We start from the raw sequence: 115343 nt of genomic DNA on the forward strand, positions 1-115343 counted from the left end.
GCCCCTGCTGCTCGCGCTCTACGCGCTCGCGGTGTACCGCTCCACACGGTCGGCGTGGATCGGCTTCGGCATCTCGGTAGCGGTGGCGACGCTCTCCTCGTACCTCGCGGTGTGGGTCGGCGGCGACGACACGGTGGTCCCGTTCGGTGCCCCCGCCCTGGCATCCGCGTCGCAGTTCACGGTCTTCCTGCTGATCGCGACGCTGATCGGCGTGACCGTCGGCAACCGGCGCCGCTACCTGAACGCCCTCATCGCCCGGGCGCACGACCTGGCCCGTGAGCGCGACCAGCAGGCGCAGCTGGCGACCGCGCTCGAACGCTCGCGCATCGCGCGCGAGATGCACGACATCGTCTCGCACAGCCTCACGGTGATGGTGACCCTCGCCGACGGATCCGCGGCGACCGCCGACCGCGACCCGGGGCGCGCGGCCGAGGCGATGCGGCAGGTCGCCGAGACCGGTCGCGCGGCGCTCGCCGACATGCGCCGCATGCTGGGCGTGCTGGCGCGGCCCGAGGCCCCCACGCCGGAGGTGGCGGGCGCGCCGGCCGGGCCCGACGGGCCGGACGCGCCCGTCGCGTCGCAGGAGCCGGGCGACCTCGCGCCGCAGCCCGGCACGGCCGACCTCCCCGACCTCGTCGAGCGATACCGCGCGGCCGGCCTGCCGGTGCGCCTGGAGACCGCGGGCGCGCCGATCACCGATGCCAACCTGCAGCTGACCGTCTACCGCATCGTGCAGGAGGGGCTCACGAACGCGCTGCGCTACGCGCCGTCGGCCCACCTGGTCGAGGTCGCGGTCGAGCACGCGGCCGGGATGGTGCGGGTCGACGTGGTCGACGACGGCACGACGGCCGCCTCGACCGGTGCGGCGACCGGATCGGCGACCCGATCGGCGAGCGGCTTCATCGGCGGCGGCAACGGGCTCGTCGGCATGCGCGAGCGCGTCGCCCTCTACGGCGGTACCGTCGAAGCCGGACCCCGCGCCGCGGGCGGCTGGCGCGTGCACGCCGAGCTCCGAGCCGAGGAGGACCGCGCGTGACCACGGACCTTGCGCGAAGCATCCGCGTCGCCATCGTCGACGACCAGGCGCTCGTGCGCACCGGCCTGCGCATGGTGCTCGAGGCCGAGCCCGACTTCGACGTCGTCGGCGAGGCCGGCGACGGGAGAGCTGCGATCGAACTCGCCCGATCGACCGCGATCGACGTCATGCTCATGGACGTGCGCATGCCGGGCGTCGACGGCATCGCCGCGACCGCCGCCGTGACGGCGATCGAGGACGGCCCTCGGGTCGTCGTGCTCACGACCTTCGACCTCGACGAGTACGCGTTCGCCGCCATCCGGGCGGGCGCCAGCGGATTCCTCCTGAAGGACGTGCGGCCGCAGGAGATGGCGGCGGCGATCCGCACCGTGCACTCGGGCGAGGCGACGCTCTCCCCCAGGATCACGCGCCGGATGATCGAGCTCTTCGCCGATGACCTTCCGGCGACGGCGACGGCGACGGCGACGGACGCGACGGGCGCCGCCGCGACGGACTCGACGGACGCCACGGCCGCGACGGACGCCGCGGCGGCGCGGCTCGACGCACTCACTCCGCGCGAGCGGGAGATCCTGGTCGCGATCGCCGAGGGACTGAACAACTCGGAGCTCGCGGCACGCTTCTTCCTCTCGGAGTCGACCGTGAAGACGCACGTCGGCCGGCTGCTGCAGAAGCTCGACGCGCGCGACCGCGTGCACCTCGTCATCCTCGCGTACGGTCACGGCCTCCTCCCCGACGAGCGTCGGTAGGCTGGCCGGGCACACCGACACGGAGGGCCCATCGATGCCAGCAGCGAACCTCACCCGACTCGAGGCGGAGGCGCGCGCGGCCACCGTCAGCGCCCCGACGTACGACGTGACGCTCGACCTGACCGGCGAGACGACCTTCCGCTCGGAGACGCTCGCGCGCTTCCGTGCGACGCCGGGCGCGTCGACCTTCATCGAGGCGACCACGGTCGAGGTGCACGAGATCGTGCTCAACGGGCGCAGCCTCGACCTCGCCGCCGTGTCCGACGGGAGCCGCATCCGACTCGACGACCTCGCCGACGAGAACAAGGTGCGCGTGGTGTCCACGTGCGCCTACACGAACACCGGCGAGGGCCTGCACCGGTTCGTCGACCCCGTCGACGGCGAGGCCTACCTGTACACCGAGTTCGCGGTCGCCGAGGCGAACCGGGTGTTCGCGGTGTTCGACCAGCCCGACCTCAAGGCCGGCGTCCGGTTCACGATCACGGCACCCGCCCACTGGACGGTGCTCTCGAACGCCCCGAGTCCCGCGCCGACCGCCGTGCCGGGCACCGCGCCGCACGCCACGTGGGCGTTCGAGACGGGCCCGGTGATCTCGAGCTACATCGTCGCGATCATCGCCGGGCCCTACGCGTCGTGGCACGACACGGCCACGAGCGTGGACGGCCGTGACGTGCCGCTCGGCCTCTTCACCCGGCGCTCGCTGGCCGAGTACGCGGAGCCCGAGGTGATGTTCGAGCTGGTGCGCCGCGGGCTCGAGTTCTACGAGGGGTCCTTCGGCGTGCCCTACCCCTACGGCAAGTACGACCAGATCTTCGTGCCCGAGTACAACTGGGGCGCCATGGAGAACGTGGGCGCCGTGACGTTCAACGAGTCCTACCTGTTCCGCGCGCGCGTCTCCGACGCCCGCCGCGAACAGCGCGCGATCGTGGTGCTGCACGAGCTCAGCCACATGTGGTTCGGCAACTCGGTCACCATGCGCTGGTGGAACGACCTCTGGCTGAACGAGTCGTTCGCGACGTGGGCCTCGACCCTCGCGACGGCGCGGGTGACCGAGTTCACGGGCGTCTGGGCGACGTTCGCGAGCGACGAGAAGACGCACGCCGCCGAGCAGGACCAGCTGCCGTCGACGCATCCGATCGTCGCGGAGATCAGCGACCTCGCCGACGTCGAGGTGAACTTCGACGCCATCACCTACGACAAGGGCGCCTCGGTGCTGAAGCAGTTGGTCGCGTGGGTGGGTCTCGAAGCCTTCCAGCGCGGGGTCGGCGCGTACCTGCGCGCCCACGGCGGCGGCAACGCGACCCTCGCCGACCTGCTCGCCGAGCTCGAGCTCGCCTCGGGCCGCGAGCTGTCGCGATGGTCGGCGCTGTGGCTCGAGACCGCGGGCGTCAACACGCTGCGAGCGGTCGTCGAGACGGATGACACGGACACGATCGTGTCGGCCCGCATCGAGCAGACGGCCAGCGCGGAACGCCCGACGCTGCGCCCCCACCGGCTCGCGATCGGATGCTACGACCTGGTCGAGGGGCGGCTCATCCGCACGCACCGCGTCGAGCTCGACGTCGATGGGGCATCCACCGACGTGCCGGGTCTCGCGGGCCGCCACCTTCCCGACCTGCTGCTGGTCAACGACGACGACCTGACCTACGCGAAGGTTCGGCTCGACGAGCGGTCGTTCAAGACGGCGATCGAGCACCTCGCCGAGATCGGCGACCCCGTCGCACGCGCCGTCATCCTCGGCTCGGCGTGGGACGCGGTGCGTGACGCCGAGTTGCCGGCCACCGAGTTCGTGAAGCTCGTGCTGCGCAGCGTGGGCCACGAGACGCAGTCGTCCGCCCGGGGGCTCGCGCTCGCCCGGCTCGAGCTCGCGCTCGGCCGCTACGTCGCCGACGAACGCCGCACCGAGGTCGCGGCCGACGCGGGCGACGCGATCTGGGCGCAGGCGGGCCTTGCGGCGCCCGGCTCCGACGGGCAGTTGCAGTTCGCGAAGGCGTTCACGCGCATCGCGTCGACGCCCGCGCACGCCGACGTGCTCGGCTCACTGCTCGACGGCCAGACCGTGCTGCCGGGCCTCGAGATCGACCTCGACCTGCGCTGGGAGATCGTGATCGCGCGCGCCGCACTCGGCGCGGGCGGCGACGACGAGATCGACGCCGCGCTCGCGCTCGACGACACCGCGAAGGGTCGCCAGCTCGCCCACACCGCCCGTGCAGCCCGGCCCGACGAGGACGTCAAGCGGGCGGCCTTCCGGCAGGTGGCGACGGATGCCTCGCTCTCGAACGATCTGGCGCGCGCCATCGCCGAAGGGTGGCGACGAGCCGCGCCGGCGACCTTGCTCGCGTCGACGGTCGACGAGTACTTCGCGCTGCTGCAGGAGGTGTGGGCCGAGCGCAGCTTCACGATGGGCTCGCTCATCGTGACGCGGCTCTACCCGAGCCCGCTGGTCGACGAGGAGCTCGCCCGCCGCACGCGCGAGTGGCTCGCGGCGAACGCCGGCCCGGCGCCGCTCGTGCGGCTCGTGTCGGAGCAGCTCTCGGAGCTCGAGCGCGCGCTCGCGGCCCGCGCCCTCGACGCTCGCGAACTCGAAGAGCTCCCAGCCAGCGGAAAGTAGACTTCCGAACGATGCGATTCGAAGTTCCCCCCGACGCGCCCGATACGGTGCTCAGCCCAGACTTCTTCGCCGTCATCGGCACCTGGTGGGCTGACAACTGGGCCATCATGCTCGGCAAGCTCGTCTCGGTCATCCTGATCGTGGTGATCGCCCTGCTGATCCGCTGGGTGCTGCACTTCGTCATCGACCGGGTCGTGCAGCAGATCGTCTCGGGCGTGAAGAAGAAGCAGGACGTCACCGACACGCAGGCGCTGCAGGCGTCGCCGCTGGCGACCGTGCGGCTCGTGCAACGCACGCGCACGCTCGGCAACGTGCTCTCCAACGTCGTGAACGTCACCCTGTTCATCGTCGTCACGCTGATGATCGTCGCGACGATCAATCCCGACATCCTCGGGTCGTTCGCCCTGCTGTCGGCCGCGATCGGCGCGGGCCTCGGCTTCGGCGCCCAGAACATCGTGAAGGACGCCCTGAACGGCCTCTTCATGGTCGTCGAAGACCAACTGGGCGTCGGCGACGTCGTCGACCTCGGCCCGGCGACCGGCATCGTCGAGGAGGTCAGCATCCGCATCACCAAGGTGCGCGACGTCAACGGCACGCTCTGGTTCGTGCGCAACGGCGAGATCCTACGCGTCGGCAACCTGTCGCAGGGCTGGGCGCGGGTCATCCTCGACGTCGCGGTGCCCTACGAGGCCGACATCGAGGCGGTCGAAGGCGAGATGCTGAAGACCGCGACCGAGCTCGCGCAGGTGCCCAAGTGGCGCTCGCGCATCCTCGACAAGCCCGAGGTGTGGGGCCTCGAGTCGATCTCCGACGACGCGATGGTCATCCGCATCGTGATGAAGGTGCGCACCTCGTCGAAGGACGACGTCGCGCGCGAGCTGCGGGTGCGCCTCAAGCACGCGCTCGACGCCATGGACGTGAAGCTCCCGAGCCTCAGTTCCGTCGTGCTGAGCGGGTTCGAGGGCGCCACGCGCGTCAAGGGCGCGAAGCCGCCCAAGACCTCGCCGAACCGCGTGCTCGCGGGCGAGGCGACCCCCGCGAAGCGGCCGAAGGCGCCCCGCGCCCCGCGGTCTCCCAAGGCCCCGACGGAAGGCGGCGACGCGTGACCGACCAGCACTCGGGTCCTGTACAGCCCGCGAACGTGCCGCTGCGCGGCAGCGAGCACGGGCCCGCACTCGGCGAGTCGTTCTACGACCAGGTCGGCGGCAGCGCGACCTTCGAGAAGCTCGTCACCGAGTTCTACCGCGGCGTCGCGGGCGACCCGGTGTTGAAGCCCATGTACCCCGAAGAGGACCTCGGGCCCGCCGCGCAGCGGCTCCAGCTCTTCCTCGAGCAGTACTGGGGCGGCCCGGGCACCTACAGCGAGCAGCGCGGGCACCCCCGCCTGCGGCTTCGGCACCAGCCCTTCAAGGTCAACCCCGACGCGCGCGACCGCTGGCTCGCGCACATGCGCGCGGCAGTCGATACGCTGGACCTCCCCCCGCTCGCCGAGGAGGTCCTCTGGGACTACCTGCAGCGCGCCGCGTTCGCGATGGTCAACACCTTCGAGGACTGAGCGTCTCGGCGGCGAGACCGCCCCCGCCCGCATCCGCCGTGCACCCGTCCGTGACGAAGGAGTCCCCGTGGCCGCAGCCGACCCCACCCGCAACCCCGACGCGATCATCGTCGGCGCCGGCCTCGCCGGCCTCGTCGCCGCAGCCGAGCTCGTCGACGCGGGCCGGCGTGTGCTCATCGTCGAACAGGAGCCGGCCGCGAGCCTCGGCGGCCAGGCGCACTGGTCATTCGGCGGGCTGTTCCTCGTGGACTCCCCCGAGCAGCGCCGCATGGGCGTCAAGGACTCGCTCGAGCTCGCGCGGCAGGACTGGGCGGGAACCGCCGGGTTCGACCGCGACGAAGACGAGTGGGGCCGCCGGTGGGCCGACGCGTACCTCGAGTTCGCCGCGGGCGAGAAGCGGGCCTGGCTGCACGAGAAGGGCGTGCGGTTCTTCCCCGTGGTCGGTTGGGCCGAGCGCGGCGACGGGCGCCCGTCGGGCCACGGCAACTCGGTACCGCGCTTCCACATCACCTGGGGCACCGGGCCCGGCGTGCTCGCGCCCTTCGTCGGCCGCGTGAAGGCTGGCGAGGCGGCCGGACTCGTCGAGTTCCGCCACCGCCACCGCGTCGACGAGCTCATCGTCGAATCGGGTGCCGTCGTCGGCGTCCGCGGTGCCGTGCTGGCCGACGACGCTGCCGGGCGCGGCGAACCGAGCAACCGCGACGAGGTCGGGGAGTTCGAACTGCGCGCACCTGCCGTCGTCGTGGCATCCGGCGGCATCGGCGGCAACCCCGAACTCGTTCGTCAGTTCTGGCCCGAGCGCATGGGCGCGGCGCCCTCCGGGCTGCTCTCGGGCGTCCCCGCGCACGTCGACGGACGCATGCTCCCGATCGCCGAGCGTGCGGGAGCACGCCTCGTCAACGGCGACCGCATGTGGCACTACACCGAGGGCATCACCAACTGGGACCCGGTGTGGCCGAACCACGGCATCCGCATCCTCCCCGGCCCCTCGTCGCTCTGGTTCGACGCGACGGGCGCCCGGTTGCCCGTGCCGCTCTACCCGGGCTTCGACACGCTCGGCACGCTCGAGCACCTCGTGGCCACCGGGTACTCGCACTCGTGGTTCGTGCTCACCCAGAAGATCATCGAGAAGGAGTTCGCGCTCTCGGGCAGCGAGCAGAATCCCGACCTCACCGGGAAAGACCTGAAGCTGCTCGCCCAGCGTGTGCGCGCCGGGGCGCCGGGGCCGGTCGAGGCGTTCAAGCAGCACGGGGTCGACTTCATCGTCGCCGACACGCTCCCCGAACTCCTCGAGGGCATGCGAGGGCTGTCGGGCGAGGCGCCGCTCGACACCGAACGCGTCGAACGCGAGATCCGGGCACGCGACCGCGAACTCGACAACGAGTTCTCCAAGGACCTGCAGCTCGCGGCGATCCGGGCGGCGCGCCGGTACCGCGGCGACAAGCTCATCCGGGTCGCGACGCCGCACCGCATCCTCGACCCCGAAGCTGGGCCCCTGATCGCGGTCAAACTGCACCTGCTGACCCGAAAGACCCTCGGCGGCATCCAGACCGACCTCGACTCGCGCGCGCTCGACGCGGCCGGCGCCCCGGTGCCCGGGCTCTACGCAGCCGGCGAGGCCGCCGGATTCGGCGGCGGCGGCGTGCACGGCTACCGCGCGCTCGAGGGCACCTTCCTCGGCGGATGCCTCTTCACGGGGCGTGCCGCCGGTCGTGCTATCGCGCGGAACGCGATGGGCTCGTAGCGGCGGGCCGGATCACGCACGCCTCGGCGGTCGAGGAGCCGCGCACGAGGTCGCGCCGGGCTCGGCGGTCGAGGAGCGCGCGACGAAGGAGCACGCGTATCGAGACCCCCGGTGCGGTCAGGACTTCAGGGTCCAGGGCTTGCGGCGCACGAGCACGTGCCCGCGCCGCGAACTGAGCCGGGTCCACGGACCCGTCTCGAACACCTGGATCGCGTCGTCGCCGAGGAAGCCGAGGCTGTAGGCGGCGAACGCCGCACCCGCCGGCACGTACTCGATGCCGTCGACGCCGCGCCCCCAGACCTCGCTGCGCACGCGCTGCACGAGCTGCTCCCCCGTGCCGTCGGGAATCGCCTCCGCGACCTCGGCGATGCCCGCGCGTGCCGCCGACTCGAGGGTCGGGGCATCCGTCTGCCCGATCGGCAACCAGCCGCCCCGCGGCGGCGAGATGCCGGCCCAGGTGACCGTGTTCACCTCGGGCGGCCTCGACATCGACACCGGGCGCGACTCGTCGTCCTCGCCGAACTCGCCGCGCGCCCGCACGATGCGCTCCACGAGCGATCGCATGGGCACCACGGCGTCGAAGTCCTCGGTGTCGACCAGGCCGAAGGTGCGCAGGCCGAGGACGGTCGGCGATTCGTCGAGGATGCCGCGCGGGTACAGGATCGCGGTGTACACGGCGAGGATGCCGGAGCCCGCGATGAGGCGGACGGAGCCGTCTTCGACGCGACCCGCCCGCTGCAGGTAGGTGTGCAGGTCGCCGAGCGAAAGGCTGTCGGCAAGCGTCAGTTGCTGGACCATCTCCTGTCTAAACTACCAACGGAGCGCCGCGGCCTCCGCCAGCGGCCGCACGGCCCGCGTGCGCCGCGCACCGACGGAGGAACGATGAACGGTCCCATCGACGGACTGATGAGCACCCTGCGCCTGACCGACACCGGCGCGCGAACCAACGAGGACATCTTCACGGGCCCCTCGCAGTGGATGCCCACCGGCCGCGTGTTCGGCGGCCAGGTGCTCGCCCAGTCGCTGATCGCCGCGACCAACACCGTCGAGCCCGACCGGCACCTGCACTCGATGCACGGCTACTTCCTGCGCCCGGGTGACGTGGCGCACCCCATCACGTTCTCCGTCGACCGCATCCACGACGGCCGGTCGTTCTCGACGCGGCGCACCCAGGCGTTCCAGCACGGCGTCCCGATCCTCTCGCTGATCGCGTCGTTCCAGACCGACGACGAGGGCCTCGAGCACCAGGCCGACCTGCCCGGCGACCTGCCCGACCCCGAGTCGCTGCCCTCGACCGCCGAGGTCATCGGCCACATCGAGCACGACGTCGCGAAGTACTGGTCGAGCGAGCGCGCGTTCGACGTGCGGCACGTGCCGTCGCCGATCTACCTGCGCGTCGACGGCGAGCACGTGCCCCGCCAGGCGGTCTGGATGAAGGCGATCGGCCGGCTGCCCGACGACCAGAAGCTGCACCGGGCCGCGCTCGCGTATGCGAGCGACTACTCGATCCTCGAGCCGGTGCTGCGAGCGCACGGCCTGCCGTGGGCGACCCCCGGCCTGAAGGTCGCGAGCCTCGACCACGCGATGTGGTGGCACCGCGACGCGCGGGTCGACGACTGGCTGCTGTACACCCAGGAGTCCCCGTCGGCCAGCGGCGGCAGAGGGCTGTCGCTCGGGCGCATCTACACGCGCGAGGGGCTCCTCGTCGCCTCCGTCGCCCAGGAGGGCATGGTGCGCGCGCCGCGCGGCTGACCCGTCTGGGCGGTTCCTGTGCAATCCGCCGATTCCCGGCCGGTTCGCGCCAGAATGGCTCCACGGGTGCCGTGCGCGGTCGCACGGCGAGGGGGCGGTGCACGATGACGGATGCCACGGAACTCACTCGGCGGACGGTGCTGACGATCGGCGGAACCGGCGCGCTCGGGGGCGCGCTGGTGCTGACCGGCTGCGCGGCCGACGGGTCGACGCCCACCGAGACGGATGCCACGGCGTCGACGACGCCACCAGCTTCCGCCGATGCGGCGCCGTCGACGGAGCCCGGCGCCGATGCCGGGGCCGGGGCTGGAGCCGCCGGCATCGCCGCGCTGTCGGAGGTGCCCGTCGGCGGGAGCATCGCCGTCGAGATCGACGGCGAGCCGGCACTGCTGGCGCAGCCCGAAGCGGGCCGGGTCGTGGCGTACAGCGCGATCTGCACGCACCAGCAGTGCGTGGTCGCGGCCGCGGGCGATGTCTTCGAGTGCCCCTGCCACGGGTCGGTGTTCGAGGCCGCCACCGGTAACGTCATGCAGGGCCCCGCACTCGACCCGCTGAACCCGATCGAGGTGCGCGTCGAGGGCGACCAGGTCGTCGCGGGAAGCTGATGGACTACGTCTTCCAGGATCTGCCGCTGCACGTCCTGCTCGTGCACGTCGTCATCGTGGCGACGCCGTTGCTCGCACTCGCCCTCGTCGTCGCGGGTGCCTGGCCCGCAGCACGCCGGGTGCTCTGGGCGCCCTGCCTGGTCGGCGCCGCGGTGCTGGTGCCGCTCGCGCTGGTCACCATCGAGGCCGGCAAGTGGCTCGAGCAGCGCGTGCCGCCGGCGCCGTTGATCCAGGAGCACACCGCACAGGGCGAGGACATCGTGCCGTGGGTCATCGCCATCGCGGTGGTCGCCGCGGCCCTCGCGGCGTGGTCGGTGCTCGAGCTCGTCGCTCGGCGGCGCGATCGCTCGATCGGCCGTGGCGCGGTCGTCGGCGCGAGCGTCGTGCTCACGCTCGCAGCCCTCGTCGTCGGCGCCGGCGCCACGTGGACGATCGTGCAGATCGGCGAGTCGGGCAGCCGAGCGGTATGGGAGGGCGGGTTCAGCGACGAGCCGCTGGAGTGAGGAGCGACAGGGCCCCGGCTCAGCGGTGGCGGAACTCCACGGGCGCCTCGAGGTAGGGCTCCCAGGCGGCGCGCTCGTGCTCGCCGATGCGGCGCGGCTTGCCGGTCGCGGCGTCGACGAGCACGATCGTCGTGGCCGCCCGGGTGTAGAGCGTGCGCGGCTCGGCGCCGACCGGTGAGTGCACCTCGTAGCAGACCTCGAGGCTCGCACCGCCCATGCGACCGATCCAGAGCTCGATGTCGAGCGGGAGTCGCTGGTACGGGATCGCCTCGAGGTACTCGACCTCTTGACGGGCGATGAGCGTCAACGTGGTCGCCCCGGGCGACGCGTCGATCACGGCGGTCGACCTGCCGACCGCGTGCTCGGCCGTGCCGTCGTCGTTCACCCAGAACGCCTGGATGCGAGCCTCCTCGAGGAGGCTCAGCATCCGGGCGTTGTTGACGTGACCGTACGCGTCGAGGTCGCTCCATCGGAGCGGCGTCGGCACGTGCAGGCGCATCCGGTCAGTCCCGGGTGAGCTTGCGGTACGTCGAGCGGTGCGGCTTCGCCGCGTCGGGGCCGAGTCGCTCGACCTTGTTCTGCTCGTACGCCTCGAAGTTGCCCTCGAACCAGTACCAGCTGGCCGGGTTCTCGTCGGTGCCCTCGTAGGCCAGGATGTGCGTCGCGATGCGGTCGAGGAACCACCGGTCGTGGGTGATGACCACGGCGCAGCCGGGGAACTCGAGCAGCGCGTTCTCGAGGCTCGAGAGGGTCTCGACGTCGAGGTCGTTGGTGGGCTCGTCGAGCAGCAGCAGGTTGCCGCCCTGCTTGAGCGTGAGCGCGAGGTTCAGCCGGTTGCGCTCACCGCCCGAGAGGATGCCGGCGCGCTTCTGCTGGTCGGGGCCCTTGAATCCGAACGTCGACACGTACGCGCGGCTCGGCACCTCGGTCTTGCCGACCTGGATGTAGTCGAGCCCGTCGGAGACGACCTCCCAGAGGTTCTTGTTCGGGTCGATGCCCGAGCGCGACTGGTCGACGTACGAGATCTTCACGGTGTCGCCGACCTTGACGCTGCCGCCGTCGATCGGCTCGAAGCCGACGATGGTCTTGAACAGCGTCGACTTGCCGACGCCGTTCGGGCCGATGATGCCGACGATGCCGTTGCGCGGCAGCGAGAACGAGAGCCCCTCGATGAGCTTGCGGTCGCCGAAGCCCTTCTCGAGGTTCTTGACCTCGAGGACGACGTCGCCCAGGCGCGGCCCCGGCGGGATCTGGATCTCCTCGAAGTCGAGCTTGCGCGTGCGCTCGGCCTCGGCCGCCATCTCTTCATACCGGGCCAGTCGCGCCTTGGACTTGGCCTGGCGGCCCTTCGCGTTCGAGCGGACCCACTCGAGTTCGTCCTTCAGGCGCTTCTGGAGCTTCTGGTCCTTCTTGCCCTGCACCTCGAGGCGCTCGGACTTCTTCTCGAGGTAGGTCGAGTAGTTGCCCTCGTACGGGTACAGCCGGCCGCGGTCGACCTCGCAGATCCACTCCGCGACGTGGTCGAGGAAGTACCGGTCGTGGGTGACGGCGAGCACGGCGCCGGGGTACTTGGCGAGGTGCTGCTCGAGCCAGAGCACGCTCTCGGCGTCGAGGTGGTTGGTGGGCTCGTCGAGCAGCAGCAGGTCGGGCTTCTGCAGCAGCAGCTTGCAGAGGGCCACGCGACGCTTCTCACCGCCGGAGAGCACCGAGACGGGCGTGTCGCCGGGCGGGCAGCGCAGCGCGTCCATCGCCTGCTCGAGCTGGGAGTCGAGGTCCCACGCGTCGGCGGCGTCGATCGCCTCCTGCAGCACGCCCATCTCGGCGAGGAGCGCATCGAAGTCGGCGTCGGGGTCGGCCATCGCGGCCGAGATCTCGTTGAACCGGTCGATCTTGGACTTGATCTCGCCGACGCCCTCCTGGACGTTCTCGAGGACCGTCTTGGACTCGTCGAGCTCGGGCTCCTGCATGAGGATGCCGACCGAGTACCCGGGCGAGAGCCGCGCCTCGCCGTTCGAGGGCTGGTCGAGGCCGGCCATGATCTTCAGGATCGTGGACTTGCCCGCGCCGTTCGGACCGACGACGCCGATCTTCGCGCCGGGGAGGAACGCCATCGTGACGTCGTCGAGGATCACCTTGTCGCCGACCGCCTTGCGGGCGCGAACCATCGAGTAGATGTAATCTGCCATGTCGCCTACCAGTCTATGGGGCGCGTCTGCCCGATCAGACAGCCGCCCGTGCCGAGTGCGGGACGAACGGCTCCGTGGTAGCCGCCCGACTTCGGACCGTACTGGCCGACCAGGCACTCGCCCTGGAACGCCACCGCGAACTGGACCGAGTCGGCGGCCTCGCCGAGCGTCGTCGTATCGGCGGTGACCTGCATGGCCGCCTTGTCGAAGCCGGCGGCGGCCAGCGCGTCGATGAAGGCACGGCCGCCGGCGGCCGGGTCGGCCGCGACCACGCCCTGGTTGACGTGGTCGAAGAAGTCGAGGTTCTCGGTTGCCGAGAGCTCGGGCGCGAACGTCGGGGGCGGCGTCTCCGTCGGCGTCGGCCGCGGGGCGCTCGTGGGCGACGTGGTCGCCGTCGGCTCGGGGGCGCCGCCGAAGCATCCGGCGAGGGCCAGCACGAGGGCGGCCCCGGCGAGCGCCGGAGCCGTCGTGCTGCGGCGAAGCCTGGCCATGTCTCCCCTGTTCCGGCGGCCGCCTGCCCGCCCGTGCCGAGTCTATTCGGTCGGCACGGCCGGGCGACGGGAGCCGCCCGGCGCTCAGCGCGCGAACCCGGCGAACTCCGCCTCGAGACCGGAGGCCGCATCGTCGTCGTCGACCCGGTCGGCTTGGTCGTCATCGGCGTCGTCGACGTCGGCATCGAGCTCCGCGTCGATCGCGGCGCCCTCGCCGAACGCGGGATACGCGTCGTACCCCGTCGACGAGCCCTCGGTCGCAGCGTGGGTCTCGAGCTGCTGCTCCCCCTCGCGCGCCTCGGCGCCGACCTGCGCCCCGGCGCCGGCCGAGGCATCCACCTGCTCACCGTCGCGCGGCGGCTGCAGCCGGCGCAGCTGGGTGATGCCGAAGACGAGGTCGTGGCCGATCGTGTCGGCCTCGATCTCGACCGAGGTGCCGGACTTCTCGCCCGCGGTCCACGCGCGCTGCTTGAGCCGGCCGTGCACGATCACGCGCTCGCCCCTGCGCACCGACGCGCCCGCGTTGTAGGCGAGCTGGCGGAACGCGGAGACCGTGTACCAATTGGTCTCGCCGTCCTGCCAGGTGCCCGCGGCGCGGTCGAAGTAGCGGCGCCTCGAGGCGAGGCGGAACGAGGTGATGGGCAGCCCCTGGGGCGTGGTGATGGCGCGCGGGTCGCTGCCCACGACGCCCGTGACGGTGATCTGGTCGGACATGTCGCTCCTTCGGATGCATCGCCGCCCGGAGTGGCGGCTCGCGGCATCCGGAGCGCTCGTGCCGGAGTATCGCCCCGGATGCCGCGTGCTCAGAGACTGGCGCCCCGCGGAGTCATCCGATCGGCGGCGGCGCCCACCCGTGGACGATCACCGCGCGCCCGGCGGTGTGCAGGAGCGGACCCGCGCCTCAGGCGACGACGTACTCTGCGTACGACCGGCGGATCTTGTTCACCTTCGGCAGCGCGACGGCCAGGCAGTACCCCTGCCCGGGGTTCTTGGCGAAGAAGTCCTGGTGGTACTCCTCGGCCGGGAAGAACTCGCCGAGCGGTTCGATCGTCGTGACGATCTCGCCCTCCCACCACTCTGACGCCCGGTCGCGGGCCTGCTCGAACAGCTCGCGCTGCGCGTCGCCGTCGAAGAACATCGCCGAACGGTACTGGGCGCCCACGTCGGCGCCCTGGCGGTTGAGCTGGCGGGGATCGTGGAGCGTGAAGAACACGTCGAGGATCACCTCGCGCGGGATGGCGTCGGGGTCGAACTCGACGCGCACGACCTCGGCGTGGCCGGTCGCGCCGGTGCACACCTGCTCGTAGGAGGGGTGCGGCGTCGTGCCGCCCGTGTAGCCCGAGACGACGTCGTGCACGCCGCGGAGCGTGCGGTAGACGGCGTCGAGGCACCAGAAGCAGCCACCGGCCAGAACGAAGCTCTCCACCGTCCTAGAGTATCGGGATGACCTACCTCGCCCGCCCCGAGCGGTACGACGACATGCGATTCAACCGGGTCGGGCGCAGCGGCCTCGTGCTGCCCGCGCTCTCCCTCGGCCTCTGGCACAACTTCGGGCACGAACGCGCCCTCGACACGCAGCGTGCGATCGTGCGACGGGCGTTCGACCTGGGCGTGACGCACTTCGACCTGGCGAACAACTACGGGCCCCCTCCCGGGAGCGCGGAAGAGAACTTCGGCCGCCTCCTCGCGACCGACCTGAAGCCCTACCGCGACGAGCTGATCATCTCGACGAAGGCGGGCTACGACATGTGGCCGGGTCCTTACGGCGACGGCGGCTCGCGCAAGTACCTGCTCGCGTCGCTCGACCAGAGCCTCGGCCGGATGGGCCTCGACTACGTCGACGTCTTCTACTCGCACCGGCCCGACCCCGAAACGCCCATCGAGGAGACGATGGGCGCGCTCGCGAGCGCCGTCCGTCAGGGCAAAGCGCTCTACGTCGGCGTCTCGAACTACTCGCCCGACCAGACGCGCCGCGCGGCTGAGGCGCTCGCCGCGGAGGGCATCCCGCTCACGATCCACCAGCCCCGGTACTCGATGTTCGACCGGCACATCGAGGACGGCCTGTTCGAGGCCCTCGACGAGGTCGGCGCCTCGGCGATCGTGTTCTCGCCGCTGGCCCAGGGCCTGCTCACCGACCGGTACCTCGGCGGCGACGTACCCGCAGGTTCCCGCGCCGCGACGAGCCGGTTCCTCTCCCCCGAGCGCATCAGCGAGGAGTACCTCGAGCGCGCCCGCGCACTCGACGCGGTCGCGAAGGAGCGCGGACAGTCGCTCGCGCAGCTCGCCCTCAGCTGGGTGCTGCGCCAGCCGCAGATCGCCAGCGCCCTGATCGGCGCCTCGAGCGTCGCCCAGCTCGAGCAGAACGTGGCCGCCCTCGACGCCGCGCCGCTGACCGACGACGAGATCGCACGCATCGAGCCGTTCGCGGCGGACGGCACCGTACTCGGGTAGTACCGATCCGGGCGGATGCCCCGGCGTCGGGGTCGATGCCCCGGCGTCGCTCGGATGTCGGCGGTCGAAGCTATCTTCGAATCGAGCAGGGCCGGCTGCGCGATGAAGGGAGCATCCTCGATGTCCATGACCACGACGACGACGACGACCACCGCCGCCGGGGCCTTGCCCGTCATGGCCTCGCCCGCAGGGCCCGGGCGTGCCGTCCCGGCGCGCGAGGCCTACCCGGGCGAGGTCCCCGGCCTGCGCTTCACGCCCGCCGCGAGCGGCCTCTGGCGGGTCGCGACCGCAGACGGCACCCTCCTCGGCCACATCGAGCGCCGCCCGGTCGCCGGCGGCGAACGGTACCGGTCGCGGCGGCTGCTGCCCGGGCTCGTGCGCTCACAGGACCTCGGCGAGTTCTGGAGCCCTCGAGACGCCGCCGAGGTGTTCCGCTGAGGCCGGCCACTCCCCCAGCGCGCGTTCCCGCTCGCGGAGGCTTCCGGCACGCCCTTCCGGCACGCCGTCGCGGATCGCGTCGGCGCAGCGCACGCGCCGGTAGCCTGCGCTCATGCAGTGGTGGAACGACTTCATGACCTGGATCGAGTCGAGCGAGGCGCAGCCGACGCTCTTCGCCGCGGGCGTGCTCTTCGTGGCGGTCGTCGTCGCGGGCCTGCTCGCCGCGTGGATCGCCACCGCGGCCGTCAAGCGGGTCGTCGCCCAGCGCGACCGCGAGTTGCGCGCGTCGGCGATCGCCGCCCTGGTGGATGCCGCGACCGAGGCATCCGTCTGGAACTCGCTGACCCCCCAAGAGCAGGTGCTGGCCGATCGCGCGGTCGGCCAGGCCGACATCCACGTTCGGCTGCTGCCCATCCGCGGCTCCGACGTCGCCGCGAACTGGGCCGCGCACCAGCTGCACGAACTGAAGCGCGCCTCGGCGACGTTCGGCTACCAGCTCGACCCCGCCGTCGCGGAATTCCGCGACCGGATGCTGGAGTGGCAGCGCCACCCGTCGCGCACCCGCCGGCAGTTCCAGAACGACCTCACGCGATGGCGCGCCGAGCGTGTGGCGCCCGAGCAGGAGCTCGTCGCCCAGCAGGACGAGTGGGTCGCCGAGCAGCACCACGAGCGCTACCAGCAGACGGCCGAGTTGCCCGCCGGGCTGCCGACCGATCCGGCGCCGGCGCCGAGCGCCCGCCCCTAGACCTGGACGCGACGGCGGCCGCGCCGGTGGCCGGACCGGCCGCCGCAAGGCTCTGCCGTGACGCCCGCGGCGATGCCTCCGATCAGGCGCGCCACCAGTCGTCGAACATCGACGCCGCGACCGTGCGCTTGTGCCGCGTCGAGAGGAAGCGCGCCTCGATCTGGTCGGCGACCGCCGGGTCGACCTCGCGGCCCTCGAGGTAGTCGTCGATGTCGGTGTACGCCAGGCCGAGGTTCGCCTCGTCTGACTGGCCCGGGTCGTGGTCGAGCAGGTCGGCGGTCGGCGTCTTCAGGTAGAGCCGTTCGGGCGCGCCGAGGTGCTCGAGCAGCGCGCGCCCCTGGCGCTTGGTCAGACCGGTCAGCGGGAGCACGTCGGCGCCGCCGTCGCCGTACTTCGTGAAGAACCCCGTGACGGCCTCGGCCGCGTGGTCGGTGCCCACCACGAGCAGTCCGCCCTCCCCGGCGATCGCGTACTGCGCGACCATGCGCAGGCGGGCCTTGACGTTGCCCTTGCCGAAGTCGCTGATGGGTGCGCCCATCGCCGACGCGTACTCGGCGGCCACGCCGTCGACCCCGCCGCGGATGTCGAATGACGCCTGCTCCTGCGGATCGATGAACGACAGCGCGAGCTGTGCGTCGTCTTCATCGCGCTGCACGCCGTACGGGAGCCGCACGGCCACGAAGCGCGTCGGAACGCCTTCGGCCACGAGCTCGTCGACGGCCAGCTTGCACAGCCGCCCGGCGAGCGTGGAGTCCTGCCCGCCGCTGATGCCGAGTACGAGGCCCTTCGCGCGCGAGGCGCGGAGGTAGTCGACGAGGAATCCGACTCGCGTGCGCACCTCCTCGGCGGGGTCGATGGTCGGGCGGACGGAGAGTTCGTCGATGATCGAGGCCTGCAGGTCGCGCATGCCTCGACCCTACTCCGGGCGTGTTTCGGGCACGCAACGCGGTTCGGCGCGCTCGCGCCGATAGCATCGGTGCGCACGGCGGCGGAGGGGGAACGTCCATGGAGTTCGACATCTCGGTGGGCACGCTGCTGCTCTTCCCGCTGATCGCCGTCTCGGCGCCGCTGCTCGTGCGCCTCGTCGGTCGCGTCGTCGCGATCCCGCTCGTCGTCTTCGAGATCGTGCTCGGACTCGTCTTCGGACCGGCCGTCCTCGGCTGGATCGAACCGGGCGAGGTCACCGAGGCCCTCTCGGACTTCGGCCTCGCGATGCTGTTCTTCCTCGCGGGCAACGAGATCGACTTCCGCGCGATCCGCGGGCGCCCGATCCGCCGTGCCGGTCTCGGGTGGCTCGCCTCGCTCGTGCTGGGCATCGGCATCGCACTCCTGCTGGCCCCGTCGCCGACCGCAGCGGTCTTCATCGGCGTCGCGCTGACCTCGACGGCGCTCGGCACGATCATGCCGGTGCTTCGGGACGCCGGCGACCTCAAGTCGCCGTTCGGGGTCGCGGCGATCGCGGTCGGCGCGATCGGCGAGTTCGGGCCGCTCCTGGCGATCTCGCTCTTCCTCGGCAGTCGCCAACCGCTCACGTCGGCGCTGGTCGTGCTGGCGTTCGCCGTGATCGCGGGCCTCGGCATCTGGCTCGCCTCGCGGGGTGTGGGCAAGCGCCTGCACCGTGCGATCACCGAGACGTTGCACACGAGCGGACAATTCGCGATCCGACTGGTCGTGCTGGTGCTCCTGGCGCTCGTCGCGCTCAGCATCGTCCTCGGACTCGACATGCTGCTCGGCGCGTTCACCGCGGGGGTGATCTACCGGCTGCTGCTGTCGGGCGCGCCCGAGCACGACGTCGAGGTGGTCGAGGGCAAGCTGGAGGCGGTCGGATACGGCCTGCTCGTGCCGTTCTTCTTCATCAACACCGGAGTCACGTTCGACCTCGCCGCGCTCACCTCCGACCCGATGGCGCTCGCGCTCATCCCCGTGTTCCTCGCGCTGTTCCTCGTCATCCGAGGCATCCCGTCGTCGTTCGCCGCGCCGCCCGGCGCCTCGTTCCGCGATCGCGCCGCGACCGCGCTGCTCGGGGCGACCGCCCTGCCGATCATCGTCGCGGTGACCGCCATCGGCGTCGAGGACGGCGTGCTCACGAGCGGCATCGCCTCGTCGCTCGTCGGCGCCGGCATGTGCTCGGTGCTCGTGTTCCCGCTGGTCGCCCTGGTCCTGCGCCGGCGACGACCGGATGCCCCGTCGACGGATGCCCCGCCGCCGGGCGTCTCCGACGGCGACGTGTTCGTGCCGACGGAAGGCTGAGCGCCGTTCCGTCGCCGTATTCGGCCTCCGAAGCCCGCCGCATCCGCGGTTCGGTAAGCTGTCGGGGTCGGCCCCCGTAGCTCAGCGGATAGAGCAGCAGCCTTCTAATCTGACGGTCGCAGGTTCGATTCCTGCCGGGGGCACCGTGCGACGGCCGTGTCGGCACGTCCCGGTAGACTCGCCGCCATGGCAGCTGCGACCGACCGACTCGTCTGGATCGACTGCGAGATGACCGGGCTCGACCTCGAGGTCGACGAACTGGTCGAGATCGCCGTCGTCATCACCGACTACGACCTGAAGCCGGTCGACGGGGGCCTCAGCATCGTCATCAAGCCCGATGCGAGCGCGCTCGAGTCGATGGGCGAGTTCGTCCGGGCGATGCACACCGAGTCCGGGCTCATCGAGGAGATCCCCAACGGCGTGAGCGTCGCCGACGCCGAGTACCAGGTGCTCGAGTACGTGCTCGCCCACGTGCCCGACGAGCAGAAGGCCCCGCTCGCGGGCAACTCGATCGGCACCGACCGGGCGTTCCTCTCGAAGTTCATGCCGCGTCTCGACGCACACCTGCACTACCGCAACGTCGACGTGTCGTCGATCAAGGAGCTCGCCAAGCGCTGGTATCCCCGGGCATTCTTCAACTCCCCCGCGAAGCACGGCGGCCACCGCGCGCTCGCCGACATCCTCGAGTCGATCCGCGAACTCGAGTACTACCGGCGTGCGGTGTTCGTGGCAGATCCGGGCCCCACGAGCCAGGAACTGCAGGAGCTCGCGGCCACCGTCGTGAACGAGTTCGACGCCAAGGTGGTGTAAGCTCGTGGAGTTGCCTCGGTCGTGAGACCGAGGTCGGCATGGTGGGTATAGCTCAGTCGGTAGAGCGCCTGGTTGTGGTCCAGGAGGTCGCGGGTTCAAGCCCCGTTACTCACCCCACTCGCCCGGTGCGGTCACCATCAACCGGGTCATCCCCGTGACGGGTCCCGGTGACGATCGGAGCACGAGATGCACCTCGACGCCGAGGCCTTCGAAGCGCTGGTCGTCGACGAGCTCGACCAGCTCCCCGACGACATGATCGACGGCCTCGAGAACGTCGTCTTCGTCGTCGAGGACCGTCCTGAAGACGGCTCGCTCGACCTGCTCGGCCTCTACGACGGCACCTCGCTCACCGAGCGCGACCGCTACGGGTTCGGCGAGATGCCCGACCGCATCGTGCTCTACCGCGAGCCGTTGCTCGCAGCCTGCGACGACGAAGACGAACTGCGCGACGAGGTGCACATCACCCTCGTGCACGAGATCGCGCATTTCTACGGCATCGATGACGACCGGCTGCACGAGCTGGGCTGGGCATGACCGCTGCGCGGGTTAATCTGTGAGCATGACCGTCAGACCCGGCCGCATCGTCGGCATCTCCGTCGGCGCCCTCGCGATCCTCGGCATCGGCGTCTACGGTCCGGCGATGCTGCTCGGCCCGCTCCCCGCGGTCGCCGTCGAGGCCGCCGCGACCGCCGCCGCCCCGCCGTCCGCGCTGGCGGTGACCCTCCCGGCCGACGGTGCGAGCGCGCTCGGCGTCGTCGGCACTGACGGCGAGACCGCGGTCATCGCCACGGCCGGTGCGACCGAGGCGGTGCCCATCGGCGGCGCGGCGAAGCTGGTCACCCTGCTCGCGACACTCGACTCGCTGTCGCTCGCTGCCGGCTCCGAGGGCCCCGCGATCGCCATCGGGCCCACCGACTACACCGGCTACCTCGACTACCGCGCCGAGGACTCGCGAACGCTCCAGGTCTCCCCCGGCGAGCAGTGGTCGCAGCGCGACGTCGTGCGTGCGGTGCTGCTCGCCTCGAGCAACAACCACGCCGACACCCTCGCCCGCTGGGCGTTCGGCAGCATCGACCAGTACGTCGCGGCGGCGAACGACTGGCTCGCGTCCAAGGGGTTCACGACGCTGCACGTCGCCGACGCGACCGGCCTCTCGGGCGACAACGTGGGCACCGCTGAAGAGCTCGCGAAGCTCGCCGGGCTCGCCGTCGCCGACCCCGCCATCGCCGCCATCCTCGACGGCGACGCGCCGGTCGGGGTCGGCGCAAAGACCGTTCCCGACGTCGTCGACCACCTCGGCGACCGCGGGGTGCGCGCCCTCACCCGCACGTACACCGACCAGGCGGCGATCTCCTTCCTGTTCACCACCGAGGTCCCGGCGAGCGACGGCTCCGAACCGGTTCGTCTGGTCGGGGCGATGACGCTCATGCCCGACTACGAGACGCTCGACCCGGCCGTCGCGGCCACCGTCGACTCCGCGGTCGCCGCCGCGCAGCCGGTCGATGTGATCAGCGCGGGCTCGGCCTACGGCCGGGTCGTCGCCCCGTGGGGCGACCGCGCCGACCTCGTCGCGCAGGCGACCCGCACCAGCGCCGGCTGGGGATCCGCGATCGGCGAGGCATCCGTCGACGTCGACGCGTTCACGACCGCCGGCGCCGGTTCGCCGGTCGGGAGGGTCGCGGTGCCGACGCCGTCGGGCGAACTCGCATCACCGCTCGAGCTGTCGGCGCCGATCACGGATCCGGGTCCGCTCTGGCGACTGACGAACCCGGGGCCGATCATCGGCGAGTACCTCGCCGGCTGACGCACGGGCGCACCGCGCACCGCAGCCCGATACCGCGCTGCAGCGACCTGCCGTTGTCGCCGGGTTGTCGCCGGCCTACTCGTTGTCGTCCTGGTCGAATTCGACCGGGTCGGAGTCGCCCGCGTCGAACCGGAAGCGCACGCGCACCTCGCCGTCGACCTCGCGATGCTCGACCGCGTCGTACCAGAACATCGACTCCAGCCCGTCGACCGCCGCGACCTGCGCGATGCGCTCCTCGGGCGAGCCGCCGACCAGCGCGCGTCGTTCGAACTCCCCCTCGAGCGGGCCGTCGATGAACTCGGCGAGGTACTCGCCGTTGGTCTCTGCACTCATCCCTCCACCGTAGTCCTGCGGTGCGCCGAGCGCTCGAGCCGGCTCACCGGCCGACGCGTCGCAGCACGACGTGGGCGGTCCGCCGCGGGTCGGCACGGGCGACGTACCGCCGCCACTGCGTCTCCCACATCTCCCAGAACGGGTCGAATGCGCCCGCGTCGCGTTCGAGCGCGGCGCGCCGCCGTTCGGCATCGGATGCCTCGAGCCAGATCCGCAGGCTCGGCACGCCCTCGACCGCCGCGAACGCGCCGCATCCCTCGACGATGACGAGGCGGCCCGGGCGGACGCGCTCGACCCCGCCGGGCCGATCAGCCGCCCAGTCCCAGGTGGCGACCTCTCCGACGCGGCCGTTCGCGAGCCGCCGCACCAGCCGCCGGCCGACGAGGTCGGCTCCCGCGGTGAGGCCGTGCCAGCCCGGGTACACGGCGTCGAGGCGCACGAGCTCGGGCAGGTGCCCCGGCCAGGTGCGCCCCAGCGCCGTCGCGAAGGTCGATTTGCCGACGCCGCTGGCCCCGTCGATCGCGATCAGGGTCAACCCGAGCGCGCCCGCGGCGCGCCGGATCCCGGGCAACGCGGCCGCCGCTCCACTCACGTACGCACTCCTCGCGACCGCACCGGGGTCGCGAGCGCCATCCACGGCCTCACGACCACACCGGGTGGAAGGTTCCCGCCGCGATCGCCGCGCCGATCGCGATCGCCGCGATCGCGAGGGCGAGCAGCACCAGCACCGCGTCGGGCCAGCCGACCGTCGACGGCCGGGCCCAGGTGCGCGGATGATCCGAGCCGAATCCGCGCGCCTCCATGGCCGTGGCGAGCTTGCTGCCGCGTCGGATCGCGAGGACGAGCAGCGCGAACGCCATCGTGGCGAACCGGCGCAGCGCGCCGTGGTCGCCGATGCCTCTCGCGCGACGCGACAGGCCCATCGCGCGCCAGTCCTCGACGAACAGTCCCACGAGTCGGGCGCCCGCCAGGGCGCCGAGGACGAACCGGCTCGGCAGTCGCCAGACCTGGGCGAGTCCGTCGGCCAGGTCGGTCGGGTCGACGTCGAGGAACAGCAGCACGGCCGGCAGGCCGATCGCCAGGACGCGGATGGTCACGGCGATCGCCAGCTCGATGGAGCCGTCAGTGATTCGCGCAAGCCAGAACTCGGCGTACACCGTGCCCGAAGGCTCGCCGTAGAGCAGCATCGACACCCCGGCGATCGGGGCTGCGATGAGGATCGGCCAGGTTCGGCGCATGAGCAGCCCCGGCGTGACGCCCGCGAACGCGAACAGCACCAGCTGCACGACCAGGGCGACCGCAGCACTCACCCAGTCGACGGTGAGCAGCAGCGGCGTGGTGAGCACCATCGCGGCCGCCAGCCGGGTCACCGGGTTCACACGGCCGACGAATCGGAGCCGGCCGGGCCGTGCGATCACGGCGGCAGGCGCGGGTGGCGCTGCAGCAGGCGCCGCGGCGCCGGAACGCTCCGGCGACGACCGACGCGCCGGAGACGGCGTCTCGGTTGCGCGTTGTCCGGTGGCGCTCATGCGGCCCTCCGCCCGACGCCCGACGATGCCGTCAGCTCGAGGTGCCGATCGCCGAGCGCAGCCAGGAAGGCTGCGTCGTGGGTGACCGACAGCACCGTGGTCCCGTCGTCGACGAGCTCACGCAGCAGGCGGACGAGCTCGGTCCAGGTCACGCGATCCTGACCGAACGTCGGTTCGTCGAGGATCATGACGTCCGGCTGCGCGACGAGGGCGGAGGCGACCGTGAGCCGGCGCTGCTCGCCCCCCGAGAGCGTGAACGGGTTCGCCTCCGCCAGGGCGTCGAGCCGGAGCCGTTGCAGCACCTCGTCGACGCGGCTCGCCGCCGCGGCGTCGAGCCGACCGAGGGCCCGCACCGCGACGCCCACCTCGTCGCGCACGGTGCGGGCGACGAACTGGTGCTCGGGTTCCTGGAAGACGGTGCCGATGCGCGTGAGGAGCTGCTTCGAGCGCCACCGGATGGGCTCGGGCGCGAGGCCTCGGGCGAGCCCGGGCGACGCGGCGAGCCGGCCGGCGATCGGGTGGAGCAGCCCGCCCATGGTCAGCGCGAGCGTCGACTTGCCGACGCCGTTCGGCCCCGTCAGCACGGTCGAGGCCGCCTCCGGCAGGTCGAGGTCGAGTCCGGACTGCACGAGCGCACCGGGCTCGCGGCCGATCGCGAGGTGCTCGGCGCTGAGCACGGCCGTCGTCGTGCGCGGCGGCCGTGCCGCCTCGACCTCGGCGGGCGCGCCGGGAACCCACACCCCTGCCTCGAGGAGCGCCGTCGAGTGGTCGCGGAGCACCTGGTCGGGCACCCCGTCGGCGACGAGGCGACCGTCGCGGCCGAACACCACGAGCCTCGTGACCAGCTCGAGCCAGACGTCGAGGCGGTGCTCGACCACGACGAGCGTCGCGCCGGTCGCGTCGAGCACACGGCCGACGGCGTCGCGCACCTCCGCGACGCCGTGCGGGTCGAGGTTCGCGGTGGGTTCGTCGAGCAGGAGGAGCCCGGGCCGCATGGCCAGCGCGCCCGCGAGCGCCAGGCGCTGCTTCTGCCCGCCCGAGAGCGCGCTCGTCGATCGGTCGAGCGGCACGTCGAGCCCGACGGCCTCGAGCGCCAGGCCGACGCGGGGCCAGATCTCCTCGCGGGTGACGCCGAGGTTCTCGCACCCGAAGGCGACGTCGTCGCCGACCCTGGCGAGGATCACCTGGGAGTCCGGGTCCTGCAGCACGAGCCCAGCCCGCCCGCGGGCGGCCGACGGTTCGACGCCGTCGACGAGGAGCGTGCCACGTGACTCGCCCTCCTCCGCCCCGCCGTGGACGCCGGCGAGGGCGTGCAGGAACGTCGACTTGCCGCTCCCCGACGGACCCGCCACGAGCACTCGCTCACCCGCGTGGACGCGCAGGTCGATGCCGTCGACCGCCCACCGGATCCGGCCGGCGTGCCGCCAGCCCCACCCGCGCGCCTCGACGCCGGCGGGACGCGACCCGAACCGCTCGGGCATCGTCAGACCCGCTGGGTCACGGCCTGCCCGGCCGCGAATCGATTGAGCGCACCGGTCGCCGCGAGGGCGCGCACGAGGATCCAGCCGAGGAGACCGGCGAGCAGCGCGCCCGAGACGACCACGGCGACGAAGTAGATGCCGAGGAACTCGGCCGACTTGGCCAGGTTGCCCGAGGTGAAGAGCTCGAGCGTCCACGCCGCGGCACCGGCCGCGGCGCCGGCAAGCATCGCCGGGACGACGCCGAACCGCCGGTAGGCGAACAGCGCGAAGACGAGCTCGGCGCCGAGCCCCTGGGCGATCCCCGAGTACAGCGTCTCGATTCCCCACTGGTTGCCGATGAGCGCCGAGACGAGCGCCGCGACGACCTCGACGAACAGCGCGGCTCCCGGTTTGCGGATGACGAGCCCGCCGAGTACGCCGCCGATCAGCCAGATGCCCACGGCGATGCCGCCGAGGCCGGGCGTGAGCGCGTCGGCTGCCGAGAACCAGGCGTAGCCGACGTTGTTCCAGAAGAGGAAGAGCAGGCCTGTCGCGACGCCGAGCACGGCGGCGACGACGATGTCGACGACCCTCCAGCGGAGGTTGCGCGGCCGTGCGGCCCGCGAGTCGGTCGTGCTGGATGCTGATGCGGTTGCGTGCACTGTCGTGCCCTTTCGTTCGAAGGAAAGCGGCACGGGAATGAGATGCGATGCCCTCCCTGCGCTGGCATGACCCAGATCAGGTTCGACGGTCGAAGGTTGGAGAACCTTCCTCTCAGCCCGGCTCACCGGACTCCCGTGTTCAGGGCACGAGTATACGCCGAACGCGACACACGCGCGCCGGCGGGGACCGGGTCAGCGCTTGAGGGCGCGGATGACCCAGCGCAGCGCCTTGCCGGTGACCCAGATGAGCGGGGTCGCGGCGAGGATCAGCCCGATCAGGTTGGGCTCGAAGCGCACGTCGCCACCGCCCCGGCCGACGTATGCGCCGAGCGGAATGGACGCGCCGCCGCCGCCCCCGCCCGTGCCCTGCTGGCCCTTCTCGTCGGCGCCGCTGCCGCCGCCGAATCCGTACCAGCCGAGCGCGACCGGCACAACGGTGGTGCCGCCGACGTCGATCGGTTCGCCGTACGAGGTCTTCACGCCGACACCGGCGACGTTCTCCGCGAGGTCAAGGACGAATTCAGCCATGTCGCCACGCTACCGGCGGCTCGCACGCGGCGACACCCCTTGACGGCGGCCGGATGCCACGACGTGCGGGCGTGCGCTGCGACACGGGTGGGGCGCTCAGCCCCGATCGGGACCGCTCTCGTCATCGTCGTCGAGCGGTCGCCGGAACCGGGCGCCGGCGACGGCGCCGCTGCCGTCGCGGCCGACGAGCGCGGCCGGCTTCACGGCGCCACGGCCGAACTTCGCGACGACCCGGTCGATCGTGCGCTCGGCGTCGCGCCACTCCTCGTCGGGGTCCCACAACGCGGTGCCGCCGCTCGGACGCAGCTGCTCGGCGCGCACGCCGATCAATCGCACCCGGGCACCGTCGCCCACGAGGTCGTCGAGCGCGGCGGCCGCCTCCTCGTAGATGCGCCGGGCGACGTCGGTCGGCTCGCCGAGCGTACGCGAACGCGTCACGGTGCGGAAATCGCCGTAGCGCAGCTTCAGCACCACGGTGCGGCCCGTGAGGCCCGCTTTGCGCAGCCGGGCGGCGACGTTCGTGGACAGGCCGAGCAGCGCCCGGCGGATCTCGTCGGGGTCGGTCAGGTCGTGCCCGAACGTCGTCTCGTGCCCGACGCTGCGCTCGCTGCGCTGGAGGCTGACCTCGCGCTGGTCGATGCCGTTGGCGAGTCGCGACAGCCTGCCGGCCAGTGCCGGGCCGACGGCTCGTTCGAGCGCTTCGGGCGGCATCGCCGCGACGTCGCCGATGGTGCGCAGCCCGAGCCGGGCGAGTGATTCCTCGGTGACCCGGCCGACGCCCCAGAGGGCCGAGACGGGCAGCGGATGCAGGAAGGCGAGCGTCTCGGCGGCCGGGACGACGAGCATGCCGTCGGGCTTGGCCCGGCTCGAGGCGACCTTGGCGACGTACTTGCTGGCCGCGACGCCCACCGAGCAGGCGAGCCCGGTCTCGGTGCGCACGCGGTCGCGGATGGTCCACGCGATCTCGGCGGGTGACCCGTGCAGGCGTCGCGCGCCCGACACGTCGAGGAAGGCCTCGTCGATCGAGAGCGGCTCGACGATCGGCGTCAGGTCGCCGAGGATGGCCATCACGCGCTTCGAGTACTCGGTGTACTTGCGGTAGTCGCCGCGCAGCACGATCGCGTTCGGACAGCGCTGGAGGGCGACCGACATGGGCATGGCCGAGTTCACGCCGAACCGGCGGGCCTCGTAGCTGGCCGCCGACACGACCCCGCGACCCGCGGTGCCGCCGACGAGCACGGGCTTGCCCCGCAGCTCGGGACGCGAGAGCAGCTCGACCGACACGAAGAACGCGTCCATGTCGACGTGCAGGATCGGCGTCGCCGAATCGTCGACCGGCCCCGTGGTCACCTGGCGCGACGAGCCGTCCTGCTTGCTCACGCTGCGACCCTACCCGCGACCGCCGACAGGCCGCCCGGCCGGGCCCGCGTCGGCTGCCCGGCGCATCGCCCCGGCCGCCGGCAGGCGTCAGAACCCGAAGTCGCCACCGCCGAAGTCGCCACCGCCGAAATCGCCGCCGCCGAAGTCGCCCCAACCGCCGTCGCCCGATGCGTCGGCACCGGATGCCTCGACCGAACCGGCGTCCGCCGACGCATCGCCGGCACCCGAGTCGCCTCCCGAGTCACCGCCCGCGTCGCCACCGCCCTCGCCGCCCGCCTCGAGCGTGCCCGGGTCGGGCAGGAAGGCCGACACGATCGCGGAGCCGACGACGTAGCCGGCGATCGAACCGAGCAGCGAGCTCGCGAACATCGAGCCGAAGCTCGGCGCGCCGGCATACTGCTGACGGCCCGGCTGAGCCCCGGCGCCCGGGTACCCGCCCGCGCCCGGGTACCCTGCGCGGCCGTCGGCCTGGCCGCCGTCGAACGCCGCCGATCCCGACCCGGGTGCGCCCGGAGCGGGGATCGACGAGATCGTGCGCTCGATCGTGCCCGGCTGGCGCAGCTCGGCGCGAGTGGCCGCGCGCGCGAGCGCCGACGGCTCCTCGGAGACGAGGCGCTCGCCCGGCGGCAGCTGGTCGACGAGGCCCGCGTAGACGAGGTGGCGCTGCTCGGGGGTGAGCTTGGCGAACGCCTCGGTGTGCACCGCCTCGATGGACTCGGGCGGCGCGGTGCGCAGGAGGTAGCGGTAGCGCTCGACGGCCAGTTCGTCGTCGCTCATGGCACGGGGCGCGGGCTGGGCCGGCGGCGCCGGGCGGCGCTGCGGCTCGGGTGCGCCGAAGAGTCGATCCAGGAATCCCATGGTGTCCTCGTCAATCCTCGAAGGGGAGCACGAATCTAGCGACGCCAGCCATGAGCCGGCTGTGAGCCTGCCCGACTACTCGGCGTTCGCGCGCTCGAGGACGAGTTCGCGCACGCGCGCGGCATCCGCCTTGCCCTGCATCGCCTTCATCACCGCGCCGATCACCGCGCCGGCGGCCTGCACCTTGCCGTCGCGGATCTTGGCGAGCACGTCGGGCTGGGCGGCGAGCGCCTCGTCGATCGCCGCGACGAGCGCGCCGTCATCGGAGACCACCGCGAGCCCTCGTGCGTCGACGATCTCCTGCGGCGAGCCCTCGCCGGCCACGACCCCCTCGAGCACCTGGCGCGCCAGGCGGTCTGTGAGTGTGCCGGCCTCGACGAGCTGCGCGAGTTCGGCGACGTGCGTCGGCGACACGAGGCTCGAGGCATCCCGATCGGCGGCGTTCGCGAGGCGGGCGATCTCACCCGTCCACCACTTGCGCGCGGCGGCGGGAGTGGCCCCCGCCGCGACCGTTGCGGCGAGCTCGTTGAGCATCCCCGAGTTCGCCACGATCTGGAACTCGTCGTCGCTGAAGCCCCACTCCTGCTTGAGCCGGCGCCGGCGGGCGGCCGGCGCCTCGGGCAGCGCGGCGCGCAACTCCTCGATCAGCTCGGCCGAGGGCACCACCGGGAGCAGGTCGGGCTCGGGGAAGTAGCGGTAGTCGTCGGCGTCGGACTTGGGACGACCGGGGCTCGTGCTGCCCGTGTCCTCGTGCCAGTGCCGCGTCTCCTGCGTGATGATACCGCCGGCGGCGAGGATCGCGGCCTGGCGCTGGATCTCGTACCGAACGGCCCGCTCGATCGAGCGGAACGAGTTGACGTTCTTCGTCTCGGTGCGGGTGCCGAACTGCTCCTGGCCACGCGGACGCAGCGAGACGTTCGCGTCGCAGCGCAGGTTGCCGCGCTCCATGCGGGCCTCCGAGATGCCGAGCGAGAGCGCGATGTCGCGGATCGTGGAGACGTAGGCGCGCGCGAGAGCGGGGGCATCCGCCTCGGCGCCCACCACTGGGCGCGTGACGATCTCGACGAGCGGCACGCCCGCGCGGTTGTAGTCGACGAGCGAGTACTCGGCACCCTGGATGCGTCCGGTCGAACCGCCGACGTGGGTCAGCTTGCCGGCGTCCTCCTCCATGTGGGCGCGCTCGATCGGCACCCGGAAGACGCGGCCGTTCTCGAGTTCGACCTCCACCTCGCCGTCGAAGGCGATCGGCTCGTCGTACTGCGAGATCTGGTAGTTCTTCGCGAGGTCGGGGTAGAAGTAGTTCTTGCGCGCGAAGCGGCTCGACGGGGCGATCTCGCAGCCGAGCGCGAGGCCCAGCGAGATCGACTTGCGCACGGCCTCGCCGTTCACGACCGGCAGCGAGCCCGGGAGGCCGAGGCACACGGGCGTGACGAGCGTGTTCGGCTCGGCGCCGTGGTTGGCGTCGTTCGCCGGGTTGGGTGCGGGCGAGAACATCTTCGTCGCGGTGTTCAGCTCAACGTGCACCTCGAGGCCGATGACCGGCTCGAAGAGCTCGAGCGCACGGTCGAAATCCATCAGTTCGACACGGGCCATCAGACGGCGCCTTCCTCGGTCGCGAGCAGCTCATGGGTGGTCAGCGCGGGCGCGCGGTCGAGCAGGGGGCCGCCCCACTCGGCGAGGAGCAGCTGCTCCAGCGCGCCGCCGACGTTGTACAGGCGGGCGTCCTGGCGCGCGGGCGCCAGGAACTGGATGCCGACCGGCAGTCCGTCTTCCGGTGCGAGGCCCACGGGCAGCGAGATGCCCGGCACGCCCGCGAGGTTCGCGGGGATCGTCGCGACGTCGTTGAGGTACATCGCGAGCGGGTCGTCGAGCTTCTCGCCGAGCTTGAACGCGGTCGTCGGCGCGGTCGGCGTGGCGAGCACGTCGACGTTCGCGAACGCGGACTCGAAGTCGCGCTGCACGAGGGTGCGCACCTTCTGCGCGCTGCCGTAGTACGCGTCGTAGTAGCCCGCGGACAGGGCATAGGTGCCGAGGATGATGCGACGCTTGACCTCGGGGCCGAAACCCGCCTCGCGCGTGGCCGACATGACCTGCTCGACCGTGCCGCCGCCCTCGGGCGTGACGCGAAGGCCGAACCGCACCGAGTCGAACTTCGCCAGGTTCGACGAGGCCTCGGCCGGGAGGATGAGGTAGTACGCGGCGATCGCGTGCTCGAAGTTCGGCGTGGAGACCTCGACGATCTCGGCGCCGTGGCGCTCGAGCAGGTCGAGCGCCTCGTGGAAGCGCTGGCGCACGCCCGCCTGGAAGCCCTCGGAGTCCAGTTCCTTCACGACGCCGATGCGAAGGCCCGCCACGTCGGCCCGGCGCACCGCGTCGGCCATCGACGGCCACGGGTCGGCGATCGAGGTGGAGTCGTGCGGGTCGTGGCCCGCGATGACGTCTTGGAGGAGCGCGGCGTCGAGCACCGTGCGCGTGACCGGGCCGATCTGGTCGAGGCTCGAGGCGAGCGCGATCGAGCCGTACCGGCTCACCGCGCCGTAGGTCGGCTTCACGCCGACGGTGCCGGTGACGTGCGCGGGCTGGCGGATCGAGCCGCCCGTGTCGCTGCCGAGCGCGAGGGGCGCCTCGAAGGCCGCGACCGCAGCGGCTGAGCCGCCGCCGGAGCCGCCCGGGATGCGCTCGAGGTCCCACGGGTTGTGCGTGGGGCCGTACGCGGAGTGCTCGGTCGACGAGCCCATCGCGAACTCGTCCATGTTGGTCTTGCCGAGCGGCACGAGGCCTGCCTCGCGGACCTTGCGCACGGGCGTCGCGTCGTACGGCGGTATCCAGCCCTCGAGGATGCGCGAGCCCGACGTCGAGGGCATGCCCTCGGTGACCAGGACGTCCTTGATCGCGATCGGCACGCCCGCGAGCTCGCCGAGCGACTCGCCCGCGGCGCGGCGGCGGTCGATGTCGGCCGCGGTGTCGAGCGCGCGCTCGCCCGCGACGTGCAGGAACGCGTGCACGGCGCCGTCGACGGCGCCGATGCGGTCGAGGTGCGCCTGCGTCGCCTCGACGGATGACACGTCGCCGGCGGCCAGGCGGCCGGCGAGGTCGGCGGCGCTCAGGCGGATCAGCTCGTCGCCGTGGCTCACTGCTCCTCCCCCAGGATCGCCGAGACCACGAAGCGGCCGCCGTCGTGCTCGGGGGCGCCGGAGAGCGCCTGCTCGACGGTCAGCACGTTGTCGCCGACCACGTCGTCGCGGAAGACGTTTTGCAGCGGGATCGGGTGGCTGGTCGGCGGGACGTCGGGCGTCGCGACCCGGCTCACCTGCTCGACGGCCTGCATGATCTGGCCGAGTTCCGTGGTGAGGTGCGCGATCTCTTCCTCGGTGAGCGCGATGCGGGCGAGGTTCGCGAGGTGCGCGACCTGCTCCGCACTGATTTCAGACATGCTGCTCCGAACGTGTCGTGGTGGGGATGCGTCGATTCTATCGGGGCCGCCCGGCCGGGCATCACGGCCCTCAGACGCCGAACAGGCCCTCGCCGTGCCGGTGCAGCAGTTCGTACGCCTCGGCGAACGTCTGCGGCTCGGGGGTGTCTCCGCCGCCGGCGCGAGCCAGCAGCAAGCCGAGCAGTCCTCTCGCGGGCGGGCTCAGCGGCTTGTCCTTCGTCGTGCCGGCCGGGTGCGGCTGCGTCGCCTCGGGATTCGGGGGCACGTACTGCGGCGAGGTCACCGGCCACGTCGACGGATGCCTCGGCTTGTCGAGGTTCACGATGCTGAAGAGGTCGTTGGCGCCCGCGTCGCGCCGAGTGAGCGGCTTCAGGCCGTGCAGGCGCGACAGCGTCGCGATCACGGCACCGTGGTGCATCTCGTCGTGGATGATCGTGCCCGCGCGGGTGTACGCGGAGACGGCGATCGCGGGGACGCGGCATCCGAGGCGGTCGAACGCGAACCCCATCTCGCCGGGCGCCGCGTCGTCGTGCGGGGGGCTCGCCGCAGGCGGCGGCACGTGATCGTACGTGCCGCCGTGCTCGTCGAACGTGACGAGCAGCAGGGTGTTCAGCGCGTTGGAGCCCTTCGGGCTCGCACTCGTGCGCACGGCCTCGTAGATCCGGTGGATCAGCAGTTCGCCCGCGCGCACGTCGGAGATCGCGCTGTCGACGACCGCTTCGCCGTCGACGTCGGATTCGCGGAGCCGGCCGAAGGGCGGATGGAAGTCGTTGTGGTTGTACACCATGCGCGGCTCGATGAACGCGTACGCCGGCAGCTCGCCCGTGCGCGCGTCTTCGTAGAACCGGTCCATGGTCGCGAAGTGCTCGGTCTTCCAGTCCTCCTCGAGCACGGGCGCGTGCAGCACGCCCGTGAACGAGACGAGCTGCAACTCGTCGAAGTAGATGCGCCAGCTGAGCCCCGCCTCCTCGAGCCGGTTGAACACCGTGGGCGCCGGATCGGCGTCGAGCCACTTGTCGTAGCCGCCGCCGTGCTTGTTCGTGACGAAGCCGTGCGAGGTGGAGGCATGGAAGAAGGAGCGATTGCAGAACGTCTGCGACGGCACCGCGCAGTGCCAGGCGTCGAACACCGCGAAGTTCTTCGCGAGGGTCGAGAGCACGGGCAGCATCTCGGGCGAGAAGGAACCCATGATCTGGCCGAGTTCGGCCGGCGTCGGCTGCTCGCCCCGCTTCAGCCGTTCGAAGTTGATGAGGTAGTCGGTGACGAAGCCGTCCATCGTGGGCGTGGCACCGGGGGGCGGCGCGTTGTACGGATGGTCCATGTCACCGACGTCGGCGTCGGCGTTCGAGGAGGGGTCGACGATGCCGAACAACTGCGTGTTGACGTGCGGGTACTCCTCGCCGGGGTCGGGGTTCGGTCGGCCCATGATGTCGTCGGTCGGGCCCGCGTAGACATGCGCGGCGACGGTCGTGCCATCGGGAGCCGGATTCGCGTAGTCGCCGAACGCGAGACCGTCGAACCGCTGGCCGGCCGGCACGTCGTCGGGGCTGTAGAGCCAGCCCAGCAGGTTGTCGAACGAGCGGTTCTCACCCATGACCACCACGACGTGGTCGAATCCGGCCTCTTCGCGCGGCGTGAGGGCGGCGAAGTCGTCGGCGCCCTCAGCGAAGCCGCTCGAGTAGCCGATCGCCGCACCGGCCGCAGCGCCGATACCGCCGCCGACCACGGCCCCTGCGGCGGCGAACCCGCCGAACTTCAGGAAGTCGCGGCGCGAGGCGGCGTGAGCGGCTTCACCGCCGTCGCGGCCCGCGGCCGGGTCGCCGCCCTCACCCTTCGGCGTCATCCGCTCCCCCGTCGACGGCCGGCGCATCGAGCGCCGCGGGCCCCTCGGTCACGAGCACGCGGAACTGCGCGGCGTCGAGCACGCGGATGCCGAGCTCCTCGGCCTTGGCGAGTTTCGAGCCCGCCCCGGGACCCGCGGCGACGAAGTCGGTCTTCTTCGACACGCTCGAAGCGGCCTTGCCGCCCGCGGCGATGATCGCCTCTTGCGCGCCCTCGCGCGTGAACCCCTCGAGCGAGCCCGTCGCGACGATCGTGAGCCCCGCGAGCACGCCGCCCGCGTCGCCCGCGGCACCAGGACCCGGATGCCCGGGGGTCGACCACTGCACGCCCGCCGCGGCCCACCGCTCGACGATCTCGCGGTGCCACTCCTCCTCGAACCAGTCGGTCATCGCGTCGGCGATGATGCCGCCCACGCCCTCGACCTGGGCGAGCTCGTCGCGGGACGCCGCACGGATCCCGTCGAGCGACCCGAACCAGTCGGCGAGCGCGCGCGCCGCGACCGGCCCGACGTGCCGGATGTTGAGCGACACGATGAGCCGCCAGAGCGGCTTGGTCTTCGCGCGTTCGAGTTCGGCCAGAAGCTTCGTCGCCGCCTCGGAGGGCAGGAGCTCGCGGTGGCTCTTGCGGATGCCCGCCCGGCGCCGCTCGGCCGCGTCGAGGTGCTCGGTGCCGGGCGGGTAGGTCGCGGCGCCCCACTTCTGGAAGGGCGCCCGGCGGATCGGTTCGCCCGTCGCCTCGTCGACGCGGGGCTCGCCGGTCTCGGCGTCGCGCACGACCACTTCGATGGGCACGAGCTCCTCGACCGTGAGGTCGAACAGCCGCGCCTCGGTGCGAAGCGGCGGATCGGCTGGCACGTAGGGCTGCGTAAGCGCGGCGGCGGTGACCTCGCCGAGGGCCTCGATGTCGAGCGCACCGCGCGAGCCGATGTGCTCGACCCGGCCGCGCACCTGCGCTGGGCACGACCGAGCGTTCGGGCAGCGCAGGTCGATGTCGCCCTCCTTCATGGGGCGCAGCGGCGTGCCGCACTCGGGACAGCGCTCGGGCATGTGCCACTCGCGCTCGGTGCCGTCGCGCAGGCCCTCGACGGCGCCGAGGATCTCGGGGATCACGTCGCCGGCCTTGCGCAGCACCACGGTGTCGCCGATGAGCACGCCCTTGGCGCGCACCACGTCTTGGTTGTGAAGGGTCGCCTGGCGAACGGTCGAGCCGGCCACCTTGACGGGCTCCATGATGGCGAACGGCGTCGCGCGCCCCGTGCGGCCCACCCCGATGGCGATGTCGAGCAGCTTCGTGTGCACCTCTTCCGGCGGGTACTTGTAGGCGATCGCCCACCGCGGCGCGCGGCTGGTCGCACCGAGCTCGTCGTGCAGGTCGAGCTCGTCGATCTTGATGACGATGCCGTCGATCTCGTGCTCGACATCGTGGCGGTGCTCGCCCCAGTGCTCGATGAATCCGGCGACCTCGTCGATCGAGCCGAACACCCGGGTGTGCGGCGACACCGGCAGGCCCCAGCTCGCGATGAGGTCGTACACCTCGGACTGCGACGAGACGGGCGGGTCGGGCCACGCGCCGATGCCGTGCAGGTGGAGCGCGAGTCGGCCGAGCCGGTCGCGCATGAGCGCGAGCTGCTCGCGGCTCTTGTTCTCGCGGCGCTGGCGCAGGCTGCCGGCCGCTGTGTTGCGGGCGTTGGCGAACTCGGGGAACCGCACCGGGATCTCGTCGTCGGCACGCCCCTTGGCCCGCTGTTCGGCCGCGAAGGCGGCCTGCAGCTCGTGCTGGCGCTCGTTGAGCGCCTCGAAGTCGACGGTGCGCAGGAACACCTCGCCGCGGACCTCGAAGAACGGCGGGAACCCCTCGCCCGACAGCTTCCGGGGAATCGCGGGGATGAACTCGATGTTCTCGGTGATGTCTTCACCGACCCGGCCGTCGCCGCGCGTCGTCGCGGTCTCGAGCACGCCGTCGCGGTAGGCCAGGCTGATCGCCAGTCCGTCGATCTTCAGCTCGGAGAGCCAGCGCACCGGCCGGCCTGCGGCGGCCTGCGCCTTCGCGGCCCACTCGCGGAACTCGTCGACGCTGAACACGTTGTCGAGGCTCAGCATGCGCTCGGCGTGCTCGTGCGTCGGGAACCCGGCGCCGACGATCGCGGCCCCGACCTGCTGCGTCGGGCTGTCTTGGCCCGCCAGCTCGGGGAACGCGCGCTCGATCGCCTCGAGCCGATGGAACGCCTCGTCGTACTCGGCGTCGGAGAGCGGCGAGTCGCCGTCGCCGTAGTACGCGAGCCGCGCGCGATCGATGCGCTCGCGAAGCGCCTCGGATTCGCCGCGGGCGGTGTCGAAGTCGGCCGGGAGGTCGCGGATGTCGCTCACACGGTCATCCTACGAGCGGCCCCCGACGCCGACGGCACCCCGCCGCCGGGCACCCCGCCGCCGACGGGGTGCCCGATGCGCAGGATGCCCGCGAGACGCGGAGGCCGTGGCATCCGCCCCGCTCAGTCGTCGAGCGCGACGCGGTCGACGCGGCGGTGGAACCGTGTGCCGGCGATGCCGCCGAGCACCGCGCCGCCGAGGCTCACCACGGCGACGGCGAGCGCGGAGACGAGGCCGATGACCGTGATCTCGCCGTCGGAGAGCGGGAGGCGCGGCTGCACCGCGAGCTCGCGGAAGATCTCGTACCGACCGTCGAGCAGCACGCTCGCGAGCGCCGCCACGATCGCGATCACGAGGGCCCAGACCCACACGGCCACGCCCTGCACGGCGCCGTCGAACCGAGCCATGCGGCCGGCGACGTAGCCGCCGCAGAAGTACGAGACGAGCACGACGGCCAGCAGGAGGCCCACGCCGATCCAGCCCATGGTCGAGGGGTCGAGGCCCAGGGATCCGACCCAGCCGGGCACGGCCTCGAACCCGAGGGCGGCGCCGATCGCGGCCGAGAGCGCGAGCAGGATCGTCGCCGTGCCGGTCGCGGCCAGCCAGCCGAAGAGCGCGGCGCCGACCTGCACGCCGCCGAACCGGCGACGCTGGCGGGCGAGCAATTCGCGGGCGGTCGGTGCCGCGCCCGGCGCAGCGGCGGCCGCGGCCTCGTGGGTCGACGACGGCTCAGGCGCCGTGTCGGTCGCGGTCGGGGCGTGCGCGGTGTGCCTCGTCGTTTCCGGCGCCGCGTCCGCCGCGGCGCGCGGATCGGCCGCCTCGGTCGCGTCAGGGGCCGTGGACGTGGACGGGGCGGTGGACGTGGACGTGGTGCGGGGAGTGTGCTCGATGGTCACGGGAGTCTCCTCGTGTCGTGGGTGCGCCCGGGGGGATCGGCGCGGTCACGACCCTATGGGAGCGCTGTGAAGACCGACGAGGCGTTGACAGGACGGCCCACACGCCCGTATGGGGCGCGATTCCGCGGAAGCGCTCAGGCTCCGACGGGGACGGCGCTGACGGTGCGGTCGATCGTGCACTGGCCGAGCACGCGCGTGCCGACGTAGACGACCGCGGTCTGCCCGGGCGCGACGCCGTCGAGCGGTGTGTCGGGCGTGATCACGAGTTCGCGATCACCGGATGCCTCCGGCGCGGCCGGCACGAGTCGCGCGACCGCGGGCACCGGGTCGGCGTGCGCGCGGATCTGCACCTCGCACACGAACGGCTCGCCGTCGGCGGCCACGAGGCCCGAGGCGATCGGGTCGGCCCCGGCCCAGGAGAAGCGGGAGCCGGCGATCTCGCCGATCGCGAGCGCCTCCTTCGGGCCCACGACGACGGTGTTCTCCTTCGGCCGCACCTCGAGCACGAACCGCGGCCGGCCGTCGGGCGCGGGCGTGCCGAGCCGCAGGCCCTTGCGCTGGCCGACGGTGTACGCGTGGGCGCCCTCGTGGCTGCCGACGACCTCGCCCGTTCGGTCGACGATGTCGCCCGCGGCCGTGCCGACCTTCTCGGCGAGCCAGCCCTTGGTGTCGCCGTCGGAGATGAAGCAGATGTCGTAGGAGTCGGGCTTGCGGGCGACCTGGAGCCCGCGGCGCTCGGCCTCCTGGCGGACGAGTTCCTTCGACGGCGTGTCGCCGAGCGGGAAGTACGCGTGCTCGAGCTGCTCGGCCGTGAGCACGCCGAGCACGTAGCTCTGGTCCTTCGCCTCGGCGCTCGCGCGATGGAGTTCGCGTCGGCCCGAGGCATCCGTCGTGATCTTCGCGTAGTGGCCCGTCGCGACCGCGTCGAATCCGAGCGCGAGCGCCTTCTCGAGGAGCGCGGCGAACTTGATGCGCTCGTTGCAGCGCATGCACGGATTCGGGGTGCGGCCGGCCGCGTACTCCGAGATGAAGTCGTCGACGACGTCGGCCTTGAACCGCTCGGAGAAGTCCCACACGTAGTACGGGATGCCGAGCAGGTTCGCCGCGCGCTGCGCGTCCATCGAGTCCTCGATGGTGCAGCAGCCGCGGCTGCCGGTGCGCAGCGTGCCGGGCATGCGGCTGAGCGCGAGGTGCACGCCGACGACGTCGTGGCCGGCCTCGACGGCACGCGCCGCCGCGACGGCGCTGTCGACGCCGCCTGACATCGCCGCAAGCACTCGCATGCCACCAGTCTACGAAGCCGTGCTGAACGGATGCCCCGAGCCGGGCGCTCAGCGATCGAACGAGGTCGTGCGGGCCGCGAGGCCGGCACGCGAGGCGCGCGCGTACGCGTCGGGCAGCGCGGCCAGGAACGCGTCGACGTCGGCCTCGGTCGAGGCGTGCCCGAGCGTGAGGCGGAGCGCCCCGCGCGCGTCGGCCTCGCTGCGCCCCATGGCCAGCAGCACGTGGCTCGGCTCGGGAACGCCCGCCTGGCACGCCGAGCCGGTCGAGACGGCGACGCCCGCGGCATCCAGCAGGAACAGCAGCGAATCGCCCTCGCACCCCGGGAACGAGAAGTGCGCGTTCGCGGGCAGCCGGCCCGCCGGGTCGGGGTCGCCCGACAGCCGCGCCTCCGGCACGAGGCGTGCCACGCCCGCGACGAGCCGGTCGCGCAGCGCCGCCATGTGCTCCGCGTCGACGTCGAGCCGACCGGCCACCGCGGTCGCGGCCGCCGCGAAGCCCGCCGCCGCCGCGACGTCCTGCGTGCCCGAGCGCATCCGCCGCTGCTGGCCGCCACCGTGCAGCAGCGGCTCGAGCTGCGCCGACCGGTCGACGACGAGCGCGCCGATGCCCGCGGGCCCTCCGATCTTGTGCGCCGACACGCTCACGGCGACGAGCCCCGCGCCCGGCGGGGCATCCGTCTGCCGCCGGATCGCGCGCACGTCGATCGGGACCTGCCCGTAGGCGGCGACCGCGTCGATGTGCAGCGGTACGCCCGCATGCGCCGCGAGCTGCGCCGCCTCGAGCACCGGCTGGATCGTGCCGACCTCGTTGCTCGCCCACAGCATGGTCACGAGCGAGATGGATGCCGCATCGCGCGCGAGCTCGTCGGCGAGCGCGTCGAGGCGCACGCGGCCCACCTCGTCGACGGGCAGCTCGACGAACTCGGCGCCCTCGTGCGCCACCAGCCAGTCGATCGTGTCGATCGTCGCGTGGTGCTCGCCGGCCGGGGCGAGGATGCGCGGTCGCGGGCCGCCCGACTGCCGCCGCCAGTGCAGGCCCTTGATCGCGAGGTTCACGGCCTCGGTGCCGCTGCCCGTGAAGACGACCTCGATCGCGTCGGCCCCGAGCGTCGCGGCGACCCGCTCGCGCGACTCCTCGAGCGAGCGCTTGGCCTGCTGGCCCGCGCTGTGGATGGACGCGGGGTTGCCCGTCACCCCGAGGGCTGCGGTGAGCGCGTCGATCGCCTCGGGGAGCATGGGGGTCGTCGCGGCGTGGTCGAGGTACGCCATGGAACTACTGTAGATCGCATGCCCGCGGCCGACCCCCTGCATGACCTGGGCGTCCGCTGCGACGCCGACGGCGGCACGCTGCGGCTCTGGTCGGGCAATGCGACCTCGGTCGAGCTCGTCGTCTTCGCCGCCGACGACCTCGACTGGGCGATCGAGCGGGTGCCCGCCGTGCGCGACGAGCACGGCGTCTGGGAGGCGCGTTCGACGACGCTCGTCCCCGGCGCCGGCTACGGCGTGAGCGTCGACGGGCCCGCAGGGGTCGAGCACGCCTTCAATCCCGTGCACACCCTGCTCGATCCCTACGCGCGTGGGCTCGCCCGCGCCGGCGACGGCTCGTGGCGCGGCGTCGCGCCGGCTGCGCCCGGACAGGCGGTGGCGCCCGAGGCGGCGGACGCCGCCGAGGCATCCGTCGCCCGTCCGCCGAAGCCCCACGTGCCGCTCGACCGCACGGTCGTCTACGAGGCGCACGTCCGCGGATTCAGCCGGCGCAACCCGGCCCTGCCGGCCGAGCTGCGCGGCACGTACGCGGGCCTCGCGCACGACGCCTCGATCGAGCACCTGCTCCGTCTCGGAGTCACGACGGTCGAACTGCTGCCCGTGCACGCGTTCGTCTCCGAGGAGCGCCTCGTGCGCCAGGGCAAGACGAACTACTGGGGCTACAACACGCTCGGGTTCTTCGCCCCCCACGCGCCGTACGCGACCGCGGCCTCGCAGGCCGCGGGTGCCGAGGCGGTGCGCGCCGAGTTCCGCGCCATGGTCGACCGGCTGCACGAGGCCGGCCTCGAGGTCGTGCTCGACGTCGTCTACAACCACACCGCCGAAGAGGGCCGAGAGGGCCCGACGTTCAGCTTCCGCGGCATCGACAACGCCGCGTACTACCGCCACGACGCGCACGGCCGCTACGTCGACACGACCGGCTGCGGCAACACGCTCGACTTCGGCGCGGACGCCCCGGTGCGGCTCGTGCTCGACTCGATGCGGTACTGGGCAAGCGACATGGGCGTCGACGGGTTCCGCCTCGACCTCGCGGCGACCCTGGGCCGCGGCGATCACGGCGAGTACGACCGCGACCACCCGCTGCTGCGCGGCATGCTCGAGGATCCCGTGATCGGCGCGACGAAGCTCATCGCCGAGCCGTGGGACGTCGGCCCCGGCGGCTGGCGCACGGGCGACTTCCCGGCCGGTTTCACCGAGTGGAACGACCGCTACCGCGACCGCATGCGCGACTTCTGGCTGGGCGACCTCCGGCGCGAGCGCGAGACCGGCACCGCGGGCAGCGGCATCGGTCGCTTCGCGACCCGGCTCGCGGGCTCCTCGAACACGTTCGCGCGCGAGCGCGGCCCGCTCGCGAGCCTCAACTTCATCACCGCGCACGACGGGTTCACGCTCGCCGACCTGACCGCCTTCGACGTCAAGCACAACGAGGGCAACGGTGAAGACAACCGGGACGGCACCGACCACAACAACTCCTACAACCACGGCGTGGAGGGCCGCACCGACGATCCCGCGATCCGCGCCGCCCGTCGGCGGAGCGTGCGCAATCTGATGGGTACGCTGCTGCTCTCGGCCGGCGTGCCGATGCTCACCGCGGGCGACGAGTTCGGCCGCAGCCAGGCGGGCAACAACAACGCCTACTGCCATGACTCCGACCTGACGTGGCTCGGCTGGGAGTGGGCCGACGAGCAGCGGGCGCTCTTCGACACGACGCGGCGGCTCATCCGGCTGCGCGCCGAGAACCCCGCACTGCGGCCCGTGCGGTTCGGCGTCTTCGGCGAGACCACGCCGGGAGCGTCGCAGATGGACTGGTACAACGCCGACGGCGAGACCATGACCATCGACGACTGGAACTCCCCCGCCGAGCGCACGCTGCAGTACCTCGCCGCCTCGACCCCCGAGACCGAGGAGTTCAACCGCATCCTGCTCGTCGTGCACGCGCGCGAGGAGGCGACCGAGGTCGTGCTGCCCGAGCACGAGGGCGTCGCCGCGTACACCCTGCTGTGGGACTCGGCGAGCGAGACGCCCGCCGTCGCGGCCGCAGAGCCGCGACCCGGCGAGCGCGTGCGGGTCTCGCCGCTGTCGATGCAGCTCTACCGGGCGGCCGACGTCTGATGGCCAGGCGAGTGGATGCCTCCGCCGGCACGCCGGCGACCGTCGCCCTCGTCACCGCGGGCGTCGCGTTCACGCCGCATGCGTACGAGCACGACCCGCGCGCGAGCGCGTACGGACTCGAAGCCGCCGAGAAGCTCGGCGTTCCGCCGGAGCGGGTGTTCAAGACGCTCGTGGCCGTGGTCGACGGCGGGCTGGCGGTCGGCATCGTGCCCGCGAACGCGCAGCTCGACCTGAAGGCGCTCGCCGCCGCGGTCGGCGGCAAGCGCGCCGAGATGGCAGACCCGGCCGTGGCCGAGCGACGCACGGGCTACGTCGTCGGCGGCATCAGCCCGATCGGCCAGAAGACGGCGCTGCCGACCGTGCTCGACGAGTCGGCGATCCTGTGCGAGACCGTGCTCGTGTCGGGCGGCAAGCGCGGCCTCGACCTCGAACTCGCGCCAGACGACCTGCTCGCCGTCACCGGTGGGAGGTACGCGCCGATCGCGCGCGGCCGATAGCGCGATCACCCCGCGGTCGCGACGAGCCCGAGTTCGGCGGCGCTCAGCAGCAGCGGGTGGTTCGGGATGACCCGCACCGTGTAGCCGAAGGCACCGGCACGATCGAGCACGACGCGGCCGCCGTATTCGCGCGGTCCGTCGCCGGGTTTCGCGGCCGTGGGCTCGAGCACCGCGCGGCGCGGCGACTCGATCGTCTCATCGGCCGTCGAGCGGCCGTAGACGACCTCGACCTGCACGTCGTCAGGCGAGAGTTCGCCGAGCGCGACCGTGGCGCGCAGGCGCAGCTCGTCGCCGACGTGCGGCGCGTCGACGCCGCCCGACTCGACGTGCACGACCGAGACGCCCGGCCACGCGGCGCGCACCCGGGCGCTCCAGGCCGCGAGCTCGCGCGCACCGCGGGCATGGTCGGCCCCGACGGCCCGCCCGTGCCGCCACGCGTGCCGGTAGAGCCGGTCGACGTACTCGCGCACCATGCGGTCGGCCCCGAGCTCGGGCGCGAGGCCGGCGAGGGTCCGCCGGAGCATGCCGACCCACTCGTGCGGCACGTCGTGCTCGGAGCGGTCGTAGAACCGCGGCACGATCGCGTGCTCGAGCAGGTCGTAGAGCGCGGCCGCCTCGAGCGCGTCGCGCTCGGAGGCATCCGCCGCCTGGTCGGCCGACGGGATGACCCATCCGGAGTCCTCCGACGCGTACTCGGCCCACCAACCGTCGAGGATCGAGAGGTTCAGCGCGCCGTTCATCGCGGCCTTCATACCCGACGTGCCGCACGCTTCGAGCGGACGCAGCGGGTTGTTCAGCCACACGTCGCAGCCGGGGTAGAGCACCGAGGCCATGCCGATGTCGTAGTCGGGAAGGAACACGATGCGCGCCCGCAGCTCGGGTCGCTGCGCGAACTGCACGAGCTGCTGGATGAGCCGCTTGCCCTCGTCGTCGGCGGGATGCGACTTGCCCGCGATCACGAACTGCACGGGCCGATCGGGATCCGTGAGGATCGCCGCGAGCCGCTCGGGGTCCTGCAGCATGAGCGTCAGCCGCTTGTACGTCGGCACCCGCCGCGCGAATCCGACGGTGAGCACGTCGGGGTCGAGCACGCCCTCGATCCACTCGGGCGCGGGCGCGCCCGAGTGCTGGGTCGACCATGCGGCGGCGAGCCGACGCCGCGCGTCAGCGACGAGCTGGGCCCGCATGCCGCGCTTGACCGACCACAGTTCCGCGTCGTCGAGGGCGCCGCTCAACCACTCGGCGTGCTCGGAGTCGGCGGTTCCGAGCACGCGTTCGGCGAGCGCGCGCAGCGCGGGGTCGACCCAGGTCGGGCTGTGCACGCCGTTCGTGACCGAGGTGATGGGCACCTCGTCGGTGTCGAACCCGGGCCACAGCGAGCCGAACATGCGCCGGCTGACCTCGCCGTGCAGCCTCGACACGCCGTTCGCGTGCTGCGCGAGGCGCAGGCCCATGACCGCCATGTTGAACGCGCTCGTCGCGGGATCGGCGCCGGGCTCGACGCCGAGCGCCAGGGCATCGCCGGGCTTCACGCCCGGCAGCAGGTTGTTGGTCAGGTACCGCTCGACGAGCGGCCGGTCGAACCGGTCGATGCCGGCCGGCACCGGCGTATGCGTCGTGAAGATCGTCGACGCCCGCACGAGCTGCAGCGCCTCGGGGAACGTCAGGCCCTCGCCGATCAGCGAGGAGATGCGCTCGAGGCCCAGGAACCCCGCGTGGCCCTCGTTCATGTGGAACACCTCGGGCGCCGGCGCACCCGTCAGCTCGACCCAGGCGTCGATCGCCCGCGCCCCGCCGATGCCGAGCAGCAGCTCCTGCTGCAGGCGGTATTCGCCGCCGCCGCCGTAGAGGCGGTCGGTCACCCGCCGGAGGTCGTCGGGGTTCGCCGGCACATCGGTGTCGAGCAGGAGCAGCGTGACCCGGCCGACCTGCGCCCGCCAGACCCGCGCCACCAGCGCCCGGTCGTCGGGCAGGGCGAGCACGACCTGCACGGCGGTGCCATCGGGGTGACGCACGAGCGAGAGCGGCAGGCCATCGGGATCGAGCACGGGGTACCGCTCCTGCTGCCACCCGTCGGGTGAGATCGATTGCGAGAAGTAGCCCGAACCGTAGAAGAGTCCCACGCCGAGGATGGGCACGCCGAGGTCGCTCGCGGCCTTCAGGTGATCGCCGGCGAGGATGCCGAGGCCGCCCGAGTACTGCGGCAGGGCCTCGGCGATGCCGAACTCGGGCGAGAGGTAGGCGATGCTGCGCGGCGCGTCGTCGCCGAGGCCCTGGTACCACCTGGGCTCGTCGAGATAGGCGCGCAGGTCGGCGCGCTCGCGCTCGGCCCACTCGACGTAGCCGGCGTCGTCGGCGAGCGCCTCCAGCCGCGCCGGGTCGACCTCGCCGAGGAACGCGACCGGGTCGCGACCCGAGCCCGCCCACGCCTCGGGATCGATGTGCTCGAACAGCCGCCGCGTCGGCTCGTGCCACGACCAGCGCAGGTTGCCGGCCAGCTCCTCGAGCGCGGCGAGCGGCCCGGGAACGACGGCGCGGACGGTGAACTTCCTGATCGGCTTCACCCTGCCCACACTATGCGCGGCCGGTGACGGGCATGTGAACGGCGCGTCACGCGCCCGCTGCCCATCGCCACCCGGACGCGCTACGGTCGGAGCGTGACGACCCCTGCACCGCTCGCACCGCGCATCCCGGTGATCCGCCTCTCGCCGACCACCCCCGACCCGCGCTGGCGCCCGAAGGCGTACGAGGGCGAGGTGGTGCCGTTCCGGGCGACGGTCTTCCGCGAGGGCCACGATGCCGTCGGCGCGATGCTCGTGCTCACGGCGCCGTCGGGTGCGGTCACGCGCCGGCGCCTGTCGCCGATCGCCCCGGGCACCGATCGGTGGGAGACGCGGGTCCGGCTCGACGAGACGGGTGTGTGGCGCTGGCACGTCGACGGGTTCGGCGACGAGGTCGCGACGTGGCGGCACGACGCCGCCCTCAAGGTCGACGCCGGCGTCGACGTCGACCTCATGTACGAGCTCGGCGCGCGACTCGTCGACCGCGCGGTCGCCGAGACGTCGCGCCCAGCCGCGGTGCGCAAGCGGCTCGCGGCGTACGCGGCATCCCTTCGCGATACGGATGCCACGCCGGCGACCCGGCGCGCCCTCATCGACGACCCCGTGCTCGACGAGTTCGCCGTGCGCCCGCTCGCGCGGCTCACCACGGACTCGGGCGAACGCGAGCTGCTCGTCGAACGGCGCCGGGCCGGCGTCGGCAGCTGGTACGAGTTCTTCCCGCGCTCCGAGGGCGCGAAGCGCCTGAAGGACGGCGGCTGGCGCTCCGGCACCTTCCGAACCGCCGCCAAGCGCCTGCCGGGCGTCGCGGCGATGGGCTTCGACGTGCTCTACCTGCCACCGATCCATCCGATCGGGGTGACCAACCGCAAGGGTCGCAACAACACGCTGGACCCCGGGCCGGACGACCCGGGGTCGCCGTGGGCGATCGGCGGGCCGCTCGCCGACGGCACCGCGGGCGGCCACGACGCGGTGCATCCCGACCTCGGCACGCTCGCCGACTTCCGTGCGTTCGTGCGGCAGGCCGCGAACCACGGCATCGAGGTCGCGCTCGACCTCGCCCTGCAGGCCTCCCCCGACCACCCGTGGATCGCCGAGCACCCCGAGTGGTTCACGGTGCTGCCCGACGGGTCGATCCGCTACGCCGAGAACCCGCCGAAGAAGTACCAGGACATCTACCCGGTGAACTTCGACGACGACCCCGAGGGCGTCTTCGCCGAGGTGCTGCGCATCGTGCGGCACTGGATGGCGCAGGGCGTGCGCATCTTCCGCGTCGACAACCCGCACACGAAGCCCCTCGCGTTCTGGGAGCGCCTGATCGCCGAGGTGAACGCGGGCGACCCCGACGTCGTGTTCCTCGCCGAGGCGTTCACGCGACCGGCGATGCTGCACGCGCTCGCGGCGGCAGGCTTCCAGCAGTCGTACACCTACTTCACCTGGCGCAACACGAAGGAGGAGCTCACGGAGTTCCTCACCGGCCTGGCCGATGAGACCGCCGACTTCCTCCGGCCGAACCTCTTCGTGAACACGCCCGACATCCTCACCGAGTACCTCCAGTTCGGCGGGCCGGCCGCGTTCGCGGTGCGGGCGACGATCGCCGCCACCGCCGCGCCGACCTGGGGCGTCTACTCGGGCTTCGAGCTATTCGAGTCGGTCGCCCGCCCCGGTGCCGAGGAGGCGATCGACAACGAGAAGTACGAGTACAAGCCGCGCGACTTCGCCGCCGCCGAGCAGGAGGGCCGCTCGCTCGCGCTGTACCTCGGCATCCTCAACCGCATCCGGGCGGAGTCGCCGGCCCTGCAGCAGCTGCGCAACCTCACCGTGCACCCGACCGATGACGACGCGGTGCTCGCCTACTCGAAGCACCTCGAGGCCGAATTCACCGGCACCGGGCAGGACGACACGATCATCGTCGTGGCGAACGTCGACCCGCACTCCGTGCGCGAGACGACCGTGCACCTCGACCTCGCCGCCCTCGGCCTCGAGCCCGGCGCGCGTTTCACCGTCGAAGACCTGGTCGAGGGCGAACGCTGGGAGTGGGGCGCCTCCAACTACGTGCGCCTCGACGCGTTCACGCGGCCGGCGCACGTGCTGCGCGTCGTGCGCGAGCCCTCACCCGCCCGACGCCGACCGAACCGGAGCCCGAATGCCTGACGCCGCCCACGGGCCCGCCATCGACGACGCGGTCCTCGCCGCGGTCGCCGAGGGCCGGCACGCCGACCCGCACTCGGTCCTCGGACAGCACGGGTTCGAGGAGGGCGGCGCGGGGGCACCTCGCACCGTCATCAGAACGCGGCGTCCGCTGGCCTCCTCGGTCGATGCGGTGCTCGACGACGGCCGCGAGGTGCCGCTGGGCCACCTCGCGCACGGCATCTGGGCCGGCGCCGGCGAATTCGGCCCCACCGGCTACCGCATCCGCGCCCGGTACGCCGACGGCGCCGAGTGGACCGCCGACGACCCCTACCGCTTCGCGCCCACCATCGGCGAGCTCGACCTGCACCTCATCCACGAGGGCCGTCACGAGGAGCTCTGGCGCGCGCTCGGCGCGCGGCACCGCGAGCACTGGGGCCCCGGCGGCGCCGTCCGCGGCACCGCGTTCACGGTCTGGGCGCCGCGCGCCCGTGCGGTGCGCGTGGTCGGCGAGTTCAACCGCTGGGACGGGCAGGGCCACGCGATGCGCAGCATGGGCGCGAGCGGCGTCTGGGAGCTCTTCGTGCCCGACCTCGAACCCGGCGCCTCGTACAAGTTCGAGCTGCTCACTGCTGCCGGCGACTGGGTAATGAAGGCCGACCCGATGGCCCGGCAGGCCGAGATCGCGCCGGCGACCGCGTCGATCGTGTCGCACAGCGCGCACGAGTGGCGGGACGGCGAATGGATGTCCCGTCGCGCGGCGACCGATGCGCATGCCGAGCCGATGAGCATCTACGAGCTCCACCTCGGCTCGTGGCGGCCCGGGCGCGGGTACCGCGACGTCGCCGACGAGCTGATCGAGTACCTGCAGTGGCTGGGCTACACGCACGTCGAGTTCCTGCCGCTGGCGGAGCATCCGTTCGGCGGCTCATGGGGCTACCAGGTCACCGGCTACTACGCGGCGACGAGCCGCTTCGGCTCCCCCGACGACCTGCGATACCTCATCGACCGCCTGCACGGCGCCGGCATCGGCGTGATCATGGACTGGGTGCCCGGCCACTTCCCGAAGGACGGCTGGGCGCTCGCGCGCTTCGACGGCGAGCCGCTGTACGAGCACGCCGACCCGCGTCGCGGCGAGCAGCTCGACTGGGGCACGTACGTGTTCGACTACGGCAACCCGCGCGTGCGCAACTTCCTCGTCGCCAACGCGCTGTTCTGGTTCGAGGAGTTCCACGTCGACGGGCTGCGCGTGGATGCCGTGGCATCCATGCTCTACCTCGACTACTCGCGCGCCGACGGCGAGTGGCTGCCGAACGTGCACGGCGGTCGCGAGCACCTCGAGGCGATCGGCTTCCTGCAGGAGGTGACGGCGACCGCGTACAAGCGCAACCCCGGCATCGTGATGATCGCCGAGGAGTCGACGTCGTGGCCCGGCGTCACCGCGCCGACCTCGTCGGGCGGCCTCGGGTTCGGGTACAAGTGGAACATGGGCTGGATGCACGACACGCTCCAGTACATCCAGAAGGACCCCATGTACCGGTCGCACCACCACCACGACCTGACGTTCTCGTTCCTGTACGCGTTCAGCGAGCACTTCATCCTGCCGATCAGCCACGACGAGGTCGTGCACGGCAAGGGCTCGCTGGTGCGCAAGATGCCGGGCGACCACTGGCAGCAGCTCGCGAACACGCGCGCCTACCTGGCGTTCATGTGGGCCCACCCGGGCAAGCAGCTGCTGTTCATGGGCCAGGAGTTCGGCCAGCTGAGCGAGTGGAGCGAGGAACGCGGGCTCGACTGGTGGATCCTCGACCAGCCGAGCCACCGGCAGCTCGCCGAGTTCGTCGGCGCGCTCAACCGGTTGTACCGCGCGACGCCCGCGCTCTGGCAGCTCGACGACGACTCGGCCGGGTTCGAGTGGATCGAGGGCGGCGCGGCGGCCGAGAACGTGATCGCGTTCCTCCGCTACGACCGCGACCGCACGCCGCTCCTGTGCGCGGTGAACTTCTCGGGCAGGCCGCACGAGGGCTTCCGGCTCGGCCTGCCGCAGGCCGGGCGCTGGGTCGAGGTGCTGAACTCCGACGCCGCCGAGTTCGGCGGTTCGGGCGTCGGCAACCTCGGGGCCGTCGAGGCGACGGATGCCCCGTGGTCGGGGCGACCGGCCTCCGCGTCGTTCACGCTGCCGCCGCTCGGCGCGGTGTGGTTCCGCTTCGACCCGGCGGTCGAGTAGCGACGAAGGAGCGTATCGAGACCTGAGACCCGGGAGCCGGTTCAGTACAGCAGGTTCGCCAGACGCCGGCGTGCCGCGGCGACCCGCGGGTCGTCGGTGCCGACCACCTCGAAGTGCTCGATGAGCCGCTCGCGCACGCGCGCCTTGCCGTCGGCGTCGAGCGTCGGGAACAGGTCGAGCAGGCGCCCGAAGGCGTCGTCGATGTGCCCGCCCGAGAGGTCGAGGTCGGCGACGTCGAGCTGCGCGTCGAGGTCGCCCGGGTTCGCCGCCGCGGCGCCGCGGATCTCATCGAGCGTCTTGCCCTGGAGCCGGCCCAGCAGGTTCGCCTGCGCGAGCCCCGCGACCGCGAGCGCGTCGCGCGGGTCCTGCGCGATGGCCGTGCGGTACGCCGCGGACGCCGCCGCGTAGTCGCCGCGCGAGATCGCGTCGAACGCCTCCTGGTGCAGCGGTGGCAGCGGCTCCTCGACCGGTTCGGCCGGTTCGGATGCCCCGGCGCCCGCGTCGACCGTGCCGGTCACGCCGTTCTGCGCGGCCAGCTGCAGCAGCTGGTCGAACACCTGGTCGATGACGTCGGCCGGCTGCTCGCCCTGGAAGAGCGGGACGGGCTGCCCGCCCACGAGCGCCACGACGGTCGGGACGGACTGCGCCTGGAGCGCCTGCACGAGCTGCGGGTTGCGCTCGGCCTCGACGGTCGCGAGCACGAGCGCGCCGTTGCGGGCGCGCACGAGCCCCGCGAGCGTGTCGACGAGCGCGGTCGACGGCTCGCTCCAGCTCGCCCACAGGGCCATGACGACCGGAACCGTGCGCGAGAGTTCGAGCACCGGCGCGAACGACTGGTCGTCGGTCGCGAACACGATGGGGTCGTCGGCGCCAGCAGGGGCCGGAGCATCCGTCGCCCTCGGCGGCTGGACCAGCGACGAGAGGTCGACGGCGCCCCGGAAACCGGTGGGCTGGATGGGATCGGTCACGGTACCTCCGATGCTGCGACAAGGGACTCCGACCACCCGAGCAGGCGGACCGGATCGGACGAGCCCACGGGCGGCACGTAGAACAGCAGCAGCACCTCGCGGGTGGACTGCACGCCCTTCGCGCTCTGCTCGGTGAACCCCGAGAGGGCCTCGGCCGGGCTGCCGTCCTGGAAGCCGGTGGTGCCGCCGTCGTTCGGGCGCACGGCCTCGGTGCGCGTGACCGTCGCCGAGACGAGCGCGCCCGCGTCGTTCGTGGCGAGCGCGATCACCGGGTCGTCGGTCGCGGCCGCCGTGATCGTCGCCGTGACGGTCGGGTTCGCGCCCTCGATCTCGGCCTTGCGGCCCGCGGCGCTCAGCGCGTCGTCGAGTTCCATGCCCTCGAGGTCGAACTGCGCGGCGTACGCGCTCTGGGCGCCGATGTTGAGGATGTCGGCGAACGCCGGGGCGACCTGGCTCGGCGGCAGCAGCAGCAGCTTCGAGTCGGGCGTCACGAGCGGCGCGCCGATGGACGCCGGCGCCACCTCGGGCGGATCCGCGTCGGGCACGAGGGAGCTCACGTAGAAGATCTTGTAGTTCTCGCGCGGCGACTCCTGCACGAGCACCAGCGCCGTCGGCGCGACCGTGGGGTCTTCACCGTTCTGCACGACCTCGAGCACCGTGCGCGGCCACACGCCCGCCTTCGACTGCTGCGGCAGCGTGATCTCGAGCGGTGCCGCGGGGATCGCGGCGGGGGCGGCGTGGTCGGGCAGCGTGGTGCGGATCTGGTAGTTCGCCTGTCGCGCCTGGAGGGCCGGGCCCGCGAACCGTTCGGCGGCCACGGCGGTGTTGAGCTCCGCGTCGGCCTTCGCCGCGGCCGTGGAGATGCGGCTCATGATGCGCTCCATCTGCGAAACGGTCACGGCGGGCTCGACCTCGGTCGTCTCCTCCTCGGCCTCGACGCCACCGGCCGTCGCCGTCGGCGTGGGCGTCGGGGTGGGGGTCGGCGTCGCCGTCGCATCGCCCGGCATGCCCTCGAAGCTCGGCCAGTAGTCGGCCGAGCAGGCGCTCAGTGCGAGTGCCGGGATGAGCGCGACTCCCGCGACCATCGCCCGGCGGCCGCCCGACGACCGGCGACCGCTCGTGAGCTGCGCCTGGCGCCGACCGGGCTTGGGTGCGTTCGGCAGCTTGCCGCGCGAGCCCTTCGGGAGGTTGCGGCGCGGGCCGCGCGAGCGGCGGTGGTTCACGATGCCCGAGATGACGAGCCCCACGCCGACGAGGAACAGCAGGGTGCCCGCGGTCAGCAGCGGCCCGACCCACGGGGTCGAGTTCTCGATCGGCCACGCGATCGCGACGCGATCGGGCACCGGATCCTCGGAGCCCGATGCGACCAGCACCGAGATGCCCTCGGGGACGTCGATGGTCGTGGCCAGCCGGCCGTCGGCGGTCTGCTCGTCGAGCCAGAGGTCGGAACCCGACGGCGAGACAGCGGGTGTCGCGGGTTCGGTGCCCGCCTCCGCGGTCGCCTCGGGCGTTGCGGTCGGGGCGGGCTCGGCCGGAGCCGGCGTCTCGGTGGCGGCGGTGCCGTCGCTGCCGTCGCTGCCGCCCGCGGCCGCGCCGTCGTCGGATTCCGCACCCGGCTCGATGACCTCGTCGGTCAGTTCCTCGGCCTCGGCGTCGTAGCCGACCGAGATGTAGGGTTCCTCGCCGATCCACGCGAGCACGTCGCTCGAGCGCCCGTAGGCGAGGTACACCGTGCCGTCGCCGGCGATGGTGAGGGCCTGCTTGCCCGGCTGCGCACTGAGCGCCGCGGGCTCGATGACGACGTAGTCGGCCGCGGCCGAGTCGACGGTCACGTCGAGCGACCTGGTGTCTGGCTCGAGGAACACGGTGCGCTGCGCGATACCGAGCCCGATCAGCACGGCCGCGGCAACGAACGCCGCGATGGCGAAGACGAACCGCACGAACTACCTCCAGTGCCGCTGGCGCGGCTTCGGACAAAGACAACCCAGACTATCCACTCCGACTGGGAGGCGCCCGAACATCCGCTGTGCGCCGCGGTGGTCCGTTCGTGTGCGCCGCGGTGGTCCGTTCGTGTGCGCCGCGGTGGTCCGCTCGGCACCGTCTCGACCATAGAATGAGGCGATTCCCGCGCGATTCCCCCCAGCGGCGCGGGACCCGAGCCGGAGGAAGCATGGCCGTCGAAGAGACCGAGTTCACCCAGGTGTTCCGCGGATACGACAAGGACGAGGTCGACAAGGCCATCAACGGCCTTCGTCGCGACATCATCACCGCGAACACCCAGATCGCCGAGACCAACAAAGAGCACAAGCGCCTGCTGGCGCGCATCGAAGAGCTCACGGCAGAGCTCGAAGAGGTCGGCAGCCCGACCTTCTCGGGGCTCGGCACCAAGCTCGAGAACACCCTGCGAGTGGCCGAGGAGCAGTCGACGCGCCTCATCGCGCAGGCCGACATCGACGCCGAGAAGCTGCGTCGCGCCGCCGAAGACGAGGTGCACCTCCTCAAGTCCGACGCGCAGGAGCTCGCCGACCGCACCCTCAGCGAGTCGCGCAGCCAGGCGAACCGCACCCTCGAGAACGCCCGCGTCGAGGCCGACGACATGATCGCGCGCGCGCACGAGGCGAGCGAGCAGCTCCGCCAGGACGCGGCGCGCGACGCCGCCGCCATCCGCGGCGCGGCCTCGACCGAGTCCGCCGAGCTGCGCAGCAGCGCGAAGCGCGAGGCCGCCTCGGTCATCGCCGACGCCGAGCGCCGGGCTGCCGCCCTCCTCGCCGAGGCGAACACCGAGGCGACCGAGGCCCGTGCCGCGGCCGCCGGCCTCCAGCAGGAGACCGAGCAGACCCGCGCGGAGGTCGCCGTCGAGCTCGACCGCGCTCGCGCCGAGCTGGCGAAGGAGACCGAGCAGGCCCGCATCGACCTCGCCAAGCAGACCGAGCAGGCGAAGCTCGACCTGGACCGCGAGACCGCCGAGTCGCGTGCGGCCATCGAGGCCGAGATCGAGGAGCGCCGCGCCGCGCTCGAGCAGGAGCTCGAGCAGGCCCGTACCGACCTCGAGCGTGAGCTCGCGGCCGGCCGCGCCCAGCTCGACACCCAGCGCGAGCAGCTGAAGGTCGACCTCGAGCGCGAGGCCGACACGGCGCGCCTCAAGCTCAAGAACGAACTCGACCGCATCCGCATCAAGCACGAGAAGGACCTCGACCAGATCCGGGCCGACCTCTCGCTCGAGCAGGAGCAGGCGCGCGCGGACTTCGAGGCCGAGGCCGAGCAGGCACGCATCGACCTCGACAACCAGCTCACCGCGATGCGCAAGAAGACGACGCACGAGGTCAACCGTATGAAGCGCGAGATCGAGCAGGCGCGCATCGACCTCGACGCCGAGCTCGCCGCCAAGCGCGACGAGTCCGAGCAGGAGCTGCTGGCACGCCACCAGGAGGCGGTCGCCGAGACGCAGAAGTTCCTCGACGACGCCAACGCCGAACTGGCCGAAGCGGTTTCGCGCACGGCGGAGGCGCGCGCCGAGGCCGAGCGGCTCGAGACCCGGGTCCGCTCCGAGATCGCGGAGGTCCGCGACAAGGCCGACGAAGAGGCGCGCGAGCGCATCCAGGAGGCGCACGCGCAGGCGCGCAAGCTCATCGCCGACGCCGACGAGCGCACGCGTGCCCTCGTCGCCGACGCTGAAGACCGGCTCGCCCAGATCCGCATCGAGCGCGACGCCGTCGCCGGCTACTTCGAGAGCCTGCGCGGCGTGCTCACCCAGGCCGAGCAGGTCGCCGGCCAGCGCGGCTGAGCCGGACGGGGGGGCCGGCCGTGAAGATCCAGAACGCGTTCCGACTCGGTCTGGTCGGCACGCTCGGCGTCGGGGTCGGCCTCCTCATCCTCTTCTCGATCGCGAGTCTCTCGACGATCCTCACCTGGGTCGGGGCCGCGCTGTTCCTCGCGCTCGGACTCGACCCCGCCGTCGCCTGGCTCGAACGGCGCGGGCTCCCGCGATGGTCGGCGATCCTCATCGTGATCGCCGGGGTGGCGGGCGTGGTCGCGGCACTGCTCCTCGCCGTCATCCCGATCATCGTCGACCAGGTGGGCCAGCTCGTCGAGCAGGTGCCCCGCATCGTCGCACGGTTCAGCACCAACGACTGGATCGCCGACTTGCAGGACCAGTTCCCGCTCCTGCAGGTCGAGGAGATCTACGACTCGGTCTCGGCCGCGGCGATCGATTTCGTCTCCAACCCCGAGAAGTTGAGCGAGCTCGCGGGCGGCGTCTGGCAGGTCGCGATCGCGCTCGGCGGCGGCGTGTTCGCGGCCCTCATCGTGGTCATCCTCACCCTGTACTTCACGGCCTCGCTCGGGGCGATGAAGCGGGGTGTGTACCAGCTCGTGCCGGCCTCCCGGCGCGCCCGCTTCGCCGACCTCACCGAGCAGATCACGCAATCGGTCGGCCGCTACGTCATGGGCCAGGTCACCCTCGGCGCCATCAACGGGGCGCTCAGCTTCGTCTTCCTCTCGGCCATCCAGGCCCCGTTCCCGGCCGTCCTCGCCTTCGTCGCGTTCGTGTTCTCGCTCGTGCCGCTGGTCGGCACGCTCACCGGCTCCATCGTGATCGTGCTGGTGTGCCTGCTGCCGGGGCTCGGCTCACCGCTGACGGCCCTCGTGGCGGCGATCTACTACCTCGTGTACATGCAGGTCGAGGCATACATCCTGAGCCCCCGCATCATGAACCGCGCCGTCAAGGTGCCCGCGGCGCTCGTCGTCGTCGCGGCCCTCGCCGGCGGGGCGCTGCTCGGCATCCTCGGCGCACTCATCGCGATCCCGGTCGCCGCGTCGCTCCTGCTGCTGATCAAGCAGGTCGTCATCCCGCGCCAGAACGAGCGCTGATCAGCCCGCCGGCCAGGTCGTCGGCAGGGGCAGCGCCTCGGGCGCGACCCTCGACACGATCTCGTCGAGCACCCGCCGCGTCTGCTGTTCGCCCACCCACAGGTGCTTGGCGCCCTCGACGGGCACCACCTCGACGTTCGGCGCCGCGGCGAACCGCTCGACGGCTTCGGCCGGCCGCAGGAAGTCGTCGTGCTCCGGGATGAGCGCGACGACCGGCACCGAGGCATCCTTCCAGCGGGCGAGCTCCTCGGGCGTGGTGCGGTGCAGCGGCGGCGAGAGCAGGATCACGCCGGCCACCTCGTGCTCCCAGCCGTGCTTGAGGGCGAGTTCCGTGCCGAACGACCATCCGACGAGCCAGGGCCTCGGCAGGCCGCGTTCGCGCACGAATGCCATGGCGGCCGCGACATCCGCCCGCTCGGTGACGCCGTCGCCGAACTCGCCCTCGCTCGTGCCGCGCGGCGACGACGTGCCGCGCGTGTTGAACCGCAGCACCGCGACGCCCGCGAGGGCCGGAAGCCGGCCGGCTGCCTTGCGCAGGATGTGCGAGTCCATGAACCCGCCCGCGGTCGGGAGCGGATGCAGCGTCACGAGGGTCGCGACCGGCGCGCGGTCGACCGGCGTGGCGAGCTCGCCGACGAGGGTCAGGCCGTCGGCCGTGTGCAGTTCCACCTCTTCGCGCGTCGCGGGCAACTGCACCGCCGCACGGATCTCGATCGTGCCGGTTTCGCTCACGGGTTGGTCATCCTCCAGCAGTGGGTGTGCCAATGGCGGCGAGCGGCCAGGTCGGCGGCGTCGCCGAGCACGCCGTCGGCACGCCAGGTGACGAGGTGCGCGGTGCCCGGCACGACCTCCTGGCCGCAGCCCGGGCACGTGTAGGACTTGCCGGCCTGGCGCTCGGAGACGGGCTGCACGAACCACTCGCGACCACCGCGCACCTCGGTGCGTTTCCAGCCGGCGGTCAGCCGTTCGACGTCGAGTTCGGGATGCCCCTCACGCGCCTTCGCGGCGCGTCCGCGCGCTCGATTCGACGGTGCCATCGTTCCAGTCTACGGTCGCGATCGGGGCGGCCGGATCAGTACCAGCCGACGTCCTGCGAGTGGGCCCACGCGCCGCACGGGGTGCCGTAGCGGCCCGACACGTAGCCGAGTCCCCACTCGATCTGCGTGCCGGCGTTCGTCTCCCAGTCGGCGCCGGCGGTGGCCATCTTCGAGCCGGGCAGCGCCTGGGGGATGCCGTAGGCGCCGCTCGAGGCGTTGTACGCGTTCACGCGCCAGCCCGACTCCTTGGCCCACAGCGCGAACAGGCAGTCGTACTCGGAGGCCGGCCATCCGCGTGCGGCGACGGCGCCCGCGGCGTAGGACTGCGCCGAACCGGGGTCGGGCGTGACCGCGGGCGGCGCCCAGCCGCTGCTCGCCGTCGTCGACACCGGCTCCTCGGGCTTCAGCTCGACGAGATACGACTCGCGCGACAGCGACAGCTGGTGCTCGCCGGCGATCTCGACGTCTTGGGCCGCCGCGCCCCCGAACCGGTCGCCGGAGTTCGCGTACTCCGACGATGCGGTGGCCCCCGAGTACGGATCGACGATGTTCACGAGCAGGAAGCTGACCGCGGCGGAGAAGGCGAACACGACCGTGACGGCCTGCTTCGCGCGGCCGGCGGTGCGCACCGGGCCGGTGACCACCGAGCGTCGGACCTCGGGGGCGGAGACCCGCATCGATGCCGGCCGGAGGTGTGTGCGCGCGGCGACGGGGCGATACGCCGAGGAGCCGTCGGACGACGTGCCCTGCGCCTCCGGCGCGCCCGAACCCGAATGCCTACCCACGATCACCCGATCGTATCGAAACCGCCGGAGGCGGCGAAACCGCGCGCACCCTTCACCGCACCGCGAGCATGACGTCGACGACCGCGTCGAGCACGAGGTCGACCTGCGACTCGCGGTACCCGCCGCGCTGTGCCCGGAACGTGACCGTCCGCACATCGTCGATGCCGATCGGCCAGCCGTCGCTGAAGTACCGGCTGAGGCGCTCCGCGAAGCGGTCGACCTCCTTCACGCTGTAGCCGAGCACGAGCGGGTTCACCCGCTCGAACCGCTCGCCGTCGGCGCGGGCCAGCCGGTTCGAGACGACCTGCGCGGTCGTGCGCGCCTCGCGCAACCAGGCCTCGTCGCCGTGCAGGCGGGCCGCGATCTGGCGCTCACGGGCCGCGAACGCGTCTTCGAGGCGTTCCAGCGCGGCATCCACGTGGGCGGTGGAGTAGCCGCCCTTCTGCATGCCGAACGCGGTGAGCCGGATCTTCTCGGCGCTGACCTCCGGGTCGCCGGGAGCCGGCGTCCCGTCGAACGCACGCCGGGCGACCCTGAGGAACTCCTCGACCTGGTCGGTGTCGTATCCGAGCTTGGGTTTGCGCGCGCGGGGGAACGTCGAACTCGAACTCACGGCTCCAGTATTCCGCACGATCACCCGAACAGGCTGAACGCCACGTACGCGACGGCGGCCGAAGGCAGGATCGAGTCGAGCCGGTCGAGGAACCCGCCGTGGCCCGGCAGCCAGGAACTCATGTCCTTGATGCCGAGGTCGCGCTTGATGAGCGACTCGACGAGGTCGCCCATGGTCGCGGAGAGCATGATCGCGGCTCCGAAGAGCAGGCCGAACCACCACGGCTCGTCGAGCATGAACACGGCGAGGAGCACGCCGGCTACGAGGCTCGTGCCCGCCGCGCCCGCGAACCCCTCCCAGGTCTTCTTGGGGCTGATGACGGGCGCCATCGGATGCTTGCCGAACATGAGCCCGAACGCGTACGCGCCCGTGTCGGCCGCGACCGCCGCGATGATGAACGCGAGCGTCCACCACTGGCCGCCCTCGGCGGCCGTGAGGACGACGGCGAACGTCGCGAGGAACGTCACGTAGCCCTGGACGAACGCGCCGGCCGCGAGATCGAGCGCGAGACCCCGGCCGGGCTCGCGACCCTCGGCGTCGCGCGTCGCAGCCGCGGCGATGAGCCGCCACGCCGACGTGAGCACGATGCCGCCGAGCACGGCGAGCAGCTGCCCGCCCGCGCCGAGGTAGTACGACGCGGGAACCGCCGCGACCGCGGTCGCGACCGTCGGCACGATGGGCACGCGGATGTCGCCCTTGCGGAGCGCCTGCACGAGCTCGGAGCTCGCGAACGCCGCCACGACGACGGCGAACACCATGAAGAGTTCCTTGATGACCAGCAGGCTCAGCAGCAGCGCCGCGCCGAACGCCGCGCCGATCAGGATGGCGAGGATCAGGTTGCGCCCGGTACGGGCCTTGATCTTCTCCTGCGCCTGGTCGAACTGGGCACGACCGGCCTCGAACTGCCGCTCGATCTCGACCTTCCGGGCATGCACCTGCGATCGGAAGTCCTCGCGCGCGCTGCGGTCGTCATCTCCCCCGGCGCCCGTCGGCTCCCCCTCCGGGACACCTGTCATCTTCAGCCTCTGACCCCTCGGCCTAGACCTCGAGGAGCTCGGCTTCCTTGCGCTTGAGCGCGTCGTCGATCTGGTCGACGTGGGTCTTCGTGACCTGCTCGAGCTCCTTCTCGGCGCGCGCCACCTCGTCGTCGCCGACCTCGCCCTTCAGGGCGTCCAGGTCGTCTTTCGCCTTGCGGCGGATGTTGCGCACGGACACGCGCGCGTCTTCGGCCTTCGCCTTGACCATCTTGACGAACTCCTTGCGGCGCTCCTCGGTCAGCTCGGGCAGCGTCACCCGGATGAGGTTGCCGTCGTTCGTCGGGTTCGCACCGAGGTTGGGGGTGTCGCGGATGGCCTGCTCGATGTCGCGCAGCGCGCCCTTGTCGTACGGCGTGACGACGAGCGTGCGCGCCTCGGGGTTGTTCAGCGACGCCAGCTGCGACAGCGGCGTGGGCGTGCCGTAGTAGCTCACCATGATCTTCTGGAAGAGCTGGGGGTTCGCACGACCCGTACGGACGGTCGCGAAGTCGTCTTTGGCGACCTCGACGGCCTTCTGCATGCGTGCGGTGGCTTCGGACAGTACATCCGCGATCACGGGAGCTCCTTCTCTTCGCTGCACGGGACAGCTGCTCGGGACAGTCTATCGATCGGCCGACGGCACGCCGTTCGCGACGATCGTGCCCAGGTCGGCGCCGAGGATCGCGGCCGTGACGTTGCCGGCGGGCTGCATGCCGAACACCTGCATGGGCATGCCGTTGTCCATGCACAGGCTGAACGCGGTCGAGTCGACGACCTTGAGTCCTCGCTGCAGCGCCTCCTGGTAGCTGATGCGGTCGATCTTCGTCGCATCGGGGTTCGTGCGAGGGTCGTCGGAGTAGACGCCGTCGACGCCGTTCTTCGCGACGAGCACGATCTCGGCGTCGATCTCGAGCGCGCGCTGCGCGGCGACCGTGTCGGTCGAGAAGTACGGCAGCCCGGCGCCGGCGCCGAAGATGACGACGCGACCCTTCTCGAGGTGCCGCTCGGCGCGCCGCGGGATGTAGGGCTCGGCGACCTGGGTCATCGAGATCGCCGACTGCACCCGGGTCTCGGCGCCCGCCTGCTCGAGGAAGTCCTGCAGGGCGAGCGCGTTCATGACCGTGCCCAGCATGCCCATGTAGTCGGCGCGCCCGCGGTCCATGCCGCGCTGGCTCAGCTCGGCGCCGCGGAAGAAGTTGCCGCCGCCCACGACGATCGCGACCTCGACGGTGCGCGCCGCGTCGGCGATCTCGCGCGCGAGCGAGGAGACCACGTCGGGGTTGACGCCGAGCGCTCCGCCGCCGAATGCCTCTCCTGAGAGCTTGAGCAGCACCCTCCGCCTGCGTTCGGTCATGTGGCCGTCCCTTCGATCCCCGGGTTCAAAACTAGTGGTCGCCGCCGCGCGGAACACGGTGCGACGCGGACGGATGTCCTGGCGGGGCATCCGTCGCGCGCGCAGCGGAACCCCGCCGCGCACGCAAAGGGAGTCCGGATCGATGTCGATCCGGACTCCCCGTGGCGTGTCTTACGCGCCGACCTTGAAGCGAGCGAAGTCGCTCACGGTCAGGCCCGCGTCCTGCAGGACCTTCGCGATCGACAGCTTGTTGTCCTTCGCGTAGTCCTGGTCGAGCAGCGAGACCTGCTTGAAGTAGGCGCCCAGGCGACCCTCGACGATCTTCGGGAGCGCGGCCTCGGGCTTGCCCTCCTCGCGGGAGATCTGCTCGACGAGCGCGCGCTCCTTCTCGACCAGCTCGGCCGGGACGTCGTCGCGCGTGAGGTACTCGGGGTTCGCGAACGAGATGTGCTGCGCGACCGAGCGGGCCGTCTCGGCGTCGGCGCCGGCGTAGCCGAGGACCACGCCGACCTGCGGCGGCAGGTCCTTCGACGTCTTGTGCAGGTAGATCGAGAACTGCTCGCCCTTCACGAGGCGGATGCGACGCAGTTCGACCTTCTCGCCGAGGATCGCGGCCTCCTCGTTGATGACGTCGGCGACCGACTTGCCCTCGGCCGGGGCGGCCAGGGCCGTCTCGACCGAGTCGGCACGAGCCGCGGCAGCGGCCGCGAGCACGCGGTCGGCGAGGCCGACGAACTTGTCGCCCTTGGCGACGAAGTCGGTCTCGCAGGCGAGCTCGATCAGGGTCGCGGTGCCGTCGCCGTTGTCGGCGGCGGCCACGAGGCCCTCTGCGGTCGAACGGTCGGCACGCTTCGCGTTGCCCTTGGCACCCTTGAGGCGGAGGATCTCGACCGCCTTGTCCAGGTCGCCGTCGGCCTCGACGAGCGCGTTCTTGGTGTCGACCATGCCGGTGCCGAGGCGCTCGCGCAGGGTCTTGACGTCTTCGAGAGTGAAGTTGGCCATGTTCGGATTACTCTCCTGAACTCGTGGTCTGGACGTGTGTTACTTGGACTCGGCTGCGGCTTCGCCGGCCTCGTCGGCGACCGACTCGGTCGCGGCCTCTGCCGTGTCATCCGCCGAGACGGCCTCGGCGACCTCGGCGACCTCTTCGGCCTCGGCGGTCGCCTCGTCGACCTTGGCGGTCTCGGGCGAGGACTGCTCGGGCGTCTGCGCCTGGAGGAGCTCCTGCTCCCACTCGGCGAGCGGCTCGGCGGCCTCTTCGCCCTCTTCGGGCTTCTGGTGGCGCTGGATGAGGCCCTCGGCGGCGGCGTCGGCGATGATGCGCGTGAGCAGGCTCACCGAGCGGATCGCGTCGTCGTTGCCCGGGATCGGGTACTGGACCTCGTCGGGGTCGCAGTTCGTGTCGAGGATGCCGATGACGGGGATGCCGAGCTTCTTGGCCTCGTCGATCGCGAGGTGCTCCTTCTTGGTGTCCACGACCCAGAGCGCCGAGGGCGTCTTCGAGAGGTTGCGGATGCCGCCGAGCGACTTGTGCAGCTTGTCGAGCTCGCGCTTCTTGAGGAGGAGCTCCTTCTTGGTGAAGCCCGAGGTGGTGCCCTCGAAGTCGAGCTCCTCGAGCTCCTTCATGCGCGCGAGGCGCTTGGAGACCGTGGTGAAGTTCGTGAGAAGGCCGCCCAGCCAACGCTGGTTGACGTAGGGCTGGCCGACGCGCGTGGCCTGCTCGGCGATCGACTCCTGCGCCTGCTTCTTGGTGCCGACGAAGAGGATGGTGCCGCCGTGGGCGACCGTCTCCTTGACGAAGTCGTAGGCCTTGTCGATGTAGGCGAGCGACTGCTGCAGGTCGATGATGTAGATGCCCGAGCGCTCGGTGAAGATGAAGCGCTTCATCTTCGGGTTCCAGCGGCGGGTCTGGTGCCCGAAGTGCACGCCGCTGTCGAGCAGCTGGCGAATGGTGACGACGGCCATGAGCCGTTCTCCTTCTGTCTCAGTTGTTCGCTGCCGGCCGGCGGCCGGAAGCCCTGGCGCCCGGCACGGCTCCGCCCGATCCCGCATGGAATGCGGGGCTGGGACTGAATGGATTCGTGGCCGAATGGGCACGCGGAGTCACCTCGCAGGGCGAGGCGCAAGGGACATGCTATCACGCGAGCCCTCCTCCCCCGCCGCCCGTCGGCGGCGGTCGTGCACGGATCTCGCGGCACGCGGCACGGGTCGCCAGGCGACGAGGCAGCCTTGCCGCATGACCGATCTCCGGATGCCTCGCGCCGGGCGACGACGGGCCGGGCGTGCGTGGGCCGCGCTCGCCGCCCTGCTGCTTCCGGCCGCGCTCGTTCCCGCCGACGCGTCGGCGTCGGCCGCGGTCGCACTGCCGGCTGCGACGGTACTGCCAGCGGCCCCGCCGGATGCCGTCGCGGGCGACTGGGCCTGGCCGGTGGGAGCGCCGATCCGGGTCCTCGAACCGTTCCGACGGCCGGCCACCCGATACTCCGCCGGCCATCGCGGCATCGACGTCGCCGCGACGGCCGGCGATCCGGTCATGGCAGCCGGCACCGGGGTGGTGCACTTCGCCGGTGCCGTCGCGGGCCGCGACGTGGTGTCGATCGACCACGGCGATGGGGTCATCAGCGCCATCGAGCCCGTCACCGCGGTGGTGGCCGAGGGCGACGTCGTGCGCCGCGGCGAACCGATCGGCGCCGTGAGCGCGGGCGGCCACTGCACCGGCACGTGCGTGCACTTCGGCGTCCGGGTCGACGGCGAGTACGTCTCGCCGTTCCTGTACCTCGGCGGCGTCCCGCGCGCGGTGCTGCTGCCGCTCGCCGGGTGACGGCCTCCGGCCGGCGGGCGACGTGGGGCCGGCGCGGTGGGTCGTCGCGGTGGACGACGAACCGTGGGCGGCGGAGGCGGGCGGGCTGGTCGTGCTCAGGCGCGCGGATGCGCGGTGCGATAGGTCTGTTTGAGTCGTTCGGCCGAGACGTGCGTGTAGATCTGCGTGGTGCCGAGGCTCGCGTGGCCGAGGAACTCCTGCACGGCCCTGAGGTCGGCGCCGCCGTCGAGCAGGTGGGTCGCCGCGGTGTGCCGCAGGGCGTGCGGGCCGCTCGGCCCGGTGCCGGGGATCTCGGCGAGGAGCGCGGCGATCAGGCGGTGCACCGACCTCGGACCGAGCCGCCCGCCTCGCACGCCGACGAACGCGGCGCGTCCGCCCTGCGGCGCGCGGCGGTGCGATTCGAGGGTCGATTTCGCGGCAGTCGCGTCAGCCGCCCCGGCGACGGCATCTGCGGCGGCCGCGAGCAGTGCGGCGCGACCGCGCTCGAGGTACTGGTCGAGCGACCTGGCGGCCGGCGCGCCGTAGGGCACGACGCGTTCCTTCGAGCCCTTGCCCAGCACGCGGAGGGTCCGGCGCTCGCGGTCGATGTCGTCGAGGTCGAGGCCGACGAGCTCGGAGACGCGAAGACCCGAGGCGTACAGCAGCTCGACGATCGCGCTGTCGCGCGCGGCGACCGGGTCGCCGTCGGCGGCGGCCGCGTCGAGCCGGTCGAGGAGGCCGGTGATCGCCGGTTGCGTCAGCACGCGCGGAAGCGTGCGCTGCGCCTTCGGCGCGCGCAGGCGCACCGCCGGGTCGGCCGCGACGAGCCCTCGGCGCGCGCTCCAGGCGCAGAATCCGCGGGCGGACGCCGCGCGCCGGGCGATCGTCGCGCGGGCCAGGCCCAGTTCGGTCGACTCCCACAGCCAGTCGCGAAGGGTCGGAAGGTCGATGCGTGCCAGCTCGACGGGCCGGCCGGGTTCGCCGCCCGCGGCGAGCGCGCGGCGTTCGAGGAACCGGGCGAGGTCGGCGAGGTCGCTGCCGTAGGCGGCGACGGTATTGGCCGAGTAGCCGCGTTCGGCGGTGAGGTGCACGAGGTAGTCGTGGAGCGCGACATCGAGCGGAGGGGCGTGCTCGCTCATGGCGTCCGCTTGCGCGAGAACCGGTCGAGGCGGCCGTCGGCGTCGAGCCCTTCGATCTCGGCGAGGAACTCGGCGCCGAAGCTCGAGACGACGTCGAAGGGCCCCAGCGGCACCACGGCGGTGATCGCGCCGTCGTCGTAGAGGTGGACCACCGAGAAGGAGCGACCGCCGTCGATGCCGACGAGCTCGCGCGGCCGCGCCGAGAGATCCATCGTGTAGGCCGTCGCGCCGGCGACCGCGACCGGGATGCCGGTGAAGGTGCCGGTGGTCGCGTAGTGCAGGTGCCCACCGAGGATGAGCCGGACGTCGCTGCCGGCGAGCACGTCGGCGAGCGCGTCCTGCCCCTGCAGTTCGAGGACGTCCATGAGCGCCAGCGGGGTCGCGATGGGTGCGTGGTGCATCGCGAGGACGGTGCCGTGCGGCGCGGGCACGGCGAGGACCGCGCGTAGCCAGCTGACCGTTTCGCCGTCGATCATGCCGTGGTGCCAGCCGGGCACCGTCACATCGAGCGACACGATGCGCAGGCCCCCGACGTCGACCACGCGGTGCACGGGTGAGTCCGTGGGCGGGTCGTCGGTGAGCCCGGCCCGGAAGGCGGCGCGCTCGTCGTGGTTGCCCATCACCCACACGAGTTCGGCGCCGGTGGCGACGGCCAGGGGCTCGAGGGCTGCGCGAGCACGACGGTACGCGTCGGCCTCGCCGAGGTCGGCCACGTCGCCCGTGACGACGATCGCGTCGAGCGCGTCGCTGAGCCGCTCGAGCTGGCTGATCGCCTGGTCGAGCGCCGCGACGGTGTCGGCCCGACCGCCGAGCGGTGCCCCGCCCGCCAGCAGATGGAGGTCGGAGACGTGCGCGATGACGTGCCTGGCCGCGGGGTAACGGCCGAGCCTGGGTGCTTCGGTGTGTCCGTCCACGCGGCCAGCCTAGGGCGGCCCACCGACGCGTCCGCCGAGGCCGCGCCGACCGCCGCGGGGGTGCGTCGGCGCGAAGTCGACGCGTCGGACATCAGGCGCCGCGGCTGGATGGCACCACCGGGCGCCGCCCACGCGACCGCCCCGCCTGCCGCGCCGCCCAGGTCAACCGGCCGCCGGCCGCGCCGCCCAGCCTTCGGCGCGCCGCACCACGCGTCCTTCGGCCTCGAGCGAGCCGAGGACGCCGAGCACGCGTCGCGGTTCGAGCCCGGCGCGCCGGGCGACGTCGTCGGTGGTGCGGGGCGATCGCGCGCTGAGCGCGTCGAGGACGCGGATGCCATCAGCGGTGACCGCGGTGTCCCAGGCGCCCGTCGCCGAACCCGTCGGCGTCGCCGCCGCTGCGAGGTCGCCATCGGCGAGCGCGAGTTCGGCCATCTGCTCCGCATCGACGACGCACACCGCGTCGAACTCGCGCAGGAGTCGGTGGCATCCGGCCGACGCCGGGCTCGTCACGGGCCCCGGCACCGCACCGAGCGGTCGCCCGAGGGTCGCCGCGTGCCCGGCCGTGTTGAGGGAGCCCGACCGCAGGCCGGCCTCGAGCACGATGGTGGCCGCCGTCGACGCGGCGATCAGCCGGTTGCGCTGGAGGAACCTCCACTTCGTGGGTGCGGCCCCGCACGGCAGCTCGGAGACCACAGCACCCGTCTCGGCGATGCGGGCGAGCAGCGACTCGTGCCCCATGGGGTAGAACCGGTCGACGCCGCCGGCGAGGTACGCGACGGTGGTGCCGTCGCTTCGCAGGGTCGAGCGATGCGCCATCCCGTCGATGCCGTACGCGCCGCCCGAGACGACCGTGAAGCCACGGTCGGCCAGGCCGCCGGCCGCCTCGACCGCGACGTGCTCGCCGTAGCCGCTGGCGGCCCGGGCTCCCACGAGCGAGATCGATCGTGCGACCGTCACGGCGTCGAGCCGGCCGCGGACCCAGAGGGCGAGCGGGCGATGCCGGCCGAGGTCGTCGAGGCGGACGGGCCACGCGTCGTCGCCGGGCACCACGAGTCGAGCGCCCACACGGCCGGCCTGCTGGAGCGACCGGGCGAACGCCTCGACGTCGACCCGCGGGGACCACCGGCCGTGCGCCGCCCGAATCGAACGCGGGTCGAGGCGTACGCCTCGGGCCGCGAGCGCAGCGGACATGCCTTCGGCATCCGCGCGCTCGAGCAGGACCTCGGCGACGCCCCGCGCTCCGATCGCGGCGACGAGTTCGCCCATCACGCCGTCGCCCGGCTCGGCGATCGCGCCGAGGAAGGCCCGGGCGAGTGCCTCGTCGTCCCCTCCGGAAGGGCGCGTGCCGACGATGCCCGATCCGGCGGCCTGCCGCAGCCGGTCGAAGACCGCGGTCACGGCTGCATCCCCTTGCGCAGCGCCAGCGCGTGGCCGACGTGATCGGCGTCGGGTATCGCGACGCCGTCGAGATCCGCGAGCGACCATGCGACCTTCAACACCCGGTCGTAGCCGCGCATGGTCACGGTGCCGCGCTCGAGCGCCCGGTCCAGCGACACGCACGCCCGGTTGCCCGGATGCAGGCCGCCCGCACCGCGCAACCACGGCCCGGGCACCTCGGCGTTCGTGCGCCACGGAGTGCCGCGCAGCCGCTCTGCGGCCGCCTCCCTGGCGGCGGACACCCGGCGCTTGGCCTCCGCGCTCGTCAGGGACGGACGCTCGCCCGCCATCCGGAGCTCCTGCGCCGTGATGCGCGGCACCCAGAGGTGCACGTCGATGCGGTCCATCAGCGGACCGGAGAGCCGCGCGAGGTAGCGCCGACGCACCACCGGCGGGCAGGTGCAGTCGCTGTTCTTGAGGCCGTGCTGGCCGCACGGGCACGGGTTGGCGGCGAGGACCAGCTGGAACCGGGCGGGGAAGGTCGCCACCGCGTTCGCCCGGTGGATGCTGATCACGCCCGCCTCCAGCGGCTGGCGCAGCACGTCGAGCACCGACGCCGCGAATTCCGGGGCCTCGTCGAGGAACAGGACCCCGTGCGAGGCACGGGGGGCTGCGCCCGGTCGGATGCCACGGCTGCCGCCGCCCACGATCGCCGCGGCGCTCGCCGTGTGGTGCGGCGCGACGAACGGCGGACGCAGGTCGAGGCCGCCGTGCGGGGCCTCGCCGGCGAGCGAACGCAGCGACGCGACCTCGAGGGCGGCATCGGCGTCGAGGTCGGGCAGGATACCGGGCAGTCGCGACGCGAGCATGGTCTTGCCGGCCCCGGGAGGACCACCGAGGAAGACATGGTGGCCGCCGGCCGCCGCGGCGAGCAGCGCCTGCACGGCGTCGGTGTTGCCCGTCACGTCGGCGAGGTCGCCGGCGGGAGCCACCGGAGCCGGTGGCGGCGAGGCGTCCGCCTCGACATCGCGCTCGCGGGCCGCTCGCTCGCGGAAGGCCTCCGCCGTCTCCGGGTCGAACGATCCGCCGTGGCGGATCGCCGCCTCGATGAGCGAACCGACGGCGATGACCTCGACGCCGGGAACGAGCGCGGCCTCCTCGGCATTCGCCTCGGGAACCATCACCGTTCGATGTCCGGCGCGTGAAGCCGCGAGCACGGCCGGCAGCACCCCGGCGATGGGGCGCACCCGGCCGTCGAGCCCGAGCTCGCCGAGGTGCACCATGCGGTCGACGGAGGCCGGATCGACCATGCCGGCGGCGGCGAGGCAGGCCAGCGCGATCGCCAGGTCGAATCCCGAGCCGTGCTTGGGCAAGGACGCCGGCGAGAGGTTCACCGTGAGCCGCCGCTGCGGCAGCGGGCAACCGGCGTTGGAAGCCGCCGAGCGCACGCGTTCGCGCGCCTCGCCGAGCGCCGCGTCGGGCAGGCCGATGATCACGAGACCGGGCAGCTGGCTCGCGAGGTCGGCCTCGACCTCGACCACCGAGCCCGCGAGCCCGATCAGCGCCACGGCGCGGGTGCGCGCCACCGGCATCAGCTCAGCCCCTCGAGGTGCTCGACCAGGGGCGGTGCCTCGACCGGGGCGAGCACGGCGACCGCGTCGATGCGGATTCGGCCGACCGGCTCCTCGGACTGCACGCACCACGCGACCGCGAGTCGGCGCATGCGGGCGAGCTTGACCGGCGTGATCGCTTCGAATGGGTGCCCGAAGTCCGCGCTCGTGCGCGTCTTCACCTCGACGAACACCGTGTCGCTGCCGTCGCGCGCGACGATGTCGATCTCGCCGAGCCGGCATCGCCAGTTGCGATCGATGACCTGCATGCCGCGCGCCTCGAGATGGGTGACCGCGAGGGCTTCGCCGCGCCGTCCGAGTTCCGTGTTGTGCGCCATCCGCACCACCTCCGCGACCCAGCGTCGCGCGACAGCGCGCCGGGAAACGGTTGGGATGCGGCATCCGTCAGCGGTTCATCGAACAGCCGGCTTGTGCAGAAGCAGACGTCGCGACGTCGGTGGGCCGCGGAGGCCGACGATCGCGGGCGAATGCCCGCGCGCAGCAGCCCTGGGCTACTCGTCGAGCGCCAGTTCCTTCGGCAGCTCGAACTCGCGCGTCGCGAGCTCCTCGATGTTGACGTCCTTGAAGGTCAGCACGCGCACCGACTTCACGAACCGGTCGGCGCGGTAGACGTCCCAGACCCAGACGTCCTTCATCGAGAGTTCGAAGTAGAAGTCGTGCTCGGTGTCGCGCCGGACCAGTTCCACCTCGTTCGCGAGGTAGAAGCGGCGCTCCGTCTCGACCACGTACTGGAACTGCGCGACGATGTCGCGGTACTCCCGGTACAGGGCCAACTCGACTTCGCGGTCGTAGTCGTCGAACTCGTCCTCATCCATCGGGTTCATCCTACGCCGAGGTCGAAGAGGGCAGGACCGGCCTCCACCGCGTCGTCCTTGGCATGCAGCCAGGTGTGGCGGTGCAGCCGGCTCGGCCCGTGACGGTCGAGCGCGGCGAAGTGCGCGCGCGTCGAATAGCCCTTGTTCTCGTCCCAGGCGTAGAGCGGCAGTTCGTCGTGCTCCCGGCGCATGCCGCGATCGCGGTGCACCTTCGCGATGACGGATGCCGCGGACACCGACGCGCAGTCGCGGTCGGCCTTGATGCGCGTGATGACCTGGGCGCGGTGCTCGATCGAGGCGCTCAACCAGTCGTGGTTGCCGTCGAGCAGCAGCGGCGCGCCGGCCGCCAGCTCGACCGTGTCGGCGAGCGACCGATACGCGCGCGCGCCGGCGAGACCGAGGCACGCCATGATGCCGAGCGCGTCGATCTCGTCGGCGGATGCCTCGCCGACGGCCGAGGCGAGCACCCACGACGCGGCACGCGGAGCGAGCAGCTCCCGCTTCGGCTCGGGCAGCAGCTTCGAATCGCGCAGGCCCGCCGGCATGCGGCGCACGTCGGGTCGGATGACCACGATGCCCACGGTGACGGGACCCGCGAGCGCCCCGCGGCCGACCTCATCGCAGGCCAGCACGATCGGTGCGCCGTCGGCGAAGAGCGCGCGCTCGACGCTGAGCGAGGGAGGACGGCCCGCGGTCATCGACCCGCACCCTCCTCGACGCCGGCGAACACGTCGGGATAGTTGCCGAGCCAGGCCCAGTGCGAGACGGGCCAGCTGACGACGAACGCCTTGCCGACCACGTTCTCGATCGGGACGAACCCCTTGAGCGGCGTATCGCCGTTGTAGCGCGAGTCCTTGGAGTTGTAGCGGTTGTCGCCCATGACCCAGAGCGAGTCGTCGGGAACGGTGACGTCGAAGTCGTCGCGCGAGACCTTGCTCTCGCCGGCGGGCAGCACCGCGTACTCGGTCTCGTCGAGGGGTACGCCGTTCACGGTCATCTGCCCGAGCGCGTTGCAGCACGCGACGTGATCGCCCGGCAGCCCGATGACGCGCTTGACGAGGTGGTCGTTCGAGTCGGGAGCCGAGAGGCCCACGAACGCGAGGAACCAGTCGAACGCCGCGACGAGCGGGGGCTGCTCGATCTCGGGCGAGGCGGGGAGCCACCCGCCCGGGTCCTGGAAGACGACGACGTCTCCGCGCTCGATCGGCACGACCTCGGGCACGAGCTCGTTCACGATGATGCGGTCGTCGATCTCGAGGGTCTGCTCCATCGACTGCGACGGGATGAAGAACGACCGGATGAGGAACGTCTTGATGAGGAACGAGACGAGCACCGCCACCACGAAGATCACGAGGAGGTCGCGGATGAACAGCAGCACCCCGCGCTTCCGCCTGGTCGCCGAAGATTGCCCCTCGCGATCGTCGCGCGTGGTGCGTGTTTCCTGTGTCATTTAACCGCCCGAGCTCCCCACCCAGTCTAGGGGTGGGGAGCTCGGTCGAATCGCGCGTCGGCGGGCGACGCGCGGAGGCGCGATCAGTGGTTGTCGCGCTTCTCCTTGATCTTCGCCTTCTTGCCGCGCAGCTCTCGCAGGTAGTAGAGCTTCGCGCGACGGACGTCACCGCGGGTGACGATCTCGATCTTGTCGATGATCGGCGAGTGCACCGGGAACTTGCGCTCGACGCCGACCTGGAAGCTGATCTTGCGGACCGTGAAGGTCTCGCGGACGCCCTCGCCCGAACGGCCGATGACGACGCCCTGGAAGACCTGGACGCGCGAGCGCGTGCCTTCGACGATGTTGACGTGCACCTTGACGGTGTCGCCCGGGCGGAAGTCGGGGACGTCCGACTTCAGGCTCGCGGCGTCGACGTGGTCGAGGATGTTCATGATGGTTCGCTCTCTGCGCCCGCAACCGGTCGAACGCGGATCAATGGGAAACGTGTCTGGTGCCGCCTCGCGCGATCACCCGCGCGTGCGTGCTCCCCGGAGGCAGAGACCTGCGGCGGCACAATCGACCATTCTGCCAGATCGGGGGCCGTTCCGGCAAAAGTGGCGGCAACCGGCGCCGCCGCGACTCACTCGGGGTCGCGCGCCTCGCGGACCACGATGACCTCGCCGGCATCGAACGGCGGCGTACGCGGAGCCTGGGCTCCCTGCTGCTGGGCGGCGAGCCGCTCGAACTCGGCCATGCTCGCCTGCATGCGGCGCGAGCCGTCTCGCACCAGCTGCCAGATCGCCCACCAGAACGCGACGACGGCCAGCGCGATCGAGAGCACGCCGAAGGCGGCCGCCGTCGCACCGTAGAAGCCGGTCGCGATGATCGCGAGATGCCAGGCGCCGATGACGCCGACATCGCCCCAGGCGACGGCGCGCTGCTCGCGCACCGTCGGACGCGCGTTCACGAGCAGCGCGACGACCAGCACCGAGAGGAAGGTCGCGGGCAGCGTGATCACGAGCCCGAGCGTGCCCCAGCCCCCGCCGCCGAACACGGCCCAGCCGATCGTGAGCCATGCGGGCAGCACCACCGCGGCGACGAACTGCCAGCGCGGGAACAGGCGCCTTGCGAACATGCCGCCAGCGTACCCGCGGCCGGCTGCGAGCGCGCCGGGTGTTCACTCAGGGCGGAGCCGACAGAATGGTCTCGGAGAGAGGATTGCCGTGATCGAACTGAGGACCCCTGCCGAGATCGAGCAGATGCGCCCCGCCGGCCGCTTCGTGGCGAGCGTGCTGGAGGCGACGGCGGCTGCGGCGAAGGTCGGCGTCAACCTGCTGGAGCTCGACGCCCTGGCGCACGAGATGATCCGCAGCGCCGGCGCCGAGAGCTGCTACATCGACTACCACCCGTCGTTCGGGGCGAGCCCGTTCGGCAAGGTCATCTGCACGTCGGTGAACGACGCCGTGCTGCACGGCCTGCCGTTCGACTACACCCTGAAGGACGGCGACCTGCTCAGCCTGGACTTCGCGGCATCCGTCGACGGCTGGGTGTCGGACTCGGCGATCTCGCTCGTGGTGGGCACGCCGCGCGAGGCCGACCTCCGGCTCATCCGCACGACCGAGCGTGCCCTCGAGGCCGGCATCGCCGCCGCGCGCCCGGGCAACCGCATCGGCGACATCTCGCGGGCGATCGCCGATGTCGCGCGCGAACAGGGCTACTCGATCAACACGGACTTCGGCGGCCACGGCGTCGGCCGCACCATGCACGGCGACCCGCACGTGCCCAACAACGGCCGCCCCGGCCGTGGACTGCCGCTGCGCCCGGGCCTCGTGATCGCGATCGAGCCGTGGTTCCTCGAGACCACCGACCGCATCTTCACCGACCCCGATGGGTGGACCCTGCGCAGCGCCGACGGCTCCCGCGGCTCGCATTCGGAGCACACCGTCGCGATCACCGACGGCGACCCGATCGTACTGACCGCGCGCAGCTGAATCACGACGAGGGATGCCGCGCCGGGAGCTTCCGGCGCGGCATCCGTCGTTCTCGCGATCGAACGGCGATCAGGCGCCGAGTTCGATCTCGATGAAGCCGCCGACGATGCGCGTGCGGAAGGTCCGCAGCACGAGCGAGGGGTCGGTGTAGCACTCGCCCGTGCCGAGGTCGTAGACCTCCTTGTGCAGCGGGGAGGCGATCGTGGGCCGGTCGCGCCGCGACCCGACGATGCCGCGCGCCATGACGGGCGCGCCCGTGTGCGGGTCGAGGTGGTCCACGGCGTACACCTCCTCCGGGGTGATCATCACGATGGCGACCTGTTCGTCGCCGAGCAGGGCGACTTCGCCCCAGTACGGCTCGAGGTCGTCGGTCGCGCAGGCGCGCATCCAGGTCGTCTCCGTCAGCATGAGCGTCATCAGAGGGCTCCCTTCCTGTCTGCGGCGACGCTATCCGCGGCGTGTTACCGCGGGCGGCACCGCTGTGTTACCGACGCGTCAAAGGCTGCTCACACGAGCCTGGCGCGGGTGTGCGTTCCCGGGGCGCGGCAGGTTACCTCGACGAAATACGGCCGAAACGGCCCGGTCTTAGGCTCGCCGCATTCGAGGACCTGGAGGACCCATGACCGAGCCCGCCACCCCGGCCGATGCATCCGTCTCATCCGACTCTTCCGTGCGCGACGTCCTCGTCGTCGGCGCGGGCCCGGCGGCGCACCGCCTCGCCGACAGCCTGCACGCGCGGGACACCGATCGCCGGCTGCGCGTGACCGTCGTGGGCGAGGAGACGTGGCAGCCCTACGACCGCGTCGCGCTCTCGACCCGGCTCGACGGTGCGGCCGACCTCACGCTGCAGCCGAGCGCCGTCTGGGACGACGACCACATCCGGCTCGTGCTCGGCGAGCGCGTGGACGCCATCGACCACGTCGCGCGCACCGTGACCACCGATGCCGGGCGCGTGATCGCCTGGGACGAACTGGTGCTCGCGACGGGTTCGAGCGCGCCCGTGCCCGAGATCGTGGGCCACGAGCACGCTCGCGTCTACCGCACCATCGACGACGTCGACCGCATCGTCGCCGAGGCGGCCGCCCTCGCCGAGGAGCACGGCCGGCCGGCGAGGGTCCTCGTCGCGGGCGGCGGCCTGCTGGGGCTCGAGGCCGCGGGCGGGCTCGCACGCCTCGGCGCGGAGTCCGCCGTGGTGCACTCGGGCGGCTGGCTGATGTCGGCCCAGCTCGACGAGGGCGCCGGCCGCGCTCTCGGCCGCATCATCTCGGGCCAGGGCATCGCGCTGCACCTCGGCACGCGTCCCCAGACGATCCACGTCGAGCACGATCGCGTGGTCGGCGTCAGCTTCACGAACGGCCGGCGCATCGACGCTGACCTCGTGATCTTCGCGATCGGCATCCGAGCGCGCGACGAGCTGGGGCGGCAGATCGGCGCCGAGCTGGGCCCGCGCGGCGGGGTCGAGGTCGACACGGCGTGCCGCACCTCCATGCCCGGCGTGTGGGCGATCGGCGAGGTCGCCAGCTTCGAGGGTCGCTGCACCGGCCTCGTGGCCCCCGCCAACGCGATGGCCGAGGTCGTCGCCGACCGGCTCCTCGGCGGGTTCGCCGAGTTCACGACCGTCGACGACGCCACCAAGCTGAAGCTCTCGGGCGTCGACGTCGCGAGCTTCGGCGACGCGCTCGCCACGGCCGACGGCGCGCTCGAGATCGTGTACGCCGACCCGGCTCGCGGCATGTACCAGAAGCTCGTCATGACCGACGATGCGAAGACGTTGCTCGGCGGCATCTTCGTGGGCGACGCCTCGCCCTACGCGTCCCTCCGGCCGCTGCTCGGCACCCAGCTGTCGGCCGAGCCCGCGGCGTACCTGTCGGCCAGCGGCATGGAAGCGCCCGCGGGCGACGAGTTGCCCGCCGCGGCGCTCGTGTGCGCGTGCAACAACGTCACGGCCGGCACGATCCGCGACGCGGTCAACGGCGAGCACGGCGAGCCCTGCACCGAACTGGGCGCGCTGAAGACCTGCACCCGAGCCGGCACCCAGTGCGGCTCGTGCGTGCCCCTCGTCAAGAAGCTCCTCGAGGGCGAGCTCGCGAAGTCGGGCATCGAGCTCTCGCGCGCGCTGTGCGAGCACTTCGAGCTCTCGCGCCAGGAGCTGTTCGAGTCGATCCGCGTGCTCGAGCTCACCTCGTTCGACGAGATCATCGCGCGGCTCGGCACGGGTCGCGGCTGCGACGTGTGCAAGCCGGTGATCGGCTCGATCCTCGCGACCCAGCACGGCTCGTACATCCTCGACGCCGGGCGCGGCACGCTGCAGGACACCAACGACCGCGCGATGGCGAACATGCAGAAGGACGGCACGTACTCGGTGGTCCCCCGCATCCCCGCGGGCGAGATCACGCCCGAGAAGCTCGCGGTGATCGCCGAGGTGGCGATGGAGTACGGCCTCTACACGAAGATCACGGGCGGCCAGCGCATCGACCTGTTCGGCGCCCGGCTCGACCAGCTGCCCGACATCTGGAAGAAGCTCGTCGACGCGGGATTCGAGTCGGGGCAGGCCTACGGCAAGGCGCTGCGCAACGTGAAGAGCTGCGTCGGATCGACGTGGTGCCGCTACGGCGTGCAGGACTCGGTCTCGATGGCCGTGCAGCTCGAGCTCCGCTACCGCGGGCTGCGTTCGCCGCACAAGCTCAAGTTCGGCGTGAGCGGATGCGCGCGCGAGTGCGCAGAGGCCCGTGGCAAGGACGTCGGCGTGATCGCCACCGACCAGGGTTGGAACATGTACGTCGGCGGCAACGGCGGGTTCCAGCCGGCGCACGCGCAGCTGCTCGCGAGCGACCTCGACGACGAGACGCTGCTCAAGTACATCGACCGCTACATCATGTACTACGTCCGCACGGCCGACCGGCTGCAGCGCACGGCCCGCTGGATCGAGGACCTCGAGGGCGGTATCGACCACGTGCGCGACGTCGTCGTGAACGACTCGCTCGGCCTGGCCGACGAGCTCGAGCGGGCGATGGACCGCCACGTCGAGACCTACGAGGACGAGTGGGCGGCCACCCTCGCCGACCCCGAGCGGCTGCGTCGGTTCCGCTCGTTCGTCAACGCCCCGCAGACCCCCGACCCGTCGATCGCCCGCGTGCCAGAGCGCGACCAGTTCCGCCCGGCGACCCCCGAGGAACGCGCCGACGGGCGCGCCGTGCTGCTCGCCGGCGCCACCATCCCCGTGCGCGGGAGGGGCGAATGAGCGCCCGGGTCGAGTCCCGCGGCCGGGTCACCCTCATCGGCGGCGGCCCCGGCGCCGAGGACCTGCTGACCCTGCGCGCCGTTCGGGCACTGGCCGCCGCCGACGTCGTGCTGTACGACCGGCTCGCGCCGCACGCGACGCTGCACGAACTCGCCCCCGGCGCCGAGCTGATCGACGTCGGCAAGCGCCCGGGCCACCACGCGTTCCCGCAGGAGGAGATCGAGGCGCTCATGGTCGCCCGCGCCGAGCTCGGCGCGCACGTCGTCCGCCTCAAGGGCGGCGATCCGTACGTGCTCGGCCGAGGCGGCGAGGAGGTGCTGGCGTGCCATCGCGCCGGCATCCCCGTCGAGGTCGTGCCCGGGGTCACGAGCGCGATCGCCGTTCCGTCGGCGGCCGGCATCCCGCTCACCCACCGCGGGGTCAGCCACCTGTTCACCGTCGTCTCGGGGCACGCCCCGCTCGACGACGACACGCTCCGGCATCTCGCGGGACTCGGCGGCACGATCGTCGTGCTGATGGGCGTCAACACGCTGCCGTCGATCACGGCCGGGCTCGTACGCCACGGCCTCGCCGCGGACCTGCCGGTCGCGATCGTGGAGCGCGGCTTCCAGCCGGGGCAGCGCACCACGATCTCCGACCTCGGCGGCGTGGTCGTCGCCGCCGGCCGGGCGCGCGCGGCATCCCCCGCCGTGGTCGTCATCGGCGAGGTCGTGCGCCTCGCGCACGACGGCGACCTGACCGCGCAGGGGCTCATGGACCGGGCCGCGCGGCTCGCGGTGCCGGGCTCGTGAACGTCGTGCTCGAGCCTGTCGCACCGGGATTCCGTCCCGACCAGCTCGAGGGCTTCCGCATCGGCGTGACCAGCGACCGCCGCTCGGCCGATCTCATCGACGCCCTGGAGCGCCGGGGCGCGCAGGTGCTGCACGCCCCGACGCTGCGGATCGCGAACGCGCGTGTCGACGATCCCGTGATCGCCGACACGCGCGCGATCATCGACGCCCGGCCCGACGTGCTGCTCGCGACGACCGCCTACGGCGTCCGCCGTTGGTTCGAGGTCGCGGATGCCGCGGGCCTCGGTGAGCCACTGGTCGATGCCCTGTCCGCGAGCGCGATCCTGGTGCGCGGCCCGAAGGCCAGGGGTGGCATCCGGGCCGCCGGCCTGAACGACGTGGGCATGAGCCCGCACGAGACGACCGACTCGCTCGTCGACACCGTGCTCGAGCGGTACCCGCCCGGCCTCACCGTGGCCGTGCAGATGCACGGCGTCCTCGACCCGGCGCAGCTCGACCGGCTGCGCGAGCACCACGCACGGGTGCTCACGGTCGAGCCCTACCGGTGGACGCTGCCCGACGATGCCGACGAGCGCGTCGGCCGGCTGATCGACGCGATCGTGAGCCAGTCGCTGGACTGCGTGATGTTCACGAGCGCGCCCGCCGTGCACGCGCTGTTCGCCGCAGCCGAGGCCGTCGGGGCCGCCGAGGAGGTCATCGAGGCCATGCGGGGTCCGGTCGTCGCCGCCGCGGTCGGGCCGGTCACGGCGCAGCCCCTCATCGACGCCGGCATCGACCCGATCCAGCCCGACCGGTTCCGCATGGGCGCGCTCATCCGCCTCGTGTGCGAGCACCTCGAACAGCACCGGGTCGAGCGCATCGTGACCCGAGCCGGGCCCGTCGAGCTGCGCGGCAGCGTGGTCGAGGTCGGCGGTCGCCGGATCTCCCTCGCGCCGGTGGGCCGGGCCATCCTCCGCACGCTCGTCGCGGCCGACGGCTCGGTCGTCTCGCGCGAACAACTGGCGAGGGCCTTGCCCGGCTCGTGCGACGAGCACGCCCTCGAGGTCGCCATGAGCCGGCTGCGCCAGACCATCGGCGTGCCCGGCGTGATCGCGACCGTCGTCAAGCGCGGCTACCGGGTGGACGTCTGAGCGCGTGCCGGCCGGCCCGGGAAGCGTCCGGCGCCGACCTCACACCCGCCCGCGCGGCGGGTGAGCAGGTGGAGACAGAGCGTTTACCACCGGCACGATCCGCAGAAACACCCTCCCCATACCTTCGGCACTACGAGCACCACCTGGATCACCTCCGGAGGACCTGATGACCGACACCGTGCACGACGACACCGCCACCACGACGACCGCAGCCGCCAGCGCGGCCGCCATCACGACCGCTCAGGCCGCGCTCGTCCACCGAGCCGGCCGCTGGATCGACGGCTGGGATCCCGAGGACCGCGAGCAGTGGGAGCGCGAGGGACGCGCGATCGCGAAGCGCAACCTCGGCTGGTCGATCTTCGCCGAGTTCCTCGGCTTCGTCGTGTGGCAGCTCTGGAGCATCGTCGCGGTCATGCTGCCCAAGGCCGGCTTCGACCTCGACACGACCCAGATCTTCTGGCTCATCTCCATCCCGAGCCTCGTCGGCGCGACCCTGCGCATCCCCTACTCGTTCGTCGTCGCGAAGTTCGGCGGCCGCAACTGGACCATCGTCTCGGCGGCCCTGTTGCTCGTGCCGACCATCGCGATGGCCCTGTGCATCGGCAACCCCGACACTCCGTTCGGTGTGCTGCTGCTCGTCGCCGCACTCGCGGGCTTCGGCGGCGGCAACTTCGCGAGCTCGATGTCGAACATCACGTTCTTCTACCCGCAGCGCGAGAAGGGCTGGGCCCTCGGGCTCAACGCCGCCGGCGGCAACATCGGCGCCTCGGTCGCGCAGCTCGTGGTGCCGATCGTCGTCACGCTCGGGGCCGCGGCCACGCTGAACCTGCCGTGGGCGGGCTGGATCTGGGTGCCGTTCATCCTGCTCGCGATGTTCGGCGCGTTCCGGTACATGGACAACCTGTCCAACGCCAAGACCGACTTCGCCGGCTCGGCCGCCGCCCTGCGCGAACCGCACCTCTGGCTGCTCTCACTGCTGTACATCGGCACGTTCGGCTCGTTCATCGGCTTCGCGAGCGTGTTCCCGAAGCTCATCGCCGACCAGTTCCCCGAGTTCTCGACGATCGCCATCGGCGGGGCCTCCGTGACGCTGGCCTTCCTCGGCGCGCTGGTCGGCTCGCTCTCGCGGCCCTACGGCGGTCGACTCTCCGACCGGTTCGGCGGAGCGCGGGTCACGATGCTCGCCTTCGCGGCGATGGCGGTCATCACGGTCGGCGTCATCGCGACCCTCCCTCTCGGCAGCTTCTGGCTCTTCCTCGCGGCGTTCCTCCTGCTGTTCGCGGCGGCGGGCATCGGCAACGGCTCGACCTACCGGATGGTGCCGGTCGTGTTCGCGGTCCGCGGCGGGGGCGACGCGGCGACCGCGGGCGACGTTTCGACGCAGCGCAAGGCGGCGGCGGCGCTCGGCTTCATCTCGGCGATCGGCGCCTACGGCGGATTCCTGATCCCGCAGGCCCTGAGCCTCTCGTTCCAGGCCACGGGCGGCTACACGACGGCGTTCATCGTGTTCGTCGGCGCCTATGTGGCACTGCTCCTGCTCACATGGGCCATGTATGTCCGCGGCGCGGTCGCGCGCGCCGGGAAGATCTGAGGCTCGATGACGCCCGCGACCGACACCCACTGCCCGTACTGCGCGCTCCAGTGCGCGATGACGCTGACCGCGTCCGCGCGTGAACCCGTCATGGCGGCAGCGGCGACGGCGACGGCAGGTGCGATGGATGCCTCGGACGGGGCATCCATCGCACCGGTGACGGTCGCGGGGCGCGACTTCCCGACCAACCGCGGCGGCCTGTGCAAGAAGGGCTGGACGTCGGCCGAGCTGCTGCGCCGCCCCGGGCGGATCGAGCAGCCCCTGCTGCGGGGCGCCGACGGCGAACTGCACGAGACCGACTGGGACACCGCGCTCGACGTCGTCGTCGCCGGCATCCGGCGCACGCAGGAGCGGTACGGGCCCGACGCGGTCGGCGTGTTCGGCGGCGGCGGCCTCACGAACGAGAAGGCGTACCTGCTCGGCAAGTTCGCCCGCATCGCCCTCGGCACGAGCCGCATCGACTACAACGGCCGGTTCTGCATGGCGTCGGCCGCCGCGGCCGGCACGCGTGCGTTCGGCATCGATCGCGGGCTGCCGTTCCCGCTCTCCGACCTCGACGGTGCGGCGACGGTGCTGCTGCTCGGCACGAACGTCGCCGAGACGATGCCGCCGTTCGTCGGGCACCTCGCGGGCGCGCAGGCCGCGGGCGGCCTCATCGTGGTCGACCCGCGGCGCACGCCCACCGCGCGGCTCACCGACGACGGGCAGGGCCTGCACCTGCAGCCCGCGCCCGGCACCGATCTGCTGCTGCTGCTCGGGCTCACGCACGTGGTGCTCGCCGAGGGCCTCGCCGACGAGGCGTACCTCGCGAACCGCACGATGGGGGTCGACGCTCTCCGGCGGAGCGTCGCCGCATGGTGGCCCGAGCGCGTGCAGTCCGAGACGGGCGTCGCGGCCCTCACGATCCGGCGGGTCGCGCGTCGGCTCGCCGCGGGCGCACGCACGGAACCGGGCACCGGCGGCACCTACATCCTCACGGGGCGCGGCGTCGAGCAGCACGTCGACGGCACCGACACCGCGACGGCGGCGATCAACCTCGCGCTCGTGCTGGGCCTGCCGGGCCGGCTCGGCTCGGGGTACGGCACGCTGACCGGCCAGGGCAACGGGCAGGGCGGCCGCGAGCACGGCCAGAAGGCCGACCAGCTGCCCGGGTACCGCAAGATCACCGACCCCGCCGCCCGCGAGCACGTCGCCGGCGTGTGGGGCGTGCCGGCCGCCTCGATCCCCGGCCCGGGGATTCCGGCCGTCGAGCTGCTGCAGTCGCTCGGCCGACCGGACGGCGTGCGAACGCTGCTCGTGCACGGGTCGAACGTCGTCGTCTCCGCACCGAACGCGAGCGTCGTGCGACGCGGGCTCGCGGAGCTCGACCTGCTCGTGGTGTGCGACTTCTTCCTCTCCGAGACGGCGGCGCTCGCCGACGTGGTGCTCCCCGTATGCCAGTGGGCCGAGGAGGAGGGCACCATGACCTCGCTCGAGGGCCGGGTCATCCGACGGCGACGGGCGATCGATCCGCCCGCGGGCGTGCGCGACGAACTCTGGATCCTGCACGAGCTCGCGCGGCGCCTCGACGCGCCGTCGACCTTCCCTACCGACCCCGACACGGCATTCGAGGAGCTGCGCCTGGCCTCGGAGGGCGGCCTCGCCGACTACTCGGGCGTCGACTACGCGCTGCTCGACTCGGGCGCCGAGGTCTACTGGCCCTACCCGCGCGGCTCGGCCGGCACGCCGCGGCTGTTCGCCGACCGGTTCGCGCACGCGGACGGCCGTGCCCGCCTCGTGGCCGTGACGCCACGGCCATCGGCCGAACGGCCCGCCCGCGGGGAATCGAATGGGCTGACGCTCATCACGGGGCGCCTGCTCGAGCACTACCAGAGCGGCGCGCAGACCCGGCGCGTGCCCGAGCTCGCCGATGCCCAGCCCGACTCGCGGCTGCGCCTGCACCCCGCGACCGCCGCGCGACTGGGCCTCGCCGACGGCGATCGGGTCGAGGTCGTCAACGCGCGCGGCGCCGCGCGCGCCCGCGTGCTCGTCACGCGCGACATCCGGCCCGACACGGCGTTCCTGCCGTTCCACTACCCCGGTGACGAGACCGCCAATCTCGTCACCTCCGACGCCGTCGACCCGGTGTCGTCGATGCCCGAGTTCAAGACCAGTGCCGTCCGCGTGCGGCGCCTCGAGCCCCAGGAGGCCCGATGACCGAGCCGTCGAACCGATCCGCCGACGCATCCCGCGACCCGCGACCGATGCGCGTCGTGCTCGTGGGCTACGGCCCCGTCGGCTCGCGCTTCGTCGACGAACTCCTGCCCGTCGTGCGCGCGGGGCTCGCCTCGCTCACCGTCATCGGCACCGAGACCGCCGACGCCTACAACCGCGTCCTCGTCGCCGAGCACGCCGTCGGCTCGGTCGGGCTCGACTCGATGACCGTCGCCGACCGCGCCGCCGCCGAGGAGGCGGGCGTCGACCTGCGCACGGGCGTCTCGGTGCGCCGCATCGACCGCGGCGCGCACGAGGTCGTCCTCGACACCGGCGAGCGCGTGGCTTACGACCGGCTCGTGCTGGCGACCGGCGCTCGCGCCAACACCCCCACGCTCGACGGCATCGAGCGCTCGCGCCGCGACCTGGCCTCGCTCGAGCGCTATCCCGCGGAGCTCGTAGCATCCGACGACCGCCTGCCGCAAGGTGTGACCGCCCTTCGCGACCTCGACGACGCCGCGCGCGTGCGCGAGGCGGTGCGAGGGCGAAAGCGCGTCATCGTGCTCGGCGCCGGCGTGCTCGGCCTCGAGATCGCGCTGGCCGCCGCGCACGCCGGTGCCCAGGTCTGCGTCGTGCACCACGGCGCCCACCCGATGCCCCGCAACCTCGACCGCGGCGGCGGCGGCGTGCTGCGCCAGGCGCTGCGGCGCACGGGCGTCACGGTGATCGCGCACAGCCGCGCCGAGGCGATCGCCTTCCGCACCGAGGCCGACGGCTCGCGCGCGTTCGACATGCTCGTGACCGCCGACGGCAAGCAACTGAAGGGCGACCTCCTCGTGCTCTCGTGCGGCGTCACGCCGCGCGCCGAGCTCGCGACGCTCGCGGGACTCCGCACCTCGACCGGCGTCGTGGTCGACCGGGGCCTGCGCAGCTGGAGCGACCCCGACGTCTTCGCCATCGGCGACTGCGCCCACGTCGTCGAGCGCACCGAGGAGACGATCGGCCGCCGTGACCTGCCCGGCGGCCCGTCGGGACTCATCGGCCCGGGCTGGCGTCAGGCGGCCTGGCTCGCCGCGCGGTGGACCGACGAGCTCGAGGGTCGCGCCGCGCACGACCACGAGGGGCGCGAGCTCGCGTCGATCGGCATGGCCCCCGAAGCCGACCCGATCGTCATGCTGAAGGCCGAGCACATCGATGTCGTCGCCGTCGGCGAGGTCGCCCCCGAGCCGTGGGACGACGATCCCGCCCCCGGCGACCCCGGCGCTCGACGCGTCGCCCAGTGGGCCGACCCCGAGCACCTGCGCTACGTCAAGATGGTCACGCGCGGCGGCGTGCTCTCCGGCTTCGTCAGCGTCGGGATGCCCCGCACCGCGGCCGAGCTGACGCTCCTGTTCGAACGACGGGCGGAACTGCCGGCCGACCGGTCGATGCTGCTGCGGTTCGACGGCCCCGACTACGACCCGTCGGAGGACGCGGACGCGTTCGCCCCGACGTCGACGGTGTGCTGGTGCAACGCGGTGACGGTCGAGCGCATCGAGGAGTCCGCCGCGTGCGGCAACGACACCGTCGAGTGCGTCGGACGCGACACGCGCGCCGGCACCGGATGCGGCGGCTGCAAGGGCCGCATCGCCGACGTGCTGGCGCGGTTCGCCGAGACCGGCGGCGCCGCGGCCTCCCCCGTCGGCTGACGCGGGGAGGCCACGCGGGGTCGCTCGACGCCGAGCACGCGCCGGACGCGGCAAGCCGCCGGCTCAGACCCGGCTGCGGTACTCCTGGTCCTGCGCGATCGCGTCGGCACGCGCCAGGACGAGCGACACCAGTGATTCGGGCGCGACCTCGCCGGGCAGCAGCAGCGGCTCGGCCACCGCGTCGGCGCCGGCGAGCACGACCGCGTCGTAGAAGGCGCCGGGCGCGAGCAGGTAGGCGGCGACGACGACCCGGGTGCCCGGATGCACGGCCCGCACCGTCTCGATCGCGTCGGGCAGTCGCGGGATCGCCGCGGCGATGAACCCGAGCGTCACCGGCCGGCCGAGGCGCGCGCCGAGCATCCGCGCGGTCTCGAAGCACTCGCGCACCGCGCGAGGGTCGTTGGAGCCCGCCGCGGCGAGCACGACCGAGACGTCCTCGTCGTCGAGCGTGCCGAGACGGGCAAGGCGCGCGACGAGCACGTCGACGATCCGCTCGTCGGGCCCGAGCGGGTCGGCGAGGGCGGCGCCGGCGACCGGCAGACGGTCGAGTCCCCGCGCGAGGCCGGTACGCATGTGATAGCCCGCGGAGAGCACCAGGGGCACGATGATCGCCTGCGGATCGGCCACGCTCTCGGCGAGGGCCGCCGCGAGATCGGTGTGCTGGGCGTCGACGAAGGCGATCGAGACGTCGGCCTCGGGGCGCGCGGTCGCAACACCGTCGACCAGTCGCATGATCGCCTCGCGGTTCGCGGCCGAGGGGGCGCCGTGCGTCACCGCCACGAGGCGGAGCGGGCGCGGCCCGCCGCCGTCGAGGAGGATCCCGGAACCTGCCGACCCGATCGCCACGAATGCTCCGCCTTCCACCCAGGCGAACGACGATTCGCCGTTTCGACGGTACGAACACCGTGTTACCGTGCCTCGTCCCGGGTGTTTCCGGGACGTGAAGACTCCCTCACGCGCCCGGCGCAGGCGCAGAGGGGCGAGGTGCGATCGTGCGTGCGGCTCAGTCCAGCAGCTCGGGCCGGACGCGCCGCGTGCGCTCGAGCTGCTGCTCCCGCCGCCAGGCCGCGATGGCGCCGTGGTTGCCGCTGAGCAGGACCGGCGGCACTTCGAGCTCGCGCCACGCGGCGGGCTTGGTGTAGCTCGGGTATTCGAGCAGTCCGCCTTCGTGCGATTCCTCGACGAGGCTCTCGGGGTTGCCGACCACCCCGGGCACCAGTCGCCCGGCGGCCTCGATCATGGCCATGACGGCGACCTCGCCGCCGTTCAGCACGTAGTCGCCGAGCGAGATCAGCCGCACGCGCATGCGCGTCGCGTAGTGGTCGACCACGCGCTGGTCGATGCCCTCGTAGCGTCCGCACGCGAACACGAGGTGCTCCTCGGCGGCGAGCTCGCGCGCGAGCTGCTGCGTGAACGGCTCGCCGGCGGGCGACGGCACGACGAGCAGGGCATCGGATGCCCCGTCGCCGACGATCGCGTCGAGCGCCTCGCCCCAGGGCTCGGGCTTCATGACCATGCCCGCGCCGCCGCCGTACGGAGTGTCGTCGACGGTGCGGTGACGGTCGTGCGTGAAGTCGCGCAGGTCGTGCGCGGTGACCTCGATCAGCCCCGTCTGGCGGGCCTTGCCGAGCAGCGACAGGTCGAGCACCCGGAAGAACTCCGGGAAGATCGTGACGATGTCGATGCGCACGCGTTACTCCGCGTCGGGATCGCGGGCTGCGTCGGCGGAGGCATCCGTGGCGCCGGCCGAGCCGGCCGCGCCGGAGGCATCCGTCTCGCCGGACTCGATCGTCTCGCCGTCGGCCTCGTCGAGGTCCTCGAAGAGTCCCGCCGGTGGCGTCACGGTGACGATGCCGGCCTCGAGGTCGACCTCGGGCACGATCGCCGCGACGAGCGGCACCATGACCTCGCGTCGCTTCGGACCGAGCGTCTTGACGACGAGGAGGTCTTGCGCGGGAAGGTGCTCGACGTGTGCGACCTCGCCGATGCGCTCGCCGTCGCGGACGACGGCGAGGCCGATGAGCTGGTGGTCGTACCAGGCGTCGGGCTCGTCGTCTTCGTCGTCGGCGAGGTCGACCCACAGGATCGCCTTCACCAGCGTCTCGGCGGCGGTGCGGTCGTCGACGCCGTCGAAGAAACCGACCGGCTGGCCGTTGTACCAGCGCAGCTCGGTCAGCGTCAGGTGCTCGCCGTGCCACGGCGAATCGGCGGGCACCTGCAGCGAGAACCTGGCGCCGGGGACGAACCGGCGCTCGGGGTCGTCGGTGTAGAGCTCGAGCTTGAGGGCGCCCTTCAGCCCGTGGGCCTTCGTGAGCCGGCCCACTCGGAGTTGCTGGGGTCGAGGGTCTCGGGCCACGTCAGTCGTCGGTGTCGACGACGTCGACGCGGACGCGGCGACCGTCGGCCAGTGCTGTCACGAGCGTACGCAGGGCCTTCGCGGTGCGACCGGCGCGGCCGATGACGCGACCGAGGTCCTCGGGGTTCACGTGAACCTCGAGGACCTCGCCGCGTGCGCTCGACGCGGAGACGACCCGCACGTCGCCCGGGTGGTCGACGATCCCCTTGACGAGGTGTTCGAGCGCGGACTGGAGCAAGGCCTACGCCTCGTCCGTGGTCTCGGCCTCGGCCTCGGGGGCCGCGGTCTCCTCGGCCTTCGCCGGCTTCTCGGCCCTGGGCTTGACGACCGACTTCTTGGCGGTGTCGGGCTCGAAGCCCGCCTTGGGGGCGGCGGTCTGGACGGTGGACTTCGCGTCCTTGTCGCCCTTGAACTTGCCCCAGTCGCCGGTCAGCTTGAGGATGGCGGCGACCTGCTCGGTCGGCTGCGCGCCGACGGAGAGCCAGTACTGGGCGCGGTCGGAGTCGACCTCGATGAACGAGGGGTTCTCGGTGGGGTGGTACTTGCCGATCTCCTCGATCACGCGACCATCGCGCTTGGTGCGCGAGTCGGCGACGACGATGCGGTAGTAGGGCGCACGGATCTTGCCGAGGCGCTTGAGACGGATCTTGACAGCCACAATTCTCCTGAAGTGTTGTGAGGTAAGCGAACTGACAGCCGTGAGCGTGGGGTGCACACTCGGCGGAAGCTCTTCGGGGTTCTGAGCGCCGGATAGAGGGTCGGGCGGTTCAGAACTCGACTGACCATTCTTGCAGATTTCGCGCCGCAAGGATAATCGTGCGGGTGCATGCCAAGATGGGCGCACGGTGCCGAGACCGGGAGTGGACGGGGACATGCAGATCGACTTCGCGTCCTCGGAGCGCTCCACGGTCGGCATCGAGTGGGAGATCGCGATCGTCGACCGCGAGACCGGCGAGCTCGCCTCGGTCGCCGACCGCGTGCTCGAGGAGCTCCGCGGCGCCGACGGCGCGCCGCATCCGCAGGTCACGCACGAACTGCTCACGAACACGGTCGAGCTCGTGAGCGGCGTGCACCGCACCGTCGGCGGCGCGGTCGCCGACCTGCAGGCGCAGCTCGACCAGGTGCGCGGCGTCATCGACCGGCTCGGCGACTACGACCTCATCTGCAGCGGCTCGCATCCCTACAGCCAGTGGTACGACCAGCACCTCACCGACAAGCCGCGCTACCACAAGCTGATCGACCGCACGCGGTGGTGGGGTCGCAACATGATGATCTGGGGCATCCACGTGCACGTCGGCCTCGACGACCGCGACCGCGCCCTGCCGATCCTCGACGGCCTGCTCGCCTACGTGCCGCACCTCCAGGCGCTCTCGGCCTCGAGCCCGTTCTGGGCCGGCGTCGAGACCGGCTACGCCTCGAACCGCGCGCTGATGTTCCAGCAGCTGCCGACCGCCGGACTCCCCTATCCGCTCGCCGACTGGGCCGCGTACGAGCGCTACGTCGACGACCTCGTGCGCACGGGCGTCATCGAGGACCACAGCGAGGTCCGCTGGGACATCCGCCCGTCGCCGAAGTGGGGCACGCTCGAGGTGCGCGTGTGCGACGGCGTCTCGACGGCCGCCGAGATCGCCGGCATCGCCGCGCTCATCCAATGCCTCGTGGAGTGGATGGGCGACGAGCTCGCCGACGGTCGCACGCTGACCGTGCTGCAGCCCTGGTACGTGCGCGAGAACAAGTGGCGCGCCGCACGCTACGGCATGGACGCAGAGATCATCACGGACGTCGCGGGCACCGAGCGGCTCGTCGCCGACGACCTCGTCGACCTGGTCACGCGACTGGCACCGATCGCCGACCGCCTCGGCTGCGCGGCCGAGCTCGCCTCGGTGCGCCTGATGGTCGAGCAGGGCGCGAGCTACCAGCGGCAGCTGCGGGTCGCGCACGCCGCCGACGGCGACCTGCGCGAGGTGGTCGCCCACCTCGCGCGCGAGCTGCGCGACGGCGTCAGGCCGGGATCCGCCGCGTCCTGATCAGTTCGGCGTACCAACGCGCCGAGTCCTTCGGCAGCCGCTCGAGCGTCTCGTAGTCGACCCGGACGATCCCGAACCGCTTCGAGTAGCCGTAGCCCCACTCGAAGTTGTCCATGAGCGACCAGACCTGGTAGCCGCGCAGGTCGACGCCGCGCGCCATGGCCCGGTGCGCGGCCGTGAAGTGGCGTCGCAGGTAGTCGGTGCGCTCGACGTCGTGCACGGCGGGGCCGTCGGCCTCGTCCGTCACGACGTCGTCGAAGGCGGCGCCGTTCTCGGTGACCATGAGCGGAAGCGTCGGGTACGCCTCGTGCAGCGCGACGAGCAGGTCTTCGAGACCCGAGGGGTCGATGTTCCACCCCATCGCGGTGTAGGGGCCGGGCTGCTCGAGGAACTCCACCGACTCCGACCCGGGCCAGGCCGTGCCGCCCATGTCCTTGTGGCCGTCGGCGTTGACCTTCGGCGACTCGCCGTCCCACATGCGCACGGTGACCGTGGAGTAGTAGTTCACGCCGAGCACGTCGAGCGGTTGGCGGATGAGCTCGGTGTCGCCCGGGCGGACGAACGCCCAGTCGGTCACGTCGGCGGTGTCGGCGATGACGTCGGCCGGGTACTCGCCCTCGAGCAGCGGGCTCAGGAACACGCGGTTCGCGAGCCCGTCGATGCGCCGCGCCGCCTCGGCGCCCGTGGGCCCGGAGGGCCGGATGACGTGCAGGTTCAGCGTGATCGAGAACTTCGGGTCGCCGGGTACGACGTCGCGGAGCGCCGCGACGGCGAGCCCGTGCGCGAGGTTCAGGTGGTGCACGGCGGCGAGCGCCTTGGCGCCGTCCATGAGTCCGGGGGCGTGCGCCCCGGAGCCGTAGCCGAGGTAGGCGCTGCACCACGGCTCGTTGAGCGTGGTCCAGACCGCGATGCGGTCTCCGAGCCGCTCGCCGAGGATGCGGGCGTAGTCGGCGAACGCCTCGGCGGTCGCCCGGTTCGCCCAGCCGCCCTCGTCTTCGAGCGCCTGCGGGAGATCCCAGTGGTACAGGGTGGCGATCGGCTTGATGCCGCGCTCGATCAGCCCGTCGACGAGCCGCTCGTAGAACGCGAGGCCGGCCTCGTTGGCCGGGCCGCGGCCGGTCGGCTGGATGCGCGGCCACGCGATCGAGAACCGGTACGCCTCGAGCCCGAGCTCGACCATCAGGTCGAGGTCGGACTCCCACCGGTGGTAGTGGTCGTCGGCCACGTCGCCCGTGTCGCCGTTCCACACCTTGCCGGGCGTGTGGCTGAACGTGTCCCAGATCGACGGGCCACGGCCGTCTTCGGTCGCCGCGCCCTCGATCTGATACGACGCGGTCGCCGAGCCGAAGAGGAAGTCGTCGGGGAATGCCAGTCCCGAGTCGCGGTAGTCGGGGGATCCGGTGGTCATGCAGGTGCTCCAGTCTGGTGGTGGCGCGCGCCACCGGATCACTGTACCGGTTCCGCGAATTCGCTGACCGCTCGGTAAGCCGCTCGAGCCCCGGGTCAGTACCAGTAGTCGCCGGTCCGCGCGCGATGCGCGGCGAGGAAATCCGACTCGCCGGTGCGCCATCGCTCGGCGACCGGCCGGTGCGCGAGGAGGTAGGCGGGCTGGTACTCGACGATGTCGGGCGCGAACGCGCTCTTGAACACGAGGATGCCACGGCCCGACGGATGCGCCCGGTCGGGCGGCGGCACGTGGCCGAGGTCGTACTCGCGCACACCCTCCTCGGCGAGCTCCTGCATGATGCGCCACTGCAGGTAGCGCGATGCCATGAGCTGCGGCAGGTCGCGGGTCGACCCGCCGTCCTTGTACCAGGCACGATCGCCGAAGCGCACGACGAACGCCCCCGAGACGACCGTTCCGTCGTACTTGGCGAGGTAGAGCCGGCCGCTGCCCGCGGCGTCGAACGCCGACCACACCGCACGGAGGTAGTCGTCGCTGCGGAAGAAGGCACCCGAGCGCTCCTCGGTCGCGCGCACGAGCGCGAGCATCCGTGCGGCGTCCTCGCCGTCGATGGCCGCCCGCTCCACCACCACGCCATTGCGCTCGCCCGTTCGGATCTCGGCACGACCGCGCTTCTTCATGCGGGACAGGGCACCCTCGGCGCCGTCGGACAGGTCGACGACGACGGCGAAGCGGTACTGCGAGGCGCGGGTGGGCGCCCAACCGTGCTCGAGGAACGCCTCGTCGAGGGCGGGATCGCGCGGCTGGTAGAGCTCCACCTTGGTGGCGAACGCGCTGCCGCCGGACTCGCCGACGGCCGCCGTCAGCGCCGGGACGAGTGCCGGCGTGATGCCGCTGATCCTCGGCAGGTGCCGCAACGAGCCCGACCCGTCGACGGTCCGCTCGTAGGCGAGCACCGGCACGGGCACCCCATCGGCGGCTTCGAGCGGCGCGACGCGCCAGGGCCCGCCCGATCGGATTCCGGCCCAGGCGCGGCTCTGCATGAAATGCGGTGCCGAGTGCGCGGCGAGCACCTGCTCGTCCCATTCCCGGGTGAGCGGCACTGCATCGGCCATTACCACCGCTTCTCCCCCTGTGCTGGTGGAGGGGCCCGAGGGCCCGTGACGCATCGCTGCTGCGCCACATGATAGCGGTGCGGCGCATCCGGATGGTGGACCACGCGCCTATGGTGGTCGCATGGGCGAACCGAGTCTCGAACTCCACGGCGATGATGTGCACGCGCGCCTCCTGCCCGGAAGGGGCACCAACGGCGGATTCTCACTCGTCATCGACGGCACCACCCAGTCGCATGTGAATCCCGACGACCCGCTGGATCTGCAGCTCGAGTACGTACGCGAGATCGCCGGCGTGCTCGACGCGTGGCATCCACGCCCCGAACCGATCTCGGTGCTGCACCTCGGCGCCGGCGCGCTGACCCTGCCGAGGTGGATCGCGGCGACGCGACCCGGCTCGCGGCAGCACGTCGTCGAACTGCTTCCCGAGCTCTTCGACTTCGTGCTGCAGGCACTGCCCCTCGGCGACGACGTCGAGCTCACGGTCGAGTTCGACGACGCCCGCGCTGCGGTCGATCGCGCGGCCCGGCACGACGGCGGCTACGACGTCGCCATCGTCGACGTGTTCAGCGGCAACGTCGCGCCGCCCGCGGTCGGCACGGTGGAGTTCTTCGCCGCGCTGCGCGACCTGCTCGCGCCGCACGCCATCGTCGTGGTCAACAGCCTCGCCGGGTTCGACCTGGCCTCGCCGCGCACGCTCGCGGCGACGCTCGCCGTCGGCGGCGACGAGCTCACGCTGGTGGCCGCGAGCGGGGTGCTCGACGGCGGACCGGGCAACGTCGTGCTCGTCTCCTCCCCCGGGCCGGCGCCGCTCGCGGCGCTCACCGCCGCGTTCAGCGGGTCGCCGCGACCCATCGAGGTGCTCACGCGCGACAGCGTCGAGGCCTTCGCCGGCGACGTGCCCGCCCGGTTCGACGGGATGCCGGGCTGACCCATGCCCGCTGCGGTTCGCGCGCGGCTCCGGGCGGCGGTGGCCGCGTCGCTGCTCGCGTCGGCGATCGCGGTGCCCGTGGCATCCGCGGACGCGAACGCCGCCGGGAGTGAAGCGGCCGCCGCCGTCGCACCGCCTTCCGTCGCCGTGCCCGCAGCTGCGCCCGCCGCGGCCGCCGACCCGCGCGAACCTGCGATCGGGCCCGGCCTCGAGTGGGTCGCCCATCGCGACAACCCGTTCCGCCAGGGCGACGACCCGGACTTCATCAACTCCGATCTGGCGTTCACTGGCGATCACGTGATCCAGGGCAACTTCGCGGGCTTCTCGGTCTGGGACATCGCCGATCCCGCGAACCCCGAGCTGCGCGCGACGGTGCCGTGCGCCGGCGGACAGGGCGACGTCAGCGCGGTCGGCGATGTCGTCATCGTGTCGATCGACGAGACGATGTCGAGCGAGGCGTGCGACGCGGTGCGCGTGCCCGAGACAGCCGAGAACTGGGAGGGCCTGCGCATCTTCGACCTCAGCGATCCGGCCGCGCCGCGCTACGCGGCCTCGGTTCGCACGCGCTGCGGTTCGCACACGCACACCGTCGTGCCCGATCCCGCCGACCCGGCCCGCGTGCTGGTCTACGTGAGCGCGTACAGCCGCGGCGCGTCGCTGCACTGCACGGGGCGGAATCCGCTGCAGATCGTCTCCGTGCCGCTCGATGCGCCCGACGAGGCGGCCGTGGTGGGCGAGCTCGACCTCTTCGCGGGCCTCGACGCGTTCGGTCCGGAGGACCGCGTCGCGGGCGGCGCCGAGACGAGATCGACGACCGGATGCCACGACCTCACGGCCTATCCCGCCAAGGGCCTCGCGCTCGCGGCCTGCCGCGGCGAGGGTCTGCTGCTGTCCATCGCGGATCCGATGCATCCGGTGGTGCTGCAGCAGGTGCGCGACGCGAACGTCGCGTTCTGGCACTCCGGCATCTTCGACAACGACGCGACCGCCGTCGTCTTCCAGGACGAGCTCGGCGACGGCTTCATCAACACCTGCTCGCCGGCGTTCGGCGCCGAGCGCGGCGCCGACGCCCGCTGGACGCTCACGGGCGGACGGCTCGAACCGGGCGCGTACTTCAAGATCCCGCGGGCGCAGTCGGATCTCGAGAAGTGCGTCGCGCACTCGGGTGGGCTCATCCCCGTGCCCGGCCGGTTCATCGTGGCGCAGGCCTGGCTCGAAGGCGGCGTCTCGGTCATCGACTTCACCGACCCGGCGGCGCCGGTCGAGCTCACGTACTTCGACCGGCCGACGTACGGCTACTCGATGGACTACACCGCCGGCATCTGGTCGGTCTACCACTACGACGGGTATCTCTACGCGAGCGACATGTACGACGGGCTCGAGGTGCTGCGGCTGACGGATCCGCTCTTCGCCGACGCCGCGCGCTACGACCCGGGAGAGTTGAATCCGCAGTCCCAACCGCAGTACGCGTGGGCCTGGCGCGAGGCGCCCGTGCTGCCCGCGGAGGTCGACGCGCGCGCGGCGCTGGCGCCGCTGGACGTCGCTCCGGCGACGATCCCCCGGGTCGAGACGGATGCCTCGGTCGCCGTCTCCGTCTCGCTGCCGCCGGGCTCGCTCGACCCCGGCGAGACGGCCGACGTCTGGTGGATGCCGGCCGCGACCGCGGTCGCGACGGTCGTGGCCTCGCCCGACGGGTCGCTGCCGCCGACCGAGCTCGTACTGCCCGGTCCGCTCGATGCCGGGTCGTACGACCTCGTCGCGCGCGGCGACCGCACGAGCGACCGGCTCGCGCTCGGCGTGCTCACGGTGGCCGAGCCGACGCCGCCGCAGCGTCCGACGCCGCCGCCGACGGCGGGCGATCCGGTCGACGGATGGCTCGTCGCGGGCCTCGTGGCGGGCGCCGTGCTGCTCGGGCTCGCGGTCGCGGTCGTGCTGCTTCGCCGAAGGGCCGTACGGCGCGCCGCTGCGCCGTCGGAGGGGCCGTGAGCCGCCGCGCCGGGCGCACCACCGGCCGCGCCGGGCGCGCCGGGCGCGCCGCCCTCGCTCCCACCGTCGCGATCGCGCTGACGCTCGCGATTCCCGTCGGGACGACCGCGTGCGCGGGCCCGCCATCAGCGGTCGAGGCATCCGCCCCCGACTCGGCGATCGACGCCGCGACGAGCGCCGACGACCTCGCGTGGGTCGCCGGCATGGCCGCCCACCACGACCAGGCCGTCGCGCTGGCCGGTCTCGCCGCGGAGCGCGCCGGCGACCCGCGCGTCGCGGCGGCCGCCGACCGGATCGCGGTGGCCCAGTCCGCGGAGGCCTCGGTCCTTCGCGGCTGGCTCGACCGTCGCGGCGCCGCCGAGGCCGGCCACGGCCACGGGGACGGCGGCGATCCGGCGGTCGCGGAAGCGCCCGAGGGCATGCCCGGCGAGATCGCCGCGAGTGCGATGCGCCGGGCCGCCGAACTCGAGGGCGCGGCGTTCGACCGCGTGTTCGTCGACCTCATGATCCGACACCACGAGGGCGCCATCGAGATGTCGGAGGCGAGGCTGGAGGCATCCGGCGACCCGGCGGTGGCGCGGTGGGCGCGTACGGTCGCGCAATCGCAGTCGATCGAGATCGACCGCCTGCGCGAACTCGCCGCCGGCGGGGCCGGTTAGCGGCCGAGCAGCTTCTGCAGCGCCGCCAGTTCTTCCTCGCTCGGGCCGGCCTGGCCGCCCTTGGCGGCACCGCCGCCGAGGCCGAAGCCGGCGCCGGTCGGGGCCGCGCCGCCGGGAACCGGCCCGCCCTGCGCGATGGCGGCGTTCTCGGCCGCGCGCTTGGCCGGGTTGCCCGAGCGCGAACCGCCCGACTTCTTCTTGCCCTTGGCCTTGCGCGCGGACGCCCCGCCGCCGCCGAAGCCGGCACCGGGGATCGGTCCCATGCCCGGGATCTGCGGCATGCCGCCGCGGGCGACGGTCTTCATCATCTTCGCGGCCTGCTCGAAGCGCTGCACGAGCGAGTTGACGTCGGTGACGGTCATGCCCGAGCCGCGAGCGATGCGCAGGCGCCGCGAACCGTTGAGGAGCTTGGGATTCTGTCGCTCGGCGGGCGTCATCGACTGGATGATCGCCTCGGTGCGCACGATCTCGCGCTCGTCGAAGTTCTCGAGCTGCTGCTTCATGCCGCCCGCGCCCGGGAGCATGCCGAGCATCTTCTTGATGGACCCGGCCCCGCGCAGTTGCTGCATCTGCTGCAGGAAGTCCTCGAGGGTGAACTGCTCCTTCGCGAGCTTCTCGGCGACCTTCAGCGCCTCCTCTTCGTCGAAGGCCTGCTGGGCCTGCTCGATGAGGGTGAGGATGTCGCCGAGGTCGAGGATGCGGCTCGCCATGCGGTCGGGGTGGAACGGCTCGAAGTCGTCGAGCCCCTCGCCGGTCGACGCGAAGATGATGGGGCGCCCGGTGACGGATGCCACGCTCAGCGCCGCACCGCCCTTCGAGTCGCCGTCGAGCTTGGAGAGCACGACGCCCGTGAAGTCGACGCCCTCCTGGAAGGCCTTCGCGGTCGCGACCGCGTCCTGGCCGATCATGGCGTCGATGACGAAGAGCACCTCGTCGGGGTCCGTCGCCTTGCGGATGTTCGCGGCCTGCTTCATGAGCTCGGCGTCGACGCCGAGGCGACCGGCGGTGTCGATGATGACGACGTCGTGCAGGGCGCGGCGAGCCTGCTCGACGCCGGCCTTGGCCACCTTCACGGGGTCGCCGACGCCGTTGCCGGGCTCGGGTGCGAAGACCGGCACGCCGGCCTGCGAGCCGACCACCTGCAGCTGGTTGACCGCGTTGGGGCGCTGGAGGTCGCTCGCGACGAGCAGGGGCGTGTGGCCCTCTTTCACGAGGTGCTTCGCGAGCTTGCCCGCGAGCGTCGTCTTGCCGGCGCCCTGGAGGCCCGCGAGCATGATCACGGTCGGCGGGTTCTTCGCGAACTGCAGTCGGCGCTGCTGGCCGCCGAGGATGCCGACGAGCTCTTCATTGACGATCTGCACGACCTGCTGCGCCGGGTTCAGCGCCTTGTTGACCTCGTCGCCGAGGGCGCGTTCGCGCACCGTCGCGGTGAAGGCCTTGACGACGTCGAGTGCGACGTCGGCGTCGAGCAGGGCGCGCCGGATCTCGCGGACCGTGCCGTCGACGTCGGCCGCGGAGAGCTTGCCCTTGGTGCGGAGCTGCTTGAACGTCTCGGAGAGACGGTCGGAGAGGGTGCCGAAGGTAGCCATGGTGCCTTCGATTCTAGGCGAGGCCGGATGCCCCGCCGCGCGCGGCCCCCGGCCGCGCGTCTAGCCCTCGAAGCGGACGTCGACGATCTCGCGCTCGAGGTCGATCGACGCGACGAGGCGCTCGTCGGTGTCCTCGGGGGCGAGGGCGTACTCGAACTCGGCGAACACGTCGCCGGGCTCGTCGGCGTCGGGTCGCAGGTCGACGCGCACGAGGCTCATCGAGCGCAGCGCGTCGATCTGCCGGTCGCCCGACTCGCGGCCGATGGCCGACTCGATCTCGTCGGCCTGCTCGAGGTCGGCGTCGAGCAGCACGTCGAGGAACTTCACGACCGGGGAGGACCCGGAATCGAGCTGCGTCACGAAGGCCGAGCGCAGCTCGTCGTCGATGAGTTCGAGCTCGCCGACCATCGTCGCCGCGATGTCGAGGGCCGCGGTCGAGACGCCGTCGGCGTCGGCGTCGAGCACGACCTCGACGTCTTGGTCGCCGTACTCGATGCGCTCGGACCAGTAGTCGCCGACGAGGCCGAAGTAGTCGTGTTCCATGTGAGTCCTCCCCGCCCGTCAGCCGACGAGCTTCTGTGCGAACACGTGCGGCGTGAAGCCCGTGAGGTCGCCGATGCCCTCGCCCTGTCCGATGAGCTTGATCGGCAGGCCCGTCTTCTCCTGCACCGCGAGCACGAAGCCGCCCTTGGCGCTGCCGTCGAGCTTCGTGAGCACGAGGCCGGTGACCCCGCCGTGCTCGAGGAACGCCTCGGCCTGCGCGAGGCCGTTCTGGCCGGTCGTGGCGTCGAGCACGAGCAGCACCTCGCTGATCGGCGCCTGCTTCTCGACGACGCGCTTGATCTTGCCGAGCTCGTCCATGAGCCCGCCCTTGGTGTGCAGGCGCCCCGCGGTGTCGATGATGACGATCTCGGTGCCGTCGCGCTTGGCGCGTTCGACGGTCTGGAAGGCGACCGAGGCCGGGTCCTGGCCCTCCCGCTCGGGGCGGACGATGCCGACGCCGGCGCGTTCGGCCCAGGTCGCGAGCTGGTCGACCGCGGCCGCGCGGAACGTGTCGGCCGCGCCCACCACGACCGAACGGTCGAACGTGCGCAGGAATCGCGCGAACTTGCCGATCGTCGTGGTCTTGCCGACGCCGTTCACGCCCACGACGAGCACGACCGCCGGGCGCTCGGTCAGCTTCAACGTCGGGTCGTACTTCGCGAGCCGTTCCTCGACGACCTCGCGGAGCATCCGCTGCACGTCTCGCGGGTCGGTCGTCTTGAAGCGCTCGACCTGCGAGCGGATCTGCGCGACGATCTCCTCCGTGACCGCGGGCCCGAAGTCGGCCGTGATCAGCGCCGCCTCGAGGTCGTCCCACGTGTCCTCGTCGATGGTTCTCGCGCCGAAGATGCCCCGAAGGGCGGAACCGAGCGACCAGGATGCGCGTTCTGCCATACGCACCAGCCTACGGGGGCCGACCGGGGCCCGCGCTCCTCGGGCATACTGGCGCACGATGCCCGATCGGCACGCGAGAGGAACCCGACGTTGACCACCAGACTCCCCCGCTCCACGCCATCGGCGACGGGCCTCGACCCGGCCGCGATCGAACGACTGCTCGCCGGCCTCGATCGACTCAGCCACCCGCACGCCGTCATGGTCCTGCACCGGGGCTCGGTCGTGGCCGAGGCGGCATGGGCTCCGTACGAGCTCGAATCACCGCACCTGACCTTCTCGGTGAGCAAGAGCTTCACCGCCACGGCGATCGGGTTCGCGATCGACGAGGGACTGCTCGCGCTCGACGACCGCGTCGTCGACCTCCTGCCCGATGCGGCCCCCGAGCAGCCCTCGGCGAACCTGTCGGCGATGCGGCTGCGGCACCTGCTCACCATGACCACGGGGCATGCCGCCGACTCGATGCCCGCCGTCGACGACGACGGTTCGTGGGCGGGCGCCCTGCTCGCCGTGCCCGTCGAGCACGAACCCGGTTCCCGGTTCGTCTACGACACGGGCGCGACCTACCTGCTCTCGGCCATCCTGCGCCGGGTGACGGGAACCGGGTTGCTGGAATTCCTCGGACCCAGGCTGTTCGAGCCGCTCGGCATCGACGGCGCCCGCTGGGAGCGGGATCCCGAGGGCATCGAGGTGGGCGGATTCGGGTTGAGCGTGTCGATCGAGGCGATGGCGAAGCTCGGCGAGCTGTACCGGCTGCGGGGTCGCTGGGGCGATCGGCGACTGCTGTCGGAGGCGTGGGTCGACGCTGCGACGGCCGCGCAGGTCCCCAACGGCCCGACCGACGGGGGCGACTGGGCCGAGGGATACGGCTTCCAGTTCTGGCGATGCCGCTACGGGGCGTACCGCGCCGACGGGGCGTTCGGGCAGTTCATCGTGGTCTGGCCGGAGCGCGAACTGGTCGTCGCGATCACCGCCGGCATCGCCGACATGCGGGAGGAGCTCGAGGTCGTCTGGGACGCCTTCGGCGCGACCGCGCGGGAACGCTCGGCAGTGGACGACCGCGATGGCGGCGACGGCGGCGACGGCGGCGACGGCGACGGCAGCGGCAGCGGCGACGGCGGGGCTGCGGATGCCACTCGCCTAGGCCCGGGTCGCGTGCTGCCCTGGGACGACGGGCTCGCGGAGTCGCCCCTCGAGGCGGAGGTGCTCGGCGTCGAGTACGCGGTGGATGCGGCCGGCGCGGCCGACGCGGCCGACCCGGCCGACCTCGCCGACCCGGCCTTCGGCCTCGAGTGCGTCGCGATCCGCCGCGACGACGACGGCCGCCTCGTGCTGCGCCTGGATCGCGCGGGCACGAGCACCGAGGTCGTGGCGGGCAACCGCGAGTGGGTGACGGGCGCCCTGCGGATGGGACCGTTCCCGGAACCGGAGCCGATCGCCGCCAGCGCCGCCTGGGTCGGCGACCACGTGCTGCTCGTGCGCATCCACTCGCTCGAGACGCCGTTCGCCTGGTCGATCGAGGTATCGTTCGCGGCCGACGCGAGCTCGGTGCGCCTGGTCGTCGACCAGAACGTCTCGTTCGACGACCCGCGCCGGTTCCGCGGAACCCTGCGGGCCGTCCCTGCGCGCACCCGATAGCGGAAGGCTCCGGGCTCGGCAAGGGGGCGACGAGACGACGGAGATCCGGCATCGTCGGATCCGGACGGAAGGAGTCCCATGACCGTCGTCGGCTTCCATGCCTCGCACGAGCAGATCCCGCCCCAGCAGCTCCTCCGCGACGTCCAGCGCGCCGAGGAGGCGGGCTTCGACGCCGCGATGTGCAGCGACCACCTCGCCCCGTGGGGCGTGCGCCAGGGCGAGTCCGGACACGCCTGGACCTGGCTCGGCGCCGCCCTGCAGGCCACCCGGCTGCCGTTCGGCGTCGTCACCGCGCCCGGCCAGCGGTATCACCCGGCGGTGATCGCCCAGGCGATCGCGACCCTCGAGTCGATGTTCCCCGGCCGGTTCTGGGCGGCGTTCGGCAGCGGCGAGGCCATGAACGAGCACGTGACCGGCGATCCGTGGCCGCCGAAGGAGGAGCGCGACGCCCGGCTGCTCGAGGTCGTCGACGTCACGCGGCGCCTGCTCGCGGGCGAGGAGGTGACGCACGACGGTCGCATCCGGGTCGACCGCGCGCGCGTCTGGAGCCTGCCGGCCGTCCCGCCGACGCTCGTGGCCGCCGCGGTCGGCGAGGAGACGGCCCGCGAGGCGGCGACATGGGCCGACGGCCTGATCACGGTCGACCAGGACCGCGAGGCGCTGCGCCGCGTGTTCGGCGCGTACCGCGAGGCGGGCGGGCGCGGTCCGCTCGCCGTGCAGGTGCACCTCAGCTGGGCGCCGTCCCGCGACGAGGCCCTGGCCATCGCGCACGACCAGTGGCGCAACGGACTCGTGCAGCCACCCGACTCGTGGGAGCTCGCCTTCCCCGAGCAGTTCGATGCGCGCACCGCCGACGCCGCTCCCGAGGACCTGACGCGCGCCGTCCAGGTGTCGGCCAATCCCGCCGAGCACCTCGCGCGCCTGCTCGAACTCGTCGAGGCAGGAGCCGACCGCGTCTTCCTGCACCATGTGGGCACCGAGCAGGCGGCGTTCATCGACGCCTTCGGCGAGCGCGTGGTGCCCGAGCTCCGGGGGGCCGCACGATGAAGATCAGCGCGCGTGGCGACCTCTGGTGGAAGACCGCAGTCGTGTACTGCCTCGACGTCGAGAAGTACCTCGACTGGAACGACGACGGCGTGGGCGACTTCGAGGGCCTCGGCCACCGCCTCGACCACCTCGCCGAGCTCGGCGTCTCCTGCCTCTGGCTGATGCCGTTCCAGCCGTCGCCGCGACGCGACGACGGGTACGACATCACCGACTTCCAGGCGATCGACCCGCGACTGGGCACCTTCGGCGACTTCGTCGAGTTCATGCGCATGGCGCGCGATCGGGGCATGCGCGTGATCATCGACTTCGTGATGAACCACACGTCCGACCGGCATCCGTGGTTCAAGGACGCGAGGCGCAGCCGCGACTCGCGCTTCCGCGACTTCTACGTGTGGCGCGACAAGCCGCCGAAGCAACAGCAGCAACTCGTGTTCCCGGGCGAGGAGCGCAGCGTCTGGGAGCACGACGAACGCACCGACCAGTACTACCTGCACTCGTTCTATCGCCACCAGCCCGACCTGAACATCGCGAACCCCGACGTCCGCGACGAGATCGCCAAGACCATGGGGTTCTGGCTCGAGCTCGGCGTTTCGGGGTTCCGCGTCGACGCCGTCCCGTTCCTGATCGCCCCGCCCGACGGCGTCGACATCGGCGACCCGCACGAGTTCCTGCGCGACCTGCGCCGATTCCTGCAGCGTCGCTCGAGCGAGGCGATCCTGCTCGGCGAGGTGAACCTGCCCTACGACGGGCAGCTCGACTTCTTCGGGCAACCCGATCGGCCCGCCGAGCTCACGATGCAGTTCGACTTCCCGGCGATGCAGCGCATGTACCTCTCGCTCGTGCGCGAGGACGCGACCCCCCTCGCCGAGACGCTCGCATCGCGGCCCGAGATCCGGGTCGAGGCGCAGTTCGCGAACTTCGTGCGCAACCATGACGAGCTGACCCTCGACCAGCTCTCCGACGAGGAGCGCACGGAGGTCTTCGACGCGCTCGCGCCCGAGGAGTGGATGCGCGTCTACGGGCGTGGCATCGTGCGCCGGCTGCCTCCGATGGTCGACGGCGACCCGCGCCGGATCGAGCTCATGTACAGCCTGATGTTCGCTCTGCCCGGCACGCCCGTGCTCTTCTACGGCGAGGAGATCGGCATGGGCGAGAATCCCGAGCTCGGGGGCCGCATGGCCGTGCGCGGCCCGATGCAGTGGTCCGACGAACGCAATGGCGGCTTCTCACGGGTTCCGGCGCGCAAGCTCGTGGCGAAGCCGCCGACCGACGGCTACGCCCCCGAGCACGTGAACGTCGAGGCGCAGCTGCACGACGACGGCTCGCTGCTCTCGCGCATCCGCAGCTTCGCGCACCGCTACCGCAGCTCCCCCGAGATCGGCTGGGGCGCGTTCGAGCTGCTCGAGCACAGCGAGCGCTCGGTGCTCGCCCACCGGATGTCGGCCGACTTCGGCAGCTTCATCGCCGTGCACAACTTCGCGCCGAGGCCCGTGCACCTCGAGCTCTCGCTCGGCGAGGTCGCCGAGGACGCGCGGCTCTCCGACCTGTTCGCCGACACCGCGTTGCCGATCGACGACCGCGGTCGCGTCGAGATCGAGGTCGGGGCGTACGGGTACCGGTGGTTCCGCACGGTCGACTCGGAGGACCGCAGGCTCACCTGATGCGCGGCGGGAGCCGCGACGGCTTCGGCCCAGTCGGCGGCGCCCGACGCGTCGTCCGTCAGGCCGACTGCTCCTCGCGCACCCGCTGGCCGACGACCGCCGACACGCCGTCCTGGCGCATCGAGACGCCGTAGAGGGCGTCGGCGATCTCCATCGTGCGCTTCTGGTGCGTGATGACGATGAGCTGGCTCGACTCGCGAAGGCCCTCGAACGTCGTGAGCAGCCGCCCGAGGTTCGCATCGTCGAGGGCCGCCTCGACCTCGTCCATGATGTAGAACGGGCTCGGCCTCGCGGTGAAGATCGCGAGCAGCAGCGCGACGGCCGCGAGCGAGCGCTCGCCGCCCGAGAGCAGCGAGAGCCGCTCGATCTTCTTGCCGGCGGGCTTGACGCTCACCTCGATGCCCGTGGTCAACAGGTCGTCGGGATCGGTGAGCGAGATGCTGCCCGTGCCGCCCGGGAACAGGATCGGGAACACCTCGCCGAACGCCTCGCGCGTGTCCTCGAACGCCGCCCGGAAGATGCCCTCCATCTTCTGGTCGATCTCCTCGATGATCGTGATGAGGTCGCGGCGGGTGTTGGCGAGGTCGGTGAGCTGCTCGGTGAGGAACCGGTGGCGCTGCTCGAGCGCCGCGAACTCCTCGAGGGCGAGCGGGTTCACCCGCCCGAGCTGCGCGAGCTTGCGTTCGGCCTGCGCGAGGCGTCGCTGCTGCGTCTCGCGATCGAAGGGCCGCGAGGCGGGGCGCTCGGGCGCGTTCGCGAGCGACGGGTCGCCACCGAGCGCTTCCGTCGCGTCGGACGCATCGGATGCCTCGGACGCATCGGACGCATCGGAAGCCTCGGACGCTGCTGCTTCGGCCGTCTCGCCGGCTGCTCCGGCGCTGGGGTCGTCGGGCACGGGCTGGTCGGGTCCGTACTCGGCGATCAGCACGCCTTCGGCCAGGCCGAGTTCGGATTCGGCGCGCTCGAGCAGCCCCGAGAGGTGCAGCTTCTTCTCGTAGATGCGCAGCTCGAGGCCGTGCACGTCCTCGGTGATGGAGTGCAGGCGCTCGCGCACCGCGGCCTCGGCCTTGCGCACGTCGACCAGTTCGCCGTTGCGGCTGGCTCGCTCCGCCTCGGCGCGTCCGAGTGCGACCCGCGCCTCGGCGACCGACCGGTCGACCGACGCGAGCAGCGCCGGCAGCGCGTCGGCGACCCTCGTGGCCGCGGCGAGCTGGGCGCGGCGGATCACGGCCCGGCGGGCGGCATCCGCGGCGGCCTGCTGCTCGGCCTCGAAGCGCCGCTGCATGGATTGGATGCGCTGCTGCTCGGCCCTCACGCGTTCGCGGGCGGTCTCGAGTCGCAGTCGGTGTTCGACCTCGGTCTCGCGGGCGCGTTCGACCGCGGCGAGCGCCTCGTCACGCACCGAGGCGTCGAGCACGGGGCGTTCCACCTCGCGTGCGGCGGCGAGCTCGGCCTTGGCGGCGTCGCCGACCTGTTCGGCCTCGGCGACGCGTTCGTCGGCCTTCGCCAAGGCCTCGCGAAGCCGCTCGGCCTCGGATTCGGCTGCCTCGGCCTGCACGCGGGCGCGGTTCAGCCGCTCGGTGCGCTGGGCGAGCTGCGCGTCGTACTCGCGGAGGGCCGTGAGTGCGAGCTTCGCCTGCTCCTTGTCGTGGGCGTGCGCCTCGCGCTGCTCGGCGAGCTCGAACCGGTCGCGCTCGAGCTGGGCGGCGACCTCGTCGCGCCGGGCGGAGGCGCGGTCGCGTTCGGCGATGAGCTCGATGCGGCTCTGCGTGCGCCCGGTGCCGCCGCGCACGACGTATCGGCCGATGACCGTGCCGTCGCGCGTGATCACCGTGGCGGGCCGCTCGAGCGCCGCGAGCGCGGGGGCGGCGGCGCGAGCAGCGGCGAGGTCGTCGGCGACGAGCACGTCGGCGAGGAGCGCCCGCACGCCGCGCGGCGCCTGCACGACCGCGGTCGCGGCGACGAGCCCCTCGATCTCGAGCGTGGGAGCCGGATCGCGCTCGGGCTCCGCGATGGCGAGCGCGACGCGGCCGAGGTCGTCGCCCTCGGCGCGGGCCAGCGCCGCGAACGCGGCCGTCTCGTCGTCGACGAGCACGGCGTCGGCGAGCGACCCGAGCGCGGCCGCGATCGCGGCCTCGTAGCCGGGCTCCACGTGCAGCTGCTCGGCGAGGAGGCCTCGCACTCCGGCGACGCCCGATGTCGCGACGGCCGCCGACCCGTCGCGCTGGTCGAGGGCCAACGAGAGCGCGCCGATGCTCGCGGCGAGCGCGTCGCGCTCGCGCTCGCGTTCGTGCAAGCCCTCGCGGATGCGCTCGATCTCGCCCTCGGCCTCGAACACGCGGGCCTGGGCGAGTTCGTACGCCTCGTCGAGGTCCGTGTCTGCCGCCTCCGCCTGGTCGGCTTCGGCCTCGATGCGGGCAAGTTCGGCGGCGACCTGCTCGCGACGGGCGGCCGATGCCTCGAGCGCGTTGCGGTGGCGCAGCACCTCACCGCGCACGGCGGCGAGCCGGCCCGCGGCGGCATCGGCCTGGCCGGCCAGCTTCGAGACCCGCAGGTCGTATGCGGACACCGCTGCGGCCTGCGCCGCGACGTGCTCGTCGACGCGGTCGAGCTCGGCGCGCGCGAGCGCGGTCGCGGCGACGGATGCCTCGAGCGCGGCCTGCGCTTCGATGATGGCCTCGTCGAGGGTCGCGAGTTCGGCGGTCGCCTGCTCGATGCCCTGGCGGGTCACGGTCGGCGCGGCCTCGGACTCGCGGGAGTCGGCGCCGAGCAGCGCGATGCGCTGGCGGGCGAGCTGGTCGAGCGCGCGCAGCTTCTCTTGAGCGGCCTCGAGGGCGAACGCCGTGCCGCGCGCGTCGTCGACGCCGTCGCCGAGGTGCGCCTGCTCGAGCCGGGCGACCTTGGCCTGGTGCTGCTCGAGTTCGGCCTGCAGCACGAGCCGCTGGGCGTGCCGCTCCTGCTCGCTGCGGCCGTGCTCGTCGAGGGCGCGTTTGAGGCCCACGACCTCGTCGGCGAGCAGCCTCGCGCGCGCGTCGCGCACGACCGCCTGGATGGTCGCCGCCTCGCGCGCCACCTCGGCCTGCCGGCCGAGCGGCTTCAGCTGGCGCCGGATCTCCCCGGCGAGGTCGCTCAGCCTCGTGAGGTTCGCCTGCATCGCGTCGAGCTTGCGGAGGGTCTTCTCCTTGCGACGGCGGTGCTTGAGGATGCCCGCGGCCTCCTCGATGAACCCGCGGCGCTCCTCGGGCGTGGCCCGGAGCACGGCGTCGAGCTGGCCCTGGCCGACGATGACGTGCATCTCGCGGCCGAGGCCCGAGTCGCTGAGCAGCTCCTGCACGTCGAGGAGCCGGCACTGCTCGCCGTTGATCGCGTACTCGCTCGCACCGTTGCGGAACAGCGTGCGCGAGATGGTGACCTCGCTGTACTCGATCGGCAGCGCGCCGTCGGCATTGTCGATCGTCAGGCTCACCTCGGCCCGTCCGAGCGGCCCACGGGTCGACGTGCCCGCGAAGATGACGTCCTCCATCTTGCCGCCGCGCAGCGACTTGGCCCCCTGTTCGCCCATGACCCAGGCGAGCGCGTCGACGACGTTGGACTTGCCCGACCCGTTCGGGCCGACGATGCAGGTCACGCCCGGCTCGAACGCGAACGTCGTCGGCTGAGCGAAGGACTTGAAGCCCTTCAGCGTCAGGCTCTTCAGGTACATGGTCCCCCGGGGTGCGGCTGGCGGTGCGGATGCCTCGCACGAGCGTACCCGAGTGGATGCCTCGAATCGGGCTCCCCCGCCGCGTGAGCCGGTTCCGGGGGTTCCGCGCGGGCCGAGATCGCACTAGGCTGGCGTGCTCCCCGCGGGAGCGGAAGGAGGACCGACACCCGTGGAGATCCGCCCGATCCGGCTGCCGGTCGCGGGCAGCACCGGCCCCGACGGCGAGCTCGCCGCCTACGCGGAACTCATCGGCTCGATCGACCTCGAGACCCTCGGCACCGCCGACCTCGCGCGCTCGGTGACCGAGTTGCGGGTCGATCTCGCGGGCGCCGACGAGCACCGCGAGCACCTCGCGCTCGGCGCCTTCGAGGATGGCGCGCTCGTCGGCATGGCCGAGCTCGAGTGGGAACGCGACGACGACGCGAGCACCGCGTACCTGCCGTTGCTCGGAGTCGCGGTGTCGCACCGGAGGCGCGGCATCGGCACGCGACTGCTCGAACAGGCCGAACGCGCGGCGACCCAGGCCGGCCGGCCGACGCTCGTGCTCTCGGGCGAGCACCGGTTGGACGCCGACGACGGCTCGGGCGCCCGGCTGCGCGCGCCGCAGGGCGACGCGAGCATCCGTCGCGACGACGCCGCGGCGGCGTTCGCGACCGCGCACGGGTACGCCCTCGGCCAGCTCGACCGGATCAGCCGCCTGCACGTCGCCGGGCGGCGGGCGGAGTTCGCCGCACGCCTCTCCGCGCTCGGCGACGCCTCGCCGTTTCGCGTCGCCACCTGGATCGACGAAGCACCCGAGGACGTCGTCGACTCCCTCGCACACGCCCACGAGCGGATGTCGGTGGATGCCCCGTCGGGCGCGATCTCGTACGAACTCGAGCACTGGGACGCGGAGCGCGTCCGCGCCGACGAGCGACGCTGCGCCGAGATGGGGCGGATCACGCTCACCGCCGCCGCCATCACCGCCGACGGCACGGTCGCCGGCTTCACGGTGCTCTCGTTGCTGCCGGGCTCCGAAGCGGTGGAGCAGTGGGACACGCTCGTGCTCGCCGCGCACCGGGGCCACGGCCTGGGCCTTCGGCTCAAGCTCGCGAACCTCGTGCAACTGGCCGAGGTCGACGAGGCGCGCGGACCGGTCTACACGTGGAACGCCGACGAGAACGCGCACATGCTCGCGATCAACCTCGCGCTCGGCTTCGAGCCGTTCGCCCTCGAGTCGGTGTGGCAACGACCATGATCGGCCGCGCGATCGCGCTCAGGCCGCCGGGCGAGGCATCCTGAGCCGTTGGCAGCGCGGGCACCGGTGCGACGAGCGGTTCATGAACGGCTCGCGCACGATCGGCGTCCCGCACCGTGGGCACGGGCGCCCGGTGCGTCCGTAGGCGCTCAGCGAGTGGGCGAAGTAGCCCGACGCGCCGTTCACGTTGACGTACTGGGCGTCGAAGCTCGTGCCGCCTTCGGCGAGCGCGCGGTGCAGCACCGCGCGCACGGCGGCGAGCAACTCGGCGGCACGCCGGCGGGCGATCGTCGCGCCCGGCTGTTCGGGATGGAGCTTCGCGGCCCAGAGCGCCTCGTCGGCGTAGATGTTGCCGATGCCGCTGACGAGGCCCTGGTCGAGCAGCGCCCGCTTGACGCCGCTCGCACGACGGCCGAGCGCGGCGAGGAACGCGCCATCGTCGAACGCCGGGTCGAGCGGGTCGCGGGCGATGTGCGCGACCTGCGACGGGATCGTCGTGGCCCACGCACCGGTCACGTCGCCCGAGAACCCGGCGATCGCCCCGTCGGCCGTCGGCACCATCGGGTCGACCGCCATCGATCCGAAGATCCGCTGGTCGACGAAGTCGATGCGCAGCTCGCCGTGGAGCGGGTGCTCCACATGCAGCCGGATGCGGGCGTGCCGATCGTCGCCCGGATGGTCGGGCGTGCGCAGCAGCAGCTGGCCGCTCATGCCGAGATGCCCGACGATCGCGCGGGGCCCGGGCGCGGCATCCGCCTCGATCGGCAGCCACAGGAACTTGCCGCGCCGCACGGCCGCTTCGATGCGGGCGCCGGTCACGAGCGATTCGAAGGCACCGGCTGCCGCGTCGTGGCGTTTCAGCGACCGTTCGTCGAGCACGTCGACGGCGGAGATGCGCGCGCCCGTCACGGCCGGTGCGAGGCCCGCGCGAACGACCTCGACCTCGGGCAGTTCGGGCACGTCAGCGGCCGGCGCGCCGGTGGGCGGCGCTGAGCTCGGTCCAGGCCTCGAGCGCCGCGGCCATCTCGGCCTGTTTCTTGCTCGAGCCGTCGCCCGAGGCGACGGCGAGGTCGCCGACCGACACGGTCGCGACGAAATGCTTGTTGTGGTCGGGGCCGGACTCGGTGACCGTGTAGACCGGCGCCGGTGCGCTCAGGCGCGCCGCGATCTCCTGCAGGCTGGTCTTGGGGTCCATGGCCGCGCCGAAGCGCGTGACGTCGGCCATCAGCGGGCCGACCAGGCGCAGCACGAGCGCGGTCGCCTCGTCGCCGCCGCGGTCGAGGTAGACGGCGCCGATGATCGCCTCGACGGTGTCGGCGAGGATCGACGGCTTGTCGGCGCCGCCGGTCAGCGTCTCGCCGCGACCGAGGCGGATGAACCGGCCGAGGCCGATGGCGCGGCCGACCTCCGCGAGCGCGGCGCTCGACACGAGGCTCGCCCGACGCTTGGCCAGCTCGCCCTCGTCGAGGTCGGGGTGGTCGCGGAACAGCTTGACGGTGACCGCCTGGCCGAGGATCGAGTCGCCGAGGAACTCGAGCCGCTCGTTGGTCGGGATGCCGCCGTTCTCGTACGCGAACGACCGGTGCGTGAGCGCGAGGAGCAGCAGCTCGGGGTCGAGCTCGACCTGCAGCGTCTGCTGCAACTCGTCGAGCGTGCGTTCCGCGTCGGCGGCGAACGCGGACCCCGTGCGCTCCGTCTGCGTCACGACCGGTCGTTCGAACGGGTCGGACCGACTAGACGTCGGCGACCTTGCGGCCCTTGTACTCGAGGAAGAGCGGGGTGCCCGCCGAGTCCTCGACGACCTTCGCGCGGTGCGGGAGGCTGTAGGTGACCTTGCCGTTCTCGACGGTCTTCACCAGCGTGGGGACCTCGGCCTTCCACTGCGACCGGCGCGCGTGGGTGTTGGCGCGTGACTTCTTCCGCTTCGGAACAGCCATGACTCTCTCTCAATCTCTCTGCAGGTCGGCATCGGGCTCATCGCCCGTGCCCTCGTCTTCGGAAGCCGTGAACCCCGTGAGCGCGGCCCACCTCGGGTCGGAATGCTCAGGGGTGACGAGTTCCGGATGATCGGCCAGACGGAGCCCGGTCTCTGGGTCGAGACCCGGGCAATCAGGCCGGCACACCGGCTGGAAGGGCAGTGCCAGCACCACCGCATCTCGGATGAGCGGTTCAAGATCCACGTGGTCGTCTTGAACCTCATACTCGAAAGCTTCCCCAGAATGATACGCGAAAAGCTCCTGGAACTCGACTTCGACGGGCAGGGCGATGTCGATCAGGCACCTTCCGCACTCCCCCTCGGCCGTCGTGTCGACCTCTGCGGTCACCAGGACGCCCTCGTGGACCGACTCGAGTCGGAGGTCGACATCGAGCTCGGTGCCGGCCTTGACGGCGACGAGCCCCTCGCCCATCTGGGCGTCGACGGGGACGGTCAGGTGCTGCTCGCGCATCTCGCCGGGGCGGTGCGTGAGATCGCGCACGAGGACTCGGAACGGCTGAACTGGGGTGGCCACGATGGACGATTCTACGCGCCGCGACCGGGGTCGGCGCCCGACGCCCGGCCGTGCGCGCCTACGCCCCGGCCGGTGTCGGGCGCGCGCGGCCCCTGGCCCGCCCGATGAGCGACGCCGGCAGGAACCTCGCGCGCAGGCGCGCGGATGCCCCCGCGTCGGCGCCGAGCGCCGCGCGCACCTCGTGCATCGCCCGCAGTATCTCGTCGGTCGAGAGCCCCGCCTCCCCGCCTGCGGCCGCGCCGGACGGTGCCGGCGGTCCGTAGCGTTCGCGCTCGACGGCGTTGCGAAGCTCGGCGAGGAAGGCTCCTGCGTCGCCGTCGAATGCCGGCCGCTCGGCGATGTGCGCGGCGAACGCCCGCGGCGTCTCGGTCTCGAGGCCGCCGGCGGAGAGGTCGCGCGCGGTCGCGCGCACCTCGTCCCAAGCGGCCTGCGCCCGCCCCGGCCCGTGCCGGACCCGTCGTCGGCGCGACCAGCGCTGTCCGATGCGGATGAGCGCCGGGGCGAGCGCGATCGCGAGCGCCGCGATCACGAGCGCGGCGACTCGGGTCCAGGCCGCGACGGGATCGGGAGCCGAGGCGCCGGGGCCGGCGCTCAACCCGCGCTCGGGGTCGAGGTCGGGTCGCCCGGTCTGGGGTGTCGACGTCGACGGCCCGAACGGCGAGAGCGGCGACTGCGCGGCGTCGGGTCGCGTGTACGAGGGCACCGTGCCGCGGCCGGGCGTCGGCTCGAACGGCACCCATCCGACCCCCGGGAAGAAGAGCTCGGGCCAGGCGTGCAGGTCGTGGCTGTCGACCTCGACCACGGTCACGTTCTCGACGCGCTCGTCGGTCGGCGAACCCGCGGTGTACCCGATCGAGATGCGCGACGGGATGCCGACCTCGCGCGCGAGGACCGCCATCGTGGAGGCGAAGTGCACGCAGTAGCCGGACTTGACCTCGAGGAAGTTCGCGATGACGTCGAACCCGCCCCCGTCGTACCCCTCCTCGACGGGCGCGTCGACCGAGTACGAGAAGTCGCTGCTTCGCAGGTGGTCCTGGATCGCGACAGCCGCGTCGTACGGCGTCTGCGCGCCGCCGGCGATCGCGAGCGCCGTGTCGCGGATGATCTGCGGGCGTTCGTCGGGCAACGCGCGGTACTCCTGGAACTGCCCGGACCCGAGCAGGTCGGCATCGCGCAGCTGGTCGGCGGTCGGCGTGGCGACCAGCCGGTTCGCCACGTATCGCTGGCCGGCCGTGCTGGCATCGACGCTGCGCACCGTCAGCGATTCCCGATCCCAGAACCAGGACCCCCGGAGGTCCTCGACCGACGCGGTCGGATACGGCACCGGGAGCCACACGGTGCGGAGGTCGCCGACGGTCACCTCGACCGGATGCTCCGCCGTCTCGACGGCCGGATCGAGCCCGATCGGCCGGGGCATCCGATCGACGGTGTTCTCGCTGTCGACGGCGCGATCCGTGACGCCCCAGACCTCGCCCTCGAACCGGTCGAGGGTGAGCAGCGTGAAGTACGGGCGGTCGCCGTCGCGCGCGGTGTAGGTGAACGCGGGCACGGCATCGGGGCGGCGCAGGTCGCGCCCGAGGTCGATGAACGGGCTCACGCCGCGCGAGAACAGCGTGGTCGACTGGTCGCTGCCGAGGAGCAGGCTCTGCGAGATGCTCGGGGTGCTGGCCGTCAGCACGGCGGCCGCGACGAGCCCGGCCACTCCCACGCCGAGCGTCGCCCCGATCGTCGAGCCGATCGGCACCCGGCGCGGCGCGTGCACGACCGGGGCGTCCTCGTCGTCGTCGCGGTGCGCGAGGTCGGCACGGCGACGCACCCGCACGTCGAGCCGAAGCAGGAGCAGGAACGCGGCTCCGGCGAACAGGAGCACGATGACCTCGGCGCCGTCCTCGATGAGGAACCCCGGGATGAAGATCGGCACGAGCACCGGGATCGCCGCGAGAGCAGGACGCCGGGCATCCTGCACCAGCGCATCGGCGACGATGACGATGGCGCCGACGCCGACCGCGAGTGCGAACAGCAGGGGCGGCACGCTGATCGCGGGCACCGACTGCTGCTGGATCGTGCGCTCGGCGCCCGCGAACAGCTCGGCGAATCGCGCGAACGTCTCGCCCGTGGGCACGATCAGCGCGAAGCTCGACCGGCCTCCGAAGACGAGCGTGAGCAGCAGGATGAGGGCGCCGACCTGCAGCAACGGCACGAGGGCGGGTGGCGTGCGCAGGGCCCGCAGGCCGAGGCCCACCGACACGAGGCACGCGGCGATGAAGGCGCACAGCCACCACCAGCCCGAGCCCTCGATGAGCGTGCCGAGCGCCGACGTGGTCACCATCACGAGCAGGAACGTCGCACCGGCGAGCATCGCCCGCTGGACGGTGGGCATCGCCCGCTGACCGGTGGCGAGTGTCGGGTCAGCGCGCATGGGCGGCTCCCCTCGCCGTACGGACCCGCGGCGGCTCGTCACCGGCCTTCACCGCGCCCGCGCGCGCCCACGCGTCGGGCAGGTCCGACGCGCGACGCACGGGAACGATGCGCCAGTCGGCCTCCTCGAGGACGTCGATCACCTTCGACGAGACGCTCGAGACGACGAACGCGACGGCCGGCGCGAGCGAGGGTCGGAGGGCGACGAGATGCTGCGCCTCGGCCAGGTCGGGGTCGACGAGCACCGCGTAGCCGGGCATGCGGGCGTCGGTGCCGCCCGAATGCGGCAGCGCGACGTCGCCCGACGCGTGACGGCGCGTGCCGACGGGGCTCTCGAGCCGGGCGAGGTCTTCCAGCAGCGCACGATCGCCGCCGGGCATGCGGTAGCCGTCGGGCGAGGCATCCGACAGGGGCCCCCTCGCCGGGTCGTCGAGGCGGTCGCCGCGCAGGCGGAAGCCCCGTTCGAGCAGGTGGACGCCGACGGATGCCGCGACCTCGACGGCGAGCTCGAACCCGGCATGCCGGGGGTCGTCGCCGATGCGCAGCGCCCCCCGGTCACGCCGGCCCGAGAGCGTCGTGTCGAGGATCAGCCGCGCCTCGGGGTCGCCGCGCTGCTCCTCATCGCGCACCATGAGCTCACCGCGGCGCGCCGTCGCGGGCCAGTGCACGCGGCGCAGCGGGTCGCCGTGACGGTACTCGCGCGCGATGAACTCGTCGGAGTTCGGATGCGTGCGCCGCTGCAGGCCATGCATCACGCCGTCGACGGCCGCCGCCGTGCCGATCACGGGATCGAGCGCGGTGACCGTCGGCGTCACGATGAGCTCGTGCGGGCCGCCGACGTCGCGGGTCACCCGGGCGAGCCCGAACGGATCGGTCGTGGTGACGCGCAGCGGGCCGACGTCGAACGCGCCACGCCGGCTCGTGCGCATGCGGTACTCGAGCCGCGCGGTGTCGTCGCCCTGGGGCAGCAGGTGCTCGCGCGCGCCCAGTGCCGGCAGCACGGCTTCGGCCGGGGTGGTGAGACCCTCGGGCGCGGTGTCGCGCCAGCTCGCGCCGTCGAACGCCCGCTTGCCGAGGTTCTGCACGGTCAGGGTGACGCCCGTGGCGCCGCCCGCGCTCACGACCGGCGGCGCGAACGCGCGCAGCACGTGGAATCGAGGGGTTCCGGACGCCACGTAGAGCATCGCGACCAGGGGCAGCGCGATGCCGATGAATGCCAGCAGCATCACGTCGCGCAGGTCGAACCACAGGGTCACGACCAGCAGCACGAGACCGACGACCACGAGCGCGATGCCGCGCCGGGTCAGCCGCGGCAGGGCGGCGGCTCGGCGGGCGCGCGGGCGCTTCATCGGATCATTCCCTCCGGGCGCTGCCGACCGGCACGGCGGTCTCGGCGACGATCCTCCGGACGATCGCGTCGACGAGCGGACCGCTGTCGCGGTCGTGGGCGCCGAGCGCGCGGCTGGTCGGCACGAGCCGGTGGCCGAGCACCGGCACCGCGAGGGCGTCGACGTCGTCGGGCAGCACGAAGTCGCGGCCGTGCATGGCCGCGTGGGCCTTCGCGGCGCGCACGAGCTGCAGCGTCGCGCGCGGGCTCGCGCCCAGGCGGAGCTGGCGATCGCCGCGCGTGGCCCGCGCGAGTTCGACCGCGTACTCCTTGACCGGCTGCGACGTGAAGACGTGGTGCACGGCGGCGATCATGTCGCGGAGCTCCTGCAGGGTCACGACCGCCTCGAGCGTCTCGAGTGGACTCGAGGTCTCGCGCATCGAGAGCATCGAGAGCTCGTCGGCCGGCCCCGGATAGCCCATCGAGACGCGGGCCATGAACCGGTCCCGCTGGGCCTCGGGCAGCGGATAGGTGCCCTCCATCTCGACCGGGTTCTGGGTCGCGACCACCGTGAAGGGGTGGTCGAGCCGGTAGGTCTCGCCGTCGGCGGTGACCTGCTTCTCCTCCATGCACTCGAGCAGTGCCGACTGCGTCTTCGGGCTCGCCCGGTTGATCTCGTCGCCGATGACAAGGTTCGCGAACACGGGGCCCGGCTTGAACTCGAAGCGACGCGACGCCTGGTCGAAGACCGAGACGCCCGTCACGTCGCTGGGCAGCAGGTCGGGCGTGAACTGGATGCGGCTGACCGTGCAGTCGACCGAGCGCGCGAGCGCCTTGGCGAGCATCGTCTTGCCGACGCCCGGCACGTCTTCGATGAGCAGGTGCCCCTCGGCCAGCAGCACGGTGAGCGCCGACGTGACCGCCTCGCGCTTGCCGCTGATGACCGTCTCGACGTTCTGGACGATGCGGGCGGCGCGGGCGCCGACCTCGTCGATCGACATGACCGGCGAACCGGCATCGGCCGGGGCTGCGGCGACGACCTCGCTCACGGGATCCTCGCTCCGGCGAGGAAGTCGGCGACGGCCGGCGGCACGTAGGGCGTGACGTCGCCGCCGAGTGCGGAGACCTGGCGCACGAGCGAGCTCGACACGTGCGCGTTCGCGGGGTCGGGCAGGAGGAACACCGTCTCGACGCCCGCGAGGTGGCGGTTCACGATCGCCATCGGCGTCTCGTAGGCGACGTCGACCTGCGACCGGATGCCCTTCACGAGCACCGTGGCGCCAACGTCGGTGCAGTAGTCGACGAGCAGGCCCATGCTCCATGAGGCGACGACGACGCGACCCGCGATGCCCGCCTCCTCGATCGACTGTTCGATCAGCGACACGCGCTGCGCGATGGGCAGGAGGGCGTTCTTGTCGGGGTTGTGCACCACGACGACGTGCAGTTCGTCGTAGAGCCCTGCGGCACGCTCGATCACATCGAGGTGGCCCCTGGTCACGGGGTCGAACGAGCCGGGAACGACGGCGATCCGCTGCATGCGTCCCAGCGTAATCCCCCGGACGCCGGCCGGAAGGGGTGCGGGGAACTCTCAGCCCTTGCTCAGGTAGCCGCTCGCCTCGTCGTCGAGCCGGCGACGTACGGCGGCGGCGAGCGCGGGGTGACCGGCCAGCGACGGGTCCTCGTCGACGACGGTCGCGGCGAGCTCGCGGGCGTCGGCGATGAGGTCGCCGTCGCGCGCCACGCGCAGCAGCCGGAGGGAGCTGCGGCCGCCCGACTGGTTCGCGCCGAGCACATCGCCCTCCTGCCGAAGCTCGAGGTCGACGCGCGCGAGCTCGAACCCGTCGAGCGTCGCGGCGACGGCCTCGACCCGTTCGAGCGCGACGGAGCCGGGTTCGGCGTCGGTGACCAGCAGGCACAGCCCGGGCACGCTCCCCCGGCCGACACGGCCGCGCAGCTGGTGCAGCTGGGAGACGCCGAAGCGGTCGGCGTCGACGACGACCATCGCGCTCGCGTTCGGCACGTCGACGCCGACCTCGATGACCGTGGTCGCGACGAGCACGTCGATCCCGCCGGCCGCGAAGGCGCGCATCACGCGGTCCTTCTCGTCGGCCGGCATGCGGCCGTGCAGCTGGGCGACGGTGCGATCGGCGAACCTCGGGTGCGCCGTCAGCTCGGCGAACACCGAGGCGACGGATGCCGCGGCCCGCGCCGGACCGGCATCGGATGCCTCGCCGTCGGGAGGCGGCCCCGGTTGCTCCTCGCCGTCGTCCTCGACGGCCTTCGCGTCGATCGCGGGGCACACGACGAACCCCTGCCGGCCGAGGTCGATCTCCTCCGCGAGGCGGTCCCAGACCCGTGAGCGCCAGCCCGGGCGCAGCGCGAGGGGCACCACGTGCGTCTCGATGCCCGCGCGACCGGCGGGGAGCTGCGTGATCGTGGAGATGTCGAGGTCGCCGAAGACGGTCATCGCGACCGTGCGCGGGATGGGGGTGGCCGTCAGCACCAGCACGTGCGGTTGCGCGCCCTTCAGCCGCAGCGCCTCGCGCTGCTCGACGCCGAAGCGGTGCTGTTCGTCGACGACGACGAGGCCGAGGTCCGCGAAGGAGACCTTCTCGCCGAGGAGGGCGTGCGTGCCGACCACGATGCGGGCCTGCCCGGCGGCGGCCCGCAGGGTCGCCTTGCGCCGTTCGGGTGCGCTGAGCTGGCCGGTGATCAGCGTCGGCACGAGTTCGGCCGACAGCTCGGGACCGAGCATCTTCACGATCGAACGAAGGTGCTGGCCGGCGAGCACCTCGGTCGGTGCGAGCAGGGCCGCCTGGCCGCCCGAGTCGGCGACCGCGAGCATGGCGCGCAGCGCCACGAGGGTCTTGCCCGAACCGACCTCGCCCTGCACGAGCCGGTTCATCGGCCACGGCTCGGCGAGGTCGCGCGCGATCTCGCCGCCCACGACGATCTGGTCGTCGGTGAGCTCGAACGGCAGGGTCGCGTCGAACCGCGCGAGCGCGCCCGTCGGGGTCGGCGTGCGCGGCGTCGCGGGACTCGTGCGCAGCTGCGCCCGCCGCTGCAGGAGGGCGGTCTGCAGCACGAACGCCTCCATGAACCGGAGGGTGCGCCGCCCCTGCTTCCAGTCGGCCTCGCGCTCGGGTCGATGCACCAGCCGGAGGGCGTCTCGGAACGTGGCGAGCTGCCGTTCGCCGCGCACGCCGGCGGGGATCGGGTCCTCGATGGGACCGAGCCCGTCGAGCAGCAGCTCGATCGCGTTCGCGAGCTGCCAGCTCGCGAGCGTCGACGTGGCTGGGTAGATCGCGATCGGCGCCTCGGCCCAGCGTTTCGCGGCGGCGTCGGTGGACGGGCCGGCGTCTTCGAAGAGTTGGTAGTCGGGATGCGCCAGCTGCCGGTTGCCCTTGTAGTCGCCCACCTTGCCGGCGAAGATGCCGCGGCGCCCGGGTCGCAGGTCGTTCTCGCGCCACTTCTGGTTGAAGAAGGTGAGCGTCAGGATGCCGGTTCCGTCGGAGATCTTGGCCTCGAGGATCGAACCGCGACGCTGGCGCATCTCGCGCACGCGCACCTCGAGCACCTCGGCGACGATCGTGACGTTCTCGCCGAGCGGCAACGAGGCGAGCGCGGTGAGCTCGCCGCGCAGCGCGTACCGCCGCGCGTAGTGCGCCAGCAGGTCGCCGACCGTCGTGTAGCCGAACGCCCGCTCGATCGCCTGGGCCGTCCGCCCACCGAGCACGCCCGCCAGTCGCGTGTCGAGGGTGAACGAGCCGGGCCCGCTCGCAGGCTCGTCGGTCATCGCATCGCGCCCGTCATCGGTCGGCGGATGCCCCGGGCTCGCGCG

At 72.4% G+C, this 115343-nt stretch carries 105 protein-coding genes, 2 tRNA genes and 1 riboswitch (2 of these 108 only partly in view); of the genes, 40 read left to right on the plus strand and 67 right to left on the minus strand.

All coding sequences use genetic code 11. From position 1 onward, the window contains the following. From GE115_RS01865 to GE115_RS01890, 6 genes are all read left to right on the plus strand, one after another. Positions 1-1036 carry the 3' portion of a sensor histidine kinase gene (locus GE115_RS01865; RefSeq protein WP_246190460.1) on the plus strand. It extends 344 nt beyond the left edge of the window, so the window shows 1036 of its 1380 coding nt (coding positions 345-1380); its start codon lies off the left edge, out of view; its stop codon occupies positions 1034-1036. Continuing rightward, positions 1033-1782 (plus strand): response regulator, encoded by a 750-nt coding sequence (locus tag GE115_RS01870; protein ID WP_312854800.1) that lies wholly within the window; start codon positions 1033-1035, stop codon positions 1780-1782. Before GE115_RS01865 ends, GE115_RS01870 begins: the two co-directional genes overlap by 4 nt. Before the next feature lie 34 nt (positions 1783-1816). Then, positions 1817-4393, plus strand: a complete 2577-nt coding sequence (gene pepN / locus GE115_RS01875; protein ID WP_153683089.1) for an aminopeptidase N — start codon at positions 1817-1819, stop codon at positions 4391-4393. An 11-nt stretch (positions 4394-4404) separates the two neighbouring features. Further along, the gene (locus GE115_RS01880; RefSeq protein ID WP_376765681.1) at positions 4405-5499 is read left to right on the plus strand and encodes a mechanosensitive ion channel family protein; all 1095 of its coding nucleotides are present in this window, start codon (positions 4405-4407) and stop codon (positions 5497-5499) included. Positions 5500-5540: 41 nt separating this feature from the next. Beyond that, complete coding sequence (locus tag GE115_RS01885; protein ID WP_153683337.1) at positions 5541-5948, plus strand: globin; 408 nt, start codon at positions 5541-5543, stop codon at positions 5946-5948. 67 nt (positions 5949-6015) lie between these two features. Then, entirely contained in the window at positions 6016-7692 is a 1677-nt protein-coding gene (locus tag GE115_RS01890; RefSeq protein WP_312854801.1) for an FAD-binding dehydrogenase, read from the plus strand. A gap of 117 nt (positions 7693-7809) precedes the next feature. On the opposite strand, the gene GE115_RS01895 is transcribed toward GE115_RS01890, so the two are convergent. Continuing rightward, positions 7810-8490 (minus strand): DUF8185 domain-containing protein, encoded by a 681-nt coding sequence (locus tag GE115_RS01895; RefSeq protein ID WP_153683090.1) that lies wholly within the window; start codon positions 8488-8490, stop codon positions 7810-7812. Between the two features lie 84 nt (positions 8491-8574). Here GE115_RS01895 and GE115_RS01900 point away from each other — a divergent pair, with 84 nt between their 5' ends. The 3 genes from GE115_RS01900 (at position 8575) to GE115_RS01910 (ending at position 10552) form a co-directional block, all read left to right on the plus strand. After that, positions 8575-9444: an acyl-CoA thioesterase gene (locus tag GE115_RS01900; protein ID WP_153683091.1), complete on the plus strand. Its 870-nt coding sequence runs from the start codon at positions 8575-8577 to the stop codon at positions 9442-9444. A gap of 104 nt (positions 9445-9548) precedes the next feature. Continuing rightward, entirely contained in the window at positions 9549-10049 is a 501-nt protein-coding gene (locus GE115_RS01905; protein ID WP_153683092.1) for a QcrA and Rieske domain-containing protein, read from the plus strand. Next, positions 10049-10552: a DUF2231 domain-containing protein gene (locus GE115_RS01910; protein WP_153683093.1), complete on the plus strand. Its 504-nt coding sequence runs from the start codon at positions 10049-10051 to the stop codon at positions 10550-10552. The genes GE115_RS01905 and GE115_RS01910 overlap by 1 nt, the downstream gene beginning before the upstream one ends. Positions 10553-10571: 19 nt before the next feature. On the opposite strand, the gene GE115_RS01915 is transcribed toward GE115_RS01910, so the two are convergent. The 5 genes from GE115_RS01915 to msrA all read right to left on the minus strand — a co-directional run bounded on the left by GE115_RS01915 (position 10572) and on the right by msrA (position 14655). Continuing rightward, positions 10572-11051, minus strand: coding sequence for an acyl-CoA thioesterase (locus GE115_RS01915; protein ID WP_153683094.1), 480 nt, complete (start codon positions 11049-11051; stop codon positions 10572-10574). Positions 11052-11055: 4 nt separating this feature from the next. Next, positions 11056-12738, minus strand: coding sequence for an energy-dependent translational throttle protein EttA (gene ettA, locus GE115_RS01920; RefSeq protein WP_153683095.1), 1683 nt, complete (start codon positions 12736-12738; stop codon positions 11056-11058). 5 nt (positions 12739-12743) lie between these two features. Beyond that, positions 12744-13229, minus strand: coding sequence for a DUF6993 domain-containing protein (locus GE115_RS01925; RefSeq protein ID WP_153683096.1), 486 nt, complete (start codon positions 13227-13229; stop codon positions 12744-12746). 84 nt (positions 13230-13313) lie between these two features. After that, on the minus strand, positions 13314-13943 hold the full coding sequence (locus tag GE115_RS01930; protein WP_153683097.1) for a single-stranded DNA-binding protein: 630 nt from the start codon (positions 13941-13943) through the stop codon (positions 13314-13316). Between the two features lie 187 nt (positions 13944-14130). Beyond that, complete coding sequence (msrA, locus tag GE115_RS01935) at positions 14131-14655, minus strand: peptide-methionine (S)-S-oxide reductase MsrA (protein WP_312854802.1); 525 nt, start codon at positions 14653-14655, stop codon at positions 14131-14133. Positions 14656-14672: 17 nt separating this feature from the next. Between msrA and mgrA the strand changes: the two genes are divergently transcribed. The 3 genes from mgrA to GE115_RS01950 all read left to right on the plus strand — a co-directional run bounded on the left by mgrA (position 14673) and on the right by GE115_RS01950 (position 16863). Further along, positions 14673-15680 (plus strand): L-glyceraldehyde 3-phosphate reductase, encoded by a 1008-nt coding sequence (mgrA, locus tag GE115_RS01940; RefSeq protein ID WP_153683098.1) that lies wholly within the window; start codon positions 14673-14675, stop codon positions 15678-15680. A 126-nt stretch (positions 15681-15806) separates the two neighbouring features. After that, positions 15807-16118, plus strand: a complete 312-nt coding sequence (locus GE115_RS01945; RefSeq protein WP_153683099.1) for a hypothetical protein — start codon at positions 15807-15809, stop codon at positions 16116-16118. 112 nt (positions 16119-16230) lie between these two features. Then, positions 16231-16863 carry a hypothetical protein gene (locus tag GE115_RS01950; protein ID WP_153683100.1) on the plus strand — a complete coding sequence of 211 codons (633 nt, stop codon included), beginning with the start codon at positions 16231-16233 and terminating at the stop codon, positions 16861-16863. Between the two features lie 82 nt (positions 16864-16945). Here the strand turns inward: GE115_RS01950 and nadE are convergent, their stop codons facing one another. Further along, a complete protein-coding gene (gene nadE, locus GE115_RS01955) occupies positions 16946-17770 on the minus strand; it encodes an NAD(+) synthase (RefSeq protein ID WP_153683101.1) in 825 nt (274 codons plus the stop codon). 98 nt (positions 17771-17868) lie between these two features. On the opposite strand from nadE, the gene GE115_RS01960 reads away from it, so the two are divergent. The 6 genes from GE115_RS01960 (at position 17869) to GE115_RS01985 (ending at position 21727) form a co-directional block, all read left to right on the plus strand. Continuing rightward, a complete protein-coding gene (locus GE115_RS01960) occupies positions 17869-19113 on the plus strand; it encodes a cation:proton antiporter (protein ID WP_153683102.1) in 1245 nt (414 codons plus the stop codon). A 70-nt stretch (positions 19114-19183) separates the two neighbouring features. Further along, a tRNA-Arg gene (locus GE115_RS01965) sits at positions 19184-19256 on the plus strand. A gap of 43 nt (positions 19257-19299) precedes the next feature. Beyond that, entirely contained in the window at positions 19300-19923 is a 624-nt protein-coding gene (gene orn / locus GE115_RS01970; protein ID WP_153683103.1) for an oligoribonuclease, read from the plus strand. Between the two features lie 41 nt (positions 19924-19964). Beyond that, positions 19965-20040, plus strand: a tRNA-His gene (locus GE115_RS01975). 69 nt (positions 20041-20109) lie between these two features. Beyond that, positions 20110-20457, plus strand: coding sequence for a metallopeptidase family protein (locus GE115_RS01980; protein WP_153683104.1), 348 nt, complete (start codon positions 20110-20112; stop codon positions 20455-20457). A 25-nt stretch (positions 20458-20482) separates the two neighbouring features. Then, the gene (locus GE115_RS01985) at positions 20483-21727 is read left to right on the plus strand and encodes a D-alanyl-D-alanine carboxypeptidase family protein (RefSeq protein ID WP_153683105.1); all 1245 of its coding nucleotides are present in this window, start codon (positions 20483-20485) and stop codon (positions 21725-21727) included. A gap of 75 nt (positions 21728-21802) precedes the next feature. On the opposite strand, the gene GE115_RS01990 is transcribed toward GE115_RS01985, so the two are convergent. From GE115_RS01990 to GE115_RS02065, 16 genes are all read right to left on the minus strand, one after another. Further along, positions 21803-22060 (minus strand): hypothetical protein, encoded by a 258-nt coding sequence (locus tag GE115_RS01990; RefSeq protein WP_153683106.1) that lies wholly within the window; start codon positions 22058-22060, stop codon positions 21803-21805. Positions 22061-22103: 43 nt separating this feature from the next. Continuing rightward, positions 22104-22652: a nucleoside/nucleotide kinase family protein gene (locus GE115_RS01995; protein ID WP_153683107.1), complete on the minus strand. Its 549-nt coding sequence runs from the start codon at positions 22650-22652 to the stop codon at positions 22104-22106. Between the two features lie 49 nt (positions 22653-22701). Then, entirely contained in the window at positions 22702-23478 is a 777-nt protein-coding gene (locus GE115_RS02000; RefSeq protein ID WP_376765682.1) for an energy-coupling factor transporter transmembrane component T family protein, read from the minus strand. 107 nt (positions 23479-23585) lie between these two features. After that, complete coding sequence (locus GE115_RS02005; protein WP_153683109.1) at positions 23586-25070, minus strand: ABC transporter ATP-binding protein; 1485 nt, start codon at positions 25068-25070, stop codon at positions 23586-23588. A gap of 2 nt (positions 25071-25072) precedes the next feature. Beyond that, a complete protein-coding gene (locus GE115_RS02010; RefSeq protein ID WP_312854803.1) occupies positions 25073-25711 on the minus strand; it encodes an ECF transporter S component in 639 nt (212 codons plus the stop codon). Between the two features lie 36 nt (positions 25712-25747). Beyond that, positions 25748-25858: riboswitch (TPP riboswitch) on the minus strand. A gap of 45 nt (positions 25859-25903) precedes the next feature. Further along, positions 25904-26239: a hypothetical protein gene (locus tag GE115_RS02015; RefSeq protein ID WP_153683110.1), complete on the minus strand. Its 336-nt coding sequence runs from the start codon at positions 26237-26239 to the stop codon at positions 25904-25906. A gap of 96 nt (positions 26240-26335) precedes the next feature. Beyond that, on the minus strand, positions 26336-27619 hold the full coding sequence (locus GE115_RS02020; protein WP_312854804.1) for a DNA polymerase IV: 1284 nt from the start codon (positions 27617-27619) through the stop codon (positions 26336-26338). An 87-nt stretch (positions 27620-27706) separates the two neighbouring features. After that, on the minus strand, positions 27707-28477 hold the full coding sequence (locus GE115_RS02025; RefSeq protein WP_153683111.1) for a hypothetical protein: 771 nt from the start codon (positions 28475-28477) through the stop codon (positions 27707-27709). A 75-nt stretch (positions 28478-28552) separates the two neighbouring features. Further along, positions 28553-30070, minus strand: coding sequence for an Asp-tRNA(Asn)/Glu-tRNA(Gln) amidotransferase subunit GatB (gene gatB / locus GE115_RS02030; RefSeq protein WP_153683112.1), 1518 nt, complete (start codon positions 30068-30070; stop codon positions 28553-28555). Then, positions 30070-31611 carry an Asp-tRNA(Asn)/Glu-tRNA(Gln) amidotransferase subunit GatA gene (gene gatA, locus GE115_RS02035; RefSeq protein WP_312854805.1) on the minus strand — a complete coding sequence of 514 codons (1542 nt, stop codon included), beginning with the start codon at positions 31609-31611 and terminating at the stop codon, positions 30070-30072. The genes gatB and gatA overlap by 1 nt, the downstream gene beginning before the upstream one ends. Then, entirely contained in the window at positions 31608-31910 is a 303-nt protein-coding gene (gene gatC, locus GE115_RS02040) for an Asp-tRNA(Asn)/Glu-tRNA(Gln) amidotransferase subunit GatC (RefSeq protein WP_153683113.1), read from the minus strand. Before gatC ends, gatA begins: the two co-directional genes overlap by 4 nt. A 70-nt stretch (positions 31911-31980) precedes the next feature. Beyond that, entirely contained in the window at positions 31981-33753 is a 1773-nt protein-coding gene (locus GE115_RS02045) for an alkaline phosphatase family protein (RefSeq protein WP_153683114.1), read from the minus strand. Next, positions 33737-36118 carry an NAD-dependent DNA ligase LigA gene (gene ligA, locus GE115_RS02050; RefSeq protein WP_312854806.1) on the minus strand — a complete coding sequence of 794 codons (2382 nt, stop codon included), beginning with the start codon at positions 36116-36118 and terminating at the stop codon, positions 33737-33739. The genes GE115_RS02045 and ligA overlap by 17 nt, the downstream gene beginning before the upstream one ends. A 122-nt stretch (positions 36119-36240) precedes the next feature. Beyond that, positions 36241-37014, minus strand: coding sequence for a hypothetical protein (locus tag GE115_RS02055; RefSeq protein ID WP_153683115.1), 774 nt, complete (start codon positions 37012-37014; stop codon positions 36241-36243). A 134-nt stretch (positions 37015-37148) separates the two neighbouring features. Further along, entirely contained in the window at positions 37149-38297 is a 1149-nt protein-coding gene (gene mnmA / locus GE115_RS02060) for a tRNA 2-thiouridine(34) synthase MnmA (protein ID WP_153683116.1), read from the minus strand. A 48-nt stretch (positions 38298-38345) separates the two neighbouring features. Then, a complete protein-coding gene (locus GE115_RS02065) occupies positions 38346-39566 on the minus strand; it encodes a cysteine desulfurase family protein (protein ID WP_153683117.1) in 1221 nt (406 codons plus the stop codon). 18 nt (positions 39567-39584) lie between these two features. Here GE115_RS02065 and glgX point away from each other — a divergent pair, with 18 nt between their 5' ends. Both glgX and ybaK read left to right on the plus strand, forming a co-directional pair. Beyond that, positions 39585-41675 carry a glycogen debranching protein GlgX gene (gene glgX / locus GE115_RS02070; RefSeq protein ID WP_153683118.1) on the plus strand — a complete coding sequence of 697 codons (2091 nt, stop codon included), beginning with the start codon at positions 39585-39587 and terminating at the stop codon, positions 41673-41675. Next, entirely contained in the window at positions 41675-42172 is a 498-nt protein-coding gene (gene ybaK, locus GE115_RS02075) for a Cys-tRNA(Pro) deacylase (RefSeq protein ID WP_153683119.1), read from the plus strand. The genes glgX and ybaK overlap by 1 nt, the downstream gene beginning before the upstream one ends. A 5-nt stretch (positions 42173-42177) precedes the next feature. On the opposite strand, the gene glgP is transcribed toward ybaK, so the two are convergent. Next, positions 42178-44736 (minus strand): alpha-glucan family phosphorylase, encoded by a 2559-nt coding sequence (gene glgP, locus GE115_RS02080; protein WP_312854807.1) that lies wholly within the window; start codon positions 44734-44736, stop codon positions 42178-42180. A 93-nt stretch (positions 44737-44829) separates the two neighbouring features. Here glgP and GE115_RS18460 point away from each other — a divergent pair, with 93 nt between their 5' ends. Together GE115_RS18460 and glgB are read left to right on the plus strand one after the other, a co-directional pair. Next, positions 44830-46884 carry a maltotransferase domain-containing protein gene (locus GE115_RS18460; RefSeq protein ID WP_312854808.1) on the plus strand — a complete coding sequence of 685 codons (2055 nt, stop codon included), beginning with the start codon at positions 44830-44832 and terminating at the stop codon, positions 46882-46884. Beyond that, positions 46877-49087: a 1,4-alpha-glucan branching protein GlgB gene (glgB, locus tag GE115_RS02090; RefSeq protein WP_153683121.1), complete on the plus strand. Its 2211-nt coding sequence runs from the start codon at positions 46877-46879 to the stop codon at positions 49085-49087. Before GE115_RS18460 ends, glgB begins: the two co-directional genes overlap by 8 nt. 41 nt (positions 49088-49128) lie before the next feature. Here the strand turns inward: glgB and GE115_RS02095 are convergent, their stop codons facing one another. Both GE115_RS02095 and GE115_RS02100 read right to left on the minus strand, forming a co-directional pair. Further along, positions 49129-50055, minus strand: a complete 927-nt coding sequence (locus tag GE115_RS02095) for a tetratricopeptide repeat protein (RefSeq protein ID WP_312854809.1) — start codon at positions 50053-50055, stop codon at positions 49129-49131. Then, positions 50052-51995: a DUF8094 domain-containing protein gene (locus tag GE115_RS02100; protein ID WP_153683122.1), complete on the minus strand. Its 1944-nt coding sequence runs from the start codon at positions 51993-51995 to the stop codon at positions 50052-50054. The genes GE115_RS02095 and GE115_RS02100 overlap by 4 nt, the downstream gene beginning before the upstream one ends. 230 nt (positions 51996-52225) lie before the next feature. Between GE115_RS02100 and GE115_RS02105 the strand changes: the two genes are divergently transcribed. Together GE115_RS02105 and GE115_RS02110 are read left to right on the plus strand one after the other, a co-directional pair. Next, positions 52226-53839: a DivIVA domain-containing protein gene (locus tag GE115_RS02105; RefSeq protein ID WP_153683123.1), complete on the plus strand. Its 1614-nt coding sequence runs from the start codon at positions 52226-52228 to the stop codon at positions 53837-53839. 20 nt (positions 53840-53859) lie between these two features. Further along, positions 53860-54924, plus strand: coding sequence for an AI-2E family transporter (locus GE115_RS02110; RefSeq protein ID WP_312854810.1), 1065 nt, complete (start codon positions 53860-53862; stop codon positions 54922-54924). On the opposite strand, the gene GE115_RS02115 is transcribed toward GE115_RS02110, so the two are convergent. From GE115_RS02115 to rpsB, 9 genes are all read right to left on the minus strand, one after another. Then, a complete protein-coding gene (locus tag GE115_RS02115; RefSeq protein WP_312854854.1) occupies positions 54925-55638 on the minus strand; it encodes an alpha/beta hydrolase in 714 nt (237 codons plus the stop codon). Positions 55639-55652: 14 nt separating this feature from the next. Then, the gene (locus GE115_RS02120) at positions 55653-55961 is read right to left on the minus strand and encodes an Rv1322 family protein (protein WP_246190461.1); all 309 of its coding nucleotides are present in this window, start codon (positions 55959-55961) and stop codon (positions 55653-55655) included. A gap of 35 nt (positions 55962-55996) precedes the next feature. Beyond that, on the minus strand, positions 55997-56746 hold the full coding sequence (locus GE115_RS18680) for an aggregation-promoting factor C-terminal-like domain-containing protein (protein ID WP_312854811.1): 750 nt from the start codon (positions 56744-56746) through the stop codon (positions 55997-55999). Positions 56747-56798: 52 nt separating this feature from the next. Further along, entirely contained in the window at positions 56799-57359 is a 561-nt protein-coding gene (locus GE115_RS02130; protein ID WP_312854812.1) for a DivIVA domain-containing protein, read from the minus strand. 20 nt (positions 57360-57379) lie between these two features. Then, positions 57380-58375, minus strand: coding sequence for a phosphatidate cytidylyltransferase (locus GE115_RS02135; RefSeq protein ID WP_153683125.1), 996 nt, complete (start codon positions 58373-58375; stop codon positions 57380-57382). Between the two features lie 22 nt (positions 58376-58397). After that, positions 58398-58952: a ribosome recycling factor gene (frr, locus tag GE115_RS02140; RefSeq protein ID WP_312854813.1), complete on the minus strand. Its 555-nt coding sequence runs from the start codon at positions 58950-58952 to the stop codon at positions 58398-58400. A gap of 45 nt (positions 58953-58997) precedes the next feature. Then, positions 58998-59729, minus strand: a complete 732-nt coding sequence (pyrH, locus tag GE115_RS02145) for a UMP kinase (protein ID WP_153683126.1) — start codon at positions 59727-59729, stop codon at positions 58998-59000. Positions 59730-59900: 171 nt separating this feature from the next. After that, on the minus strand, positions 59901-60731 hold the full coding sequence (gene tsf / locus GE115_RS02150) for a translation elongation factor Ts (RefSeq protein WP_153683127.1): 831 nt from the start codon (positions 60729-60731) through the stop codon (positions 59901-59903). A 39-nt stretch (positions 60732-60770) separates the two neighbouring features. After that, complete coding sequence (gene rpsB, locus GE115_RS02155; RefSeq protein WP_153683128.1) at positions 60771-61694, minus strand: 30S ribosomal protein S2; 924 nt, start codon at positions 61692-61694, stop codon at positions 60771-60773. Between the two features lie 271 nt (positions 61695-61965). Here rpsB and GE115_RS02160 point away from each other — a divergent pair, with 271 nt between their 5' ends. Next, positions 61966-62550, plus strand: a complete 585-nt coding sequence (locus GE115_RS02160) for a M23 family metallopeptidase (RefSeq protein ID WP_246190462.1) — start codon at positions 61966-61968, stop codon at positions 62548-62550. Between the two features lie 95 nt (positions 62551-62645). Here GE115_RS02160 and GE115_RS02165 read toward each other — a convergent pair whose 3' ends face one another. The 10 genes from GE115_RS02165 to GE115_RS02210 form a co-directional block, all read right to left on the minus strand. Further along, a complete protein-coding gene (locus GE115_RS02165) occupies positions 62646-63668 on the minus strand; it encodes a tyrosine recombinase XerC (RefSeq protein ID WP_153683129.1) in 1023 nt (340 codons plus the stop codon). Beyond that, positions 63665-64582: a metallophosphoesterase gene (locus GE115_RS02170; protein WP_312854814.1), complete on the minus strand. Its 918-nt coding sequence runs from the start codon at positions 64580-64582 to the stop codon at positions 63665-63667. Before GE115_RS02170 ends, GE115_RS02165 begins: the two co-directional genes overlap by 4 nt. Before the next feature lie 162 nt (positions 64583-64744). Then, positions 64745-65980, minus strand: coding sequence for a DNA-processing protein DprA (gene dprA, locus GE115_RS02175; protein ID WP_312854815.1), 1236 nt, complete (start codon positions 65978-65980; stop codon positions 64745-64747). After that, complete coding sequence (locus GE115_RS02180; RefSeq protein ID WP_153683130.1) at positions 65977-67551, minus strand: YifB family Mg chelatase-like AAA ATPase; 1575 nt, start codon at positions 67549-67551, stop codon at positions 65977-65979. The genes dprA and GE115_RS02180 overlap by 4 nt, the downstream gene beginning before the upstream one ends. Beyond that, positions 67551-67907, minus strand: coding sequence for a YraN family protein (locus GE115_RS02185; RefSeq protein WP_153683131.1), 357 nt, complete (start codon positions 67905-67907; stop codon positions 67551-67553). The genes GE115_RS02180 and GE115_RS02185 overlap by 1 nt, the downstream gene beginning before the upstream one ends. Positions 67908-68081: 174 nt before the next feature. Continuing rightward, complete coding sequence (locus GE115_RS02190; RefSeq protein WP_153683132.1) at positions 68082-68405, minus strand: DUF2469 family protein; 324 nt, start codon at positions 68403-68405, stop codon at positions 68082-68084. A gap of 5 nt (positions 68406-68410) precedes the next feature. After that, a complete protein-coding gene (gene rnhB, locus GE115_RS02195; protein ID WP_153683133.1) occupies positions 68411-69103 on the minus strand; it encodes a ribonuclease HII in 693 nt (230 codons plus the stop codon). Further along, positions 69100-69855 (minus strand): signal peptidase I, encoded by a 756-nt coding sequence (lepB, locus tag GE115_RS02200; RefSeq protein ID WP_153683134.1) that lies wholly within the window; start codon positions 69853-69855, stop codon positions 69100-69102. The genes rnhB and lepB overlap by 4 nt, the downstream gene beginning before the upstream one ends. A gap of 83 nt (positions 69856-69938) precedes the next feature. Next, positions 69939-70289, minus strand: coding sequence for a 50S ribosomal protein L19 (rplS, locus tag GE115_RS02205; RefSeq protein ID WP_153683135.1), 351 nt, complete (start codon positions 70287-70289; stop codon positions 69939-69941). Between the two features lie 188 nt (positions 70290-70477). After that, the gene (locus GE115_RS02210) at positions 70478-70972 is read right to left on the minus strand and encodes a hypothetical protein (RefSeq protein ID WP_153683136.1); all 495 of its coding nucleotides are present in this window, start codon (positions 70970-70972) and stop codon (positions 70478-70480) included. Positions 70973-71060: 88 nt separating this feature from the next. Between GE115_RS02210 and map the strand changes: the two genes are divergently transcribed. After that, entirely contained in the window at positions 71061-71828 is a 768-nt protein-coding gene (gene map / locus GE115_RS02215) for a type I methionyl aminopeptidase (RefSeq protein WP_312854816.1), read from the plus strand. A 69-nt stretch (positions 71829-71897) separates the two neighbouring features. Here map and nirD read toward each other — a convergent pair whose 3' ends face one another. After that, a complete protein-coding gene (gene nirD, locus GE115_RS02220; RefSeq protein WP_153683138.1) occupies positions 71898-72245 on the minus strand; it encodes a nitrite reductase small subunit NirD in 348 nt (115 codons plus the stop codon). A 202-nt stretch (positions 72246-72447) separates the two neighbouring features. Between nirD and nirB the strand changes: the two genes are divergently transcribed. The 6 genes from nirB to GE115_RS02250 all read left to right on the plus strand — a co-directional run bounded on the left by nirB (position 72448) and on the right by GE115_RS02250 (position 82462). Continuing rightward, positions 72448-75069 carry a nitrite reductase large subunit NirB gene (nirB, locus tag GE115_RS02225; RefSeq protein WP_153683139.1) on the plus strand — a complete coding sequence of 874 codons (2622 nt, stop codon included), beginning with the start codon at positions 72448-72450 and terminating at the stop codon, positions 75067-75069. Continuing rightward, on the plus strand, positions 75066-75860 hold the full coding sequence (cobA, locus tag GE115_RS02230; protein ID WP_153683140.1) for a uroporphyrinogen-III C-methyltransferase: 795 nt from the start codon (positions 75066-75068) through the stop codon (positions 75858-75860). The genes nirB and cobA overlap by 4 nt, the downstream gene beginning before the upstream one ends. Positions 75861-75865: 5 nt before the next feature. Next, the gene (locus tag GE115_RS02235) at positions 75866-76990 is read left to right on the plus strand and encodes a uroporphyrinogen-III synthase (RefSeq protein WP_312854817.1); all 1125 of its coding nucleotides are present in this window, start codon (positions 75866-75868) and stop codon (positions 76988-76990) included. A gap of 166 nt (positions 76991-77156) precedes the next feature. Continuing rightward, entirely contained in the window at positions 77157-78581 is a 1425-nt protein-coding gene (locus GE115_RS02240) for an MFS transporter (RefSeq protein ID WP_153683141.1), read from the plus strand. Positions 78582-78587: 6 nt separating this feature from the next. Continuing rightward, positions 78588-80777 (plus strand): molybdopterin oxidoreductase family protein, encoded by a 2190-nt coding sequence (locus tag GE115_RS02245; RefSeq protein WP_153683142.1) that lies wholly within the window; start codon positions 78588-78590, stop codon positions 80775-80777. Continuing rightward, entirely contained in the window at positions 80774-82462 is a 1689-nt protein-coding gene (locus tag GE115_RS02250) for an FAD-dependent oxidoreductase (protein WP_246190463.1), read from the plus strand. Before GE115_RS02245 ends, GE115_RS02250 begins: the two co-directional genes overlap by 4 nt. Before the next feature lie 63 nt (positions 82463-82525). Here the strand turns inward: GE115_RS02250 and GE115_RS02255 are convergent, their stop codons facing one another. The 5 genes from GE115_RS02255 to rpsP form a co-directional block, all read right to left on the minus strand. Continuing rightward, positions 82526-83308, minus strand: a complete 783-nt coding sequence (locus GE115_RS02255; protein ID WP_312854818.1) for a sirohydrochlorin chelatase — start codon at positions 83306-83308, stop codon at positions 82526-82528. Positions 83309-83465: 157 nt separating this feature from the next. Next, positions 83466-84152, minus strand: coding sequence for a tRNA (guanosine(37)-N1)-methyltransferase TrmD (gene trmD, locus GE115_RS02260; protein ID WP_312854819.1), 687 nt, complete (start codon positions 84150-84152; stop codon positions 83466-83468). A 3-nt stretch (positions 84153-84155) separates the two neighbouring features. Then, positions 84156-84785: a ribosome maturation factor RimM gene (gene rimM / locus GE115_RS02265; protein ID WP_376765683.1), complete on the minus strand. Its 630-nt coding sequence runs from the start codon at positions 84783-84785 to the stop codon at positions 84156-84158. A 34-nt stretch (positions 84786-84819) separates the two neighbouring features. Then, the gene (locus GE115_RS02270; protein WP_127793693.1) at positions 84820-85056 is read right to left on the minus strand and encodes an RNA-binding protein; all 237 of its coding nucleotides are present in this window, start codon (positions 85054-85056) and stop codon (positions 84820-84822) included. 3 nt (positions 85057-85059) lie between these two features. Further along, positions 85060-85476 carry a 30S ribosomal protein S16 gene (gene rpsP / locus GE115_RS02275; RefSeq protein WP_312854821.1) on the minus strand — a complete coding sequence of 139 codons (417 nt, stop codon included), beginning with the start codon at positions 85474-85476 and terminating at the stop codon, positions 85060-85062. 214 nt (positions 85477-85690) lie between these two features. Between rpsP and GE115_RS02280 the strand changes: the two genes are divergently transcribed. After that, positions 85691-86845, plus strand: coding sequence for a glutamate--cysteine ligase (locus tag GE115_RS02280; RefSeq protein ID WP_153683144.1), 1155 nt, complete (start codon positions 85691-85693; stop codon positions 86843-86845). Here GE115_RS02280 and GE115_RS02285 read toward each other — a convergent pair. Next, a complete protein-coding gene (locus GE115_RS02285; RefSeq protein WP_153683145.1) occupies positions 86820-88253 on the minus strand; it encodes a GH1 family beta-glucosidase in 1434 nt (477 codons plus the stop codon). The genes GE115_RS02280 and GE115_RS02285 overlap by 26 nt on opposite strands. Positions 88254-88348: 95 nt before the next feature. Further along, the gene (locus GE115_RS02290; RefSeq protein WP_172979637.1) at positions 88349-89365 is read right to left on the minus strand and encodes a lipid II:glycine glycyltransferase FemX; all 1017 of its coding nucleotides are present in this window, start codon (positions 89363-89365) and stop codon (positions 88349-88351) included. A gap of 121 nt (positions 89366-89486) precedes the next feature. Between GE115_RS02290 and GE115_RS02295 the strand changes: the two genes are divergently transcribed. Genes GE115_RS02295 through GE115_RS19055 form a run of 3 tightly spaced genes read left to right on the plus strand, consistent with a single transcriptional unit; the run spans position 89487 to position 92938 of the window. Next, positions 89487-90293: a spermidine synthase gene (locus tag GE115_RS02295; protein ID WP_153683147.1), complete on the plus strand. Its 807-nt coding sequence runs from the start codon at positions 89487-89489 to the stop codon at positions 90291-90293. Positions 90294-90296: 3 nt separating this feature from the next. Continuing rightward, the gene (locus tag GE115_RS02300) at positions 90297-92279 is read left to right on the plus strand and encodes an LVIVD repeat-containing protein (protein WP_153683148.1); all 1983 of its coding nucleotides are present in this window, start codon (positions 90297-90299) and stop codon (positions 92277-92279) included. Next, positions 92276-92938, plus strand: a complete 663-nt coding sequence (locus GE115_RS19055; protein WP_153683149.1) for a DUF305 domain-containing protein — start codon at positions 92276-92278, stop codon at positions 92936-92938. The genes GE115_RS02300 and GE115_RS19055 overlap by 4 nt, the downstream gene beginning before the upstream one ends. On the opposite strand, the gene ffh is transcribed toward GE115_RS19055, so the two are convergent. From ffh to ftsY, 3 genes are read right to left on the minus strand one after another with little or no spacing between them, the layout of a single operon-like run. Continuing rightward, positions 92935-94527 carry a signal recognition particle protein gene (gene ffh / locus GE115_RS02310; RefSeq protein WP_153683150.1) on the minus strand — a complete coding sequence of 531 codons (1593 nt, stop codon included), beginning with the start codon at positions 94525-94527 and terminating at the stop codon, positions 92935-92937. The genes GE115_RS19055 and ffh overlap by 4 nt on opposite strands. Before the next feature lie 60 nt (positions 94528-94587). Next, a complete protein-coding gene (locus GE115_RS02315; RefSeq protein ID WP_153683151.1) occupies positions 94588-95070 on the minus strand; it encodes a DUF2004 domain-containing protein in 483 nt (160 codons plus the stop codon). An 18-nt stretch (positions 95071-95088) separates the two neighbouring features. After that, positions 95089-95964 (minus strand): signal recognition particle-docking protein FtsY, encoded by an 876-nt coding sequence (ftsY, locus tag GE115_RS02320; protein WP_153683152.1) that lies wholly within the window; start codon positions 95962-95964, stop codon positions 95089-95091. A 90-nt stretch (positions 95965-96054) separates the two neighbouring features. Here ftsY and GE115_RS02325 point away from each other — a divergent pair, with 90 nt between their 5' ends. The 3 genes from GE115_RS02325 to GE115_RS02335 all read left to right on the plus strand — a co-directional run bounded on the left by GE115_RS02325 (position 96055) and on the right by GE115_RS02335 (position 100307). Further along, positions 96055-97599 (plus strand): serine hydrolase domain-containing protein, encoded by a 1545-nt coding sequence (locus GE115_RS02325; RefSeq protein ID WP_153683153.1) that lies wholly within the window; start codon positions 96055-96057, stop codon positions 97597-97599. A gap of 78 nt (positions 97600-97677) precedes the next feature. Next, on the plus strand, positions 97678-98646 hold the full coding sequence (locus GE115_RS02330; protein ID WP_153683154.1) for a TIGR03885 family FMN-dependent LLM class oxidoreductase: 969 nt from the start codon (positions 97678-97680) through the stop codon (positions 98644-98646). Next, entirely contained in the window at positions 98643-100307 is a 1665-nt protein-coding gene (locus GE115_RS02335; RefSeq protein ID WP_153683155.1) for an alpha-amylase family protein, read from the plus strand. The genes GE115_RS02330 and GE115_RS02335 overlap by 4 nt, the downstream gene beginning before the upstream one ends. A gap of 58 nt (positions 100308-100365) precedes the next feature. Here GE115_RS02335 and smc read toward each other — a convergent pair whose 3' ends face one another. After that, the gene (smc, locus tag GE115_RS02340; RefSeq protein WP_153683156.1) at positions 100366-104010 is read right to left on the minus strand and encodes a chromosome segregation protein SMC; all 3645 of its coding nucleotides are present in this window, start codon (positions 104008-104010) and stop codon (positions 100366-100368) included. Positions 104011-104179: 169 nt separating this feature from the next. Between smc and GE115_RS02345 the strand changes: the two genes are divergently transcribed. After that, positions 104180-105247, plus strand: a complete 1068-nt coding sequence (locus GE115_RS02345; protein WP_153683157.1) for a GNAT family N-acetyltransferase — start codon at positions 104180-104182, stop codon at positions 105245-105247. A gap of 18 nt (positions 105248-105265) precedes the next feature. Here the strand turns inward: GE115_RS02345 and mutM are convergent, their stop codons facing one another. The 10 genes in view from mutM to GE115_RS02395 are tightly spaced (at most 58 nt apart) and all read right to left on the minus strand, a layout consistent with a single transcriptional unit that may run on beyond the window. Continuing rightward, entirely contained in the window at positions 105266-106207 is a 942-nt protein-coding gene (gene mutM / locus GE115_RS02350) for a bifunctional DNA-formamidopyrimidine glycosylase/DNA-(apurinic or apyrimidinic site) lyase (RefSeq protein WP_312854822.1), read from the minus strand. 1 nt (position 106208) lies between these two features. Further along, positions 106209-106952 (minus strand): ribonuclease III, encoded by a 744-nt coding sequence (gene rnc / locus GE115_RS02355; protein WP_376765684.1) that lies wholly within the window; start codon positions 106950-106952, stop codon positions 106209-106211. A 28-nt stretch (positions 106953-106980) separates the two neighbouring features. Further along, on the minus strand, positions 106981-107184 hold the full coding sequence (rpmF, locus tag GE115_RS02360; protein WP_022887809.1) for a 50S ribosomal protein L32: 204 nt from the start codon (positions 107182-107184) through the stop codon (positions 106981-106983). Between the two features lie 9 nt (positions 107185-107193). After that, positions 107194-107757: a YceD family protein gene (locus GE115_RS02365; RefSeq protein WP_376765685.1), complete on the minus strand. Its 564-nt coding sequence runs from the start codon at positions 107755-107757 to the stop codon at positions 107194-107196. A 58-nt stretch (positions 107758-107815) separates the two neighbouring features. Further along, on the minus strand, positions 107816-110176 hold the full coding sequence (locus GE115_RS02370; protein ID WP_153683158.1) for a transglutaminase TgpA family protein: 2361 nt from the start codon (positions 110174-110176) through the stop codon (positions 107816-107818). Beyond that, complete coding sequence (locus tag GE115_RS02375; RefSeq protein WP_153683159.1) at positions 110166-111524, minus strand: DUF58 domain-containing protein; 1359 nt, start codon at positions 111522-111524, stop codon at positions 110166-110168. Before GE115_RS02375 ends, GE115_RS02370 begins: the two co-directional genes overlap by 11 nt. Before the next feature lie 4 nt (positions 111525-111528). Then, the gene (locus tag GE115_RS02380) at positions 111529-112503 is read right to left on the minus strand and encodes an AAA family ATPase (protein WP_153683359.1); all 975 of its coding nucleotides are present in this window, start codon (positions 112501-112503) and stop codon (positions 111529-111531) included. 44 nt (positions 112504-112547) lie between these two features. Then, the gene (coaD, locus tag GE115_RS02385; RefSeq protein ID WP_153683160.1) at positions 112548-113039 is read right to left on the minus strand and encodes a pantetheine-phosphate adenylyltransferase; all 492 of its coding nucleotides are present in this window, start codon (positions 113037-113039) and stop codon (positions 112548-112550) included. Positions 113040-113090: 51 nt separating this feature from the next. Next, positions 113091-115298: an ATP-dependent DNA helicase RecG gene (locus GE115_RS02390; protein ID WP_153683161.1), complete on the minus strand. Its 2208-nt coding sequence runs from the start codon at positions 115296-115298 to the stop codon at positions 113091-113093. A gap of 13 nt (positions 115299-115311) precedes the next feature. Then, positions 115312-115343: the 3' portion of a hypothetical protein gene (locus GE115_RS02395; protein ID WP_153683162.1), read on the minus strand. 919 nt of this gene lie beyond the right edge of the window; 32 of the gene's 951 nt are visible here — the last part of the coding sequence; its start codon lies beyond the right edge, outside the window; the stop codon is at positions 115312-115314.

Source organism: Agromyces agglutinans, assembly GCF_009647605.1.
Taxonomy (GTDB): domain Bacteria; phylum Actinomycetota; class Actinomycetes; order Actinomycetales; family Microbacteriaceae; genus Agromyces; species Agromyces agglutinans.

Bases quoted from the DNA above. Each gene is read 5' to 3' on its own strand.
- GE115_RS02285 (WP_153683145.1), bottom strand. From the start codon at position 88,253: ATGACCACCGGATCCCCCGACTACCGCGACTCGGGACTGGCATTCCCC.
- gatB (WP_153683112.1), bottom strand. From the start codon at position 30,070: ATGGCCCGTGTCGAACTGATGGATTTCGACCGTGCGCTCGAGCTCTTC.
- GE115_RS02315 (WP_153683151.1), bottom strand. From the start codon at position 95,070: ATGGAACACGACTACTTCGGCCTCGTCGGCGACTACTGGTCCGAGCGC.
- GE115_RS02160 (WP_246190462.1), top strand. From the start codon at position 61,966: ATGACCGATCTCCGGATGCCTCGCGCCGGGCGACGACGGGCCGGGCGT.
- rnhB (WP_153683133.1), bottom strand. From the start codon at position 69,103: ATGACCGCGGGCCGTCCTCCCTCGCTCAGCGTCGAGCGCGCGCTCTTC.
- smc (WP_153683156.1), bottom strand. From the start codon at position 104,010: ATGTACCTGAAGAGCCTGACGCTGAAGGGCTTCAAGTCCTTCGCTCAG.
- GE115_RS01900 (WP_153683091.1), top strand. From the start codon at position 8,575: ATGAACGGTCCCATCGACGGACTGATGAGCACCCTGCGCCTGACCGAC.
- GE115_RS02045 (WP_153683114.1), bottom strand. From the start codon at position 33,753: ATGACGCCGAAGGGTGAGGGCGGCGACCCGGCCGCGGGCCGCGACGGC.
- GE115_RS01880 (WP_376765681.1), top strand. From the start codon at position 4,405: ATGCGATTCGAAGTTCCCCCCGACGCGCCCGATACGGTGCTCAGCCCA.
- nirB (WP_153683139.1), top strand. From the start codon at position 72,448: ATGACCGAGCCCGCCACCCCGGCCGATGCATCCGTCTCATCCGACTCT.
- GE115_RS02290 (WP_172979637.1), bottom strand. From the start codon at position 89,365: ATGGCCGATGCAGTGCCGCTCACCCGGGAATGGGACGAGCAGGTGCTC.
- pepN (WP_153683089.1), top strand. From the start codon at position 1,817: ATGCCAGCAGCGAACCTCACCCGACTCGAGGCGGAGGCGCGCGCGGCC.
- GE115_RS02375 (WP_153683159.1), bottom strand. From the start codon at position 111,524: ATGAAGCGCCCGCGCGCCCGCCGAGCCGCCGCCCTGCCGCGGCTGACC.
- GE115_RS02185 (WP_153683131.1), bottom strand. From the start codon at position 67,907: ATGGCGCACAACACGGAACTCGGACGGCGCGGCGAAGCCCTCGCGGTC.
- GE115_RS01985 (WP_153683105.1), top strand. From the start codon at position 20,483: ATGACCGTCAGACCCGGCCGCATCGTCGGCATCTCCGTCGGCGCCCTC.
- GE115_RS02370 (WP_153683158.1), bottom strand. From the start codon at position 110,176: ATGCGCGCTGACCCGACACTCGCCACCGGTCAGCGGGCGATGCCCACC.
- nirD (WP_153683138.1), bottom strand. From the start codon at position 72,245: ATGACGCTCATGCTGACGGAGACGACCTGGATGCGCGCCTGCGCGACC.
- ffh (WP_153683150.1), bottom strand. From the start codon at position 94,527: ATGGCTACCTTCGGCACCCTCTCCGACCGTCTCTCCGAGACGTTCAAG.
- GE115_RS02190 (WP_153683132.1), bottom strand. From the start codon at position 68,405: ATGGATGAGGACGAGTTCGACGACTACGACCGCGAAGTCGAGTTGGCC.
- ybaK (WP_153683119.1), top strand. From the start codon at position 41,675: ATGGCCAGGCGAGTGGATGCCTCCGCCGGCACGCCGGCGACCGTCGCC.
- pyrH (WP_153683126.1), bottom strand. From the start codon at position 59,729: ATGACCGAACGCAGGCGGAGGGTGCTGCTCAAGCTCTCAGGAGAGGCA.
- GE115_RS02295 (WP_153683147.1), top strand. From the start codon at position 89,487: ATGGGCGAACCGAGTCTCGAACTCCACGGCGATGATGTGCACGCGCGC.
- glgB (WP_153683121.1), top strand. From the start codon at position 46,877: ATGCCTGACGCCGCCCACGGGCCCGCCATCGACGACGCGGTCCTCGCC.
- GE115_RS01945 (WP_153683099.1), top strand. From the start codon at position 15,807: ATGACCACGACGACGACGACGACCACCGCCGCCGGGGCCTTGCCCGTC.
- GE115_RS02135 (WP_153683125.1), bottom strand. From the start codon at position 58,375: ATGACAGGTGTCCCGGAGGGGGAGCCGACGGGCGCCGGGGGAGATGAC.
- cobA (WP_153683140.1), top strand. From the start codon at position 75,066: ATGAGCGCCCGGGTCGAGTCCCGCGGCCGGGTCACCCTCATCGGCGGC.
- GE115_RS02015 (WP_153683110.1), bottom strand. From the start codon at position 26,239: ATGGCTGAATTCGTCCTTGACCTCGCGGAGAACGTCGCCGGTGTCGGC.
- GE115_RS02380 (WP_153683359.1), bottom strand. From the start codon at position 112,503: ATGTCGATCGACGAGGTCGGCGCCCGCGCCGCCCGCATCGTCCAGAAC.
- GE115_RS02025 (WP_153683111.1), bottom strand. From the start codon at position 28,477: ATGGGATTCCTGGATCGACTCTTCGGCGCACCCGAGCCGCAGCGCCGC.
- GE115_RS01915 (WP_153683094.1), bottom strand. From the start codon at position 11,051: ATGCGCCTGCACGTGCCGACGCCGCTCCGATGGAGCGACCTCGACGCG.
- GE115_RS02105 (WP_153683123.1), top strand. From the start codon at position 52,226: ATGGCCGTCGAAGAGACCGAGTTCACCCAGGTGTTCCGCGGATACGAC.
- mnmA (WP_153683116.1), bottom strand. From the start codon at position 38,297: ATGCGAGTGCTTGCGGCGATGTCAGGCGGCGTCGACAGCGCCGTCGCG.
- GE115_RS02390 (WP_153683161.1), bottom strand. From the start codon at position 115,298: ATGACCGACGAGCCTGCGAGCGGGCCCGGCTCGTTCACCCTCGACACG.
- GE115_RS02280 (WP_153683144.1), top strand. From the start codon at position 85,691: ATGCAGATCGACTTCGCGTCCTCGGAGCGCTCCACGGTCGGCATCGAG.
- mgrA (WP_153683098.1), top strand. From the start codon at position 14,673: ATGACCTACCTCGCCCGCCCCGAGCGGTACGACGACATGCGATTCAAC.
- glgX (WP_153683118.1), top strand. From the start codon at position 39,585: ATGCCCGCGGCCGACCCCCTGCATGACCTGGGCGTCCGCTGCGACGCC.
- GE115_RS02180 (WP_153683130.1), bottom strand. From the start codon at position 67,551: ATGCCGGTGGCGCGCACCCGCGCCGTGGCGCTGATCGGGCTCGCGGGC.
- rpsB (WP_153683128.1), bottom strand. From the start codon at position 61,694: ATGGCCGTCGTCACCATTCGCCAGCTGCTCGACAGCGGCGTGCACTTC.
- GE115_RS01950 (WP_153683100.1), top strand. From the start codon at position 16,231: ATGCAGTGGTGGAACGACTTCATGACCTGGATCGAGTCGAGCGAGGCG.
- rpmF (WP_022887809.1), bottom strand. From the start codon at position 107,184: ATGGCTGTTCCGAAGCGGAAGAAGTCACGCGCCAACACCCACGCGCGC.
- GE115_RS01925 (WP_153683096.1), bottom strand. From the start codon at position 13,229: ATGGCCAGGCTTCGCCGCAGCACGACGGCTCCGGCGCTCGCCGGGGCC.
- gatC (WP_153683113.1), bottom strand. From the start codon at position 31,910: ATGTCTGAAATCAGTGCGGAGCAGGTCGCGCACCTCGCGAACCTCGCC.
- GE115_RS01930 (WP_153683097.1), bottom strand. From the start codon at position 13,943: ATGTCCGACCAGATCACCGTCACGGGCGTCGTGGGCAGCGACCCGCGC.
- GE115_RS02005 (WP_153683109.1), bottom strand. From the start codon at position 25,070: ATGCCCGAGCGGTTCGGGTCGCGTCCCGCCGGCGTCGAGGCGCGCGGG.
- GE115_RS01980 (WP_153683104.1), top strand. From the start codon at position 20,110: ATGCACCTCGACGCCGAGGCCTTCGAAGCGCTGGTCGTCGACGAGCTC.
- GE115_RS02250 (WP_246190463.1), top strand. From the start codon at position 80,774: ATGACCGAGCCGTCGAACCGATCCGCCGACGCATCCCGCGACCCGCGA.
- GE115_RS01910 (WP_153683093.1), top strand. From the start codon at position 10,049: ATGGACTACGTCTTCCAGGATCTGCCGCTGCACGTCCTGCTCGTGCAC.
- GE115_RS01905 (WP_153683092.1), top strand. From the start codon at position 9,549: ATGACGGATGCCACGGAACTCACTCGGCGGACGGTGCTGACGATCGGC.
- ftsY (WP_153683152.1), bottom strand. From the start codon at position 95,964: ATGGCAGAACGCGCATCCTGGTCGCTCGGTTCCGCCCTTCGGGGCATC.
- GE115_RS02120 (WP_246190461.1), bottom strand. From the start codon at position 55,961: ATGGCACCGTCGAATCGAGCGCGCGGACGCGCCGCGAAGGCGCGTGAG.
- GE115_RS02165 (WP_153683129.1), bottom strand. From the start codon at position 63,668: ATGAGCGAGCACGCCCCTCCGCTCGATGTCGCGCTCCACGACTACCTC.
- GE115_RS01990 (WP_153683106.1), bottom strand. From the start codon at position 22,060: ATGAGTGCAGAGACCAACGGCGAGTACCTCGCCGAGTTCATCGACGGC.
- lepB (WP_153683134.1), bottom strand. From the start codon at position 69,855: ATGACACAGGAAACACGCACCACGCGCGACGATCGCGAGGGGCAATCT.
- orn (WP_153683103.1), top strand. From the start codon at position 19,300: ATGGCAGCTGCGACCGACCGACTCGTCTGGATCGACTGCGAGATGACC.
- GE115_RS02210 (WP_153683136.1), bottom strand. From the start codon at position 70,972: ATGTTCGCAAGGCGCCTGTTCCCGCGCTGGCAGTTCGTCGCCGCGGTG.
- GE115_RS02300 (WP_153683148.1), top strand. From the start codon at position 90,297: ATGCCCGCTGCGGTTCGCGCGCGGCTCCGGGCGGCGGTGGCCGCGTCG.
- GE115_RS01960 (WP_153683102.1), top strand. From the start codon at position 17,869: ATGGAGTTCGACATCTCGGTGGGCACGCTGCTGCTCTTCCCGCTGATC.
- GE115_RS02330 (WP_153683154.1), top strand. From the start codon at position 97,678: ATGACCGTCGTCGGCTTCCATGCCTCGCACGAGCAGATCCCGCCCCAG.
- nadE (WP_153683101.1), bottom strand. From the start codon at position 17,770: ATGCGCGACCTGCAGGCCTCGATCATCGACGAACTCTCCGTCCGCCCG.
- GE115_RS02065 (WP_153683117.1), bottom strand. From the start codon at position 39,566: ATGGCGTACCTCGACCACGCCGCGACGACCCCCATGCTCCCCGAGGCG.
- ettA (WP_153683095.1), bottom strand. From the start codon at position 12,738: ATGGCAGATTACATCTACTCGATGGTTCGCGCCCGCAAGGCGGTCGGC.
- GE115_RS02245 (WP_153683142.1), top strand. From the start codon at position 78,588: ATGACGCCCGCGACCGACACCCACTGCCCGTACTGCGCGCTCCAGTGC.
- GE115_RS02335 (WP_153683155.1), top strand. From the start codon at position 98,643: ATGAAGATCAGCGCGCGTGGCGACCTCTGGTGGAAGACCGCAGTCGTG.
- coaD (WP_153683160.1), bottom strand. From the start codon at position 113,039: ATGCAGCGGATCGCCGTCGTTCCCGGCTCGTTCGACCCCGTGACCAGG.
- tsf (WP_153683127.1), bottom strand. From the start codon at position 60,731: ATGGCCAACTTCACTCTCGAAGACGTCAAGACCCTGCGCGAGCGCCTC.
- GE115_RS02240 (WP_153683141.1), top strand. From the start codon at position 77,157: ATGACCGACACCGTGCACGACGACACCGCCACCACGACGACCGCAGCC.
- rplS (WP_153683135.1), bottom strand. From the start codon at position 70,289: ATGAACATCCTCGACCACGTCGACGCCGCGAGCCTGAAGTCGGACGTC.
- GE115_RS01895 (WP_153683090.1), bottom strand. From the start codon at position 8,490: ATGGTCCAGCAACTGACGCTTGCCGACAGCCTTTCGCTCGGCGACCTG.